Source organism: [Pantoea] beijingensis, assembly GCF_022647505.1.
GTDB classification, from domain to species: Bacteria; Pseudomonadota; Gammaproteobacteria; order Enterobacterales; family Enterobacteriaceae; genus Erwinia; species Erwinia beijingensis.
The window spans coordinates 572,613-687,955 of record NZ_CP071409.1; the positions used below are offsets into that span (position 1 = coordinate 572,613).

Consider the following 115,343-nt stretch of genomic DNA (forward strand, 5'->3'; position numbering starts at 1 on the left):
CCAGCAGGATGCGTCACGGGTAAACAGATGGTTTGGCAGCGGTGCCATAATGAAATCCGTCAACTGATGTGTATCAATCGCCATGCTGCTGAAATTTTGTGGGATTTCGCTGTAGGTGAGTCCGCCGGTTAGATATCTGGCTAACTGGCGCTGCGGTTGCCCGGCCAGCCAGTCACGAATATCGGTTGCGAAAGAGGGGCCCAGCAGGTAATCGGAGATTTGTGTTTCCAGTAGCCAGCGCTTGGCCTCCGGTTGATTAAGTGTTTCCGTTAATAAATCGGTAAGGAGTAGAACTTCAACACCTTGTTTACGCAGCGTGGAGGCAAAGATATCGTGTTCTTCTCCCGCCGTTTCGACGGAAAGAACATCATCAAACAGGAGTTCCTGGCAGTTTGACGGGGTGAGTCTTTGCAGACTTAAACAAGGACGATGCAGCATCACAGAACGAAGCTGCCCGATTTCTGAACCGACATAATGTTTATTCATCGACATTTCCATATCTCAGTAAATAACGTTAAGGGGAATATCGTTAGCTGATGATATTCACTAATGATGGATATTATCTTTTGAAGGGGTGAATAAGATGACTGGACTCACGTAAATAGCGAAAAAAATAGTTAAGTAATATGTTTTTGATGACGGTCACTTTATGTTTAATCTGTTTTTTATTGTGGTGAATAACTATTTATGAGTATTGTTTTATTATTTCATTAACATGATTTTTGTATCATTTTTAACGTTAGTGTTTTGTTTATTTATTTGTTTTTTAATGGTTTTATTTGCTCTCTGCATGAATATCATTAAAAGGCGTTAAATTATTTTAAAAAACACATTTTATTTCGGATAATTATTCCTGAGTGGTGTTTTTTTTATTCATATAAAATTGTGATGTAAGTTTGTTTATTATTTATTTTTTACTATTAACAACGGCTATCCAGCAACTGATGCACTATAAGGGTTTTTCCTCTATGCTGTTTTGGTGAATATTTATTTTGCATGAGTTTATGTATAAAAAAAGTAACCAGGATAATTATATGTTCTGAATAATCAGGGGCAGGGGAGAAATCAATTGAGGGGGATTTTCGCTCCGTCTCCGGAGCGAAAAATGCAGAAATAATCAGAGTTGCGATGAAAGTGTCGCGACAAGAACCGCTTTAATGGTATGCAGACGGTTTTCCGCCTGATCGAACACAATGCTGTGCGAGGATTCAAACACCTCATCGGTGACTTCCATGCCATTGTGCAGATGATAATGTTCCGCTATCTGTTGGCCCAGCGTCGTTTGTTTATCGTGGAAGGCAGGCAGACAGTGCAAAAATTTCACCTGTGGGTTACCGGTGAGTTTCAGCATCGCCATATTCACCTGGTAGGAACGCAGCATCGCAATACGGCTTTGCCAGACTTCTTTGGGCTCTCCCATTGAGACCCACACATCGGTATAGATGAAATCTGCCCCGATAACGCCCTCGGTAACCGATTCTGTTAAGGTAATCTTGCCGCCGGTCTGTTGTGCGAGCTGGCGGCATTCAGTCACCAGCGCTTCATCCGGCCAGCAGCTTTTTGGGGCGACCAGGCGTAAATCGAGTCCCATCACCGCGGCTGCTTCCAGTATGCTGTTGCCCATATTATTGCGTGCATCACCTACATAAACCAGTGTCATATTTTTCAACGGCTTTCGCGGCAGATGCTCCTGCATCGTCAGCAGATCGGCCAATAACTGGGTGGGATGGAACTGATTCGTCAAACCATTCCACACAGGTACACCAGCATACTGCGCCAGAGTTTCAACAACCTTTTGTTCGTAGCCGCGGTACTGAATGCCGTGGTACATGCGCCCCAGTACGCGAGCCGTATCTTTGATCGACTCTTTATGGCCGATCTGACTGCCGCTTGGGCCAAGATAAGTGACGTTAGCCCCCTGATCGAATGCGGCAACCTCGAAAGCACACCGGGTCCGGGTTGAGTCTTTTTCGAAGATGAGCGCGATGTTTTTACCTTTCAGGTGTTGAACTTCTTCGCCATTTTTCTTATCGGTTTTTAGTGAGGCGGATAGGGCAAGCAGGGCGTTAATTTCAGCGGGGGTAAAATCAAGCAGCCGGAGAAAATGGCGTTGATATAACTTACTCATACAGCACTCCGTGTGACATCTTATATTGAATTAAAATTCAATTTAACCGAATGAATATTCATATTCAACCCCAGAAAAAAGAAACTTATCTTTTTGTGTAGTGGCGCGAGGGGCACTGTGGGAAAATAATAAAATATTCGCCCGCACTTTTGAGGAATTGAACCATGTCTAAGGAATCACTGTTGGAAGATCAGCGCGAAGAGACTCGTCTGATTATTGAAGAGCTGTTGGATGACGGCAGCGATCCTGACGCGCTCTATACGATTGAGCATCACTTCTCAAGCACTAACTTCGATATCCTGGAGAAGGTCGCCGTAGAGGCGTTCAAACTGGGTTATGAAGCAACGGATGCGGAAGAACTGGAGCTGGAAGATGGCACCAAAGTCATCTGCTGTGATGCGATTTCCGAATGCGCGCTGAATGCGGAATTGATTGATGTACAGGTTGAACAGCTGATCGAGCTGGCGATGAAATTTAACGTTGATTATGACGGTTGGGGAACCTACTTCGAAGGCGATGAAGATGACGAAGAGGGTGATGAGGAAGATATTGATGATGATGAGGATGACGGCGTCCGTCACTAATCTTCCGCGGGCGGCCCGCATGCCGCCCGTTTTACTTACCTGTAACCGGACCGTTTTACCGCAATGAGCTACCAGCAACTCCTCGCCCCTTTACATGCCTTTCTGCACTGCCGTACACCGCAAGCCTGGATCGATGAGGCGTGCAAGCCGGAAAACCTGCCGACGCTGCTCACCGATCATCTGGTGTGCGAACTGAAAGCGGCTCAAACCGCAATTTGGCTGATCCGTAAATATGTCGCGGACAAAGAGAGTGGTGATGCGCTACTGACCTGGCTAAAGCCTTACGAGAATTTCGTTCATAGTGAAAACTATGATCTTCACTTCCTCAATGATCATAAGAGCCTGTCAAAAAATGTAATCATTCGCGGTAATCTTCCCTACGCCGATGAGCTGGTGGAAAAGATGGTGATGTTGATCAAAGAGGAATTGCACCATTTTTATCAGGTACTGGAGATTATGCAGGCGCGTCATATCCCTTATGTCAAAATCACCGCCAGTCGTTATGCTAAAGGATTACTGCGGGAAGTGATCACACATGAGCCGGATACGCTGGTCGATAAACTGATTTGTGGTGCCTACATTGAAGCGCGCTCCTGTGAGCGTTTTGCCAGCCTGGCGCCTTATCTGGATGAGGACCTTGCACGATTTTATACTTCACTGTTGCGTTCTGAAGCGCGCCACTATCAGGACTATCTGGCGCTGGCTGCACGGGTTTCACCGGTTGATATCAGCATGCGGGTCAGGAAGATTGGCGAAGCGGAAGCGCGCTTAATTCAGACGCTGGACAATGAGCTCCGCTTTCACAGTGGGGTGCCCGGTGACGCGCTAAGCGGGGCTACAACGATTTTAACATCCTGACTTCACAGTCGACATGGCCGGTACAGCCCAGTGGGTTGTCAAGATGGTGGAATCCCAGTTTCTCATAGAGCGCTACGGCGCGCGTTAGTGAAGCGGTCGTCTCCAGATAGCAGCGGGTAAAGCCACGTTCACGGGCGAAATCCATCGACTGCATCGCCAGCTGGCGTGCCAGTCCCAGACCGCGAACGATGGGTAAAAAATACATCTTTTGCAGTTCACAGATATCAGGTTCGCTGCCTTGCAGTGGCGCAACGCCGCCGCCGCCGACAACCTCCCCTTCCAGTTCAATAACCCAGTAAGCGCTGTTGGCTGCGCCGTACAGTTCAAACAGACTATCAAGGTTGGGATCGGCAACCGTAAAGCCCTTATCTGCGGTGAGTCCGAACTCGGCAGAGACTGCGCGGATCACGCCAGCGATAGCGCGATTATCTTCCGCTTTGATGGGGCGAATGCGCAGATTGAGTTGTGTGGTCGTTGTCATAAAATTATCGCCAGAGGTCGGGAGGTAAACCTGGACAGTGGAATAGAGTCATCCCCGCCGATGCTGAAAGTGCTACTCCAGTCATGGCGGGGATAAAACGCAAGGTTACTTACAATGCAGCAATGACGGCCTGCTGTTCAATCAGTTTTACTTTTGCCTGTTCACATTCAGCCATACGCTCACGCTCTTTCGCCACCACCGCTTCCGGTGCACGTGCGACAAAGCCTTCATTGGCAAGTTTACCCGCGATGCGACCGATCTCAGCTTCCAGACGAGCAACCTCTTTCGCCAGACGATCCAGCTCGGCGGCTTTATCCACCAGGCCGGCCATCGGGATCAGCAACTCCGCGCCGTCGATCAGCTTGGTGACAGAAACCGGGCCTTTATCGTCCGTCGGCAGTAGGGTAATACTGTCCAAGCGTGCCAGCGTTTGCAGGAAGCTGTTATTGTCGGTGACGCGGCGCTGCGCTTCAGCACTGGCCCCGCGCAACAGCACATCCAGCTTCTTGCCCGGTGCAATATTCATCTCAGCACGGATATTACGTACTGCGACGATAGCCTGCTTCAGCCATTCGGTATCAGCCAGTGCAGCACTGTCCACTTTATTGGCATCAAAGGCCGGCATCGGCTGCAGCATGATGGTATCGGCGGTAATACCTTTCAGCACTTTCACGCGTTGCCAGATGGTTTCGGTAATGAATGGAATAATCGGATGCGCCAGGCGCAGCAACGACTCCAGCACCTCAACCAGCGTGTGGCGCGTGCCGCGCAGTTCCGCTTCTGAACCGCCATTCATCACAGGCTTCGTCAACTCCAGATACCAGTCACAGAACTGGTTCCAGGTGAACTCATAAAGAATATTAGCTGCAATATCAAAGCGATAGCTATCCAGCGCTTCACGATAGGCTTTCACCGTCTGGTTAAACTCCGCCAGAATCCAGCGATCGGCCAGTGACAACACGCGCTCGCCGCCGTGCTGGCCGCAATCCTGATCTTCGGTATTCATCAGCACAAAGCGGCTGGCGTTCCACAGCTTATTACAGAAGTTGCGGTAGCCTTCCAGTCGCTTCATATCCCAGTTGATATCACGGCCGGTTGAGGCCAGCGCCGCCAGGGTGAAACGCAGTGCATCGGTGCCGTGTGGTTCAATCCCGTTCGGGAACTGTTTTTCGGTACGCTTGCGGATTTTCTCGGCCAACTGCGGCTGCATCATATTGCCGGTACGTTTCTCCAGCAGGTCCGGCAGCGAAATACCGTCCACCATATCCAGCGGATCGATGACGTTGCCTTTCGACTTCGACATCTTTTGCCCTTCCTCATCACGGATCAGACCGGTCATGTAGACGGTCTTAAACGGCACCTGCGGTTTGCCGTTTTCATCTTTGATAAAGTGCATGGTCAGCATGATCATGCGTGCAATCCAGAAGAAAATAATGTCAAAGCCGCTAACCAGCACGCTGGTCGGGTGGAAGGTACGCAGTGCTTCGGTATTTTCCGGCCAGCCCAGTGTGGAAAAGGTCCACAGGCCAGATGAAAACCAGGTGTCCAGCACGTCTTCATCCTGAGTCAGCACAATGTCCTGCCCCAGGTGATGTTCAGCGCGCACCTCTTCTTCATTGCGTCCGACATAGACATTGCCGTCTACATCGTACCAGGCTGGGATGCGATGTCCCCACCACAGCTGGCGTGAAATACACCAGTCCTGAATGTCGCGCATCCAGGAGAAATACATATTTTCGTACTGCTTAGGGACAAACTGGATCTCACCTTGCTCAACGGCTTCAACAGCCACTTTCGCCAGCGGCGCGGTACGGACGTACCATTGATCGGTCAGCATCGGTTCGATCACCACGCCGCCGCGATCGCCGTAAGGCACCGTCAGGTCGTGTGCTTTGATCTCATCCAGCAGGCCGAGATCGTCAAGCGCCGACACGATCGCTTTACGTGCCGCAAAACGTTCCAGCTTCTGGAATGGCGCCGGGATAGCACTATCGTAAGCTTCACAGGCTTCGCCATTAGTATCATAAACCTGAGCGCTTTCACGGATATCGCCGTCAAAGGTCAGGATATTGATCATCGGCAGCTTATGGCGGCGGCCCACTTCGTAGTCGTTAAAATCGTGCGCCGGGGTGATCTTCACGCAGCCGGTGCCTTTTTCCATATCGGCGTGCTCGTCGCCCAGAATCGGAATACGGCGATTCACCAGCGGCAGCACGACGAACTTACCGATCAAATCTTTATAACGCGGATCCTCCGGGTTGACCGCCACACCGGTGTCGCCCAGCACGGTTTCCGGACGGGTGGTGGCAACCACCAGATAATCTTTACCGTCGGCGGTTTTCGCGCCATCGGCCAGCGGATAGCGCAGGTGCCACATTGAACCTTTGGATTCGCGGTTTTCCACTTCCAAATCGGAAATGGCGGTGCGCAGTTTCGGATCCCAGTTGACCAGGCGTTTACCGCGATAAATCAGGTTCTCTTTGTGCAGGCGCACAAACACCTCTTTCACCGCGTTGGACAAGCCTTCATCCATCGTGAAACGCTCACGTTCCCAATCGACAGAGTTCCCCAAACGACGCATCTGACGCGTGATGGTACCGCCTGATTCTGCTTTCCATTGCCAGATTTTCTCGATAAAGGCATCACGGCCATAATCCTGGCGCGTCTTACCCTCTTCGGCGGCAATCTTACGTTCAACCACCATCTGGGTGGCGATACCAGCATGGTCGGTTCCGGCCTGCCACAGGGTGTTTTTCCCCTGCATACGCTGGTAGCGGATCATGGTATCCATAATGGTTTGCTGGAAGGCGTGACCCATATGCAAGCTGCCGGTCACGTTCGGCGGCGGGATCATGATGCAGAAGCTTTCCTGGCTGGTATCGCCATTCGGTTTAAAGTAGCCCTGCTTTTCCCAGTGCTCGTACAGCGGCTGTTCGATCTCTTGCGGGTTATATGTCTTTTCCATTTCTGCTATGTCGTTTGTGGCTGCGGTGGCGTGGCCGTATTCAAGTGGAACCCGACGCTGCGATACGCTTTATAGCGGTCGCGCGCCAGCTGTTTAAGAGATGCTTCGTAAGGGACGAAGTCTATCACTTCATAGAAAGCGGTGGCAAAATCTGCGAACTGAGGCAGCAGGCTGATCAGCAGGTCACGCGGTGAATTACCGCGGCGCTGCGGCCAGGCCAGTTCAACCGGTGCGCCGTATTTCGGACCTTCACCGGCCAAATTATGCGGTACGAAAGCGCTGGCTGGACGCTGCCATAAGGCTTCATCCAGCTTGATGGCCTGTTGCTCATTTTCACAGGCGATCAACACGCGTTTCCCTGCGCGCCAGCGCGCTTCCGCCAGATCGCAGGCTAACGCTTCAAGCGCGCTAAGCCCGTCGACCGGCGTCTCGGTGTCCAGCAGGTAGAAGGTCGCGTTTTTCATGTGTGATGCCTGAAGAAAGTGAAAGTAAAACGGGCGGAATCGCTTCCGCCCTGACGGCAGGTTATCGGCAACAGCCTGCGCCGCGCCGTATTATCCATCATTGTCCGATCAATCGTCGCCGTTTAGTCCCGCACGGTTCAGCAGAAACTGCGACAGTAGGGCTACCGGACGTCCGGTGGCGCCTTTTGCTTTGCCGGAGCGCCATGCGGTACCGGCGATATCCAGGTGCGCCCAGTTATACTTGCGGGCAAAACGCGCCAGGAAACTGGCGGCGGTAATTGCGCCGCCGGGGCGGCCACCGATATTGGCCATATCGGCGAAGTTAGACTCCAGCTGTTCCTGATACTCATCCGCCATCGGTAAACGCCACGCGCGGTCACCGGCCTGCTCGGACGCGCTAATCAGTTCATGCGCCAGCGGGTTATGGTTGGAGAGTAACCCGCTAATATGGTGGCCAAGTGCGATCACGCAGGCGCCGGTTAACGTTGCGATATCAATCACCACTTCTGGCTCGAAACGCTCAACGTAGGTCAATGCGTCACACAGCACCAGACGGCCTTCCGCATCGGTATTTAACACCTCAACAGTTTGACCGGACATGGTCGTTAACACGTCACCCGGACGGAAAGCGCGCCCGCCAGGCATGTTTTCGCAGCCCGCCAGCACACCCACCACGTTCAACGGCAGATTCAGCTCGGCGACCATGCGCATCACGCCATACACCGATGCTGCGCCGCACATATCGTACTTCATTTCGTCCATGGCTTCGGCAGGTTTGATGGAGATACCACCGGAGTCGAACGTCAGCCCTTTACCCACCAGCACGATAGGTTTGCTTTCCGGATCCGGATTGCCCTTGTACTCAATTACTGACATCAGTGATTCATTCTGCGAGCCCTGGCCAACGGCCAGATAGGCATTCATGCCCAACTCTTTCATCTGCTGCTCACCGATAACGCGGGTAGTAATATTTTTGCTGTAGTTATCGGCCAGCTGACGCGCCTGGGAAGCCAGGTAAGCCGCGTTGCAGATATTGGGTGGCATATTGCCGAGATCTTTCGCCGCACGTATACCAGAAGCGATAGCCAGCCCGTGTTGAATCGCTCTCTCACCACTGGTCAGCTCACGGCGCGTGGGCACGTTGAACACCATCTTACGCAGAGGACGGCGCGGCTCGGTTTTATTGCTCTTCAACTGGTCGAAGCTGTACAGCGACTCCTTCGCCGTTTCCACCGCCTGGCGTACTTTCCAGTAAGTGTTGCGACCTTTAACGTGCAGCTCGGTCAGGAAGCAGACAGCCTCCATTGAGCCGGTATCGTTAAGGGTATTAATGGTCTTCTGGATCACCTGCTTGTACTGACGCTCATCGAGCTCGCGCTCTTTGCCGCAGCCAATCAGTAAAATACGCTCAGACAAAATATTAGGCACATGATGCAGAAGTAAGGTCTGGCCTGGTTTACCTTCCAGTTCGCCTCGACGCAGCAGGGCGCTGATATAGCCATCACTGATTTTGTCCAGCTGTTCAGCAATCGGTGACAGCCGACGCGGTTCAAAGACGCCAACGACAATACAGGCACTGCGCTGTTTTTCCGGGCTACCGCTTTTTACACTGAACTCCATGCACTCTCCTGAATCTTAAAGACAACGGCGTCGGCTGCGGCTAGAATGTAGCGCTTTCGTAACTGATAAACCGTTGCGTAACGACGTTTAGTAAACGGACGTCAGATTGAGTTTCGGTGACAACGGCTATTTTTTGTGCCACCTAAACGCTTGTGTCATACAATATTAGCTATGACGACGGCCATATTTAACAAAAAATGGCGGGTAAGCGTTGAAACTATCGATTTTCCTGCAAAAAGACAAGTTTTCACAGGCGTACTAAGCGTGATCATCATTAGATATCTGGTTCGGGAAACGCTCAAAAGCCAGTTGGCTATACTCTTTATCCTGTTGTTGATCTTCTTTTGTCAGAAGCTCGTCAGGATTCTGGGTGCCGCGGTGGATGGCGAAATTCCTACAAATTTAGTTCTGACATTGTTAGGCCTTGGCGTACCGGAAATGGCGCAGCTTATCCTGCCGCTAAGCCTGTTTCTGGCCATTTTAATGACCCTTGGCCGCCTCTACACCGAAAGTGAAATTACGGTGATGCACGCCTGCGGCCTGAGTAAGGCTGTACTGGTGAAGGCGGCGATGATTTTGATGTTGCTGACTGCGGCGGTCGCGGCGGTCAACGTCATTTGGCTGGGGCCCTGGTCGGCTCGCTATCAAAGCGAGGTCACCCAAAATGCGAAAGCTAACCCTGGCGCAGCGGCACTGGCTGCAGGGCAGTTTCAGCAGTCAGGCGACGGCAACTCGGTACTGTTTATCGAGAACGTGAAGGGCAACGACTTCGGTCATGTGTTCCTCGCGCAGCTGCGTCCAAATGGGAATGCCCGTCCTTCCGTGGTGTTGGCGGACAGCGGTCATATGGACCAGCGCCGCGACGGTTCGCAGGTCGTGACGCTGGATAAAGGCACCCGGTTTGAAGGCACGGCGCTACTGAAAGACTTCCGCATTACCGATTTCACTAACTATCAGGCTATTGTGGGCTATAAATCGGTGACGCTGGATCCGAATGATTCCGCACAGGCCGGGATTCACGCGCTGTTGACCACCCATAATGCGGATTTTCGCAGCGAACTGCATTGGCGTATTACGCTGATTTTCTCGGTGCTGGTGATGGCGCTGATGGTGGTACCGCTGAGCGTGGTGAACCCACGGCAGGGGCGTGTGTTGTCGATGCTTCCGGCAATGCTGCTGTATCTTATTTTCTTCCTGTTACAAAGTTCATTGCGTTCTAATGGCAGTAAAGGTCGTCTCGATCCGGCCATCTGGATGTGGCTGGTTAACATCGCATACCTGACGCTGGCCGTGGCCCTTAACCTGTGGGACACGGTGCCAATGCGGCGTTTCCGTGCCCGCTTTAGCAAGGGAGGTATGGCGTAATGTTTGGCGTTCTCGACAGATACATCGGTAAAACCATCTTTAACACCATCATGCTTACGCTATTCATGCTGGTGTCGCTCTCCGGCATTATCAAATTTGTCGATCAGCTGCGCAGAACCGGGCAGGGTGCTTACACCGCGCTGGGCGCGGGTTTGTATACTGTGCTCAGTGTCCCAAAAGATATCGAAATTTTCTTTCCGATGGCGGCGTTGCTTGGCGCACTGTTGGGATTGGGAACCCTGGCCCAGCGTAGCGAGCTGGTCGTGATGCAGGCCTCCGGTTTTACCCGTCTGCAGATTGCGCTATCAGTGATGAAAACCGCAATTCCGCTGGTGTTGTTAACCATGGCAATCGGCGAATTCGTCGCCCCGCAGGGCGAGCAGTCGGCGCGTAACTACCGGGCCCAGCAGTTGGTGGGTGGCTCGCTGATGTCAACACAGAATGGCCTGTGGGCAAAGGATGGCAACAACTTTATCTTTATTGAGCGGATTAAAAGTAATAACGAAATTGGCGGCGTCAGTATCTACAGCTTTAATGACGCGAGGCGTTTGCAGAGCGTTCGCTACGCGGCTTCCGCCGCTTATGATGCGGATAAAAAGGTCTGGAAACTGTCGCAGGTCGATGAGTCCAATCTGACCGACCCGCAGCAGGTGCGTGGGAATCAGATGGTGGGGGGCGAGTGGAAAACCGCGCTGACGCCGGATAAATTAGGTGTTGTGGCGCTGGATCCGGATGCACTGTCGATCAGCGGGCTGTACAACTATTCGAAATACCTGAAACAGAGTGGCCAGGAGTCTGGGCGCTATCAACTGAACATGTGGAGCAAAATCTTTCAGCCGCTCTCCGTGGCAGTCATGATGCTGATGGCGCTGTCATTTATTTTTGGCCCGCTGCGTAGTGTTTCCATGGGCGTACGCGTGGTGACCGGTATTAGCTTCGGTTTTGTCTTCTATGTGCTGGATGAAATCTTTGGTCCCCTCAGCCTGGTCTATGGCCTGCCGCCGGTGCTGGGCGCGATTTTGCCCAGTGCGGCCTTCTTTGCCATCAGCGTCTTTATGTTGTTGAAGCGGCGGTAAGTCAAAAGCCATTAAAAAGCGGGGTATCCCGCTTTTTTCTCAACGCCGTTCGCATATCGCTTGTCTGAAGGGGGTTAAGCGCCTAAGCCTGCCTCAGCAATGTATTCCTGGATAATCTCATCAAAATCCTGGTTGCCACGGAAACCCAGCTGTTTCGCATAGGTCGCCAGGAAGTCGCCGGGCCAGGAGTTCACAATCTTCTCTACATTGCTGTCACGCTGATAGTCGATACGTGCCACCACGTCATCACCTGCGACGCGGCGCAGCGCATCAATCATCTGCTGCACCGTAACGGACAGCCCGGTCATATTGATGACGCGTCCGCTGCTGAGCGAACCGGCGTCCAGTTCATGCCCCTGAATCAATGCCTCAATCGCTTTCGCTGGTGAAAGTAACCACAGGCGAGTATCAAGCGCCACCGGACAGCGTGCCGCCTCACCGTTTAGCGGTTCACGGATGATCCCGCTGGCGAAACTGGACGCTGCCTGATTGGGTTTTCCCGGACGTACGACAATGGTTGGCATACGTAAACTACGTCCGTCGAGCCAGCCACGGCGGCTGTAATCGGAAAGTAGCAGATCGTTCATAGCCTTTTGAATCCCGTAGGAGCTTTGTGGCATCCATACCTGCTCGTCGGGGACCTGAAGTGGAAGTTCACCGCCGAATACCGCAACTGAGCTGGTGATCACCACTTTAGGTTTACGCCCTTGCTGACGCAGCCCTTCAAACAAATGGCGGGTTGCATCAAAGTTAATCGTCATGCCCAGTTCAAATTCCTGTTCAGCCTGGCCTGACACGATAGCGGCCAGATGAAACACGGAGTCAATATCCTCTTGCAGCACTTGATCCAACCACGCTTTATCGCTGATATCCCCGCTGCGGATATCGAGACGCGGGTCATCTATACCGCCCAGAGCCACCCGATCACAGGCGATAATGCGCTGAATATCACGGCGCTGCCCATGCTGATCCGTCAGTTGTCCACCCGCCAACAGTGCGGTAATTAATTTTTTGCCGAGAAAGCCTGCGGCACCAGTGACTAATATGTTCATTACGTACCTCGTCAATATTTATCAGTTTTCAGGATGCAGCGTATGGTCCACATCCTGAGAATATTCAGAACAAACCGTTATCGATTCACCATGCGCGCCGGGATCAAAAACACCGCTGCCGCGCCAACAAACAGCGTGGCGGAGATAATCAGCACGCCAGACTGGGTTGAATGCGTCAGGTCATTGAGCAGCCCCATCAGATAAGGCGCTACGAAGCCGGCCAGGTTGCCAAAAGAGTTGATTAATGCGATACCCACGGCGGCCATGGACCCGCCGAGAAAGGCGGTTGGCAGGCTCCAGAACATCGGTAAGGTGCTCAGACCTCCGGCAGCGCCGAGGGTTAAGCCAATCATTGAGATAATCAGGTTGTGGCTGTACATCGCGGAGATCACCATGCCAACACCGCTCAGAATGGCAATAAAGGCTAAGTGCCAGCGGCGTTCCCGGTGTTTATCTGCGCTGCGTGAGGCAACCAGCATAGTGACAATGGCGGCTGCGTAAGGGATGGCGGTTAACAGACCAACGGTAAAAATATCGGTCACGCCCGCGTTATGTACCAGCGTTGGTAGCCAGAAGCCGACGGTATAAAATCCGGCAATCAGGCAAAAATAGATAAAGGTCAGTAGCCAGACTTTTTTATTACGGAACACCGCCCAAATGCTGACGTCATGTGCCTCATGCTGGGCGCTGTCTTCGGCCAGCCGCTTGGTCATCAGATCTTTTTCATCGCGGGTAAGCCAGCTAGCCTGTTCAATGCGATCGGTCAGAAAATAGATCACGATTGCACCAATCAACAGCGAAGGCAGACCTTCAATGATATACAACCATTTCCAGCCTTCCATGCCGTAGCTACCGTTAAAATATTCCATAATCCAGCCGGAAAGCGGGCTGCCAATTACGCCAGACACCGGCACCGCGGTGGCAAACAGCGCAAACATCCTGCCGCGCCGCCAGCTCGGGAACCAGAAAGAGAGATATAAAATCACACCGGGATAGAATCCTGCTTCTGCAACGCCCAGTAAAAAGCGCACGAGATAGAACTGCATTGGCGTGGTGACAAAGGCGGTACAGGGTGCAATCACTGCCCATGAGATGAGAATGCTGCCGATTAGTCGGCGGGCGCCAAAGCGGTGCAGGGCGAGGTTGGTTGGGATCTCAAAGAAAAAATAGCCGAGGAAGAAGATCCCGGCACCTAATCCATAAACGGCATCGGAAAAAGACAGGTCTGCTGACATCTGTAGCTTAGCGACACCCACATTAATGCGGTCCAGATACGCTACGATATAGCAGAGCATCAGCAGCGGCAGAATACGCCACATCACCTTCTTCCATAACAGCTCTTCTGCCGGAGTAATGGCCGCGCTGTCGTACGTGATTGAGGATGAAATCGTCATAATTATTAAGCCTCAGGTAAAGCCTGGTTTGCATAGGGTAGGGTTTTTAAAGATAAGGTTTTGCCCAGCGCAGTCCCGGTAGCGTACCGTTCGCCGGATGATATTCCGTGCCGATATAACCGCTGTATTTCACCTCTTCCAGCACGGAAAATAGCCATGGATAATGTGTTTCTCCGCCGTCCGGCTCATGCCGATCGGGTACGGAGGCAATTTGTACATGCCCGATACGTTGCCCGAGCGTTTTGATCAGGTTGGTCAGATTGCCGTCGACTATCTGCGCATGGAACAGATCCAGTTGTACAAAAACGTTAGTGCGGGAGACGGCATCGCACACCGCCAGAGTTTGCCACTGACTGGAATACAGATAGTTAGCTCGCACCTGAGGGCTAAGGGCTTCCAGCATAATATTTATGCCGAGCGGTGCCGCACGATCGGCGGCATAGCGGACATTATCAATAAAGGTTTCGCGGCATGCAGCGGCATCGGCTGTGGGCGTTACCACACCGGCCATCAGGTGCAGTGAGGGGCAGCCGAGAGCGTGGGCATATTGCAGTGCGCAATCAATATCCTGGCGTGCTTGCGTTTCACGGCCAGGCAGGGTCGCGATCCCCCATTCACCGGCCGCAACGTTGCCCGGCGGTGTATTAAACAGCACCAGCTGTAGCTGGTGATCATCCAACTGCCGCTTGAGTTCATCGACCGGATAGTCATAAGGAAACAGCATTTCTACCGCTTTGAAGCCTGCGTCTGCTGCTGCCGCAAAGCGTTGCATAAATGGCAGTTCGGTAAATAGCATCGAGAGATTAGCGGCAAGTTTAAGCATTGTAGGCGCTCCGCAACGTGGCGATTTCATCGCTACTCAGGTAGCGAACCGGATAGTTTTCCAACGTAAAGAACAGACGAGCCGCTGCTTCCATCTCTTCAAGGTTGTCGGTTGCGTCACGCAGCGTTTTTCCCATTACCACCGGGCCGTGGTTGGCCAGCAGAAAGGCCCGATGCTGCTTTGCTCTTGCGCTGAGGTATTCGCCAATCTGCGGGTCGCCCGGACGAAAATAGGGCACCACGGGAATATCGCCAACGCGCATCACCACATAGGGTGTGCAGGGCGTCATCGCACTTTCCGTATTCAGATTATTGAGGCAGGAAAGCGCCGTCAGGTAGTGGCAGTGCAGGTGTACAATCGCCAGACACGCCGGGTTATGGTTATACAGCGCCAGATGAAAACTGACCTCTTTTGAGGGCTTCTTACCTGAAATCCATTCGCCGGCCAGCGTCACTTTTGACAGGTCATCCGCCTCCAGTTCACCGAGGCAAGAGCCGGTTGGTGTCGCGAGGATCGCACCATCCTCCAGCAGAACTGAAAGATTGCCGGCTGAGCCGGTCGCATAGCCACGTTGGTAAAAAGAACGGGCGATGGTGACCATCTGCTGGCGCTGTTGTTGTTCATTCATGATGTAAACTCCTGGTGTTGAGCGCGGGCAAAGAAGTTGATATCGCCAAAGTTGCCGGATTTAAGCAGCAGATAAACCGGTTGGTTAATTGCCTTAATCCATGGCACACCCGGTGAGACGGATGGGCCAATATGGAAGGCATGTACGTTCAGCGTTTGGGTAATGGCGCTGGAAGTTTCGCCTCCTGCGACAATAAAATTGCCGATCCCGGCCTGGCAAAGCTCCCCGGCGAGACGGGAAAAGAGGGCTTCAATCACCGAACTGCTTTTTTCCACGCCAAAACGCTGCTGAATAACATGCAGCACTTCTGGCGCAGAAGTGGCATACACCAGCGGCGCAGGCGAGGTGGGTTGTGCCAATACCCACTCAGCAAGGGTATGGGCATAGGCCTCTACGGTGAGTTCGCCAGCCAGCAGCGGTTCAACGTCTACGCTTTGTGAGGGTGCCAACTGACGATAGTGTGCGACCTGCTCGTTGGTGCGTTCGGAACAGGAGCCGGACAGCACCACGCTACGACCGGAACGCTGCCACATCGCGCCCTGTAACGGCGGCAGAGATGTTTCACGTTGCCACTGACGCGCGATACCGATAGCCAGCCCGGAACCGCCAGTCACCAGTTTCATATCGGCCACGGCAGCGCCTTGGGTAATAAGATGTTGTTCAGAGAGCGCATCAAGCACGACATAGCGGAAACCCTCCGCCTGGCGCTGGATCAGTTGCTGTTTAACGGTCTGTACGCCGCGTTCAATACTCTGCGCATCAATGACGCCGCACTTACCGCTGGCCTGGGCATCCATCAGACGGGGTAAATAGCTGTCGCGCATTGGGGTGATCGGATGGTTACGCATACCCGATTCTGCAAGTAATACGTCACCGACAAACAAATAACCTTTATAGACGCTGCGTCCATTCACTGGCAGCGCCGGAGAGATAATGGTCAGCGTTTCGTCCAGCGCCAGCAGCAGCGCATCGGTGACCGGGCCGATATTGCCGCGCTCGGTACTGTCGAAAGTTGAGCAATATTTAAAGTAAAAATGGCTGCAGCCCTGCTGCTGAAGCCAGCGCAATGCATTCAGGGCGGCGCTCACGGCAAGGTCTGTTGGGCAAGATCGCGTCTTCAGGCTAACAACCAGTGCATCGGCCTGTTCGGTAAAACCCTGAGTGGGGCAGCCGTTAAACTGTACGGTTGCCATGCCGTTATTGACCAGAAAGCTGGCAATGTCGGTTGCGCCGGTAAAATCATCAGCAATTACACCAAGCCTCATATGCTTTTATTCCCCTGCAATGGTCACTCGCTTTGACACCGTTCCGTGAGTGTGAAATTAAGTTAAATGATGTGGTTTAACGTTAAGATAAAATAATGCAGGATGAGATATTGTGGGTTTAATCACATTTAAGAACGTTTTTTAACAATAAATAACACCAAGAGAGGGCGTTACTGCGCAGGAAAGGGAGGGTGGCATGCTTTTTAGCCTCCTTGTTGTGAAATAATGTTGTCCAGTGCGATATCCACGTTAAAATAACGCGCAACAGACGACAGGATGAAAAACGTTATGCTTCCCATTGAAAGACAACAGCAAATTCTGGCTATGGTGACGGAAAAAGGTGTGATTAGCCTGATGGAGCTGATGGAATGCTTTCAGGTTTCTCATATGACCATCAGGCGCGATATTCAGAAGCTGGAAAGCCTGAATGCGATTGCGATTGTCTCTGGCGGTATTGCCTTACCTGAACGTCAGCGGCTACTGGCGGAGCCTTCGCATCAGGATAAAACCGTGATGTATCCGCATGAGAAGGAAGCTATTGGACGGGCGGCGGCACAGTTGATCCCAATGAACAGCAGCATTTACCTGGATGCGGGCACGACGACGCTGGCGCTGGCGCATGCGCTGGCCGGACGCGATGATCTGCTGGTTGTGACCAATGACTTTGTGATTGCTGCATTTATTACGGAGCATACACGCTGTCAGATGGTGCATACCGGCGGTACGCTATGCCGCGAAAACCGTTCCTGTGTTGGCACGTTAGCAGCTGCGATGCTGCAAAACCTGTTTATCGATATCGCCTTTATTTCTGCTGCATGCTGGAACGAAAGAGGGATCTCGACTCCCCATGAGGATAAAGTGGCGGTGAAACAAGCGGTGGCGAAAATCAGCAGCCGCCGCGTGCTGCTAGCTGATGCCTCAAAATACGGCAAAATTGCGAATTACCTGGCGCTGCCGCTTTCAGCTTTTGATAGCATCATCAGCGATGAGCATCTCCCCGCGACGGCAATCGCGCACATCCACGACCGGGGAATTGAACTGCATCAGGCCTGACCGGTGCCGGGTTGACCCCCTCGCTGGTAGCAATCGCCTTCAGGCGTTGCCACTGGCGCAGGGATTACCCCGAAAATGCTATCCAGTGCGGCAACTGCGAAAGCAGATACAGCAGCAGGCCGATCGTACCGCCAACCAGCGTGCCGTTGATGCGGATAAACTGCAGGTCTTTACCGATATTCACTTCAATCTGATGGGAGAGTTCGCGCGCATCCCAGCTTTTAACCGTGTCGGTAATATGGCGAGTTAAAAAGGTCGAGAACTCAGGCGCCAGGCTGCTGGCGGCTTCTTCCATGTGTTGATTCAGCGATGCGCGCAGTGCAGCATCATTAAGCAGTGTTTCACTGAACCAGTGCCCGGCTTCGGTCATTTTTGCCTGTACCGCAGAGTTTTCACTCTTTAAATCGTTTTTCAGCCAGCCGCGCAGGTCGCCCCACAATTCGCCGATATAGCCGTTCAGCGCCTCGTCTTCTTTTAACCAGCCTTTGATCTCTTCGGCGCGTTGCGCCATCTCGGGATCGTTTTTTAACTTTTCAATCAGCCGCTGCACTGCACGGTTAAAGCCAAGCCTTAACTCATGCCCCTGATCCTGTTCCACATCGTCAAGAATGGAGTTGACCGCGCGTGCGACCAGATCGGCACTGTGCTCGCCAAGCCATTCGCTGGGTAGCATTTTTTCTTTAATGGGATGTTCGCGCTTCAGCCAATGCACTATCTGCATGGCGATAAACGCGCGGGTTGTCGGGCGATTGACTAACGTGAGTAACTGCCGGATAGCGGAATCCAGCAGCACCTGATGGCGGTTATTTTTTGTCAGGCTTTCCAGCAGCATCGCACTGGACTGGGTGAAATCGACCTTATCAATCGCCTTATGTACCGCGCGGCGGATAAAGTGCTGGATACGGGTATCATCGGTGAAATCAAGAAAGCCACGCATTGCCTGCAGCACATGTCTGCCGAGCCGCCCAGCATTTGCGGGTACATGCAGCCAGTTAGCAATCATCAATGCCGGATCGTGGCGACGGATCAGCGCCAGCAGTGAGGGCGTATCAAGGAACTTCTCCTGCACAAAACGCCCCAGATTTTCACCGATGCGATCTTTATTACGCGGAATGATCGCCGTATGGCGAGAAATCAGCGGCACTGGCACGCGGCGGAAGAGTGCAACAACGGCAAACCAGTCCGCCAGCGCGCCCACCATCGCCGCTTCGGCAATGGCTTTAATCCCGCTAAGCCAAAAGTTTGGCGGAAAGAACAGCGTGGTGACAAAGGTTCCTGCCGCGATAAACAGCAGCAGCAGGGGAATTCGCTTAACACGCCGGAGCTCGTTTTCTTTATCCATTATCCTTTCCTTGTTGGCCGCGCCCTGATTTTTCTGAATGCCCACAGAGCGCTTTCCGCAGCATGCGTTAGCGGCGGCGTCCTCCCATAATACTGCCCAGTACGCCACGAATAATCTGATTGGTTATCTGCCGGGTGGCGCTTTTCGCCACGGTTTGCACCAGTCCGTCATGCTTGCCGCCGCGCGGCCCGGTCGTACCAAACAGAATATCTTTGAGCCCGCCAAGAATACCGTTATCCACCGCCACGGATTCCCCTTTCACTGGCGGTGTCTTCTCTTTTTCCGTTGCGTTCTGCATCCCTTTTTGCAGCATTTCATAGCCGGATTCACGGTCAACGGCCTCATCATATTTGCCGTACAGCGGTGAGTGATTCAGCAAGCCGTTGCGCTCGTCATCAGTAACTGGCCCCATCCGGGAGAAGGGCGCGATAACAGACGCGCGTTCCACGATGGTCGGGCTGCCTTTTTCGTCCAGGAAAGAGATCAACGCTTCGCCGGTACCCAACTCCTGAATGGCGCTAGCGGTATCGAAATCCGGATTAGCGCGCATGGTTTCTGCCGCGCTTTTTACCGCTTTTTGATCCTTCGGCGTAAAGGCACGCAGCGCATGCTGCACGCGGTTACCTAACTGACCGAGGACGTTATCGGGAATATCTGACGGGTTCTGTGAGACAAAATAAACGCCGACGCCTTTGGAGCGGATCAGGCGGATAACCTGTTCGATTTTATCCAGTAACACCGTGGGCGCGTCGTTAAACAGCAGATGGGCTTCATCAAAAAAGAACACCAGTTTGGGTCTTTCCAGATCGCCCGCTTCCGGGAGTTGCTCATACAATTCAGAAAGTAACCACAGCAGGGTAGTGGCATAGAGTTTTGGCATCTGATACAGCTTCTCTGCCGAGAGAATATTGACAACGCCGCGGCCCTGCTCATCGGTACGCATCCAGTCTTTGATATCCAGCATCGGCTCGCCAAAGAAGTACTCTGCGCCTTCCTGTTCCAGCGAGAGCAGGCCGCGTTGAATCGCACCCACCGACGCGCTGTTGATATTGCCGTACTGCGCCTGAAAAGATTTGGCATTTTCGCCGATATACTGCGTCATGGCGCGCAGATCTTTGAAATCGAGCAGCAGCAGGCCCTGATCGTCGGCGACGCGGAAGATGATCTGCAATACGCCAGACTGCACCTCATTCAGATTCAGTAGCCGACTCAGCAGCAGCGGGCCGAGATCGGAGACTGTTGCCCGTACCGGATGGCCTTTTTCACCGAAAATATCCCACAGTACCACCGGATTACTTTGCGGCGCCCAGTCGGTGACGCCGATGCTGGCTAAGCGCGCCTGTAACTTCTCTGAGCTGCTGCCCGCTTTGGCGATGCCGGTTAAATCCCCTTTCACATCCGCCATAAAGACCGGGACGCCGATGCTGGAAAAAGACTCTGCCAGCTTCTGTAACGTCACTGTTTTACCGGTACCTGTGGCACCGGTAATCAAACCATGACGGTTGGCCATATCAGGCAACAGGCAAAGATCTTTTTCTGTCGATTTAGCAATAAGCAGTGGTGTGGTCATGAGGATTTCCGTCTGATGAAATGTACCCGCGGCATCGAATACCCGCTATCTAAGAATAGCAACGCTTCGGCACTTGCTTCGCATAGCAATGTGAATTATTGAGGGGGAGCCCCGTCATCCTTGAAACAGCCGAATTGATTCGCTGCACTCAGTGACGCAAATTATTAAAGGTAAACGTCTTCACGGCAACTGAATAATCCGAATGAAGGCGCGAAGAGTACGCCTGCAGCCCGGATTATTCAGAACATTGCGTGATTATGAAAGGAAGGATTTACCCTGCTTCAATACCACATCGCAGGCTTTGGTTTTCACTTTCTGTGCAACAGGAGAATTGCCGAGGCTTTTCAGATCCAATTGCTGACCGTTACCTGCGTTAAGCAGGCCCATCAGCCCCTGTTGATAATCGGTTTGCTTCGCTTGCTCCGTGCCGCTATTAAGCCCCAGCTTGCTCAGCACCTGATCTTTTACCGATGACGCGCCATTCTTCACCACATTATTTTTAACGCAGTACTCCATAATACCGGCGGCGTTGGTCATGGTGTTTGAGCTTACCGCCTTATCGCCACCGTTCAGCAACCCGGTCAGCGAAGAGAGCGACAATCCCCCCTGCGCTGGTGTCGCGTTGTCTGCATTTTTTTGCGTCAGCTCGGATGCTGCGCTGCTTAACTGATCCTGCCAGCTGGCTGCCATGGCGCTGCCTGCCATTAATACTGAAGAAAGGCTCAGAGCCAGGACTAACCGCTGAGTGGTACTTTTCATGTAAAACCCCTGTTTGTTTTCCGTATGCACAGACCCGTGATACTTCACGTTACTGGCTTATTATCCCGACTGCGTAGCGTATGGCGAGGATAAGTATAATCAACATCAACTGCGTGAATGACAGCATCGGCTGCCTGACGGGGCAGGCATAACGCAGAGTTCGCGCTAACGGTTCTCGCCGCGTTGGCCCTGTTATCGTCTTTTTCCGATCGCCGGTTTATCAACAGCCTGCGGTATAAAAGAAAGCGAGCGTCAGAGCCATTGGGACTTTTTCGCGATGCAGAAGTTCCCATGTCAGCGTAGATGCTGGCGAAAAAGCGGATAAACAGGATTTATCCTGGTGATGCCTTCACGTGTACAGACACTCCCCGAGGTGAACGCCGGGATGGATAACAGAAGCCAGGAAGGTGGCACACCCGAAACCCGTAAGTGAAGCATCAGGCACAGCGGGAGAAACACGAGTCAATTGGCTTTGCCACAAGCAGGACGCTGTTTTTTTCAGCATTCAGATCGCAAGCTGAATGATTAAGGTTGCGCACGCCTTGTGTAACGGTATAATCCCCAACGTTTTCCGCATACCTCTTCGTGCCGAAGTGGCGAAATCGGTAGACGCAGTTGATTCAAAATCAACCGTAGAAATACGTGCCGGTTCGAGTCCGGCCTTCGGCACCATTAGTATGTAAATAGACCTCAACTGAGGTCTTTTTTTATGCCTAAAATCCAGTCCCCGCAAGGCTTTACCCCGCTTTTCAGTCAACATAAGTCAACCTGATTCAATCTACATCAACTTACTGATGTGGGTACATCTGCGGGTATATCCCGGTTCGATTATGTTTGTACCCACACAGATCCCTTGAAAGGATACTCATCATGGCTCTGAGTGATGTGAAGGTTCGTTCGGCTAAGCCTGAAGAAAAAGCCTATAAGCTTACTGATGGAACCTGTTGAGATTAAAGCATTGCGCGAGAAGCTAAACGTTAGTCAGCCCGTTTTTGCCAGTTACCTGAACACCAGTGTATCAACGGTGCAAAAATGGGAAAGTGGCGTAAAGCGCCCGAGTGGATTATCACTGAAACTGCTTACTGTGGTGCAGAAGCATGGGTTGAAGGTGTTGGTTTGATTTAGTCGTTGTGCGGTTTGACAAAATGCTGGGCATATATATGTATAGCCTCTTATAGAGGCTATACTGGTGCTGAGAAAAAAGCTCAAGGATTAGACTATAAGGCATAGCTTAACTTATGCATTGATATGGATCTGAAATATGTGTTCCACTTCATCGCTGCGGCCAACGATATGAAACATGGTGCGCTATTTTAAATGTATCAGAAGTTCTGAGAAAAACTTATTGAAAACAAGGAAGTAAGAAATAATGTATAGTGTATTAAAAAATCTGGTCACTGGAAAATTGAGTTTACCAATGACTTTTTGGGGATGGGGATTCTGTGGAGGCTTCTTTCTTGGGTTAATAGGGATTGCAGGGATTCATAGCAATTACCCTTTTTTAGTCCCTGTAAGTTATCTTTTGAAAGTAATCCTTTTTTGCCTGGTGCTTTCAGGCTTGACGTTTATTTTAAGGCGAAAAATCACTTTTTTGGGAACAATATCTTTTCTCATTGTTCTATCCCAGGTAATAATGGGTATGGTTATGTTTATAGGCCTTTTTTCGTTATTATTTAAATGAGTCTATTTTAAATGGATAGTGATTTATTTTTTAGAATCATGCATAAAAATAATTTTTTGTGATTTTTTTATTTTAAATTCGCGCGGAGAAATACAGGTACACCTGGTGTTGTGTGCCTGACTGAACAAACTCAGTGTTATATTTTGCTAAGTCGCCTATTATATCAGTATCTTTTTGGTATATTCTCTTCCGTGATACCGATTGCATACATCCGGTTTGTCGTTAAATTTAATGTTTTCTTCAGTGTCATTTATTATAATGGTTCGTTCCATTCCTGGTTATTACTAACGGCGACCGCTCTGACTGTAAGCATCGGAGTATGCATTCCCTGTAACGTAAAATTGTAATGGGAAAGTAATCCCGCTTGTTGTGGATAAAATAACCGCAAACGAGGAGCCTTATAACGACCGGCATAGGTATAAAGCTGATACATGTCGCTGCTGGAAACGCCTAATTTACCGTCTTCTTTATTCAATAGTTTCCACTTGGCATCTGCAATCAATTGTGGAACATTGTCGTCATCAACCAATGCAATATCTGGCCGTAATTGAAATTGCCGGGAATCATCGTCGCGCATTGCGAGATATTTTCGTGGCCCCTGTGTACGAAGATGCCAGCCTTGCTGGTGGGCCCAAGGTTTTAACTTATCTGCCACCCACGCTTCAAATAGGCGATTCATATCAAACAGCAGCGAGAATAGTGGTGTACTGCCCGCTAACACATCCGGTTTAATTGCAGAAATAAACAATCGACACTGTTCAATAACAGGCTGGAATCGCTGAGTAATGCGATCGCTTTTAAGTAAGTTAAATGATTGTAAAGTGATGAGCGAATCACTGATGCCGTCAAAATGCATTAATAGTTCGGTTAACACCTTTTTGGTTTTCCCGGAGCCTGCCCATGGCATTAGCAGACGCAGGGTAAAGCGGAGTATCTGATTCAGCAGTATATCTTCGCTAAACTCGTCGAAGCGGCAAAAAAGCCGTTCTTTGTGTACCTGATTGTGTCTGATATGTTGTGGGATAACCAGGCGGCCACGCATAACTGACAGATTTTCTTCCTGTTCTATGTAATTACGTAACTTGCCCTGAAGGATCTGCATATTCAAATCATGGCAAAAGTGCTGGATAAAAATATCCAGCAGGGTGTATTGCTGGGTATTGATGCCTGCCTGCGCGCCTTTATGCATACGCATAATTCGGGCGGTGTGCAGCATTTGTACCAATGCTTCACGACACGATTCAGGCTGTTCCTCTTTACCATGGATTTTCGGCAGGACCTCTAATGTTAAGTCGTCTAACTGAATTACACCACAGAATTGCGCAAAGCGAACCGACTGATGTCCCCAGCTAAAGGTGCCGGCAGGAAGATTCGGTGACAACTTTTCCAGCAAACGGGTATGATGAACGCCAAGTGCGTGCTGGGCGGTTGCTCTTTCAGCAACAACCTTCAGCGAGCTATGTTCAATAACCGATAATATTTCCGCCACGGCTTAATCCTCGTAGATTTTACGTATTGAATCGGGCGTAATCTCATCCGCAGCCGTAACATGGTATTCAATTACGTCTTCAAATTCATCGTGCGTGAAACCGAAGACATCTTTACTAGCGTATTTTTTGAAACTGATCAGTGGGATATCCACTAAGTTTCCAGTGGCATTAATATCACCGAAAACCAGCTGGATTTTGTGCCAGTCTTCGTAAAAATATTCCTGTAACAGCGGGATTAATTGATCCAGAAATACAGCCTTTAGCTGTTCAAATTTTTTAACCTTACAAAGATAAGCATGGCCGAGCATGAGATCGCGGCTCAGAAGAAAACGGATACGGTGGTTCATCGCATCCAGAAGTTTGCGCAGGTTAATCAGGTTGCCATCCCCATCAGGGATATTCCCGGCATCATCTGAGCCAGCAATTTTGCTGCTGTCCGGCATAAGTTCCTTAAAACGGAAGCGACGGCGTAAAGCGGTATCCAGCAGTGCAATTGAACGGTCGGCGGTATTCATCGTACCGTAAATATCCAGATTTTCAGGTACGCCAAAAGGCTCGCGAGAATAGGGCAGCGTAATACGCATACCTTTGTCGCCGTTAGTTCGTTTATCCGTTTCTATCAGCGTGATCAATTCGCCAAAAATTTTCGCTACGTTGCCGCGGTTAATTTCATCGATAAAGATAGCGTAACGATGCTCGGGATTGGCTTCGGCACGCTGACAGATGCGACGGAATACACCATCCTGCGGCGAGTAGCTTAATTCACCGCTCTCTTCGTCCAGCTCAGGGCGAATACCTTCCACGAAGTCTTCGTAACTGTATGCTTGATGGAAAGTGACAAATTCGTAGCGGCTGACCGCTTCTGATGCGGCTTGCAACTGCTTCAACTGTTTGCTCAGTACAACCAGCTCTGCTGATTCCTCTTGAGCATCAGGCAGCGTAATCCAAAAACTATCATCAGTTTTATCAAACAGATAAGGTGGAACCCGGCGAGCATATTTAACCGTAGTGGACTCTTCCGGCGTGTGGGTTTGCAAAGTAGCCCAAATTATTGAATTGAGTGCGGTACTACGCCCTTGAGCTTTGCTGAGCACATATTCATGGGCGGCAATTTGAGCAACTTTCGCTTTACCGCCAATATCTGTCAGTGCCATGAAAATGACGTCATGCCATGATTTTTCTGCAAGCTGTTCGCCCAGCCATTGCTCACGTGTGAGCGCCTGCGCTTCACTGACATATTTCGCTTTTAGCTGGTTTAGCGCATAAGTTTTACCTGTTCCCGGTGGACCGAATAAAATTAAGTTCAAAGGCTCGATGATTTCTGGCTGCGTGAGTACGTCATCAATGGGCGCGGTTGCCATCGGTTTCTCAGTAGGTTCTTCGCGTTTTTGCCAGATTGCCGATAGTGGTGTAACGTAGAAATCGAGCTGCTTACTATTCAGTTTTTCTTCCTGCTCACCTCTGATCTCCAGCAGCGTTCTATCCATCGTCACAGCTGACAGATTTTCCTTATGCTGTGGTTTAAAGGCGCGGATAATCATACGGCGATCGTTATTGCTGAAGATGCGTTCAAATTTATCGGGGAACAGCATAAATACTAGCATATGCCGGAACTGGCGACTTGCGTTTTCAGGGATCGCGCTGAGCCATTCTGCGAAAGAGAATCCCTCATTCAGGTGCACTTCGCGTTCAAATGAGGGTAGCGCTAATAGCGCTTTTAAGACGTTAATAAGATAAGTAAATTCACGCGTGCGGAAGGTATTAAAGCCTGTTCCTGCGCTGCCGACCCCTGAAAGTACCTGGCTTTGCAGCATGAGATGATCGTCTTGTAACGACTCGCCAGACAGATCCCAAATAGCGGTTATCTGCTCACGTTTGGTTCTGATGCTGATATTACAGGGACAAAGAAAAAGCAGCCAAAGTATTTCAGCGGCAAGTTGTTTTGCCTCAGGTGAAATATTAGCGATTTGCTCCTTAAGGCGAGTAATAAAATTACCCTCCAGTTCGCGTTGACTATGGATTACGTCGCGCTCAATTTCTGCCAGATACTGGCTGCACCAGAGATTTTTGTTGCTGAAAAGCGAACCGCTATTAATCAGGCAACGTTGCCGCCATTCGCTGGCGGCTTTTAAGATCTGCTCTGCTTGTTCTTCTCCGGTATAGCGGCTCATCCTTATATTCCCCTTATATGATTTCAGCAAGTTATTGCAGTTAACTTATTCGATACGCGCCATCTTCCATTTTTACGCCATCCGTTTCAGCATCCCTTTCAAACATCATACGGATGCTGATATCCAGAACATCCCCTACGGATTCAGATTTATCTTTTTTTAAAGCGGCTTGCAGTTGTGAGAGGTCACCCGTGCTGTCGCCCAATGGCCAGAGTGCCGCCCGTGCTAAGTTTCTTTTACGGGACATTAATCCTTGCAGCAGGCAGTCAAAAGAGTGCTCCTGATAGCCGGCATGGATGGCCATCGGCATGTGGATGTGGACGGGATACTTTTGACCAATACGGTGCACGCGATCATTGCATTGCTCTTCAACCGCTGGGTTCCACCAGCGAGACAGATGAATAACATGAGTGGCAGCCGTCAGCGTCAGACCTGTTCCTGCGGCTTTCGGGCCGAGAACTAACAGATCAAAACCCTCATCTTGCGCAAGGTGGCGCTGGAATTTTTTTACAATTTCTTGTCGTTTCTTAATGGGTGTATCGCCGTTGATATGATCAATCTTTTCAAGGCTGAATTCCTGCCGAGCCAGTTCCATAAAGCGGAATTGCATCTTACGGTGTTCGATGAAAATAAGGGCTCGCTCGCCTTTTGATTTAATGCGCCGCAGAATTTCAAAGCATGCATTTAAGCGGGCAGAAGCATCAATAAAGCGCTGATTATCGCCGTGCATCTCCATCGCTGGATGAACAGAAACGCCACGTATATGTTGCAACATTTTCAGCGCGGCGCCAGCGCCGCCTTGTGAAAGTTTGAGTCGGGCCGTTTCATAGGCAATGGCTTGCCCTTCAGGCATCAGGCGCGGATGAAGAAAACGTATTTTTGCTGGCAATTCTTTTGCCACATTTTCTTTTAAGCGGCGGAACGCTAATGGTGGTAGCTGATTGCGGGGTTCAAAAACATGCTGGTACAGCTGAAGCATATTCTGCTCATCAGGTTCGCTGTAAAGGCGATTGAAGTTGCGCTGCGTATCCAGCGCGCCGGGTGCCAGTTGATCCATGACCGCCCATAAGTCAGCAGTAGTATTTTCAATCGGCGTGCCGGTCAGGCCCATGCGATAGTCAGCATTTATGGCACGGGCCGCGTGAGCTCGTAGCGAATCGGGGTTTTTGATCGCCTGTATTTCATCAAAGACCACGGCGGAGAAATGGATCTTCGCGAAGGAGTGTTGGTAATTAGTGAGTGTCGTATAGGTGGTTAAAATCCAGAAGCGATGGCCTTTACCTTCGTTGATGGCTTTATTTAACTTTTTGAAATTTAATAAGACATTGCCATCTTTGGTTTCGACACCCTTTGCATCTAAATTTTTATACTGACTTAATGATGAACCATACAAGCGGAGTAACCAACCGAGACCCTCCTCATCAGTATGTTGTTCTACTTCTGCACTCCAGTTTTCCAGTAGTGAGGTGGGAGCCACGATCAATATTGGGCCACGTTCTTTGTTACTGCTGGTGCTGATGGTGTTGTTTTCTTTTAACCAGCGCAAAAATGCGATGGTTTGCAATGTTTTACCTAAGCCTTGTTCATCCGCATTTAAAATACCCGGCATACCTGATTTCCAGGATGAAAGTTGTAGCCTAAAGCTCTCCAGTTGATGTAGCCGTAACGCAGTTTTTACGCCAACGGGCAATTGCTCATCAATAAATACTGTGCGTGCTTTACGTTCAGGCTGCCAGGATAGCACTTCAAAATTGTCTTTGGTATCCAGAATAACCGTGGCGAATGGTGCGGTACTCACTTCAGGATCCACTTCCTTTTCGGTTATTTCCGCAGTTTCTTCCATCTCTTTAAGATTGGCCAACCGTTTTTCAAGTGCGCGTAACGTGTCTTCTGTGGCTTTAATGGAGTGAGACGCCACTTCAATATTTTCATTTGATGAATCAATGGCCTCACGCATCTGTTGGCAGACGCTGGCTAAAGCATGGGCATCCATCGCATCGATAATTTTGGTCAGCGCATCAGGAATAATTTCAGGTAGCCAATCCATTTCGCTTGTTAAAGGTGCTGAAGCAGCACCTTTTTGGTAATGCAAAATACCTTTGACCCGTTCGGAATATTCAACGGTTTCGATAAATGCAGGTCCGGCTGCCGCTTCGATGGCTTCTTCTTCACCTACATCGTCGAGCCCATCCAGCTTGCCCGATTGTCTTAGATACTGTTCGACCGCATCGGTAATGGCTGGTCGTGGGTTTTCAATAAACGCGCGTCGTTCTTCAGGTGGAGACTTTTGCTTTTCCACCATGACATCAAGGATAGGGCGAGCGCTTCGATCAATGACCAGATAATTACCTTCGCCGACTCGATAAGCGGAAAGCGCTCCTTGCGTTCTGACGCGCTGCTGGAAACGACGTAACCGTTGATCACTTAACTCACCGATAGCTTCGCTAACAGTTTCGCCGCTGTTTTCCAGCTCCTCCACGTTCCTGGCAGAAAAAGGAACGATTTCGAAATCGTCAGCGCCATTTGCGCTGGTAGAAATAGAGAAGCGATCGGCAATGCGGACTTCTAAACCTTGCATAAAGTCGGTCATTGAGACACGGACGGCATTGATTTCACTGCCCATCTGGACGCCAGGATCAAGGGCCTGGCGAAAGCGCGCCAGCGATTCCCAGTCGGAGGCTTCGCCACCACCGGGGGTAAAGTTTTCGGCAACGTCAACGGCCTCCATCATCCATAACGGTAATCGACGTAACCCTTGTGAGGTCTTCAATATAGAGCCCCTGCGAGATGGAAGCTGGCGAACACCGTTACGTAGCCATTCATGATGTAGACGGAAGGTATCGCTACCGAGTGCGCCTTCAATATCGGTTTTCAATGTCAAATCGACGAGAGAAGGTAAGCCCAGCGTCTGCGCGGTTTCAGAATCCAGTCGGCCAGCTAACCGGTGGCTCATCACAATGGCGTCATGACTCATGTGCAAGGGTTCTTCGAATTCTTCTGCCAGCGCTTTTAAATCGGCGATGGCGAACGCTAAGGTGCGATCGTCGTGTGCCAGCCCGGATAGGGTCACAGATTGCTGCCGTTTAAACAGTCGGCTAATTAAGCTCTGCTTCTCTTCCGCAATATTGAGGGAAATTATTTCGTCATTATGATGAAAGGTGAATGTCATGACAGATACTCAATGTGTTCGCGCACTTTATCCTGCCAGCCGCTGTAATGTGGAATCGCAACAGGATTTGGTAACGAGCGGATATTTTCGCAGTCGTAGGTTAATTTAAACAGTTCAGGTGCTTTTTTATTATCACCGCTAAAAAGATGCACTTTGTAGTTATGGGAGCCCTCAACGACAATGCACCGTCCAATTTTCAGAATAAGCAGCGACGTATTTTTTCTTCCAGTTGCGACTTGCCGCCCGAATGTTAAGGTAGCGTTGTCTCTCATCGCTCTTTTAATTGATCTGGCGCGTATATCCGCTTCTGCGCTGAAAGCCACCCACGCAGAATCAATCTTACCCTGATGGTATAAATTGAGCCAAAACGTGCGTCGGGGTTCCCACATATGGCTGTCTTCAACGTCAGATACCACATCCAAAAAGAAAAGAATATTCTCGCGCGTTAGCCAGCTAATGATCAAATTCCGGCAGGCTTCATCGACGCTTCCCCAAACACCACCGCGGCTCAGGCGCGGGTCATCATAAAAGGCCACCAGCGTTTCGGTCAGATAGCGTGAAAGGGTTTCGTCGGGTTGCTTTTGCAGCCAGTGTGATAACAGCGCGTTGATAGCTTCAGCGGCGCCATTCATCAACGCACGACCTTTGCCATCAGGTTTTAACCAGGTAAACAGCTTTTCAATGTCCGATCTTTCATTGAGGGCAGGCGCAAGCAACGTGATATACGCCAGATGGGCATGAGCCATTAAGCCCGGATCGTGTGGGCGTGTGATACCAAGTTGTTTGAGCTCTTTCCATGGCGAATCCATCGTCATCATTTTCCGGGCCATGGCATGATGTGCCTGGTTAGCGTCAAAAAGTTCGGGCACGTTTTTGAGAACCGCTCTCCATTTGCTACCCATATGCTTGCTGGCGATATCAAGACCATTTTTTATCTTGATTGTGTGCGATGCACCCGGTTCATAGCTGCGGATATAGGCTGAAATCATTGCGGAAATAAAAGGTGAGGAATCTGTAGCAACGGTTTCCCGCAGATAAAACTCCTGCAGTACAGCAAATTCATCCTGAGTTCTGAACGCTTTATCAAAAACAATTGGGGCACCGGAGCAGATAAAGGACATATTTATGCCGTCCCACTGCCAACTTTCGACATAACCAAGCAGCTTACGTAATATTTTTTCACGATCGCGCTCGTCAATTTCTCTGACGACATCGGGCCAGCGTGCGTGAATCGCCTGGATCCTGGCAGACAAGCTTTTTGAAACCGGTAGAGCAGGCCTGAATAGAGAGAGGGGACTAAGAAAAACATCGCTCAGTTTCATGGCGTACTCTTCTGCAGTGGTTCAATCAACCGTTTGCGAATCTCTTCAATTTCCGCAGTATTAGCGGGAGTATGCATAATGATGCGCAGATCGATACGGCGATTCATTGCCATATTTTGCGGTGTATCATTAGGCTTAACCGGGCGCATCTTGCCGTAGCCTGCCACTGAAAGGACTGGCTGATTACGCATATTGAAATGTGCAACCAAATCCGGGGCCGCGGTGAGCATGCTGGTGAATGTTGTTATGGCACGATTAGTTGAAAGGTTCAGGTTATATACATCTTCCCCTTTAGCATCTGTATGTCCTTCAATCTGCACCGCTTCAATAATGGCAGATGAAGGATTGCAGCTTTTATCCCAACCTACATGATGGCTGAAGGTATAGCAGGGCAGCAGGGCGTCGAGGGTTTTTGCCAGCGCTTCAACAATCTTTCTTTTGTCTTCACCTAACGTATAGCTATTACTGGTAAAAAGGCCTTCGCCCTGAAAACGCAGCGTCCCTTCTTCAGGAATGACATCAACAGGTAATTCCGGAAATGACTGCTTAAGGTTATTGCGTAACTGATAAAGGAGATTGAGTCGGGCAGCCGCCGCCTGTGATATATATTGTTCCAGCGGATCGACTTGCTTTAATAACGCAATCTCAGCGCGCAACTCGTCGATTGTTTTATCGCGTGTTTGCACAGCTTGTTCATATTCATCACGCGGTACGGTGTTTTTATCGTTGTAGCGACTGGCAAAAAAAGCCAGCAGCACCATGACAATAAAAAGGAAACTGACCGTCATATCCGTCATCGATACGAAGACGGACTCTTCTTCCTCTTCATGTGAGTGCTTGCGGCTGGTGCTGCCTCTCATGACATTCGTCCCTGTTTCGGAGCAAAGTGCTCAGCCTGATCGACGATACTCTGCATTGTATCCAGTGCTGGCATTAGCTCATTTTGCATAGTTTTAACGTGATCGAAGAGTGTTTCGACCGAGGTTGCAACTTGCTGTTGGTAGTTATCGAATGCTTTGCCAAGCTTCTCATCAATGCCATCTAACCGTTCGCCCTGGCCGCGTAACGCAGTAATCAGTGATTGGAGATTCGTCAGCGTGGATTCCACAGCACGATGTTGCCCGCCCAGCGTTTCCTGTGCGGTGGATAGCGCCATCGCAGATTGTTCAGCGTTGGTTTTTGCTGCATTAGCGATAGCTGAAAGACTATTTTCACTACTCTCACGTAACTGGCGCGTACTGACTTCGATGCGCTCCATCATCGCCCGAATCGGATCGGCTGCGTTGGTTAGAGACTGTGCCGATGTACGGAAAGTGCCGGACGCATTTTCTGAGGCGACGGCCCCCTCTTTAATTCCATCGGAGGCGCGACGCAGGGCGGTGCTGGTTTCTGTCAGCATGCCGGTCACGCCTTCCAGTTTTTCTGCGATGGTGGAAAGGGGAGAAAGTAGTTCACTATTGGCTTTCTGTGTCATCGCCTCGGTAGCTTTGGTGATTTCTCCGGCAGTATTACCAAATGCGCTCAGCACCTGAGTTGCCGCGTGTCCAATCGCGTCGCTGGCCTGCGACGCCGACTCGGACATACGAGCCTGTGCTGCCTCGGCGCCCTGTTTCGCTGCGGCTTCCAGCTCAGTACGAATACCGGATGCGGCAGCTTTCATATCAGCAGCGGCCTCACCCATGGCCCGCGCACCATCACCGGTATTATCCCTGATACCTTGCAGAGTTGAGTTCATGGTTGCCAACAGGTTTTCAGCACCCTGATTAAACGCCGATGTTGCTGTGTCCGCCGTTTGTTGCATGCCGTCACGCAAGGTTGCTACCGCCTGACCTAAACGACCAATGGCGCTTTCCATCTCACTGCCCATTTTGCCTGAACTTTGATCCATGCGCTCTGCCAGCAATTTAATCTGGTCGCCTGCCAGTGAAATGCGTTCGCTGGCTTGTGTTAAGGCCCGGCCAACATCTTCAGAAAAACGTGAGGAGAGGCTCTGCACCATTTCACCGACGCCATCATTGCCCAGGCGGCTTACCTGTTCGATAACGGGAGTAATGGCCGAACTGATCGATTCTGATATCGCACGGGGAAGATCTTCGCGCAGCGGGCGCCCAATCTCCGCTACCATTTCCAGCCCCAGCTTGCGGAAATGCTCCCGACTTTCAATCGTCGCTTTTAGCTGTCGGATGGAGAGGTCTTCCAGGCTGATAAATGTCAGGCGCTTTTCAATCAAGCTATTAAGGCTATGAACCGCTTTCTCCTGCTGTGACACACCGCGACGTAACCCAATGGTAAAGACGATTGAACAGCACAGCCCCGTCAGTGACATGATGAATTTAGCGGATGCGATGGTCAGTAATCCTTCCAGCGCTGTGCTGCCGCCATCGTCAAGAGAAGTACTCATCGAGTTAAGCGCAGAAATCAGGCCGAGGAAAGTAAGGGATAGGCCAACGGTTACAAATAACCCTGGAACGATACGCCAGAATCCTTGCGTGAAGTGCAAATCCTCCAGATTAAAAAACTGGCTGGGACGCACGGCGTTACGCACGATCAAAGTGCCGTCCTGATCGTCGATAACATGGGTTTCGCGATACTCTTTCCATGCCTCGGCGACATTTTGCTGCTCTTCAGTCGCATTTAATGCGGCGATATCGGCATCGACGTCGGCAACGTGTGGACTAAATTCATCTTCAGGGGTTTTGGCAATAATGGCATGGATGCTGTTAAGCGCAGAGCAGCGGTGTTTAACCCGTTTCCGCCAGCCTACAACGGCAACGCAAAGTAAGATGACTAAAATAATAGTTACATAGCCTGGCGCAGCTGCATTTTTTAAAATCGAAGCAATAGACAAAATGCCATTACGCACCAGAACGCCAGGCAGCAGCAAGGAATCCATGTTTACACCGTAATCAATGATAAATCGTGTGGGATTATTTTGGGAATACTCTAATGGATTTTGGTGATCTTATCTATATTGAGGTGTTGCTAGTGTGGTAATATTTTCACGATGAATTTAATCTATATAAATCATATGGTTGTGTTTCGTTGATGTTATTTGTCATTACAGCTGGCGGCATGAAACATTAGTATCTCTACGCTATGCTCGTTCTTAAGCTACCAACACCTTACGATATTTGTTACTTGTGCTCACGCATACGCGCTGTATGATTTTGTCCAACTTATTTATTGCATCCGGCGTTTACGCGGCCGACAAATTTGTCGATCGTCCGTGTGAATCGCTCAACGCTTTCGCGGAATCATTATGTCTGACAACACTTTCTCACAAACCGCTGCCTTTATCTGGTCGGTGGCTGACCTGCTTCGCGGTGATTTCAAGCAATCTCAGTACGGGCGTGTGATCCTGCCATTTACCCTGTTACGTCGCCTGGAGTGCGTGTTAGCGCCGAGCAAAGACGCGGTGGTTGGGGAAGCAGAGAAACTGAAGGCCAGCCCGTTGCCGGAAGAGGGACGAGAGAAGTTTTTGTTGCGTGCCACCAACGGCCTGTCGTTCTTCAATACTTCGCCGATGGACCTCGGCAAGATGGGGCAGAACGACATTAAAGACAACCTGGAGAACTATATTCAGTCGTTCTCAAAGGATGCGCGCGAAATATTCGAGCACTTCAAATTCAGCGAATTTGCTGGCCTGCTGGAAGATGCTAACCTGCTCTACAAAGTGGTGAAGAAATTCGCCACCACCGATCTCAGCCCAAAAGCAATTTCTAATCATGATATGGGTCTGGTGTTTGAAGAGTTAATCCGTCGTTTTGCGGAAAGCTCCAACGAGACGGCCGGGGAGCACTTTACTCCGCGTGATATCGTGCGTTTAACCACCTCGCTGGTGTTTATGGAGGATGATGAGGCCTTGTCGAAAGATGGCATCATCCGCACCATTTACGACCCGACGGCAGGCACCGGCGGCTTCCTCTCCTCCGGCATGGAATATGTGCACGAACTGAACCTCAATGCGGTAATGCGCGCCTTTGGTCAGGAGCTGAACCCGGAATCCTACGCCATCTGTAAAGCCGACATGCTGATCAAAGGCCAGGACGTCAGCCGCATTAAACTGGGTAACACCCTCTCTAACGACCAGCTCCCGCAGGATCAGTTCGACTACATGCTGTCGAACCCGCCGTTTGGCGTGGACTGGAAGAAAATTGAAGGCGAGATTAACGACGAGCATTCGCAGAAAGGTTTCAACGGCCGTTTCGGGCCGGGCCTGCCGCGTGTTTCCGACGGCTCCCTGCTGTTCCTCCTGCACCTGATCAGCAAAATGCGCGACAGCCACAACATCGACGGCAGCGTAAGTAACGGCGGGCGTATCGGAATCATCCTTAACGGCTCCCCACTGTTTACCGGCGGCGCAGGCAGCGGTGAAAGTGAAATCCGCCGCTACATTCTGGAAGCAGACCTGCTGGAAGGCATCGTCGCGCTGCCAACGGATATGTTCTACAACACCGGCATCGCGACCTACGTCTGGATCCTGTCGAACAAAAAAACCGCCGAGCGCAAGGGCAAAGTGCAGCTGATTGATGGCACCAACCTGTGTGGAAAAATGCGTAAGTCTTTAGGCTCCAAGCGCAACCTGATGGGCGAGGACGATATCCGGCTTATTACCGAAACCTTCGGTGCATTTGAGATCGTGGATGCGACACCTCTGGAAGAACTGGGTCTGGAAAAAGCCGCCGAGCAAAAATCTAACCGGGGCCGCCAGCCCGCCACCGCCAAAACCGACGCGCCGAAAACCTTCGCCAGCAAAATCTTTACCAGCACCGACTTTGGCTACCGCCGCCTGACCATTGAACGCCCGCTGCGTTTGTCTGCTCAGGTGGCCGATGAAGCGATTGCCAGCCTGCGCTTTGCGCCGAAGCCGTTTAACGCCCCGATGGAACGCCTGTATGAAGAGTTCTCCGCCCAATGGCAAGCAGAAAGCTACGGTGATTTCTCCGGGATTGAAGCGGAAGCGCGCGCCATCATCAAAGCTGAATTTGCCGAACTGAAAGAGAAGCAGATTAAAGACCTGCTCGACGGTAAACTGTGGCTGGCGCAGCACGCGCTGATGGAGAAAGCGCAGCAGATTCAGGCGGCACTAGGTGCGCAGCCGGGTGGTAAAGACGTAGTCAGCAACGACTTCAACCAGTTCCAGTTAACCCTGAAAGGGGCCATCAAAACGGCTGGCGTGAAACTGGATGCGAAAGAGAACAAGCAGTTTATCGACGCCATCACCACCAAAAATCCGGATGCCGAGCCGGTGGTGAAAAAAGTGCTGAAAGAAGACGCCCAGCCGCTGTACGGTGCATTTGAATACAAAGACAAAGTGGTCGAGTTTGAGCAGGACGGCGATCTGCGCGATAACGAGAACGTACCGCTAAACCCGGCAGTGTCCACCAGCGACCTGATTGAGAACTACTTCAAAGTGGACGTGCTGCCGCACGTAGCAGATGCGTGGATCAACGCCGACAAGCGTGATGCGAAAGATAACGAGGTCGGGATTGTCGGTTACGAGATCCCGTTTAACCGCCATTTCTACGTTTATCAGCCGCCGCGCCCGCTAGAAGAGATTGATGCCGATCTGGATGCGGTCAGCGCCGAGATTATGAAGCTGCTGAAGGAGGTCCATTCCTGATGGCGAAGTATAAGGCGTATCCGGAGTATAAGGAGTCTGGGATGGAGTGGTGTACTGTCTTACCACTTGGATGGAAACGGACAAATTTGAGGTGGTTATCCAGCATCTATGCAGGAGGTACCCCATCGAAAAATGTTATAGATTATTGGGAAAATGGCACAGTTCCTTGGATCAATTCGGGGGCAGTAAATCAAAGTTATGTTACAGAACCATCAACATTTATTTCAAAATCTGCCTTTGAAAATAGTAGTGCTAAGTGGATACCAAAAGAGGCGCTAGTTGTAGCTTTAGCTGGCCAAGGTAAAACTAAAGGTATGGTTGCGCAGCTTGGTATTAATACCACATGCAACCAGTCGATGGCGGCAATTGTATTTTATGAAAAAAAACTCTCTCGATATATCTACTGGTGGCTCACATCTAATTACCAAAATATACGCAATATGGCTGGAGGTGATTTAAGAGATGGATTAAATCTTGAACTTTTAGGCGATATACAATGCCCTCAGCCTAATAATGGTGAGTGTATTCGAATTTCTGCTTTCCTCGATCACGAAACCGCAAAAATCGATAACTTGATCGAGAAGCAACAGCACCTGATTGAACTACTAAAAGAAAAACGTCAGGCGGTGATTAGCCATGCTGTTACCAAAGGGCTAAACCCTGATGTGCCGATGAAAGATTCTGGTGTTAAGTGGTTGGGGGAAGTGCCGGAACACTGGTTATGCACGAAAATAAAATACATAGCATTGCTAACACCTAAAAAATCATCGGTTAATTTTAAAAATGACGATGAATGTACTTTCATCCCGATGGAAAAGCTAAAAAGAAACTCTCTTGTAACAGATGAGAGTAAGATGATTCGGGATGTTATAAGTGGCTATACTTACTTTGAAAACGATGATCTTCTGTTGGCTAAGGTTACGCCATGTTTTGAAAATAAAAATATTGCTGTAGCCAGAGGGCTGGTTAATAGTATTGGATTCGGCTCTACTGAAATATATGTTTTGAGGCCAACTAAAAAAATCCGTGTGAGTTACTTATTATTTCGCCTTCAAGAGGAAAATTTTATCCGTGCCGCAACAGGTGCAATGACAGGTGCTGGTGGACTAAAACGTGTACCTTCAGATTTTCTGCTTAACTATCCAATTGCCATTCCACCAAAATCAGAAATGGATGCAATTGTTGCTTATCTCAATGAACAGGAAGCTCGGTATGACTTGATGGAGAGGAATGCAACTCAGGCAATACAGCTCCTCCAGGAACGCCGCACCGCCCTTATCTCCGCCGCCGTCACCGGAAAAATCGACGTACGCGACTGGGTAGCGCCCGCCACTCAAGACGCAGAGGTATCTCAGGAGGCCACCGCATGAGCATGGACAGCACCAAAGAACTGATTTTCCAGAATGACATTATCCAGCAGATGGAAGCCAAAGGCTGGATTCTCGGAAAAACCGACGGCTACGATCGCGAACGCGCGCTGTACTCGCAGGATGCGCTGACCTTTGTACAGACCACACAGCCGCAGGAGTGGGAGAAGTTTGCCAAGATTTACCCGACTGATACCGAACGCCATTTCCTTGATGCGCTGGTGGCGCAACTGAAAAAAGCGGATATCAACGCCACCGATATGCTGTCGCGCACCTACGGTACGCTTGGCGTGCTGCGTCACGGGATTAAAAGCCATAACGCCCGTTTTTCCCTGTGCCAGTTTAAGCCGGAGCATAACCTCAACCCGGAGACCTTGGCTCGCTATCAGCGGAACATCTGCCGCATCGTGCCGGAGCTGGTTTACAGTCCGCATGCGTCTAAAAGTGCGTTTGAAGAAACGGGCGTCAAGGCGAAGAAATGGCGTATCGACCTGGTGCTGTTTGTGAACGGCCTGCCGATAGCGACGCTGGAGCTAAAGTCTGAGTTTAAGCAGATGGTGCAAAACGCCATCATGCAATATAAGAAAACGCGTTTGCCGAAAGACCCCGGCACCAATAAACCCGAACCGCTGCTGACTTTCAAACGCGGGGCGCTGGTGCATTTTGCCGTCAGCCAGTACGAAGTGTTTATGGCGACCAAACTCGACGGTGATAAAACCTTCTTCCTGCCGTTTAACAAAGGCACGCATGACGGCGGGGCGGGCAACGACATCCCGGAAAATGAAGACGACTACGCTACCCGCTACCTGTGGAATGAAGTGCTGCTGCCTGACAATCTGTTGAAAATTATTGCCAGCTTTGTGCACCTGCAAATCGAAGAAAAAGAAGAGTGGAACGGCCTGAAGGGCAAAAAAGAGAGCCTGATTTTTCCGCGCTATCACCAGTGGGACGTGGTGAATAAACTGCTCACCGCCGCGACTGTAGAAGGCACGGGTAATAAATACCTGATTCAGCACAGCGCGGGTTCAGGTAAATCCAATTCGATTGCCTGGACCGCGCATCAGCTTTCCCGTTTGCACGATGAGAAAGGCGAAAAACAGTTCCACTCGGTGATTGTGGTGACGGATCGAACCGTGCTGGACGATCAGCTCCAGGACACCATTTATCAGTTTGAGCATCAGGACGGCGTAGTCGGGCGCATCAACAATAAAGAAGGCGACGGCTCGAAGTCAGACAAGCTCGCGTTCGCGCTGGAAAACTCACAGCCGATCATTATCGTCACTATTCAGACCTTCCCATTTGTATTAAAGGCGATTGAAAACAGCGTCAGCCTCAAGCAGCGTAAATATGCGGTGATTGCCGACGAAGCGCATTCTTCACAAAGTGGCTCCACGGCGCGTCAGCTGAAAGAAGTGCTGATGAAAGAAGAGGCTGATGACGATGTGGAGCTATCTTCCGAAGATATCCTGGACGCCACCGTCGCCGCGCGTAAAGGCAGCAGCAACCTGAATTACTATGCTTTTACCGCCACGCCAAAGGCCAAAACGCTGGAGCTGTTTGGCCGCCGCCCTAACCCGCTTGAACCCGCCTCAAAAAGCAACAAACCCGAAGCGTTCCACGTTTATTCCATGCGCCAGGCCATCGAAGAAGGCTTTATTCTCGATGTGCTGAAAAACTACACCAACTACAAAGTGGCCTATAAGCTCCTGCAAAAACTGAACGATCCGGATCGAGAAGTGGACAGCAAAAAAGCGAAGGTCAGACTGAACCAGTGGGTCACCCTGCACGACCATAATGTTTCGCAAAAAGTGAAAGTCATCGTCGAGCACTTCCGTAAGCATATCGCACATCTGCTTGGCGGGCAGGCCAAGGCCATGGTGGTCACCAGCTCACGTAAAGCTGCGGTCCGCTATAAGCTGGCGTTTGATAAATACATCGCCGAGAACAAGTACCAGAAGATTAGCGCCATGGTCGCTTTCTCTGGAGAAGTTGAGTTCTTTGAAAGCGACCATAACAGCCTCGCGCTACTGAACCAGAAATTTACCGAAACGAACATGAATCCCGGACTGAAAGGCCGGGATATGCGTAAAGCGTTCGATAGCGATGATTACCAGGTGATGCTGGTCGCCAATAAATTCCAGACCGGTTTTGATCAGCCTAAATTGTGTGCCATGTATGTGGATAAAGCGCTGGGTGGTGTGGAATGTGTCCAGACGCTCTCACGTCTTAATCGCACTTATCCCGGTAAAAAAGAATCCGGGACCTTTGTGCTCGATTTCTATAATGACCCGGACGATATTCTGGGCTCGTTCCAGCCCTATTACCAAACGGCAGAACTGACCGACGTCAGCGATCCGCAGCAGGTCTTCGAGCTGTATGAGAAACTGCGCACCAGCGGTATTTTCCTGTGGAACGAAGTGGAGCAGTTCTGCGAAGCATTCTTCACTAAAAATAAATCCAATGCGGCAATCAGCAATATCTGCAAGCCCGCCGTTGAACGCTGGAAACAGCGTTACAGCTCGGCTATTGATGCTTATGTTCTGGCAAAGGAATTATTCGAACGCACCAAAAAAACCGGCGATGTGGTGCTGATCACTAACGCAGAAAACAGCTTTAAGGCCTGTAAGCAGGAAAAAGACAAACTGGATATCTTTAAAAAGGATCTCGGCAGCTTTGTCCGTTTCTACGAGTTTATGTCGCAAATTGTCGATTATGATGACAAGGATCTGGAAAAGCTGAGCCTGTTTGCCCGTCACCTGCGCCCGCTGCTGCATGAACAGCGCGTAGAGGAAGACGAGATTGATTTAAGTAACGTGGAGATGAGCCATTACCGTTTATCCAGGCTGCACGAACAACATCTCAAGCTACAGGAAGATGCGGAAGAGTACAAAATCACCCCCGCCAACGATATCGGCACGGCAAAGCCGAAGGACAAGAAAGAAGAGTTTCTGTCGAATATTCTGGCACGCCTGAACGACCTGTTTATCACCGACAATCTCAGCGATAAAGACATGATTAACTATGCCTTTACCGTTCGGGATAAGTTATCGGAAAACAAGGCCGTGATGACTCAAATAGCCAACAACACGCGTGAACAAGCTATGCTGGGGGACTTCCCGAAAGCCATTGATGATGCCGTAATGGACAGCAATGACGCTCAGCAGGAGATGATGATGCAGTACCTCTCCAACCCGGAAATCGCCCAGGGATTTGCGCGGGTGGTGTTTGATATGTTGAAAGGTGCATAATTTTTAGCGAATCGGGAATCCGCGTTTCGCGATTCCCTCACGAATGCCAAACGGCCATTCCCCGGCAGTCCAGGCACACCGCCAGCAGGTGACCTTTGGCTTGATGACGACAGCATCCGTGATTCCAGGGATGGTTTTACGTGGGTGTCACGGCTAAAAAGCTATCATAAGAGGCAGCCGGAACGGAACGTAGGCCTGGAAAATCGAGAAGCTGGCAACCGGAAGGTCCGGTTACATTGAATCCGGAACGGGAAAAGCAGGCGACGTAAATTAACCCGGGGTGACAACTCTCTTAACGCTGAGGGATAGCCTCCAGAAACCCCGGTGCGATTCAAACCGTGTGGTTTCCTTTTGCGTTTTTTATCCGAAACAGATGATATATACCCGTCATACTTCACGTTGCTTGTACGTTGGCTTTCCTCGTTCACCCCGGTCACTGACTCCAGTAAGCTCCCGGGGATTCACGGCGTCGCCGCGTGATTCGGCCTTATGGCCTCACCTCTTCGGGGCCAGCGCAAGCGCTGTTCAAAACGATCCGCCGTTTTGTCAGGCAACTCGAATTATTTAGGGTATATATCTCTTCATTCGTCCAGGAATATGCCCCTCTGGAATGTATTTATTAATTATCGCGGTTAAGTTAGCGTTATCGGGGACATTTTTACTTGACGATGACAGGAACTTTTGCCACTAATCATCATGTCGTGTTTACTGGTCTGGTACAGGTGAATAATGGAAAAAATCGAGAATTTAATTCCGATGGTGGTATTCGCGCGTGTAGTAGAAACGCTGAGTTTCACCGAGACTGCACTCTCTTTGGGAGTGTCAAAGTCATCCGTTAGCCGGGATATATCCACGCTTGAAAAACGACTAGGTGCGATGCTGCTTAAGCGTACTACCCGTAAAATAGAGATAACGGAACTGGGGTTAAGCTACTATCAGCACTGCTTTAAAATACTGAATGAGTTGCGCGCAGCGGAGCGTTTTATTCGGGATTATTATGAGGAACCCGCAGGAACGATAAAAATACTTGCCCCTGTTACGTTTGGGAAAGAGTATGTTGTGCCAGCGTTAAACAAGTACTTAGAAAGAAATATTATGGCCAACGTAGACCTCGATTTATCAGATAAAGCGGTAGATATCAAAGAGAGCCCGTACGATCTGTCGGTCATTGTAACTCAGGATACGCCGACCCATGAACATACTAAATTTTTGTGCTCAATCCAGTGGGGGCTCTACGCTACACCTGACTGCATCGCCAGAATGCGGCCGATCCTGACACCGAAAGATCTCCCTGCGCACAATTTTATCCTGTTTCGCGGGGTAGCGTACACGGTTTCCTTGTCGTTCAGAAAAGAGAAGCAGAAGGTCAATATTGACGTGCAAAGCCGCTTCAGAAGTAATAACAGCGTCGCGTTGGTCAATATGGCGCTCTCTGGGCTTGGTATCGCTTATCTGCCGAATTATATTGCTCGTGAGAGTATTTCAACAGGGCGACTCGTTCGGATCTTACCTGGCTGGAAAATGGATGAGTATAAAGTCTGGTTACTGTCGAAAAACAAAAATACGATGACGTCAGGTATTAAGCGATTTAGTGATGAACTCCAGCATTTGGTTTCCGCTGCGGAGATTAAAGAAAGCGGCTGATATCCAACTCGCCGTGTCGGATGACCGATACTTTATCGTCCAGTAAAGAGATATGTGTGGTTGCCATCCGGCTCGGATTTTTGCAATTGGATGGTACGACCAGATCTACAATGTCACCCATATCTTCCCGGGCGAGCGTAAAGCTGACAAGGTCGTTCTCATCCTGGGGATAACCTGCCGGAATAACCACCAACGGTCTGCCAAGCCGACTAATGATGTTTCGCATCTGACTATTTTTTACACATACTACTGGCAGGATAGCACCTGTTCCGACGAGCGCGGTTGCCCGTGGGTTTTTCCGCAGGCTGATTTTCAGGGGACCGGGCCAACAGGCCCGGCTGAGCGTTTCAATTTTGTTTCTTTGCCACGGGCTGACATCCACCCATTCCCATATGTCGGCCACATCGCAGAAGCAAAACGTCAACTCTTTTGCACAGAGTGATGTTTTTAACAGCGTCATTTTTTCCACCGCATCCGGGCAGAATGGGTCGGCTGCAAGAGCAAAATGGGTATCAGTGGGAATAAGGATGGTTCCACTGTTACGCAAAACGGTGGTGGCTTTGTCTACAAATGACATGGCTATCCTTCTCCACTATGACGCTGAAAAAACTGGGCGCTTAATAATAATCGCCGTGGCGATAATCCCAGGAATTAAACTGAGCTGACATGAAATTAATTATTTTATTCACGTCCAGGCCTTTGCGAATTAATACCGGGCAAGGTGTGACTTTTCTGGTTCCGGCCTGCTCAGGGACCAGTTTTCCCTGGCTGTCCACCATCGATACCATCACGCCTTGTTCGTACCGGCTCTCCTGAGTTTCATCAGGCTGAATAGATTTAACATAATCATTGGCGCAAATAATTAAATCCGCGTGCGTTTCAATACGATCGCCAATCAATTCCACCATGCCACGATTACCTTTTCCTGACGGATTAGCAGAGCTGGCGAATGAGAATTTGTGGTGCTTTTCCCACAGCTCTTTAGCAATCAACTCTCCAGGCTTGCCAAATTTAATCACGAAGCAGCTGGTTTTTCTGCCGTCCATCATCAGATCTTTCAGACCATTTTCCGGTAATTGATCGATAGCTTCCTGACGCCATGGCAAAATACAGCCCAGTAAGATGTCTGCATCCCAGTGAGTCTGATAAAATGCCTCAATCTCAGGATTCAGAACCGCCAGCGATTTCAGCTGCTCCATGCTTCCGCACAGAACCACGCCTGGCTTATTACGGTTTCGCTGTTTGGCTTCGAATTTTCTTTCCAGCCCCTCTTTATCTGAAGTCATAATGATATAGCCCACCTTAGTTGGGCAAACAATCATACCACCGTCAGCAGATAATACCGTAATGGCTTCTTGCTGAACCTGACCATTCCACTCGATTTTCTTATTCATCATTGATTCTCCCCGCACTGCACTGGTGTCATAAATTAAGAGCAAGGATGTCGATTAAAAACAGTCTGTGCAATTTGCAGAGAAATTTTCACAGCATTGTTTCAATGTGGGAACAATATAGCCTTATTCCTGGGCAATTCGCCAAGTTGGTTAATTCCATTACCAGTTTCGCTTTTCATCGGTTACCAATATGACCACCCACTGGCACATGCCGATTCCTTAAAAGAGTTCTACGCTATGAAACTATTAATTGAAGGTCTGAATGACTACAGTTATCTCTCAAAAGAAAACGAATATAATGATTTTGGTGGAAAAGGCGATAATGTCTCTCCAGCGCTATGCTGGCAGAACTCGCCGCAACAAACCAAAAGTTTTGCTGTTACCGTATATGATCCTGATGCCCCTACGGGTAGCGGTTTCTGGCACTGGGTCGCCTGGAATATTCCCGCCAGTGCCATCACTCTTGCGGCGGGGGCCGGAAACCCTGAGGTCGCATCTGGCATTGCACAGGCCCGTTCTGATTTTGGCGCCTTTGGTTATGGGGGCTGCTGTCCACCAGAAGGCGATATTCCTCACCGCTATATTTTTACCCTGCATGCATTAAGTTGCGATGACTTGGGCGTTACACCGGACCTGCCGAATGCCGTTATCCGCTTCCTGATTAATATGCATACCCTTGAGAAAACCAGCGTCATCACGCTTTACAAGCGTTAATGAGGCGGGCGTGATTAACCCTATTAGACGTGTTTTTACCCGGCGTACCGTTTTCAGAACCTGCGTGGTGGGCGTCGTGTTATTGATCCTTATTGTGCTTTTTTATGTCGGTATCGGGGTCTCAAGTAAGGAAGCCTTTATCAATGGCCGAATATCCACGGTGCTTTCTCCGCTGCCCGGACAACTTATTTTGAGGGAGGAAATAACGCCCGGTCAGGTGGTTCGTATGCAACAGCCTCTGGGAAACGTACTAACGACGCAGGCTAACGATCAGATCCCGGGATTAGTGGCCCAGAAAAGTTTGCTGGAGATTCAGCGTGCCGATCTGGATAAACAAATTACGGGGATCGATCGGCGCCTGCAGGCGTATCAGAAGCAGCAGCAGCAGTATCTTGCGGAAAGCCGGGTGCAGCATCAGCTCGGTGAGAAGCAGTCGGATGCGGCTTTCGTGCAGCTGAAAGAGGAACTTAGTGCGATTTCAGCCCAGGCTACATTCTCCAGGCAGCAGCTCCAGCGGTATGAAAATCTTTTCAGGCAGCACTTCATCAGTCGCATGGAGTATGAAGAGCGCAAGAGCAATACGCGAGTCTTGCAGGCGAGCCAGGAGGCGAAAGCGGCTGAACTACGTCAGCGGCTGCTGGAGGTGAATGCCGCGAAATCAGGGCTTCAACTGACGGGGCCCAGAACGCTTGATGCACCACAGCAAAACCAGCGTGATATCTCCCTTACTATAGAGAACATGCAGCAAGAAAAACTACAGCTGATTGCCCGCCTGCAGGCGACAACGCAAAGCATTCAGGAAGTGGCTGCGCTGCTTCACTCACGGCAACAGGCAACGTTACTCAGCAGCGTTGACGGCGTCATCTGGGATATTAGCGAGGAAAGTGGCGCAAGTGTGGAAAACGGCACGCGGATCATGCGAGTTCTGGATTGCCATACCCGATGGGTAGACGCATTTTTTGATGAGGCAGATGCCGACAAGCTTCTGCCGGGTATGGCCGTAACGGTTCGTCTGACGACATCACCGTCGGCGACATGGAAAGGCACGATCAAAACTCTCCGTGCGGGTAGTGGGCGGGTAGCCGTGGGTGAAAGAGATGTTCAACCACCGCCAGAAATTGCACGGCGGCAGCTGCCGGTGAAAGTCCTGACCGCTCATATCGATATCGACTGGAAAGACGTGCCGGATCCTGCGAGCTTTTGTCTTGCGGGACGTAGCGTTACGGTCAACATTTAACAGGAAAAAAGATGCAGCATATACACAACACGGTTGCCGCCCTTAAACGAGGCGATGTGGTCCTGGTTCCTACTGACACCAATTACGCACTTGCTGCGGATCCGTGGAATAGTGAAGCGTGTAAGAAAATCTACGACCTCAAAAAGCGCGATCGACAAAAACCTCTTACGCTATTCGTTGCCCAGCCAGACCAGGTATGGGACTACATTGATGTTTCTCAGGTCCTTCATCGCGATGCTCTTAACAAACTCATTGCCGTGATGCCCGGAGCGCTGAACCTCGTGGTTCCGGCATCGGATAAGGTTCCGCTAAATCCTTATCTGAAGCCGGAGTCGGTCTCGCTGGTGTGTAATCATCAGAGGGTACTTCAGCAGGTCATTGCGCTGTTTGGTCGCCCGTTGGGGATGAGTTCCGCTAATCTTTCAGGGGAGGAGTCTGGCTGTCTGATTGACATTGACGCTGCCCGGCAGACGTTTGGTACACGCGTAGGTTATATTTTGCCCGCGTCGCAGCGTCCTGTAACAACGCTCTCCAGTACCATTGTCTCTCTGCTGGGGAAGGAGATTACAATCCTCCGTAAGGGTGATATTGATATTATGTCGATACTTTCGTAATGACGTCGCGCCAGTTACATCCCGGGTCGGGTAACCATCGGTTATTTCTGGCCTACCGTATTGTATCCCGCTGCTATTTCCATCTCCCTGTGTTATTGCTCTATTTTTGGTCGATAGATATGGGGATGTACCGTATTATTTTTCTACTGGCGCTGTACGGATTGACGAGCACGTTCAGTAGTGGAATACCAGGGTGGCTGCTGTGTTTTTGCACACCCAAACAGACGGTAATCTTTGGCGAACTGATGAAGGCGTTGGGGATGGGGGTGATGCTATGGAGTACCCGACAGAGTGAGGTTAACCTCCCTCTGTTAGTCGTGTCGCAGCTGCTTGGCGGCGCAGGATTTACTATCGCCCTGACCACGGATGCCGCTCTGCTGCGCCAGCTAACTGAGGGGGATCAGCATCGATTTATGCAGATCCAGACGACGTCACAAAGCGGTATGTTTATTGCCACGCTGATTGCTGGTTCGCTGGGTAGTATATTGTTTGACTATAACCCTCAATGGCCATTTATGGCAGCGATCGCCGTGAGTATGATCTCTTCTGGATGTATATTTGTGATTCGTACTCAGAGTGGAGGACAAAAATTAGCTCAATCTAATGATAATCCAGCGTTTTCCCCCAGGACGGATCAATTGTTCTGGATGATGTTCTATTCCATCTCAAGGAGTTTTACGCTCGCACCTTTTATTGGCTTTATTCCTTTTTATTTTATTATGGTGAATGTCGATCCTCTGCTTTTTGGTGCGGTTCTGAGCTGCTTTACGCTCTCTTCCTGGGGAGCAATCAGGATTGCCGGCCCCTTTATTACACGATTTGGCGTTGCTGCACTTTTGACGACGACAAGCCTTTTCATGTCGGCAGCGCTTGGGCTTTTTGCTTGCAATGAGTGGTTATCAGCAAAAGGGATAGACTATTTTATTTCGGGTTTACTGGCGCTGGTACTGCTGGGGTTTGGTTCAGGTACGATCCGTCCGATAACGCTCGCCAATCTTGATCTCTCCGCGAACTCGCCTGCTGAGCGCATGCACATTTTTTCCCGCATGGAACGGGATTTCGGTTTGATCAATACGTTCTTACTGGCTGTGGGGGCCTGGTTGTTAGTCAGTAAAGGTTTCACCACGTTGATGCTGATCTTCTGTTTGTTCTATATTTCGGTGGTATGCGTATCAGCTGTATTTTACTTAAAAAACTTGCGGAGTAGAGAGCACAGTTCCATCTGAGCAACAATCAGTACGTATACTGAAACTAAAAGCGCTTCTTATGGATTCGCGTTGAAAGCACATCTTTTGTGCGGTGTAATTTCCTCATTAGATAATGAGGAGAGTAAAATGAATATCCACGAAACTGAAAATTCTGCCTCGATAAATATCGAGTATGGAATGACGTTAACTGAAAAAATAATCGCGAAAGCCAGTAACCGGGCGCATGTTTCACCCGGTGAGGTTATTTTCGTGAATATTGATATTCTGATGTCTCATGACCCTTGCACACCAGGCGTCGCCAGCGTATTTAAAAAAGAATTTGGCGAAAATGCAAAAGTATGGGATCCGGACCGTTTTATTATGATCCCCGACCATTTTGTATATTCTGCGGACCCGCAGGCAAATCAGAATATTCGAGTGATGCGCGAGTTTGCAAAAGAGCAGAGCATTACCCATTTTTATGATGTCGGTACTGCCGATTATAAAGGCGTATGCCATATTGGTCTGGCCGAAGGGGGGCATACCCGCCCTGGAGAAGTGTTACTGGGTACCGATTCCCATACCGTTACCGCCGGTGCTTTTGGTACCTTCGCCATTGGCGTTGGCATTACAGACGGTGCGTATGCATTGGGAACAGGGGAAATACCGCTGATGGTTCCTGCAACTATCAAGGTGAACTACTTCGGGAAAAAAGCAAAAAGCGTGCAGGCAAAAGATTTAATTTTAGTCTTAATGAAAGAGCTCGGCGTGGAAGGCGCGACCTATAATGCCATCGAATTCTCGGGGAGTGTTATCGATGAATTATCGGTCGAAGAACGGATGACAATGTGCAACATGGTTGTGGAGTGCGGCGCTAAAAATGGCATTATGGTGCCGAATCAAGCAACGCTGGATTATTTAGATGAGAGAACTAAAATCCCTTTTACCGTTGTGACACCGGACGAGAATGCCCGCTATATCCGGACAATAAATATTGATGTATCGACATTAACTAGCGTTATCGCACGTCCACATTCACCGGATAATGTTGTTGCGGTTATGCAACTCGAAAATATTGCCATTTCGCAGGCGTATATTGGTTCATGCACCGGAGGAAAAACCGCTGACTTTATCGCCGCTGCACAAATACTGTGGCAGCGTAAAGTGGCCATTCCAACCTATGCTGTACCTGCGACGAAAGAGGTTTTGCATAATCTCATTACCACTCAGGTAAAGGGCGTTTCTGTTTACGAGATCCTTACGCGTGCAGGGGTAAAATTATCTTCCGAACCGGGATGCGCGGCCTGTTGCGGCGGCCCCGCGGATACCTTTGGCAGGGTCCGCGATCCCATCAGCGTCATTTCAACGACTAACCGTAACTTCATTGGGCGAATGGGTAATAAAGGCGCGATGATTTATCTGGCTTCACCTTATGCTGTTGCTGCCGCTGCAGTTTCCGGTTTTATTACTAATCCAGAACGGTACTTAACCAATGACTATTAATAAGGTAATACGCGGTACAGTTTATGTGTTAGGTGACAATATCGATACCGATCAGATATTAACAGCTGAATATTTGAAAATTAATCCAGCCTCTGCTGAGGGGCGTGAAGAATTGGCTTCGCTTGCTATGTGTGGATTGCCAGAAGGTGCCCTTCCTTTTATTAATCCGCAGACCCTGCGGGCTGGGTACGACATTATTGTTGCCGGGAAAAATTTCGGCTGTGGCTCTTCACGAGAACACGCTGTGGTGGCGCTGGGGGCATCAGGTGTGAAAGCTGTCATCGCTCAATCATTCGCCCGCATATTTTTTCGCAATTGTGTATCCACGGGACAATTAATGCCCGTCACTCTGAGTGAGGGCTATGATACAGATGTGCTGAAAACAGGCGATATTATCGAAATAGATTTAGACGCTCATCAGATCGGCACTGCTGATGGGGTTCTGAAAACCGCTCCGGTAGGGGAACTTGCGAATATTGTCACTGCGGGTGGCTTGTTCGCTTATGCAAGGCAAACAGGAAAGATATAATCCACTACAACCAAAAGACTCAAAACAAGACGCCTTACTTTCTCAGGGTGCAGCGCCTGTTTTGAGTGTACACAAGGCAATCAAAATATGATTACCCAGCTAGAGTTTAACGATCTTCAAAAAGATGAGCTATCAAAACTTATCAGCAGCATCACGATCAGCCCCTATACAGACTATAAACTGTTCAAACAATCCATAACTAAACTGATTGAAAATGGGTTGGTGCCTGTTTTTTTTGTTCGGGCCTGCGAGCGCGTCAGGCAAGAGCGTAAAGATCATGGTATCAACGCGCATTTGCTGAGGAACGTTCCACTCGATACGATCCTACCGGAATTCGATCAAACGAATCCCGTTAATGATAAATATGCAAAAAAGCTGACCTTTGTGGGTGAGGCTTTGCTGGAACTATTTGCTCAGCTCACTGATTCCCCATTGCTGGCGTACCGAACACGCAACAATGGTGATTTTTTCCATGATGTTTACGCCGATAAAAAATACAGCAACACACAAACTCAAAAAACGGATGGCGAACTGTACTTCCACAACGATCGTACTGCTCACCCTGTGCGAGCCGATTTCCTGAGCTTATTAGGCATGCGTTGCAGTGCTGAAAACCTGATTTTTACCGGTTACCTGGATGGTAAAGCGATTCTGGAGAACCTGAAAGCGGAATCGCAGGAGTGGTTACGCAAACCTCTGTTTATTACCCCTTTCGATGAATATTCCCGCGATTCTAACTCCAGTCAGGTTGATTCTGAACTGCATCCCGTCCTTGAGAATATTCACACGTTCCGTTACTACGACACACGAACCACCTATGCCCCGGATGCACCAGCGGAAGCGATTAAAGCGCTGATTGACCTGAAAGTATCCATCACCAAAGCGGCCAAAGGTCGGGTAGCGATTAATAAAGGCGACCTGTTCTCCTTTGCTAACCAGGACTCTTTGCATAACCGGGAAATTATCCAGGTCAATGATCCTTATTCGGCGGAAAAACGCTGGTTGCTGAAAACATACAGTTTCCGTAATCCTGAAGTGATGAATACATACCACAATTACTTCGATTCTGATCTGCCCGGTTTTGTGGTGGCAGAGTAAGCCCGACAGGCACTTACAGAAATAAAAAAAGCCCGCAGGGCTTGTAATATGCGGGTTTTCAGTATGTTATCGGATGACTCTGGTAATCACTGATGGATAATTTTAGGCTGACGGAGCCTGAATTTGTTGTTTAATTAGGTTAACTTGTCATTCTATTGGTCAACTAAAACGCGACTTTTTCATAGAGATCACCCGCCGCGCGCGTTTTTTTGTTAATAGCAGTTAAAATCCTGCTATTTTATCACCACTTAAAAACGAGAAAACAAAAAAGCCACTCTGTAGAGTGGCTTAATTATATGATTTTGAAGCTAAAATTTGGTGGCCCCTGCTGGACTTGAACCAGCGACCAAGCGATTATGAGTCGCGTGCTCTAACCAACTGAGCTAAGGGGCCGTGGGGCAGGATTATAAAGTAACTCTGCGGTGCAATCCAGCGCTTAGCATTCAGTTGCCTGTTTTTACAGCAATTAAGCCGTATCATAACGGTGCGGGAATATAACGTATTCATTGGTGTGGGCCCGTTTTGACCCGCATGAAGGAACAGGGTGAGGAGGAGGACGTTATACTTTCTATTTTATTGCGGTCTGAATAACTGAGAGTATCAGCGTTGAACATCTTATCAGGCGAGGCGGCCGCCGATGCGTGCAATCGGCGTGCTCCAGGCTGCGGCGAATAGAGGATAGCAGGACTCAGAATAGATGAACGAAACGAACAACAATCCGATTACCGATATTCTTGCACCGGGTTTGCGGGTGGTATTTTGCGGGATTAATCCAGGGAAATCGTCGGCGCATAAAGGCGTTCACTTTGCGCATCCGGGGAATCGATTCTGGAAGACGATCTGGCAGGCGGGGTTTACCCTGAACCCGCTGAAGCCCGAAGAGGAGCTTAAGCTACTGGATACGGGCTGCGGGATCACCATGCTGGTGGAACGGCCGACCGTGCAGGCCAGTGAGCTGTCGGGTTCTGAACTGCGAGACGGCGGTAAGCTGCTGGTTGATAAAATGCTGCACTATCAGCCGCGGGCGCTGGCGATTTTGGGGAAGGAGGCGTTTAAGCGCGCTTTTCGTCAGAGTAAGGTGGAGTGGGGCAGGCAGTCGGTTACCATTGGGGAAACGGAGGTTTGGGTGTTACCCAATCCCAGCGGGCTTAATCGGGCGTCGCAGGAGGAGATGGCAGACGCTTATCGCGAACTGGAGCATGCGTTGGCGATGCGAGGCCTGTAGCCGATTAGCCAATAAAAAACCCCGGAGGTCCGGGGTTTTTCGGGCGTATTGCTTGCTCAGACGATTAATCGTCGAGGAAGCTACGCAGCACTTCAGAGCGACTTGGGTGGCGCAGCTTACGCAGTGCCTTCGCTTCAATCTGACGGATACGTTCACGGGTCACGTCAAACTGCTTGCCCACTTCTTCCAGCGTGTGGTCGGTGTTCATATCGATACCGAAACGCATACGCAGTACTTTCGCTTCACGCGCGGTCAGCCCCGCCAGAACGTCATGCGTTGCGGAACGCAGGCTTTCTGAGGTGGCGGAATCCAGCGGCAGCTCCAGCGTGGTGTCTTCGATAAAATCACCCAGATGTGAATCTTCATCATCACCAATCGGCGTCTCCATAGAGATAGGCTCTTTGGCAATTTTCAGCACCTTGCGGATTTTGTCTTCCGGCATCAGCATACGCTCGGCCAGCTCTTCCGGCGTTGGCTCACGGCCCATCTCTTGTAGCATCTGGCGCGAAATACGGTTGAGTTTGTTGATGGTCTCAATCATATGCACCGGAATACGGATGGTACGCGCCTGGTCGGCGATAGAGCGAGTGATAGCCTGACGGATCCACCAGGTGGCGTAAGTTGAGAACTTATAGCCACGGCGATATTCAAACTTATCAACCGCTTTCATCAGGCCGATGTTACCTTCCTGAATCAGATCGAGGAATTGCAGGCCACGGTTGGTGTATTTCTTGGCGATAGAAATAACCAGACGTAAGTTCGCTTCAACCATCTCTTTCTTCGCACGGCGCGCTTTCGCTTCACCGATTGACATACGACGGTTAATATCTTTTACCTGCTCGATCGTCAGGCCGGTTTCTTCTTCAATCTGTGACAATTTTTGCAGGCTACGATGCACGTCATCTGAGACTTCATTCAGTTTTTCAGACCACGGTTTATTCATCGCCAGCGCGGCTTTAAACCAGGTTTCACTGGTTTCGTTGCCGGTGAACAACGTGATGAAGTTCTTTTTCGGCATTTTGCACAGTTCAACACAGAGTTTCATGATGAGGCGTTCCTGAGTACGAACGCGATCCATCATGGTACGCATGCTGTTGACGAGGAAATCGAACTGCTTTGGTACCAGGCGGAACTGTTTGAACACGTCGGACAGGTTCTGGATCTCAGCGGCTGCTTTCGCGTGGCTGCGCCCATTAGCTTTAATCACTGTGCGTGTGACTTCGTACTGGGTACGCAGTTCAGTGAACTTCTCACGCGCCAGTTCAGGATCGATGCTGTTATCGTCCTCAGCATTGTCATCTTCGTCTTCGTCTTCGTCATCATCGTTATCGCGCTCTTCTTCCGTGAGCTCTGAACCCACATGGGTTGCAGTAGGCGCGATATCTTCTTCGGCGTTCGGATCGACAAAACCGGTGATTAAGTCAGACAGGCGAGCTTCGCCTGCTTCAACGCGGTCATACTGTTCTAGCAGATAAGTAATCGCTTCGGGGTATTCGGCAACGGAGCACTGTACCTGATTGATACCGTCTTCGATACGCTTAGCGATGTCGATTTCGCCTTCGCGCGTCAGCAGCTCAACGGTACCCATTTCGCGCATATACATGCGAACCGGATCGGTGGTGCGTCCAATTTCAGATTCAACGCTGGATAAGACTTGAGCGGCAGCTTCTGCTGCATCTTCGTCGGTATCGCTGCTGTTCTCGTTCAGCATCAGATCATCGGCATCAGGTGCTTCTTCTACAACCTGAATGCCCATGTCGTTGATCATCTGGATGATGTCTTCGATCTGATCGGAGTCGACGATATCTTCCGGCAGATGGTCATTGACCTCGGCATAGGTCAGATAGCCTTGCTCCTTACCACGGGTGACAAGTAGCTTAAGCTGTGACTGCGGGTTTTGCTCCATAAGACGGTATCCACACTTCTGTTAATTAGATTGGTGTCGGTCAGCTATGCAGCCAACAATAACAGTTGAGGCTTTTGGATTATTGCCGCTGCCTTCGTTGCGGCTTTCGGGTTCTGGACCCGAATGATAATCGGCACTTAAGCCGCTAAGGTTCTGCTCGCTGCCTGGTGGCTGTCATCGTAAACGCAAATAGCGTTCAGGCTAACGGTGCCGTTGTACTGCTCTTGCCAGGACAGTCATTATTTATTTCTTTGCACGGGCTTCGGTAATCACCCGCACTTCTTCGCGTTCAGCCTGAGTTAACCCTTGAGTGCGTGAACGCGCGATCAAATCGTTGAGCCGGAGCTCTAGCGCGGAATCGAACAAATGATCCAGCGCGTCGGTAAAGGTTTTTTCTGCAATGTCCCTGTCTGCTATATCGTCCCACATCGACAGCTTTTCAAGGGTCGCGGCTTCTTTTGTGCCACGATAATGTTCCAGAATCTGTCCGGACGTCAGCCCGGGCTGCGATAAACAGTAGCCGACCAGCTCATTGAACAGGCGTAAACCCGGCAGTTTGGTCTCATCCAAGCCTGCCAGCGGTGGTACCAGTGGTGCCAGTTCCGGATTTTGCAGCAGCAGTCCTATCAGTATACGCATAGTTGTGCGTTTTAGCTGGGGCGGCGGCGCGACTTTGCTATTTTCTGCTGCCTTAGGCATTAAGCGTTCAAGCTGGCTGTCATCAAGAATGCCCAGCTTATTTCCCAACTGCTGACGCAGATAGATACGTAACGTTTCGCCAGGGACTTGGCCGATTAACGGCAGAGCCAGGGTACTTAACAGCGCACGACCATCCGGGCTGCTGAGATCCACCTGCGGCATCAACGTTTCAAACAGAAACGTGGAGAGCGGCATCGCCTGCTCCATCCGCGCTTCAAACACGGCTTTGCCTTCCTTACGCACCAACGTATCCGGATCTTCCCCATCAGGAAGGAACATAAAGCGTAGCTGACGTCCGTCAGTCATGTAAGGCAATGCGGTTTCTAATGCACGCCAGGCAGCTTCACGTCCGGCACGATCGCCGTCATAACAACAAATTACGTTATCGGTGGAACGAAAAAGAAGTTGGATATGGTCAGCTGTCGTTGAGGTGCCAAGTGAGGCAACCGCATAATCGATGCCGAATTGCGCTAACGCCACCACATCCATATAACCTTCCACAACCAACAGACGAGCGGGTTCTGGATGGTTCTTTTGCGCTTCGTACAGGCCATAAAGCTGGCGGCCTTTATGAAAAATGTCGGTTTCCGGTGAGTTAAGGTACTTCGGCATTCCATCACCTAATACGCGTCCACCAAAACCGATAACTCTTCCGCGTTTGTCATGAATCGGGAACATCACGCGCTCGCGGAAACGATCGTAGCTACGTCCTTGATCGTTGGTAACCAGCATGCCAGCATCAATGAGTGACTGACGATCTTCTTTATCACGACCAAAGCGTTTTAGTGCGTTATCCCACCCTGCGGGTGCAAAGCCGATAGCAAAATGTTTGATGACGTCAGTGCTTAATCCGCGTTGGGACAGGTAATCACGTGCGTTAGCAGCGTTCTCCTGTGCCAGCGACTGTTGATAGAAGGTACTTAAGCCTTCCATTAACTGATACAGGCTTTGGCGCTGATGCCGTTCTAACTGGCTTGGGCCATTACCGGCTTCATAAGGCACTTCCAGCCCGTACTGAGTCGCCAACTCTTCAATACTTTCAACGAATTCCAGTCTGTCGTAATTCATCAGGAAATCGATAGCATTGCCATGGGCGCCACAGCCGAAGCAGTGATAAAACTGTTTTTCACCATTTACGGTGAATGAGGGGGTTTTCTCGTTATGGAACGGACAGCACGCATGGTAATTTTTGCCCTGCTTTTTGAGCTTCACGCGTGCATCGATAAGATCGACGATGTCGGTGCGAGCCAGCAAGTCATTGATAAATACGCGTGGAATTCGTCCAGCCATAAGCCCCGATTGTTCTGCTCATAAACGAGAACAAGCCGCGCATTCCTTCCGGAAAGCACGGCCTCTTTAATGACTCTGTCTGCGTTGGTCACGCGATGGAGGCAAGCCTCCAGAAGAAATTAGTACAGACGAGTGCGGCGTGCGTTTTCGCGAGCCAGTTTCTTCGCGTGGCGTTTTACTGCAGAAGCTTTAGCGCGTTTACGTTCGGTCGTTGGTTTTTCATAAAACTCACGACGACGAACTTCAGCCAGAACGCCTGCTTTCTCACAAGAACGCTTGAAGCGACGCAGTGCTACGTCGAATGGCTCGTTTTCACGTACTTTAATTACCGGCATGTAACTCTCACCTCGATAAATTCGGTTTTGCGGCTGGCGTCAGTGCCAGCTCATTTCAAAATGGTGCGGAATTTTACTCCAACATACCCTGCGTTGTAAAGCACCATGAGCTAACGAAACCAACAGAAGCGCATGCGCGGCTGCCAGTTTTTTCAGGGCGCTGATTATACATCAATCAATATTGCTGCGTTGGAATATTTTTTCTTGCGTGGCGGGTCGCCGGTTGGCGTGCAAAAGTGCCGCTGACAACCGCACGATTATGCTACACTGCGCGCCGCGAGAAAGAGGTGAAAAAGTCATGCGTGTACTGGGAATTGAAACGTCCTGCGATGAAACCGGCATCGCGATTTATGACGATGAGGCCGGTTTACTTGCCAACCAGCTCTATAGCCAGGTAAAAATTCATGCGGATTATGGCGGCGTGGTGCCGGAGCTCGCTTCGCGCGATCACGTCCGTAAAACGGTGCCACTGATTCAGGCCGCATTAAAAGAGGCCGGATTAACCGCTCAGGATATTGATGGCGTTGCTTATACCGCCGGTCCTGGTCTGGTGGGCGCATTGCTGGTGGGAGCCACCATCGGACGTTCGCTGGCCTTCGCCTGGGATGTGCCTGCCGTTCCGGTTCATCACATGGAAGGGCATCTGCTGGCGCCGATGCTGGAAGATAACCCACCGGACTTTCCGTTTGTGGCGCTGCTGGTATCCGGCGGACATACGCAACTGATTAGCGTAACGGGTATTGGTGAATACCACTTATTGGGTGAATCCGTGGACGATGCCGCCGGGGAAGCTTTCGACAAAACGGCCAAGCTACTCGGGCTGGATTATCCTGGTGGGCCGATGCTGTCGAAAATGGCACAGCAGGGCACGATCGGCCGTTTTATCTTTCCGCGTCCAATGACGGATCGTCCCGGGATGGATTTTAGCTTTTCCGGATTAAAAACTTTCGCGGCGAATACCATTCGTGAAAATGACGACAGCGAACAAACTCGTGCTGATATCGCGCGTGCTTTCGAAGATGCTGTTGTGGATACGCTATCGATTAAGTGTCGACGCGCGCTTGAACATACCGGTTTCAAGCGGCTGGTGATTGCTGGTGGTGTGAGCGCAAATCGCACATTACGTGCAAAACTGGCTGAGATGATGCAGGCACGCGGTGGCGAAGTCTTTTATGCCCGCCCGGAATTTTGCACCGACAATGGCGCGATGATCGCTTATGCCGGAATGATTCGTCTGAAAGGTGGCTGCTGCGGTGAGTTGAGCGTTACGGTTCGGCCACGCTGGCCACTGGCGGAACTTCCCGCTATTTGATGTAACGGCAACGATAAAAATCCGCTTCAGGCGGATTTTTTCTTTTTCTTCTTCCAGATTTTTGTTTCTTGCCCACGCCAAAGACGCTGAATGTTGTCGTGATGACGCAACAAAATCAGGCAGGAGAGCATGGCCACAGGAAAGGTGAATTGTGGCTTAAACCACCAAACATAAAAGGGGGCAATCAGCGCGCTGACAATCGCACCCAAGGAAGAGTAGCCGCTGAGCAACACGGTAAGAAGCCAGGTGCCGGTCATCAGCCCGGTCAGGTCCCAGCCAATAGGCGCAATGGCTCCAAACGCGGTCGCAACGCCTTTACCACCTTTGAAATGAAAGAAAACCGGATAGATATGGCCTAAACAGGCAGCAATTGCGGTCATACCAAGGTAAATAGGCGAGACGCCAAGAACATAAGCCAGCCAGACCGGCAGCATCCCTTTCACCACATCAAACAGCAACACCATTGCTGCCGCTGCTTTCCCACCAATACGAAGCACGTTAGTGGCACCCGGATTACCGGAACCGTTATGACGGGGATCGGGTAAACCTGTGAGTCGGCATACCAAAATCGCACTGGAAATGGAGCCGCACAGATACGCGAAAATGATCATACCAAGCGCGATAGCACTCATAATACCGTTCCGTTTCGTAGGGGTCGTTTTGTTCTCATCATCTGTGGATAATACGCATAAACCACGTGAAGTGGTATCCGACTAACGTAAAAACAGAGATTCTCATCATGGATATCGTATTTATTGAACAGCTTGCCGTTGTTACTACCATTGGAGTTTATGACTGGGAACAGACCATTCAACAGAAGCTGGTGTTCGATGTCGAAATGGCGTGGGATAACCGCAAAGCGGCAGCCAGTGATGATGTCAACGACTGTCTCAGCTATGCCGATGTTGCTGACGCCATTATTGCCCATGTTGCCAACGGTAAATTTGCACTGGTTGAACGGGTTGCGGAGGAGATTGCAACGCTGCTACTGTCGCGCTTCGCTTCGCCGTGGGTACGTATTAAAGTCAGCAAACCTGGAGCGGTAGCACATGCGGCGCAGGTTGGTGTCATTATTGAGCGCGGGACTAATCCGAAATAAGGCTAATGTGATTGCCATCACAATGAAACCAAACCACATTATTGTGTGTCATACAGCCTGATGGAAAATGAGCTGGCATGAATTTCTGGCGGTTACGTGTCACGCGACCGCCTTTTTAGTGGTTTTAGTCTCGTCATACTTCAAGCTGTATTGGTGTTGCCTGTGCGAGCTCACCCTAACGGGCCAGCGCAGGCGCTGTACAACGTGGTCGATCGATTTATCGGTCGCCGGGCACCTTACTGCAACTCGAATTATTGACGAGATATCTATGAGGGTAGAGGAAATTTGATGGCAGATATTCATCAGCTTTGGGTGGCCGCGATTCTGGGCATCGTTGAGGGGCTAACCGAGTTTCTCCCGGTCTCATCCACCGGCCATATGATCATTGTCGGTCATCTGTTGGGGTTTGATGGCGACAAAGCCGAAACGTTTGAAGTCGTGATTCAGTTAGGATCGATTTTGGCCGTAGTTGTAATGTTTTGGCGGCGTCTGTTTGGTTTGATCGGTATTCATTTTGGTCAAGTCAAACACGAGGGGACAGGAAAAGGGCACCTTACCCTGGTCCACGTTTTACTGGGCATGATCCCCGCGGTGGTGATAGGACTGATATTTCACGACCAGATCAAAACGCTGTTTAATCCAATCAACGTGGTATATGCCTTAGTGGTTGGCGGCTTCCTGCTGCTGGCAGCGGAGTTCTTAAAACCCAAACAGCCAAAAGCGGTCGGAATTGATGATATAAGCTACCGCCAGGCGTTTATGATTGGTTGCTTTCAGTGTCTGGCATTGTGGCCGGGTTTTTCCCGCTCAGGTGCGACGATTTCCGGCGGTATGCTAATGGGGGTGAGCCGTTACGCTGCGTCTGAGTTTTCGTTTATCCTGGCCGTGCCAATGATGATGGGGGCCACCGTGCTCGATCTCTATAAGAGCATGGGCTTTTTGACGATGGCGGATTTCCCCATGTTTGCCGTCGGCTTTATCACCGCCTTTATCGTGGCGCTGATCGCCATTAAAACCTTCCTGCACATCATCAAACGTATTTCGTTTGTTCCCTTTGCTATCTACCGCTTTATCATTGCTGCGGTGGTTTACATGGTATTTATCTGATGAATTGCTCAGGGCTGGCTTTGCTGGCCCTGCGCTTCTTGCCAAAGGGCGATAGCAAGAACACGTCTTTTCGATAACTCCTCCCGAACGGCGGGCCCTTTGAATCCTGCCTCCACGACGCTTTTACTGGATACGTCGGCCGCAATCTGAAAGGCTTCGCGCAAGTAATTACCCTGCGGATAAGGTTTCGCTTCAAGTCCGCTGCGTCCACGCGCATCGGCTTCACTGGTCAATGCAATTTGCTCAACGCGGTGTGGTTTACGCCAGGCATCAATGCGATCGAACAGCTGGATGATACTCTCTGCTGCACGCTGCTCAATGGTGTGGACCATGTCGTGAAATTCGGCGACGAGCATAGCAAGATCGCGTATTGCATTCGGCACACGTAGCCGCTGGCACAACCCTTCAACGAGTGCGACTCCGGCGGCGCCATGTCCTGGATGGCTGGGCCATTTTTCCACCGGCGTTAATGCTTTTCCGACATCGTGGCATAACGTCGCGAAACGGACATCAATTTCAGGACTGAGTTGGGCTGCGATAGCGAGCGTCATCAAGGTATGTACGCCGGTATCGATCTCCGGATGCCACTTTATCGGCGCGGGGACACCGTAAAGATTATCGATTTCCGGGAATAAAATGGCGAGCGCATGGCAGTCGCGCAGAACCTGGAAATAGACGTGGGGATTACGGGACTGTAATGCATTTTCTGTCTCTTTCCAGACGCGCTCAGGGGTTAAGTGTGCCAGTTCACCGCTTTCGGCCATATGGCGCATTAGCGCCAGGGTTTCATCCGCAATGCGGAAATTCAGATGCGCAAAACGGGCGGCGAAACGGGCCACGCGCAGTACCCGCAGCGGATCTTCTTTGAATGCATCGGAGATATGACGCAACAGACGTTTTTCGATATCGTCACGTCCCCCGTAGGGATCGATATAAGCGCCGTTTTCATCGCGGGCAATCGCATTGATGGTGAGATCGCGGCGTTGCAGATCCTGCTCAAGCGTGACGTCAGGCGCGTACCAGGTGACGAAGCCAGTGTATCCCTGGCCTGATTTACGCTCGGTACGCGCCAGCGCATACTCTTCGCGGCTTTGTGGATGAATAAATACAGGAAAGTCACGCCCGACTTGTTGATATCCTTGTTTCAGCATGACTTCCGGCGTTGCACCAACCACCACCCAATCTTTATCTTTAACGGGCAACTTTAACAAATCATCGCGTACCGCACCGCCGACGAGGTATTTTTTCACTACAGATCTCCATTACGTCTACAACGCGATTTTGGTATTTATGGCAATGAGCATAATTGTCGCACAAAAGCAGGAAAATTGCGGGCACAGCAAACAGGACATCCGAAGATGTCCTGTGAGGTTGGATCACAACCGTCTGGTCATCCAGACGTGATAGCGTCACCGCTATTGGCGGATAATAATACCGCGGGTTATCGCCGATTGATCAGTTCATCCAACGGTCTTTTTTCTTCCTGCTGGGAATCATATGTGGCAGTAAAAGGCCCAGCAATAAGCCAACTCCGGCTACGCCCCCACCGTACATAAACCATTGCATAATAATGGTGCGTTGCTTGTCATCCAGTTGTACGTTGGCGGCATTCACTTTTTTCTGCGCAACGATGAGTTCATTTTTAAGCTTTTGATTTTCATCCTTAAGCCCGTTAATGACGCCGTCACTGCCTGCCACTTTTTTCTGCATGTCTGCCGTACGTTGGTTCCAACTACCATCAATATTTGCCAACTTGTTGGTCAGATCCTGTACCTGCTTTTCTAATTCAGGAACACGGGTTCGCAGGCTGGGCTGATCGCTTAATTGCGCTAGTGGGATCCAGGTGGTACGTCCGCTGGTATCACGGATTTGACCATATTTTGTATTGTTATTGGATTGCAGCAGGGTGACCTCTTCACCTGCATTTAGCGTGCCGATCAGACGATAATCGTTACCCGGGCCGCTACGTACCCACGTTGTTAATTCATCGGAAATATAACGCTTTTCTTCGGCGTGGGCGGGAACAGTAACGCTGAAAGCCAGCAAAGTCAGGCCAATAAGATGTGATTTCTTCATTCGATATCGTTTTAGCATAAAATCCGGGAAAGTAGGGGCACAGTCTGGAGAGGGTTCGCAAAAATCTGAATGAGAACTATCCTGGTCTCGGGCTCATGCGTGGACACACATGAAAGCGCAAGAAATTCAGGACAGCGGCAGGCTTTCTGCATTACTCTTCCTCATACCCGTCATATTTCCAGCTGCAGGGTGATAATGTCACCGGGTTACCCGACTCTGCCGGGGGCGCCGCAGCATAGCGTTACTGCTCTCAAAGAACAGATTTAACGCGTCAGTCACTTACCTGAGTAAGCTTCCGGGAACTTACAGGGCGGTCACTGCCCTGCAACTCGAATTATTTAGGGTATATAACAGTTACATGTGCCAGTGGGTTTTGAATAAAAAATTATGACCATAGAAATCGAATTAAAGTTCATTGTAAAGCCAGAAGCTGCGGCAAAACTGGCAGAAAAGCTCGCATTATGGCCCCATCAGCATACTCCTGCTGTTGCGTTGACCAATATCTATTTTGAAACCGAAGATAGCCAACTGCGGCGTTGGGATATGGGGCTACGTATCCGGGGCTATGGTGAGCGCTATGAAATGACGTTAAAAACGGCGGGCCAAACCATCGGTGGGCTGCACCAGCGGCCGGAATATAATGTTGATTTAGCCACGCCGGAATTAGATATTCGCTTGCTACCCGCCAGTGTCTGGCCAAAAGCGTGCGATCTTGAGGCGTTACAGCAGCGGCTTAGCGCACTGTTTAGCACCCATTTTCAACGTGAAAAATGGCTGGTGAGTTTTCAAAAAAGTGAAATCGAAGTGGCTTTTGATCGTGGCGAGATTTCGGCGCGTGGCCTGAGTGAACCTTTATACGAAGTGGAGCTGGAGCTAAAGCAGGGTGAACGCGATGATTTGCTGGCTTTTGCCGATGCATTATCCTCGATGGGCGGCTTGCGGCTTGGTAGCCTGAGTAAAGCGGCGAGAGGTTATTATCTTGCGCAAGGGAAGCCGCCGCAGGCACCGCGTCCGGTACCCATTCTGCGAGTTAAGTCAAAAGCTACCGTGGAAGAGGGCATGCGTGCAGCATTTATGCTGGCTCTAACCCAGTGGCAATACCATGAAGAGCTCTGGCTACGCGGTCAAACGGATGCGCTGCTCTCGGTGCGGGAAGCGTTAGAAACATTCCGCCAGGCTTTTTCACTGTTTGGCGCATTTGTTCCACGTAAGGCCAGCAGCCTACTGCGTCAAAAGCTGACCGAACTGGAAGACGCGTTGCTGGAAGAGAATCTGGATGCGGATGTGACGTGTTATAGCGCCTTGTGGCTTGATACCCAGTTAGCACTCACTAACTGGTTGGCGACGGAGCGCTGGCGCCAGTTTATTGATGCCAAAGCTGACGCTAAGTTGCAGGGATCATTTAAACGTTTCTGCGATATTATGCTAGGCCGCATCGCTGCCGATTTAAAAGAAACCTTCGCTAATGTTCACCAATTGAACGAGTACCATGACAAATCAACCCGACTCTCTCGCCAGCTTTTGGCCGTACATTTGTTAGCGGGTGCTTACGATATCGCTGCGGTTGAAGAATGGGTTGGTGCCTGGAAGCAACTGCTGAAAGCGATTCGAGACGAGCAAAGCGGCTGGCTGGAAACATATTGTCGTCAGGCAATGAAGCAGCCGGTGTTCTGGCTAAACGGTAACGTTAACGCGCGTGCCGATGAACAGTAGCGTTGGGATGTATCACAAAAGTCAGTGAATCTGACAACCGTTAGCGATTTGAATAGTTTAATGAATAAACCTGCAGCGTGAAGTATAACGGCGAGATGTCAACGGAGCATACGCTGCAGGGTGGATAGCATTCTGAAGTTCAGACGTTGATTGAGGGAGTGTTTATGGTGCCATTGTTATCTCAGCCACTGCCGGGACTGCTGAAAGAGCAGGGAGTTCAGGCGGCTGAACGCCTGAATCTGACGCGTGATGCCCTCAGCGATGGGGAACTGGCTGCGCTGGCATTTAGTGATTTTATTACTGAAAGCCTGGGGCAACATCCGGATTGGTTTCTTCAGTTGCAGCAGCAGCCGCCACTGGCGAATGAGTGGCAGTATTATGCCCAATGGCTGAATGAGAAACTCGTGAGCGTCCAGGATGAAAGCGGGCTTATGCGTGAGCTCAGGCTATTTCGACGTCATATGCTCACGCGAATTGGCTGGATGCAAACGCTGGCATTGAGCACTACCGAAGACACCTTACACCAACTTAGCGTGCTGGCCGAGACGATCATCGTGACCGCGCGTGACTGGCTTTATCAGGCATGCTGCCAGGACTTTGGCACACCGTGTAACAACGAGGGGGAACCGCAGCCGCTGCTTATTTTAGGCATGGGTAAGTTAGGCGGAGGCGAGTTAAATTTCTCTTCTGATATCGATTTGATTTTTTCCTGGCCAGAAAATGGCACAACACGTGGAGGACGCCGTGAGTTAGATAACGCGCAGTTCTTCACGCGGCTGGGGCAGCGGCTCATTAAAGTGCTGGATCAACCGACCGTCGACGGCTTTGTCTATCGTGTCGACATGCGGCTGCGGCCGTTTGGCGACAGTGGACCGCTGGTACTCAGTTTTGCTGCGCTGGAAGACTATTATCAGGAGCAAGGGCGCGACTGGGAACGCTATGCCATGGTGAAAGCCCGCTTAATGGGCGGCGATGACGATCGCTGGAGCCAGGAATTGCGCCAGATGCTGCGGCCATTTGTTTTTCGTCGTTATATCGATTTCAGCGTTATTCAGTCGCTGCGTAATATGAAAGGTATGATTGCACGGGAAGTGCGGCGTCGTGGACTGACCGATAATATAAAGCTGGGCGCGGGAGGGATCCGTGAAACTGAGTTTATCGTCCAGGTTTTTCAGCTTATTCGCGGCGGCCGTGAGCGTGCGTTGCAACTGCGTTCTCTTCTGCCAACGCTGCAATCCATCAATGAACTAAACCTTCTGCCGTCCGTACAGGTTGATCAACTGCACGATGCTTATCTGTTCCTCCGTCGTCTTGAAAATTTGTTGCAAAGCATTGGTGACGAGCAAACACAGACACTGCCCGCCGATGAACTGAATCGGCTGCGCTTAGCCTGGGCGATGGGCTTTGATCGCTGGGAACAACTGCTTGTTGTTCTTGAATCGCATATGGCGTGCGTGCGCGCTATTTTTGATGAACTCATCGGCGATGATACTCCAGAGATTGGTGAGAACAGAATCTCTGCCGACTATGATGTGTTGTGGCAGGATAAGCTGGAAGAAGCTGAGCTGTCACCGCTCGTGCCGCATCTGGATAGTGCGCGTCGGCAAAGTCTCTGGCGGGCCATTACGGATTTTCACCATGATGTGGATAAGCGGACCATCGGCCCACGTGGTCGTCAGGCGCTGGACCAATTAATGCCGCGCCTGCTGAGCGAAGTCTGTCCCAGAGAGGATGCTGCGGTCGTGATTAGCCGTATTACGCCGCTCCTGCTGGGGGTGGTCACGCGAACGACCTATCTGGAGTTGTTGACTGAATACCACGGTGCACTTAAGCATTTAATCCGCTTGTGCGCCGCATCACCGATGCTGGCGAGCCAGTTGGCGCGTTATCCGCTATTACTCGATGAACTGCTCGATCCCGCTACGCTCTATCAGGCTACCGCAACCGATGCTTATCGTGATGAGCTTCGCCAGTATCTGCTACGGATTCCGGAAGATGATGAGGAGCAACAGCTTGAGGCGTTGCGGCAGTTTAAACAGGCGCAGCATCTGCGTATTGCGGCGGCTGATATTGCCGGAACATTGCCGGTAATGAAGGTCAGCGATCATTTAACCTGGCTGGCAGAAGCCATTATTGAATCCGTAGTGCAGCAGGCGTGGCACATGATGGTACAACGCTATGGCCAGCCCGGCCACTTAACCCGTGATGATGAACGAGGTTTTGCCGTTGTAGGTTATGGCAAACTGGGTGGCTGGGAATTAGGCTACAGCTCTGATTTGGATCTGGTTTTTTTACATGATTGCCCGGCAGATGCGGTAACGGATGGCGAACGTAGCATTGACGGACGCCAGTTCTATCTAAAACTGGCGCAGCGTGTGATGCATCTGTTCAGTACCCGCACATCCTCAGGTATTTTGTATGAAGTCGATGCCCGGCTACGGCCATCCGGTGCTGCAGGCATGTTGGTGAGTACCTTTGAGGCGTTTGATGATTATCAACGTAATGAGGCGTGGACCTGGGAACATCAGGCGTTGGTGCGTGCGCGTATTGTTTTTGGTGAACCCGAGCTTACGCAGCGTTTTGACCATATCCGCCGCGGTATTCTCTGTCTACCGCGTGAGACCGAACAGTTGAAAACCGAAGTGCGTCAAATGCGGGAGAAAATGCGGGCGCATCTGGGGAATAAGCATAAAGGGCGCTGGGACATCAAAGCGGATGCGGGGGGCATCACTGATATTGAGTTCATTACCCAATATCTTGTGTTGCGCTATGCGGCGGAAGAGCCGCGCCTCACTCGCTGGTCGGACAATGTACGCATCCTTGAACTGATGGCAAACTACGGCAAAATGGCAGATGACGAAGCAAAAACGCTAACCCAAGCCTATGTCATGCTACGTGATGAGCTGCATCACCTGGCTTTACAGGAACTGCCCGGCCATGTTGCGGATGATGCATTTATTGCCGCACGTACATATGTAAGCGAAAGCTGGGCACGCGGATTAGAAAATTGACTTCCTGGCAGGGTGGGATTAAGGCCATCGACAAGTGTGCTACTATCCCGCGCAATATTTTTACAGTGGTCTGGAGTATGTCGAATGAAAGTAACTCTGCCCGATTTTAACCGTGCAGGCGTGCTGGTTGTGGGTGATGTCATGTTGGATCGTTACTGGTATGGCCCCACCAGCCGTATTTCTCCTGAAGCCCCGGTTCCGGTGGTGAAAGTGGATAATATTGAAGAACGCCCGGGTGGCGCTGCTAACGTTGCGATGAATATCGCCTCTCTGGGGGCCGAGTCTCGCCTTATTGGTCTGACCGGCATTGATGATGCTGCGCGCGCGTTAAGTGAGAGCCTGAGCGGCGTAAATGTGCAGTGTGATTTTGTCGGCGTCCCCACGCATCCAACGATTACGAAACTTCGTATTCTTTCTCGTAATCAACAGCTTATACGGCTGGATTTTGAGGAGGGTTTTGAAGGCATCGATCCTGAACCTCTCCATGCGCGTATTGCCGCTGCATTACCTAAAATGGGCGCGTTGGTGCTTTCCGATTATGCTAAAGGTGCACTCTCCACCGTGGAAGTGATGATCAAACTGGCACGCGCGGCGAAAGTACCGGTGTTAATCGATCCCAAAGGCACTGATTTTGCGCGATATCGAGGCGCAACAATATTGACACCGAATTTCTCTGAATTCGAAGCCGTGGTGGGTAAATGCAAAGATGAAGCGCAGATTGTAGAACGTGGCATGAAGCTGATGGCGGATTATGAGTTATCTGCACTGCTGGTGACGCGTTCTGAAAATGGGATGACTCTGCTACAGCCGGGTAAAACACCTTTGCATCTGCCAACCCAGGCGCAGGAAGTGTTTGACGTTACCGGGGCGGGTGATACGGTCATTGGCGTGCTGGCCGCGGCTTTGGCAGCGGGTAACTCACTGGAAGATGCCTGTTTCTTGTCGAACGCTGCAGCGGGCGTGGTGGTGGGTAAACTTGGGACATCAACGGTGAGTACCGTTGAATTGGAGAACGCGATTCGCGCCCGCCCGGAAACCGGTTTTGGCGTGATGAATGAAGCTCAACTGAAGGAGGCGGTTGCATCAGCGCGTAAGCGTGGCGAGAAGGTGGTCATGACTAATGGCTGTTTTGATATCCTGCACGCCGGCCATGTCTCTTATCTGGCGAATGCGCGTAAATTGGGTGACCGTCTGATTGTTGCTGTTAACAGTGATGCCTCAACTAAACGATTAAAAGGCGAAGGCCGACCGGTCAATCCATTGATTAACCGAATGATTGTGTTAGGTGCTCTGGAGGCCGTCGACTGGGTCGTTCCTTTTGAAGAGGATACCCCACAGCGTCTTATTGCTGATGTTCTTCCCGATTTGCTGGTTAAAGGCGGCGACTATAAGCCTGAGGAGATCGCGGGAAGCAAAGAAGTGTGGGCTAACGGCGGAGATGTCCGCGTGCTTAATTTTGAAGATGGTATTTCCACTACGAATATCATTAGAAGCATTCGCGCTAGTGACAGCTGATGGCAGGCTCGATCAATCAGAGACGGTAGAACGTCTCTGATTGATCGGTGTTTGTTACTGCGGATCTTCTGTTTTAGCTATATCGGCAGGTGCGTTGGTTGCATTTTCCAGTGCTGCGAGGCGTTGCTCGAGCACCGCCAGTTTTTCACGGGTACGCAGCAGTACCTGTGTTTGAACGTCAAACTCTTCACGATTTACCAAATCCATGCGGGTTAACTGTGCCTGTAAAACCTGACGGATTTTCTTCTCGACGTCATCACCAAACTCGCGAATGCCTTTCGGCATTGATTCATGAACCTGACGTGCAAGTTGTTCAATTTTTTTTGGGTCAATCATGGCGGTATTCCTGGTCGCAACAAGTATGTGCTAAGTGTAATCCCTGGAGCCAAAAGGATAAACCTGAAAACGAGGGTGCCTCAATTTATCCCTGCAACACCACGGACTATCGCTATGTTAACCAGATTATCAGATTGGCATCTCAGGCGAGGCAAGCCCCTTCCTGGCCCAGCAGGCATCAAGCCAATCATTTGCACTTTTTGTTCATTGCTCTGCCTTTTTATTGGCGTTATAGTAAGTTCGCTTATTCTCAGGGCGGGGCGAAATTCCCCACCGGCGGTAAATCAGCAATAGCTGAAAGCCCGCGAGCGCTTCAGAACGTAAAGTCTGAAGGTCAGCAGATCCGGTGTAATTCCGGGGCCGACGGTTAAAGTCCGGATGGGAGAGAGTAACGGTTCTTGTCGGGTGTGAGCCCGCCTCGCGTTATCTTTTTGTCACTTCATGACACTCCTCAAGATCGCCCTGGTTCTGGTAACCCATATATTTGATAAGGTTTATTTACCATGAATCAGACGCTACTTTCTGAATTTGGCACGCCGGAACAGCGTGTTACTTGTGCAATTGCCGCATTACGCGAAGGACGCGGTGTGATGGTGCTGGACGATGAAGATCGTGAAAATGAAGGTGATATGATCTTCGCTGCGGAAACCATGACCGTGGAGCAGATGGCGCTGACAATCCGCCACGGCAGTGGGATAGTGTGTCTCTGCCTGAATGAGGCGCGCCGCCAACAGCTTGAATTACCCATGATGGTGGAGAATAACACCAGCGCTTTTGGCACCGGTTTTACCGTAACGATTGAAGCCGCAGAAGGTGTGACCACCGGCGTTTCTGCCTCCGATCGCCTGACTACTATCCGCGCTGCAATTGCCGACAATGCGAAGCCTGCCGATCTGCATCGCCCCGGCCATGTTTTCCCGCTGCTTGCCCGTGAAGGTGGTGTACTGACGCGTGGGGGCCACACGGAAGCAACAATCGATTTAGTGACGCTGGCAGGTTTCAAACCCGCAGGCGTGCTGTGTGAGCTGACTAACGATGATGGCACCATGGCGCATGCGCCAGAGGCGGTTGCCTTCGCTAAACAGCACCAAATGCCGGTTGTGACAATTGAGGATTTAGTCGCTTATCGCAATCAGCACGAAACGCGTCAGGCAAGCTGATACTGAGCAGGCCGGTTACCGTTTCCGGCCTGAGTCCTTTCCCCCGCTTCAAATAATCAAATTTATTGACGATCATCATCACCGTTATCCGAGTTCATCCTGCCGATAAAACGCGTACTGTAGCCATCACTAAGACAATGACGCTTTCCGGGGATAACCATGCTTCAAACTCGTATGCCGGCTCTTTTCCTGGGTCACGGCAGCCCAATGAATGTTCTGGAAGAAAACACCTATACTAAAAGCTGGCGTCGGCTGGGTGAAAAATGTCCGGAACCTAAAGCGATAGTGGCCGTTTCCGCGCATTGGTATACCCCCGGAACGGCAGTCACCGCGATGGACGCTCCCCGTACGATTCATGATTTTGGTGGGTTCCCCCAGGCACTTTTTGATACCCGCTATCCGGCAGCAGGTTCGCCAGAGCTGGCCAGCCAGATCGCTAAAATATTATCGCCAATAGATGTGCAGCTCGATGGCGATTGGGGACTGGATCATGGTGCGTGGGGAGTGCTAATCAAAATGTATCCGGAAGCAAATATACCGGTCGTCCAACTCAGCATTGATGGTACTAAACCCCCGAGTTGGCATTTTGAGTTGGGCCGGAAGCTGGCGGTTCTGCGTGAACAGGGCGTGATGATTGTTGCTAGTGGTAATGTGGTCCACAATTTGCGCATGTTACGCAGACAAGGTGAGACTGAAGCATGGCCGTGGGCGACCGCATTTAATCAGTACGTGCGTGACAACATTGATTGGCAAGGGCCAACAGCAGATCACCCTCTGGTAAACTTTATGCGCCATGAAGGTGCCGCGTTATCGAACCCTACACCGGAGCACTTTCTTCCTCTGCTGTATATTCTGGGTGCCAGGGCAGAAGATGAGGCCGTGTCTGTTGCTGTTGATGGGATTGAAATGGCATCAATCAGTATGCTGTCGGTGCTGGTTGGCGACATATCGCGTTCGGCCCATCCATAGGCCATGTGACGAAGGGAAAGGGCTTCCCTTCGTGGGGTTATTCTATAAACGCGTGCGGATAAAAACGGGAAAGATCCTGGGTAATCAAATCACGATCTTCTCGCAGCCCGATTCCGGCTGGTTGATCGTCGATCAACCAACTGCCGATTAAGGTATAACTATCACCAAACTTAGGCAGGGGATGGAATTGCTGAACAATCATGCCTTCTTCCCCGTAAGGGCCGTCAACACGTGCGATTTCCTGACCGTTTTCCACGATATGAATATTGGCTCCTTCGCGGGAGAATAGAGGCTTCACCACATATTTATCCATTGGCGGCACATCATCTTCAGCAAAGTAAGCCGGAAGCAAATTAGGATGATCAGGGAACATCTGCCACAACAGCGGCAGCAGTGCCTTATTGGAAAGGATGCTTTTCCAGGCCGGCTCCAGCCAACGTACGCCCGCGTCTTCCAGCTTGGTGGAGAAGACCTCACGCAGCATAAACTCCCACGGATAGAGTTTAAACAGGTTGCCGATGACCTGGTCGTGGACGTCGGTAAATTGCCCCTTTTCTCCTAAGCCAATTTCATCAATAAACAGAAACTCACTCGGTAGCCCGGCCTCCGTCGCACAGTCCTGCAAATACTGTACGGTACCGCGATCTTCGTCGGTATCGCGGCAGCAAGAAAAATGCAGCCAGCTAAAGCCGTGTTGTTGATGCAGTACGCGGAAACGCTCAATGAGTTTTTCCTGCAAACTATTAAACTGGTCGCTCCCTGTGGGGAGCAGGCCTGAATTTAGCTGGTCTTCCAGCCAGATCCATTGAAAGAATGCAGCTTCATACAGAGAGGTGGGCGTATCCGCGTTATTCTCCAGCAGCTTGGCATCCCCCTGGCCATCCCAGGCCAGGTCCAGGCGTGAATAGAGTGAAGGCTGGCTGGTTTTCCACGATTGCCGCACGAACTCCCAGGTGTGCTTAGGTATGCGAAATTTGGTTAACAGCGCTTCACTGTTAACCACTTTTTCTACCACCTGCAAACACATTTGATGCAGCTCGCTGGTAGTCTCTTCCAGATAATCAATTTGCGGTAGCGTAAATTGATAATAAGCATCTTCACACCAGTAGGGTTCACCGTGCATGGTATGAAAACGAAAGCCGAATTCAGTGGCTTTTTCACGCCAGCCTGGACGCTCAGAAATAGCAATGCGTTTCATCAGGCGGTTAGCCTCCGAAAGAGCGGCTGGAGCCTGAAGTCGCACTGCTTCTTTGCATGCTGCTCTGCTTCGCTACGCTGTCACCAAAGCCGCCGCGCGTCACGGTGCTGGTCGTCATCGGTTTTGGTGCCAGTGCTGTTTTAGGCACCGTTACGCTGCGGCCAGATGTTGCATTACCGTAGTTGCGGCCAGAAGCGTCAACAAATTTGCCATTAGCCGGGCTTGCCGGGTTTTTAGAAGTGAACAGCGGTTGCTGAGCAAAACCAGCTCCTCCCCCCATCATACGGCCCATCATATAGCCAGCCATCAATGGCATCCAGAAGCTGCCGCTGCTTTGCTGAGCTTCAGCATTATTACCTGTACCAATACCCGCCTGAGCTGGAGTTTGTTGGCACTGGTTTTCACCAAATTCGGCAACGCAATCTTCACGCGTTGCGTATTTCGGTGCAGTTTTTTCAGCTTCTTTCAATGCGTTATTATAAGCGGTAGTACATTGTGCACTTTGGTCCGGGTTAGCTTTAGAGCAATCGTCGGCATTTTGGTACATTGATACAGTTTCATCTGACTGCTCACAGCCAGCCAGCATAAATACAGCGGTAACGGCCAAAGCAACTGGCGTTAAATGACGTGCGCTCCAATTCTTGCGAAAGGATGCGTAATTAATATATTTAGTCCGTTTCATAGCAATCTGTCCTGTGCCCAGAGGTAGGCATAGAATAGGTGAAGCGTGGTGAAATTTGAAGCGATGGAGGCCGATGATAAGGGGATCTTTACGTAGTTATACGTTTATCTCCTGCATCTTTCAGACTGTCACTTTGTTGGCCGCCTTCGCTTGCCCCGGTCACGTAGTTTTCTGCGCTCCCGGGGATGCGACCGGCTCTAATTAGAGAACGGGTTACGACCGCTGTTGTTGGCAGGGGCAGGAGTGGAAATGCGTGTTGCCGCTGCTGGCGTCGCATCTGGCTGTGAAGGCGACGCACCCGTCATCATTGCATCCTGATTGGCTTGTGCATTCTGCTGTGCATTTTCTGGTGCAACTGCCTCTGGGGTGGTGGGAATATCTTTGCCCAAGCGATTATTCAGAGAGGCTAAATCCTGCTCGTTCAGAGTACCCAACGCTGATTTAATATTCAGTTCATTAATCAGGTAGTTATATCGGGCATCAGATAACTGCTGCTTCGCATTGTACAAAGTCGTAGTCGCGTCCAGTACATCGACGATGGTGCGTGTACCAACCTGATAACCCGCTTCTGATGCATCCAGTGAACTCTGTGCAGAAACCACGGCCTGTTTGAATGCGTTAATGCTGCTGATAGAGGCATTAACGTTATTAAATGAAGATCGGACGGTCTGCACTGCAGAGCGATGTGCGCTTTCCAATTGCTCGCTGGCGCTGACAAAGGCGTACTGCGCTTGCTTAACCTGGGAGCTCACCGCACCGCCGCTGTATATCGGCAGCGAGAAACTTAAGCCAACCTGGTTGCTACCTGCAATATTATCGGAGTTTGAACTGGATTGGTTCGCGCGGCTACCGCCAAATCTGCTGTTAGACAAGCCGGTAGATGCCGTTAAGTCCAGCGTCGGCATATGACCCGTTTCCGCTGAGCGAATCTGCTCACGAGCCAGATCCTGGGATAAACGTGCAGATAATAAATTCAGGTTACGGCTTTCCGCCTCTTTCAGCAGCGCAGTTACCGCCTGAGGTTTATCCGTCTGGAAACGATCGATATTGAGTGATGCCAGCGTAGGATAATAGTTACCCGTTACCTGGCGCAGCGTCTCTACCGCATTATCCAGGTTATTGCGTGCAGAAACTTCGTTAGCTAATACGCTATCATATTGTGCACGCGCGTTTTGTACGTCAGTAATCGCTACCAGGCCCACGTTGAAACGCTGGGTGGTTTGATCTAATTGACGATAGATCGATTGTTTCTGTGCTTCAGTAAAGGAAAGCGAGTCAATCGCCCTTAGCACATTAAAATAAGCGGTTGCGGTGTCCAGTATGAGAGATTGCTGCGCAGTCTGGTAGGTGACATCCTGAATGCCAGCCGCTTTTTCCTGTAGCGTTAACGCCCGCCATTTCGACATATCGAAGATGGTTTGAGTCAGTTGCAGTGAACCGCTGGTCGTGTTGGAATGCACGCCGCTCGCGTCGCGGTAACCGTTATTATAGGTATAATCAGCCCCTAAACCGAGCTGAGGCAGCAATGGGCTGCGAGCTTCATTGATTTTCTCAAAAGCAGCATCACGATCGGCTGCAGAGCTACGAAGGTCGGGGTTAGTCGTCCGCGCCTGCTGGTAAACTTGCAGCAGGTTCTCTGCCTGACTTGCGACGCTGAAGCCGCCCAGGCTTAGGCCGATAAGTAGTGGGAGCAGTTTCTTCATTTGCATTCCTTGTTGTGCAGCAATATGACTGTGGTAGCGCTGACATAAGCCAAAAAAATAATCGCTGATTTTAGCAGAATCTACTGTTAGACGACGTTGGCTTAACGTGCCATCTCCGCCTAATTTACGTAATTAATTCAGAAAGAACCATACTTCAGCGGAATTGAAATTTGATATCGTCAATTTTGCCCCCAATTTGCAGAGGAAAGGTTACGATGGCCAGCAGTAAAAAATTCCCGGTGACTTTCACTAAAAACGATGTAGAAATTATTGCACGCGAATCACTTTATCAGGGTTTTTTTTCTTTAGTACGTTATCGTTTTCGCCATCGTCTGTTTAGTGGCGCAATGAGTAACGAAGTTACGCGTGAGATTTTTGAGCGCGGACATGCAGCAGTCCTGCTACCTTATGATCCCTTACGTGATGAAGTCGTCCTGATTGAACAAATCCGTATTGCGGCGTTTGATAGCAGCTCCACGCCATGGTTGATAGAGTTGGTTGCCGGCATTATCGAACCGGGTGAAAGCGTCGAAGATGTTTGTCGTCGTGAAGCGATGGAAGAGGCAGGGTTAAACGTCAATCGGCTGAAACCCGTGATGAATTATCTTGCCAGCCCTGGTGGAACCAGCGAACGCTTATCCATTATGGTGGGAGAAGTGGATGCCAGTGTGGCAGAGGGAAGCCACGGTCTGGAGGAAGAGAATGAGGATATTCTTGTCCATGTGGTTAGCCGTGAACAGGCTTATCAGTGGGTGGAAGAGGGGAGAATCGATAATGCGGCGTCTGTCATCGCTCTGCAATGGCTTGCGTTGCACCATGAAAAATTACGAGAAGAGTGGAATTCCAAATGACCAAGCGCTATACCCCTGACTTTCCCGAAATGATGCGTTTGTGCGAAACTAATTTTGCACAGCTGCGTCGCTTACTGCCGCGTAATGATGAAGCGGGAGAATCGGTGACTTATCAGGTTAACGGCGCCCGTTACAGCATAACCATTCTGGAATCGACGCGTTACACCACGTTAGTCGAGATTAAGCAAACCGCGCCAGCCGTGAGCTACTGGAGCCTGCCTTCAATGTCTGTGAGACTTTATCACGATGCGATGGTCGCGGAAGTGTGTTCGACGCAGCAGATCTTTCGCTTTAAAGCACGCTATGATTACCCGAATAAAAAGTTGCACCAACGCGACGAAAAGCATCAGATTAACCAGTTCCTTACTGATTGGCTGCGTTACTGTTTAGCGCACGGCGTGATGGCCGTTCCAGTCTGTTAACGGCGTTGAAAAAGCTGAAATGGCGTGGAGACTAAGGATACTCTTTGAACAGCCTGTTAAAAATTCCTGTGGCGAGCGGGGCCAAAATCAGGATCTTACAAATCACGGATACCCACCTTTTTGCAGGTAAAAATGAAACGCTGCTGGGTGTGAATACCTGGGCTAGTTATGATGCGGTGCTTGAAGCCATTCAGGCGGAACGGTGTCATTACGATTTGATCGTTGCAACGGGCGATCTGGCCCAGGACCATACCGTCGAGGCCTATCAGCACTTCGCTGAGGGTATTGCGCGTCTGTCGGCCCCTTGCGTCTGGCTACCGGGCAATCATGACTTTCAGCCTGCGATGTTCAGCACGCTGGCTGAGGCCGACATTGCCGATGCTAAACATGTCTTGCTCGGTGAACACTGGCAAGTCGTGCTGTTGGATAGCCAGGTCTTTGGTGTGCCACACGGCATGCTCAGTGATTATCAACTCGAATGGTTGGAAAATACGCTGAGCCTCTACCCGCAGCGTCATACGTTGGTATTGTTGCATCATCATCCGCTGCCATCGGGATGCAACTGGCTCGACCAACACAGTTTGCGTAATCCTCATGCACTTGATGCGATACTGCAAAAGTATCCGCTAGCGACTACCCTGGTTTGCGGTCATATTCATCAGGACCTCGACCTGCACTGGAACGGACGTCGCATACTGGCTACGCCTTCAACCTGTGTTCAGTTCAAACCCCATTGCACAAACTTTACCATTGACTCTCTCGCTCCGGGCTGGCGAAGTTTTGATCTGTTTGAAGAGGGGCGAGTTGAAACACAGGTACATCGTCTACAAACCCAGCATTTTAGTCCCGATCTGGACTCCGAGGGTTATTAAACGATGGCAACACTGCTCTATCTTCACGGTTTCAACAGCTCTTCTCAATCGGCTAAAGCCTTACAATTGCGGCAATGGCTGGAGGAGTACTACCCGAAGATAGAGATGTTAACGCCTCAGTTACCGGCCTTTCCCGCCGATGCGGCAGCGCTACTGGAGAACCTGGTAATGGCGCGAGCGGGCGAGCCATTAGGCATCGTCGGTTCCTCATTGGGGGGCTATTATGCCACTTGGTTATCGCAGTGTTTTACGCTGCCCGCTGTTGTTGTGAACCCATCCGTGCGCCCCTTTGAGCTACTGTTGGACTATTTGGGAAGAAACGAGAACCCATACACCGGCCAACAATATGTGTTAGAGTCACGCCACATTTACGATATGAAAGTCATGCAGATTGACCCGCTTGAGTCGCCGGACCTTATCTGGTTACTGCTACAAACGGGTGATGAAGTGCTCGATTATCGCCAGGCATTAGACTATTACAGCTCCTGCCGACAAACGATAGAAGAGGGCGGAAACCATGCCTTTATCGGATTCGAACGTCATTTCTCGCAGATTCTCGACTTTATTGGCCTGAATCACGCATAAGGCGCGAGCGGGATATGACTAACCGTTTTTAAGCCACCAATCAGATTTATACGATGACTCAATCCAGCTATAACGCTGATGCCATTGAGGTACTCAGCGGCCTTGAACCCGTTCGCCGTCGTCCGGGAATGTACACCGACACGTCCCGCCCAAATCATTTGGGCCAGGAAGTTATTGATAACAGCATCGACGAAGCGTTGGCGGGCCATGCCCGGCGTGTTGAGGTTATTCTGCATGCCGACCAGTCACTGGAAGTGACTGATGACGGGCGAGGTATGCCTGTGGATATCCACCCGGAAGAGGGGGTAACCGCCGTTGAGTTGATCCTGTGTCGCCTGCATGCCGGTGGTAAATTTTCTAACAAAAACTACCAATTTTCGGGGGGCTTACACGGCGTTGGGATTTCAGTGGTTAACGCCCTGTCAAAACGCGTGGAAGTCACCGTTCGCCGTAATGGCGAAATCTATGATATTGCTTTTGAAAATGGCGATAAGGTACAGGACCTGACGGTAACCGGCACGGTGGGTAAGCGAAATACCGGTACCCGCGTGCACTTTTGGCCTGACGGTACGTTCTTTGATAGCCCACGCTTTTCGGTGACGCGGCTTACCCACGTGCTGAAAGCCAAAGCGGTACTCTGTCCGGGCGTCGAAATCATCTTTAAGGATAAAGTCAATAATACTGAGCAGCGCTGGCTGTATGAAGATGGGTTGACTGACTATCTTGGCGAAGCGGTTAATGGTTTGGTGACATTACCCGAGCAGCCTTTTGTCGGCACTTTTGCTGGTGATGTTGAGGCGGTGGACTGGGCGCTGTTGTGGCTGCCTGAAGGCGGCGAATTACTCACCGAAAGCTACGTCAATTTGATTCCGACGATGCAGGGGGGGACGCATGTTAATGGTCTGCGTCAGGGGCTATTGGATGCGATGCGGGAATTTTGTGAGTACCGCAATATTTTACCTCGCGGCGTTAAGCTATCGGCGGAAGATATCTGGGATCGTTGCGCTTATGTCCTGTCGGTAAAAATGCAGGACCCGCAGTTTGCCGGCCAGACGAAGGAGCGCTTGTCATCGCGTCAGTGTTCAGCCTTTGTTTCTGGTGTGGTCAAGGATGCATTCAGTCTGTGGCTGAATCAAAACGTGCAGGCTGCGGAGCAGCTTGCCGAACTGGCTATCTCCAGTGCTCAACGTCGTATGCGCGCAGCAAAAAAAGTGGTGCGTAAAAAGCTCACCAGTGGCCCGGCATTACCCGGAAAACTGGCGGATTGTACCGCACAGGATTTGAATCGAACCGAGTTGTTTCTGGTTGAAGGTGATTCGGCCGGCGGTTCGGCTAAGCAGGCACGCGATCGTGAATATCAGGCGATTATGCCGTTGAAAGGTAAGATCCTGAATACGTGGGAAGTCTCTTCAGATGAAGTGCTGGCCTCGCAGGAAGTGCATGATATCTCCGTAGCAATTGGCATCGATCCTGACAGTGAAGATCTAACGCAGTTGCGCTATGGCAAGGTGTGTATTCTTGCTGATGCGGACTCCGATGGGTTGCATATTGCCACGTTACTTTGCGCACTGTTCGTACGCCATTTTCGTTCGCTGGTAAGAGGTGGGCACGTGTATGTGGCGATGCCACCGCTTTACCGTATCGATCTGGGCAAAGAGGTGTATTACGCGCTGGATGAGGAAGAGAAGGCCGGCATTCTTGAGCAGTTGAAGCGTAAGAAAGGTAAGCCAGGCGTGCAACGCTTTAAAGGTTTGGGCGAGATGAACCCGCTTCAACTGCGTGAAACCACACTCGATCCTAATACGCGGCGTCTGGTGCAGTTGACCATTGATGAAGATAATATCGATCAGACTTTAGCCATGATGGATATGTTACTCGCCAAGAAACGTTCAGAAGATCGCCGTAACTGGTTACAGGAAAAAGGTGATACGGCTGACATCGAAGTATAATCGGACCGAATCACCATGCTACGGTCGTGAAGATGCAGGATGGCTTTTACCGCACAGGATGATGGATGAGAATGATGTCTGAAATGCGGGGAGAGGGGGGAATGATCCTCCTCCGGGACTTTATTGTCGCGATTCCCGCAGTGAACGTAGCGCTATAACACAGCGGCTGAATCCTGTCTGTATTCGCTCCGCACAGGATTCAGCCGCTAGCTTCAAGTGAAATTAGTATGCGGCATCAAGTACAAAGATTTTCACATCGAGCACATCATCTTTAATGTTTGCGCGATGCGCTTCCATATGCGCTATTTGCTGGTGGTGTTCCAGGTGACGCAAAGACTCCCAGGTTTCCAGCATAAAAATTGAGTCAGGCGAATGCTGTTTCCATGGCACTTGTGCATTGTGATCAACCAGCGCGTCGTAACGGCCGCATCCTTCTTCCTGTAATACACTTGGTATTAGCTTCTCAATAGCCGCTAATACGTGTTCGCGACGACCAGGTTTAACGCAAATTTCAGCAATGACAGTTAGCATGTTATTTCCCTGATGATATTGTCAGCCTTCAGACTGCCGGGATGCAGCTTCGGTTATGACGGGTATAAAGAGATTAAGCGAAAATTTCAGCCAAATGTTGTCGATAACGGACAATATCATTGGCAATATCCGGTTGTTTAATTACATCGTTACAGATAAAGGTCGGTAAACTTTCCATTCCCAAAAACTGGTTGGCTTTATGGAAATGCAGATAAAGGCCATCTACCCCAACGCCTTCAAAAAATTGGTTTGGATCGGTAAAAGCTTCCAGTGGCGCATTCCAGGTTAGCGAAAGCAGATATTTTTTTCCCTGAATAAGCCCGCCGGAACCGTAAAGTTTTGATGTATCGGAACGGGAGCGGCCGTCGCTGGCGTACAGCGAGCCATGACCTTCAGTAAAGACTTCATCAATGTATTTTTTCAGGATCCAGGGTTCTCCCATCCACCAGCCAGGCATTTGATAAATCACGACATCGGCAGCAAGGTACTTTTGTACTTCGGTAGCGATGCTGTAGCCATTATCGACTTCGGTGATGTCAACCTGGTGGCCTTTATCGCGCAGAAAAGAGGCTGCGATGTGAGTCAGCGTGTGATTGAGTTCGCCCTTCGAATGAGCAAATTGTTTTCCCGCATCAATAATTAAAATCCGGCTCATGTTTTCGTCCCAGTTCATAAAGTGGCGTGTAGTGTACGTACGCAGATGACAAACAAAAATGAGCGCGGGGTAACAAGACTTTTGCTTCAACAGCAATAATCAGCCGCTTTGAAGGAAGCTATTACTCTTAACCTGTTGATCGGTAGCGATATCTGCTGATGGTAACGAGAGGGCATCAGCAAAGTTCAGAACAGCGGCTGCGGCGATAACAAGATCGCTATGTATAAATCCACTGGACGACGGGGCCCTGCATGATCACTCTGTGACATAACCTCTCCAGATAAGGTACTATCCTCACCAAACTTGCCGCCGAGCGGCGTGTCGATGTTAGCAATATTCGCGCTGCGATGTGAGGACAGAAGATCAATGAGTGACCTGACGCAGGATGGTGCAGAGCGACGTGCCCTGCATGCTTTTACAGAGGATGCATACCTTAACTACTCGATGTACGTCATTAAGGACAGGGCGCTTCCCCATATTGGCGATGGCCTGAAACCGGTACAGCGCCGCATCGTTTATGCCATGTCGGAGCTGGGGCTGAACGCCAGCGCAAAATTCAAAAAGTCTGCACGCACCGTTGGTGACGTACTGGGGAAATATCATCCGCATGGCGACAGCGCCTGTTATGAAGCGATGGTGTTGATGGCGCAGCCTTTCTCCTACCGTTATCCACTGGTTGACGGTCAGGGCAACTGGGGCGCACCGGACGATCCAAAATCTTTTGCAGCGATGCGTTATACCGAGTCACGCTTGTCTAAATATGCTGAAGTGCTGTTAGGCGAGTTAGGGCTGGGTACTGTTGACTACGTTCCTAACTTTGACGGCACTTTGCAGGAGCCGAGGATATTACCTGCACGGTTGCCGAATATTTTACTGAACGGCACTACCGGCATCGCGGTCGGTATGGCGACGGATATTCCACCGCATAACCTGCGTGAAGTCGCGAAAGCGACAATTGCGCTGATTGATAATCCGAAAACGACACTGGATGAGCTGCTGGATATCGTACAGGGGCCTGATTATCCAACGGAAGCTGAGATCATTACCCCACGTAGTGAGATCCGGAAGATTTATCAAAGCGGTCGTGGTTCCGTACGGATGCGTGCGGTATGGAAGAAAGAAGAAGGCGATGTGGTGATTACCGCGTTGCCTCATCAGGTTTCTGGTGCTCGGGTACTGGAGCAGATCGCAGCGCAGATGCGCAACAAAAAGTTACCGATGGTAGAAGATTTGCGTGATGAATCCGATCATGAAAATCCAACGCGGTTGGTGATCGTTCCACGATCGAATCGTGTGGATCTGGAGCAGGTGATGAATCATCTGTTTGCCACCACCGATCTGGAAAAAAGCTACCGTATCAACCTCAATATGCTTGGGTTGGATAAAAGTCCGGCAGTGAAAAATCTACTGGAGATCCTCAGTGAATGGTTGATTTTTCGTCGTGATACCGTACGCCGCCGTCTTAACTATCGGCTGGAGAAAGTACTCAAACGCCTGCATATCCTTGAGGGTTTGCTGGTTGCCTTTCTGAATATCGATGAAGTTATTCATATCATCCGTACTGAAGATGAGCCCAAACCAGTGCTGGTATCACGCTTCGAGCTCAGCGAAACGCAGGCTGAAGCAATCCTCGAATTAAAATTGCGCCATCTTGCCAAACTCGAAGAGATGAAAATTCGTGGTGAGCAGGATGAATTAGCCAAAGAGCGTGATCATCTGCAGGCAATTCTGTCCTCTGAACGCAAAATGAATACGTTGCTGAAGAAGGAATTGCAGGCTGATAGCGACACTTACGGCGACGATCGCCGTTCACCGTTATGTGAACGTGGAGAAGCGAAAGCGATCAGCGAGCATGAGCTGGTACCATCAGAACCGGTGACTATTGTGTTGTCACAAATGGGGTGGGTGCGCAGTGCGAAAGGTCATGATATCGATCCTGGTGGATTAAGTTACAAGGCGGGCGATAGCTATCGTGCTGCCGCACGCGGTAAAAGCAATCAGCCAGTGGCATTTATTGATTCCACCGGAAGAAGCTATGCGTTGGATCCTTCGACCTTGCCATCAGCACGTGGGCAGGGTGAGCCGCTAACCGGCAAACTGACGCCACCACCGGGTGCGGTGATTGAGCAGGTGTTGATGGAGTCCGATGAGCAGAAATTGCTGATGGCTTCAGATGCGGGTTATGGCTTTGTCTGTACTTTTAGCGACCTTGTGTCGCGTAATCGTGCCGGTAAAGCATTACTGTCACTGCCGGAAAACGCTAAAGTAATGACGCCAATGGCGGTCCATAGCGATGATGATATGCTACTGGCCATTACCGCCGCAGGCCGCATGCTGATGTTCCCGGTAGGAGACCTGCCCCAGTTGTCAAAAGGCAAGGGCAATAAAATTATCTCAATTCCGCCCGCGCAGGCGGCTAGCGGTGAAGATAAGCTGGTGTGGTTGCTGTTACTTGCCCCGCAAAGTGCGATAACGCTGCATGTTGGCAAGCGTAAACTGACGCTGCGCGCCGAGGAGATACAGAAATTCCGTGCTGAACGTGGACGCCGTGGTACTTCATTACCACGCGGTTTGCAACGGATTGATCGAGTTGATGTAGATACGCCAGCGCGTCCGCTGGTAGATGATAGCGAAGAGTAATGTCGCGTCTTTTCAGTGCGCAGTCAGGAGCTAAACTGCTGCTGCCAGAGTGACTTACGCCTTGCGGCTTACCCCGGCAAGTGCATCCGTTTTTGCGCTTGCCGTCTTGATGCAGTTTCAATAAGTTAGAGTATATACTGAGCGCGGGAGCAAAAATGAGGTTGCTATGTTGTTAATTTTACGTGTTGCCATTGTTTTTATTTGTTCTTTTCTACTTTGTATATTCGGTAGTATTTACTGCTTGTTCTCTCCCCGTAGTCCTCGCCATGCGTCTAAGTTTGCCCACATACTTGGCCACTTGCCGCGTGTATTGGGCGTGAAAGTGGAGCCACGTAAACCGGCCGGAGCGGAAAATTTTGGTAATGCCATTTACATTGCCAACCACCAAAGTAATTACGATATAATCATTGCGGGAAGTATTGTTCAGCCCAATACCGTAACCGTAGGGAAAACGAGCCTGTTATGGATCCCCTTCTTCGGCATTCTTTACTGGCTCTCGGGAAATCTATTAATCGATCGGAATAACCGAGCGAAAGCACACGGTACGATTGGTGATATTGCGGCGCAATTCAAGAAGAAAAAGATCTCGTTCTGGATGTTTCCGGAAGGGACGCGCAGCCTTGGGCGCGGTCTGCTACCGTTTAAAACCGGTGCGTTTCATGCTGCCGTTGTTGCAGGTGTACCGATTATTCCTGTGGTGGTTTCAAACACCCATGAAAAATTCAACTTCAACCGTCTGAAGAATGGCCTGGTGATTGTTGAAATGCTGCCACCAATTGATGTGACGGAATACGATGCGCGGTCGGTGCGCAAGCTGGCAACCTACTGCCGTGAGTTGATGGACGCCAAGCTTAAAGAGCTTAATGCCGAAGTCGCGATGCGCGAGGCAAACGATACGGTTTAATCGTGTCTGGTCCGGACCAGGGATTTACGGCAGAAGCTGAAACGAAAGCCGGTTGGCTGACAGGTTTTTCAATTTAGATGATCCGGCGGAGAGAGAGGGCTATCAGTAATAGTTCCAACCTCTCCGTAGCCTGAAAGGCTATGAGTATAAAGCGTCAAAAATATTCATCTCCTCACAATCATAAAAAAGGAAAGCGGCCCCTCTGCAGCCGCATTTAGGGTACGGAGTCTTTTTATGTCCTTCAGTCGACGTCAGTTTATACAGGCATCGGGCATCGCCCTGTGCGCGAGTGCACTGCCCCTGAGCGCCCGCGCAGCCGGTAATGGTACGCCGTTGCCGGTTCCTCCCTTGCTGGAGTCACGTCGCGGGCAGCCGCTTTTCCTCACGTTACAGCGCAGCAACTGGTCATTCAGTGGTGATAATAATAAAGCGCCAGTATGGGGAATAAATGGCTTATATCTCGGCCCAACTGTGCGCGTCTGGAGCGGCGATGACGTGAAACTTATTTATAGCAATCGTCTGGATGAGCCGGTTGCGATGACCGTCAGTGGCCTGCAAGTGCCTGGAGCCTTAGCGGGCGGTGCGGCACGGATGATGTCGCCAGGCGTCGACTGGTCGCCAGTGATGCCCATTCGTCAGGCTGCGACAACCTGCTGGTATCACGCGAATACACCCAACCGTATGGGGCCGCATGTCTATAACGGGTTGGCTGGCTTGTGGCTGGTTGAAGATGAGATAAGTAAGTCTTTACCGATTCCTAACCATTATGGCGTGGATGATTTTCCGCTGATCATTCAGGATAAGCGCCTCGATAACTTTGGCGCGCCACAGTATAACCCACCGGAAAATGGTGGATTTGTAGGGGATACGTTATTAGCGAATGGAGTGCAGAATCCCTACGTTGAGGTTTCACGTGGTTGGGTAAGACTACGCTTGCTCAACGCTTCTAATGCACGTCGTTATCAGCTGACCATGAGTGATAATCGTCCTTTTAATGTGATTGCCAGTGATATGGGTTTTTTACCGGCACCGGTTGCGGTGCAGCAGCTGTCGCTCGCGCCGGGCGAACGCCGCGAAATTCTGGTCGATATGTCGCAGGGGGAAGAGGTATCGATTATGGCTGGTGTAGCGGCGGGTATTATGGATCGCTTACGTGGCTTTTTTGAGCCCTCCTCTATTTTGACGTCTACGCTGGTGCTGACGCTGCGCCCAACCGGTCTTTTACCTCTGGTGACGGACAATTTGCCCATGCGCCTGTTGGCCGATCAAATCATTGACGGTTTGCCGAGTCGGACGAGAGAATTCCGTTTTGACGAGGCTCTCCCGGGGATTAACGGTGCGATTTGGGATATGAACCGCGTTGATGTGCAGACGCAGCAGGGGAGCTGGGAGCGCTGGATTATTCATTCTGACACGCCGCAATCTTTCCATATTCAGGGGGTGATGTTCCTGGTGAAAAGTGTCAATGGCGCACAACCGATGGGTGAGGATCGCGGCTGGAAGGATACCGTCTGGATTGATGGTGATGTTGAGCTGCTGGTATTTTTTGCACAATACGCTTCAGCGCATTTTCCTTTTCTTTACTATAGCCAAACGTTGGAAATGGCCGATCGTGGAAGCGCCGGACAGTTGCAGGTACAGCCTGTGGGGGCTTAGCCAGGCTGAGTGCTTCAGTTGTCACTGATACGGGCGGTTGAAACCGCCCGGTAAATCTTAGTTAAAAGCTTCTGGATCCGGGCCTAAGCGATTGCCTTTATCCAGCGTGGCGATGTCAGAGATTTCCGTTTTCTCAAGGCGGAAATCAAACACCTTAAAGTTTTCTTCAATTCGTGATGGCGTAATGGATTTAGGAATCACGACCAATCCACTGTCCAGATGCCAGCGAATAACAACCTGTGCCGGGGTTTTACCGTATTTTTTCGCCAGATTTTTAATCACGTCCTGATCAAAAACGCCTTTGCCGCCCTGTGCCAGCGGGCTCCAGGATTCAGTCTGAATCTGGTGCATGGCATTCCATGCATGAAGCTCACGCTGCTGCAACATTGGGTGCAGCTCAATCTGGTTAACAACTGGCGTCACGCCCGTTTCATCGATCAGACGCTTTAAATGAGCCTGGTTGAAATTACACACACCGATGCTTTTTGTCAGCCCCTGTTTTTGCAGTTCAATCATGGCCTTCCATGCATCGACATAGTTGTCTTTTTCCGGACAAGGCCAATGCATCAGATAAAGATCGACGCTCTCTAACTGCAATTTTTTCAGGCTGGTTTCAATGGCCTGCTCCGCATTAAGCTGATCATCGTTCCACAATTTAGTGGTAATGAAGATATCGTCACGCGGTACGTTAGTTTCCTGAAGTGCCTGGCCAATGGCCTCCTCATTCTTATAGATAGCTGCGGTATCGATGGAGCGATAGCCGACTTCCAGCGCTTTCAGGGCCGCGTTACGTGCATCTTCAATGCTGGCCTGCCAGACGCCAAGACCAAATTGTGGCATTTGGTTACCGTCACGGAGTTTAATTACGGGTTGATCTGCCATGATATCTCCTGTTGAACCCTTATCTTTGGCAACACCGCTGTGCTAACAGTGACGACGACTGCCATTGTGTAGACAACAGAGTACAGACTGCACTTAATGCTTGTATCTCGTGAGTCTTTTGCCGTATTGCCTGCGACTTGGGTTATCTGTGGTAGTCGGTACCAACAGCACCGACTGAAACTAAGAGTTTAAGTTTAGTTAAGAATACGCATTTCGGTAAAAATATCGCTTACTACAGGCTGCAGAAGCCGCCTGTAGTGATACTTATGCCGTGGTGAAAGCGTCCGGATATTTCGGATATTTGAATCACCATACTTTCAAGCGATCAGCGCGCGTCTTCGTAGATTTTGCGGCTAACTTCCAGTGTGATGTCTTGATGCTCACCCAGTTGCGTAAGCCCTTTTTCTTCCAGTTTGCCCAATAATGCAGGGATAGAACTGCCATCAAGCTGGTAATCTTTCATACGGGTTGGTACACCCATGGTTTCGAAGAATTCGCGCGTAGCAGCAATAACGTTATCAATGCGCTGCTCTTCGCTACCTTCCGTGATGCCCCAGATACGTTCTGCGTATTGCAGTAATTTCCCACGTTTCTGTTCGCGTTTGATGTTCATCAGTGATGGCAACACAATGGCCAGGGTTTGGGCGTGATCCAGATCGTGCATAGCGGTCAATTCGTGACCCAGCATATGGGTTGCCCAATCCTGTGGCACGCCAGCGCCGATTAAGCCATTGAGGGCCATGGTGGCGCTCCACATCACATTGGCGCGGACATCGTAGTTTTCCCGATCTTTAAGAGCCTTAGGACCGTCTTCAATCAGTGTCAGCAATAAACCTTCGGCAAAACGATCCTGTACTTTGGCATTGACCGGATAAGTCAGATATTGCTCAATGGTATGGACGAAAGCATCAACAACACCGTTGGCGATCTGACGATCCGGCAGAGTATAGGTATATACCGGATCGAGCACGGCAAACAGCGGCTGAACAAACGGAGAGTGGAATGACTGCTTATCGCCGGTCGCACGGCGCGTAATGACCGCACCGTTGTTAGATTCGGAACCGGTGGCAGGCAGCGTCAGTACTGAACCCATTGGCAGCGCCTGTTGGATAGTGGTACCGCCCGTTTTCAGAATGTTCCATGGCTCATCGCCGTAAAATGCTGCAGCGGCAATGAATTTTGTGCCATCCAGCACTGAACCACCACCCACGGCCAGCAGAAAGTCAATTTTCTCAGCTTTCACGACTTCTACTGCTTTCATCAGGGTTTCGTAGGTTGGATTTGGCTCAATACCGCCGAACTCTTTTACATCGAAGTCTTTCAATACACTGTATACCTGATCCATCACGCCAGTTTTTTTCACGCTACCACCGCCAAAGGTGATCAGAACTTTGCTACCAGCTGGAATTTCTTGGTTCAGATGAGCAATCTGGCCTTCGCCAAATAAAATGCGGGTTGGAGTATGAAGAGTGAAATTATTCATTATTGTTATCCTTATATCAGTGCATTTACGTCATTAAACTGGTCACCATTGTCAGGATTATCGCGCCGTCCCTCAATGCTCATTCCTGCATGAATATTGCCTGTTTCTCCTGCTGTCTGGAGAATTGTGCAGATAAGAGGCATTATGCAAAGGGTATTTTATATGTAGAGAGAGAGGAAAAATGGATCGTGAAGCCATCTGTATCCGTCTGGCACAACAGGTTATTGGCTTGATGACGCATGGTAAAACGTCGCTGGCACCAGTAGCTGATGTCAATCTTATCTATGCCAGCAGCCCGTGTATACGTACGCCTGTGATGTACAAACCCGGTATCATTATCCTGTTTCAGGGACAGAAAACGGGCTACATCGGACCTAGCGTATTCAAATACGATGCGACAAAATACCTCATGTTGACTGTTACCTTACCCTTTGAATGTGAAACTTTTGCGACGCCGGAAACACCGTTGGCCGGGATTTCCATCCATGTTGATACCATGAAATTGCAGGATCTGCTGATCGATATTGGCAACGACGACAGTTTTCATCCTGAACCGAAGCACTGCGGCATTCATTCGGCATTGCTAACTGAAGAGATGCTTTGTGCCGCTGAACGATTGCTGGATGTGATGTCCAGCCAACGTGATGCGAGAGTGCTGGGGCCGCAGATTGTGCGAGAAATTCTCTATTATGTTTTGATGGGCCCCTGCGGTGGGGCATTACTGGCGCTGGTTAGCCGACAAACGCAGTTCAGCCAAATTGCTCGTGCGCTGCGTCATATTGAACATAACTATACCGATAACCTGAGCGTTGATCTGCTGGCATCCGAGGTGAATATGAGCGTATCGGCATTTCATCACAATTTTAAAGCCGTCACCAGCACGTCACCGCTGCAGTACCTTAAAAGCTACCGTCTGCATCAGGCGAGGATCATGATGCTTCATGATGGTTTAAAAGCCAGCACGGCGGCGATAAAAGTGGGGTATGAAAGCGCCTCGCAGTTCTCGCGGGAATTTAAGCGCTATTTTGGTGTAACGCCCGGTGAAGAAGTAACACGTATGCGGCAGTCCAGTTGATCGGGTGCGCTGCGATGATATTGGGTACAGCAAAACACCGGGACGCGGTCATCCGCCCCGGTGTTTTTTTATCCGGCGTGGCGTTTCTTAAGTTTCTGTTTCCAGATGACCAGAATGCTGCCAGCCAGCCCGATAAACAACAGCGCCACGGGTAAAATAATCAATACTGCCATCACCTGGTCTTCATGGCGTTTGATAAAGGGTACCTGGCTGATACCGTAACCAAAGGCCACGACAATCGTGACCCAGAGAAATCCACTAAGCCAGTTGAAGAACTGAAATCGCCCATTTTGTAGACCAGAAATACCCGCCATGGTGGGCAATAAGGTGCGTACAAAAGCGAGAAAACGTCCAACCAGCAGCGCCATCAGTCCATGGCGGTTAAAAAGCTGCCATGCCCGCTGGTGGTACTGAGCGGGAAGGTGCAGTAGCCACCCCTTAACCAGCCGCGTATTGCCCAACCAGCGCCCTTGCAGGTAACTCAACCAGCAGCCAAGACTGGCTGCAGTGGTAAGAATAACCAGAGTGGGGACAAAATCCATCACCCCTTTCGCGACCATAGCTCCCGCCAGTAGCAGCAAGCTGTCGCCCGGTAAAAAAGAGGCGGGGAGTAAACCATTCTCAAGAAAAAGCGTAATAAACATTACGCCATATACAATCCAGACAACATCCGGATTGGCCAGCGCAGCAAAATCGTGATGCCAAAGCGCCTGAACAATCTCATGCAAAACACCCATGTTATATCCTGTTTACTGCCGTTACCTTGTAATTGTAACCGCAAATAGGCAAGCACCATCTTGATCTATAACGCGAAGAGCCGCGCTGTCCGTGTCCTGACTCTCGGCAACAATTACCCTTGCTGGTGATTCGATGCTGCTGACTAATTGGCGATGGCGCTCATTTTTCTGCAACCCGAATGACGCAGGATATCTGTTATACGGCAATTCGCGTAAAACCTGCGGCCAGGTCATCGATAAGATCTTCAACGTTCTCGAGACCAATATGAAGGCGAACCAGCGTCCCGCTGAAGTCGACGCCTGCAACGGGACGGATTTCCGCGAGTTCTTCCGGCTGATTAGCTAAAATCAGTGATTCAAATCCGCCCCATGAGTATGCCATGCTGAAGTGGCGAAAATGATCCAGATAATCGGCAAGCTGGGCAGAAGTGAGCTTTTGTTTCAGTACAAACGAGAACAGACCGCTACATCCGGTGAAATCGCGTTTCCAGAATTCATGGCCTTTGCACTGCGGCAGAGCGGGATGATTCACCACGGCTACTTCAGGGCGTTCTGCCAGCCAATGGGCAATGTGAATACTGCTCTCCTGGTGCTGGCGCAGGCGAACGGCCAGCGTGCGCAACCCTCTGCTGGTCATATAAGCCGTATCAGCATCGACCATCTGTCCCATCAGATAGGAGTTCTCGCGCAATTGCGGCCAGCAACGCGCGTTGGCCACCGCCGTGCCAATCATGGCATCAGAGTGGCCGACCAGGTATTTGGTTCCTGCCTGAATCGAAATATCAACACCGAAATCGAGGGCGCGAAACAGAATGCCCGCGCTCCATGTGTTATCCAGCATGATGATCGCTTCAGGGGCTTTGAGACGAATGGCCGCAACGATAGCCGGTACATCCTGAACTTCCATCGTAATGGAACCCGGGGACTCCAGAAATACAACTTTGGTATTGGGCTGCACCAGCTCAGCAATCTCGGCTCCGATGCAGTGGTCAAACCAAGTGGTTGATACGTTCATTTTGCTCAGGATTCTGGTACAAAAATCCTGCGTTGGCTCATAGACCGAGCCGCTCATTAAGACGTTGTCCCCAGCCGCCACAAACGCGAGGATGGCATTGGCCACTGCCGCCGCTCCACAAGGGTAAAGCGCGCAACCGGCACCGCCTTCCAGCTCAGTCATGGCATCCTGCAGTGAAAAGTGCGTTAAGGTGCCTCGGCGTCCATAGAACAGTTCACCACTGGCACGGCCTGCTGTCGCTCGCTTTTTATCGGCGACGGTATCAAAGACCAGTGAAGAGGCGCGTTGAATCACGCTATTGACGGAGCCATGAGTGAATTTTTTTGCTCGACCTGCGCCGATAAGCGTGGTTTCAATTTTCTTCGTCGTCATACCAAAGACGCCCCGCTAAACCCTGAATAATCGTGTTGATAACTTATCACGTTTCCTTGCTGCCGGATCATGTTGATTGAGTATAAACATCATGAAATAGCATAAAAAAATGGCCGGGAGAAACCAGCCATTTTTCAGCAGAGTGGGTGACGAAAGAGGCGTCGTTGCCATCCCTGATATCGGCGTTACAGGACGCCCATGACGCCCGGTAGCCACAATGAAATTGCCGGGATATAGGTAATCAACATCAGCACGAAAAACAGCAGGCAATAGAACGGCACCATGGCTTTCACGACCTGTTCAATTTTTTGCTTGCCTACCGCACTGGCAACAAACAGTACTGAACCGACTGGCGGTGTAATCAAGCCGGTGCCGAGATTGAGCATCATAATCATGCCGAAATGTACCGGGCTGACGCCTAAGGCTGTGGTCACTGGTAACAACACCGGGGTCAGAATCAAAATGAGTGGTGCCATATCCATCAATGTGCCGATGAGCAGCAGCAGAATGTTAATGCACATCAAAATGACGTACTTGTTATCAGAAATGCTGGTAAAGAAATCAGTAATCAGCTGCGGCAGCTGCATAAAGGTCATTACCGCGCCAAACCCTGCGGCGAAGGCGATTAGCACCATCACAATCGTTACCGTTTTGATAGTCCGGAACAGCAGGATATGCAGCTGATTCCATTTAAAATCACGATAAATAAACATGGTAACGAAGAAGGCCCACAGGCAGGCAATGGCCGCAGACTCCGTCGCGGTAAAGACGCCAGTCAGGATCCCTCCCAGGATAATCACAATGGTGAATAACCCCCAGAAGGCGTTAAAAAAGATCTTCACGGCCTGGTTAAACGGCACCCGTTCACCTTTGGGATAGCCCCGTTTACGGGCAAAGCCGATACACATCACCATCAGGCACAAGCCGAGCAGTAATCCTGGGAAGATCCCGGCAACAAAGAGCGAAGAGATAGTGACCGTGCCGCCAGTTGCCAGTGAATAAATCACCGAGTTATGGCTAGGAGGCGTTAGAACCGCCTGTACTGAACCACTGGCGGTGACGGCGGTGGCAAAATCCCGAGGATAACCTTTTGCTTCCATTTCCGGGATCATCACCGAACCAATTGATGCCGTATCGGCAATCGATGAACCGGAAATGGCACCAAAAAAAGTTGAGGCGACAATATTCACCAGCGACAGCCCACCGCGAATAAAACCGACAAAAATATAGGCAAAATTGACCAGCCGCCGAGCGATACCCCCCTCCGCCATAATCGCGCCAGCGAGAATAAAGAAAGGGATAGTGAGTAACGAGAATTTATTGATGCCGTTAGTAATCTGAATCACTACCGCCTCTGGCGGCAGTTCAATCCACCAGGCACCAATAAAAGCACTTAACCCTACGGCGAAGGCCACCGGGAAACCAAAAGCCAGTAACACCAACAGACTGCCAACTAAAATCAATGCATCCATGATGAACTCCGAATCAATGGGTACCACCGAGTACGACAAGTGGACGCTGTGATTGCTCACCACACACCAATCGTTCAATAACAAACAGCAGGGTGAACACGGCGCCAATTGGAATGGGGAGATACATTTCGCCGAAAGTGACAGCGGGCATTGCCGCCAGTGGCTGGATCCACATGGCCTGACACAATCCGTAACTGGCGAGAAAAACCACGATACAGGTTGCGATCATCAGCAGATCGCACACAATATTTGCCAGGCGTTGGCCTTTTGGTGAAAGTCGATCGGTGATCATGGAGACGCAGATATGCGTACCCGCACGGAAACCTACGGGAGCCCCGATAAAGGTGAAAATAATGACGCAGACAATTGCCACCGGTTCTGGCCAGGAGAGTGCATCATCCAGTGCGTAGCGAGCAAAAATACCGATGGGGATAATAATCACCATGATCATTAAGGCAATCGCGGCCACCACCATGCACAGCAGATAGAGCATATCCATCAGTCGTGAATAAGCAGACATAGAAAGTTACCCGGATAAAGTGCGCCAGAACATCGCTCTGGCGCGGAGGAGGATTATTTGACTGCGGCAATCTTCTGCATCAAATCCTGATAATTCTTACCGTATTGATCGCGTACAGGCTGCGTGGCTTTCACAAAATAATCACGGTCGATATCCTGGAATGTGACGCCGCCCGCTTTCATTTTCGCAACGGACTCATCGTTATATTTTGCCCACAATACGCGTTCCTCATCTTGGGCTTCTTTACTCAATTTTTTCAGCAGGGCCTGATCGTCTTTCGACAATTTGTCCCATGAGAGTTTGGAGAAGAGAATCATCTCCGGCTGAATAAAGTGGCCAGTCAGGGTGTAGTATTTGGTCACTGGCATATAGTTGTGGGCGACAAAAGTGGGTGGATTGTTTTCCGTACCGTCCACAACGCCGGTTTGCATAGCGCTGAAGACTTCACTGACGCCCATCCCCACGGGATTCGTGCCCATAGCTTTTAGCGTTGCCAGGGATATCGGACTGTTCTGAACACGGATTTTCATTCCTTTAAAATCTTCCGGTTTCTGCACCGGTTTTTTGGTGATCATGTTACGTACCCCGGCATCCGTCCAGCCGAGGAAAACCATGCGTGTATTGGGATCACTATCGAATTTGTCGGTGATTTCTTTGCCGACATCGCCATCCAGAACTTTATGCATATGGTCTACATCACGGAAAACATACGGCAGAGTGAGTACGCTGGTTTCCGGTGCGATGGTCGTGACGGGAGCCAGAGACACGCGAATCATGTCGATTGCGCCAATTTGTACCTGCTGGAGCGTTTGGTCTTCATCCCCGAGTACGCCGCCCGCAAAGACTTTTATTTCCAGGCGGCCATCAGTGGCCTGTTTAAGCTTATCCCCCATATGCTGTAAGGCGACAACGGTGGGATAACCCGCAGGCTGAACTTCAGCCACCTTTAGCACTTTTGCGCTGGCGGCTGTTGATGCCATCATTGCTGTGGAAACCAGTGAGACCGCGAGTATTAGTTTTTTCAACCGCATTTTATTTTCTCCTGCGCGTAATGAGGAATCCCGTATTGGCGCCATTGGGCTTTGAGGTATGAGGTCAGATGCCACCGGGGCTGTTTCAATATAGAGAAAATGTGTTGGTTAAAAATTGCCTTCTTGTCAATTGGATGAATCGCATCACATTATCAAAACGATGTTTTAATAATTTTCTATTCGATATCACAAAAGCAAAACATACCAGGCTCTCCGAGGCGTAGAAAACAGGTTTTTGCCTGGCATAGTCAGGTAACTTTGTAAATAGTAATGAGAACCACTATCAATTCAGCGCTAATTTGGTATGATCCGCGACTGTTTTCTGTGTGTGGTTAAAAAGGTTGGAGACGCAGAGTGGTGACCGATAATTTGATGCAAACGGACCTTTCCGTTTGGGGCATGTACGATCATGCCGATATCGTAGTAAAGGCGGTAATGATTGGGCTGTTGCTGGCATCCGTTGTGACATGGGCCATCTTCTTCAGTAAAAGCGCAGAGCTATTATCGGCAAAACGTCGCCTTAAGCGCGAACAGCAGGCGTTAGCAACGGTACGTTCGCTGCGCGAAGCGGCAGAAACCTGTAACAGTTTTTCCGCACAAAGCTTAAGCAAGCAATTGCTGAATGAAGCGCAAAACGAGCTTGAGCTTTCTGCCGGTTCAGATGATAACGACGGCATTAAAGAGCGTACGGGGTTTCGTCTGGAGCGTCGAGTGGCGGCGTTGAGTCGTTACGCAGGGCGGGGCAACGGTTTTCTCGCAACAATAGGTGCTATCGCGCCCTTCGTCGGGCTGTTTGGTACCGTTTGGGGCATCATGAATAGCTTTATTGGTATCGCAAAGACGCAAACCACGAATCTGGCCGTTGTTGCTCCGGGTATTGCTGAAGCCCTGCTTGCCACGGCAATTGGGTTGGTTGCAGCGATCCCGGCAGTCGTTATTTATAACGTTTTTGCCCGTATGATCGCGAATTATAAAGCCTCTTTAGGTGATGTTGCGGCCCAGGTTTTGTTACTGCAGAGTCGTGACCTTGATTTAGCTAACAGCGCAGATTCGCACCGTGTTTCTGCCGCCCAGAAACTGCGGGTAGGTTAAGTATTATGGCCATGCGATTAAACGAAGATCTCGACGGCAACGGTGAGATGCATGAAATTAACGTCACGCCATTTATCGACGTGATGTTGGTTCTACTGATCATCTTTATGGTTGCCGCACCTCTGGCAACCGTCGATGTCCGTGTTAATTTGCCTGCTTCGACCAGTGCCCCTCAACCGCGGCCGGAAAAACCCGTTTATCTTTCTATTAAAGCGGATAAACAGCTGTATATCGGCAATGAAGCCGTAAATGCTGATGACCTGGTACGCGTACTTACCACGCAAACCGAAGGTAAGAAAGATACGACTATCTTTTTTCAGGCAGATAAAACGGTCGATTACGAAACGCTCATGGGCGTAATGGACTCCCTCAGACAGGCGGGTTACCTCAAGATCGGTCTGATGGGAATGGAAACCACCAAGAAATAGTTCGGTAGCGGAAGGGAACTCCTCTCTCCGCTACGCCCTCTCATTTCGATTGTTGTGCCCCGCATTCGCCCCCCTTTGATGTCATATTTGTTGGTCTTTAGTTACTAATTTTGCAGATTTGTAAACTGAAATGGTGATTGTTGTCACATTAAGTGACTGCTTCTCGCGCTAAAAACAAGGGGGAGAACATAAGGAAGCAAGCAATGACTATAACCACTTCAGTTACCAGGACGTCACCGAGTGGCGCAAAAACTATCTTCAGCGCAACCAGCGGCAATTTTCTGGAAATGTATGATTTCATGGTATTTGGCTATTACGCTTCAGCCATTGCCAACACTTTTTTTCCGAGCGACAACCCCTTTGCATCACTGATGCTAACGCTAATGACCTTTGGCGCTGGCTTTTTAATGCGTCCTTTAGGGGCCATTATTCTCGGGGCTTACATTGACAATCGTGGGCGGCGTAAAGGGCTATTGCTGACACTGGTATTGATGGCCATAGGAACACTGACTATTGCTTGCGTACCTGGCTACGGAACTATAGGTGTGGCCGCACCGATTTTGATCCTGCTTGGTCGATTGTTGCAGGGTTTTTCCGCGGGTGTCGAGCTCGGGGGAGTATCGGTTTACCTCGCCGAAGCGGCACCAAAGGGTCGTAAAGGCTTCTACGTTAGTTGGCAGTCGGGCAGTCAACAAATTGCGGTTATCTTTGCCGCACTGCTGGGGCTTCTGCTGAATCACATGCTGGAGAAAGATCAGGTAACTGAATGGGGGTGGCGCATACCCTTTATCATCGGTTGTATGATCGTCCCGTTTTTGTTCTGGATCCGCCGTATGCTCGAGGAAACGGCAGCGTTTAGTCAGCGTAAGCATCATCCACCGATGCGTGAAATCATGCGGTCAGTCGCAAGCAACTGGGCACTGGTACTGGCGGGCATGCTGATGGTAGTCACGACCACAGTGATGTTCTACATGATCACCGCTTTTACGCCGACGTACGGTAAGACCGTTTTGATGCTGAGTGATAGAGCCAGCTTCCTGGTGACCCTGTGCGTGGGTATCTCTAATCTGTTTTGGCTACCGGTCATGGGGGCGCTATCCGATCGTGTGGGACGCCGGCCGCTTCTGATTTTTTTTGCGATTCTCATGATTTTTACGGCATGGCCTACGCTGCACTGGCTGGTTGGCGCACCTGATTTAATACGTTTGCTGGAGGCTGAGCTCTGGCTGTCGTTTTTGTACGCCAGTTATAATGGCGCAATGGTCGTCTACCTGGCTGAGATCATGCCGGCGGAAGTTCGGGCGTCTGGGTTTTCTATGGCTTATAGCCTGGCAACGGCACTGTTTGGCGGTTTCACCCCCGCGATGTGTAGTTACCTGATACATGAGACGGGTGATAAAGCGATGCCTGGGGCTTGGCTGACGCTGGCTGCGCTGTGCGGGTTAATCGGTACATTCATCATTAATCGACTGGTACGGCAATATCGGATTAAACATCATACTGATCCAGCGGCTGCTTGAGTCTGGCAACGGGTGTATTGGGAACAGGCGATGCATCCGTTGTCTGCATTGAGTGACAAAAGAGCCGAATGACCTATAATAATTATCCCCATCTTCAATCTGGCCTGTAACAGATCGTGGCAAAATATCAGCAGTTGGTCCATCAAATCCGGGCTCAAATTGAAGCGGAAGTGTGGCACCCCGGAGAAAAACTTCCTTCATTGAGAGAGCAGGTCGTGCTGAGCGGACTAAGCCTGATGACGGTAATGCATGCTTATCAGGTGCTGGAAAGTCAGGGGTGGATCGTTTCCCGGCCACAGTCGGGCTATTATGTTGCGCCACGAGCAGACTTTCTGAGCCAGCCGGTAAATCACCAAAAGGTCCAACTGGCTGAAACGGTCGATATCAACGCTTTTATCTTTGATGTACTGCAGGCTGGCCGTGATCCGCTGATGATGCCTTTCGGCTCAGCATTTCCCGATCCGGAATTATTTCCCCAACGCCAACTGATGCGCTCTCTGAATAGTGTTTCTCATAGCATGACACCAGGGGATGCGCTGAATAACCTCCCACCCGGTAATGAAGCCCTTCGGAAAACATTAGCCCAGCGCTATGCACAGCAGGGTATATCCGTATCGCCGGATGAAATTGTAATTACCAATGGTGCGATGGAAGCATTGAATTTAAGCCTGCAGGCGGTCACGGAACCGGGCGATTGGGTGGTGATTGAGAATCCCTCTTTTTATGGTGCGCTACAGGCGATCGAACGTCTGAAGCTGAAAGCGATTGCCATTGCCACCGATCCTCAACATGGTATGGACCTTGATGAGTTGAAAAGGGCGCTAAATCAGTGGCCGATTAAAGCGTGTTGGCTGATGACGAATCAGCAAAATCCGGTGGGTTTTACGCTCTCCAGAGAGAAAAAACAGCAGCTGGTGGCGCTACTTGATGCGCATAATGTGGCGATGATTGAGGATGATGTTTATAACGAGCTCTATTTTGGCGGTGAGAAACCATTACCTGCTAAAGCGTTTGACAAGAATGGTCATGTGTTGCACTGCTCCTCGTTCTCGAAAAATCTGGTTGCGGGTTTCCGGGTTGGCTGGGTGGCTGCTGGCAAACATGCTTTACGAATCCAGCGTCTGCAGCTAATGAGCACGCTTTCAACCAGCACCCCGATGCAATTAGCTCTGGCGAATTATCTTGGGACCCGCAGCTACGATAGCCATCTGCGTAAGCTGCGTCAGATACTTGAACAGCGTAAAAACCTGGCCCGCCAGTCATTAAGAAAGCATCTGCCTTATGGCACGCGAATTAATGACTCTCGGGGAGGATATTTTTTATGGATTGAATTGCCGAAACAGGTCAATGCGACAGAGCTCTACTATCGTGCGCTGAAGCACCGGATCAGTATCGCACCAGGTAGCATGTTCTCTTCCGGGCAGCAATATGCTAACTATTTTCGCTTTAATGCGGCGTGGGCGTGGGATGATGCTTCAGGTGCGGCCGCGGCGATTCTTGGCGGCCTGATTGCCGCCATGATGTGATTTAAACAGCTGAAGCGCGGGCACGTCCCCAGGTAAGTGAGTACACATCGTAGAAATCGACTTCGCCTTTCATATTTAACAAATTACGAATACCGGTTTTCACATTTTCTGGCGTTGCATGATGATTGAGAATTTCGTTTACTGCCTCGTCCGAAAGCGTGCGTACATAGTACCATTCGCCGTTATAGCAGACGCGTAAATCAAGCGTATCAATATCTTCAAAGCGATACTTAGGATTAATGTCCATCAGCATCAGCACGCTCATCACCAGTATGAAAATCGTAGCCCCCCAAAAGGCTGGCCAGCCGAGAAAATCGGTGGTGAAAATCAGTGCAACGCTCAGTGCGTAGCAGATGTACATTGACAGCCAAAGACCGGGATGCGTTTTCAGAAAACCAAAACTAAAGCGCGGTTTGTTATCGCGCAACTCTTCGCGATTCAGGGTGTCAATTTCACGCTGTAATATCTGTTTTATCTCATCCATTTTCTTCACCTCGGTCTTATGACTACTGCCAGGATATAATTAGAACATGCGGTAAATTACAGTAACAGACACAGTTAGCGGGTATTTAACTATAACAGTTTACAGACAGGTGCATCTCGGTTACCGCGGCTGATATGCCCTTGCTCTTGCTCAGGGAGCGGTAGTGGCAGCATCAATACAAAACTGTGCCGTGAAGGCTTCCCTGAAACTGAGATTCCGGTACAGGGGCGAAGTTCCTGAGGGAACAGAAAGGGCTATATGGCGCGCAAGTGGGAATGCAGATGTTATCCTGCCGAAATAGGAAGATAAGCTTTCATTGCACCAGACAATTACGTTTTGCCATTTCATTTATTTCGACGATATTTTTAATCTCCAATTTATGCATGATCTTCACCTTATAGGTGCTGATCGTTTTATTGCTTAATGAGAGTTGTGTTGCGATCTCTTTGTTGGACATTCCTGAGGCAAGCTTTATCAGAACGGAGAGTTCTCGTTTTGATAAACTCATTAGCCGCTGGCTTTCAAGGCTATCGCCGGGCCGCGGGGGCATTTTTTCTTCCGGGTAGACATATTGCCCTTGCTCAACTTTCGGTATTGCTTCCAGTAGAGTATTAATCTCATTGCTTTTATAAATAAAACCTTCGACGCCGAACTGCCTGCACCGCTGGCGGTGATACTCACTTTCTAACGCCGTCAATACGATGATTTTCTGATCTTTATTAATACGCTTCAGGCTTTCAATAATTTGGATGCCATCCCGACCCGGAATATTCAGATCCATAATGATCAGGTCAGGTCGATGCAGTCCGACCCCTGCAATCACCGCTAGCCCGTTATCGACGACGCTGACAACGTTATAGCCGTGCGATCGAAGTAATGCTCGGACACCCATGGCAATGATAGGGTGATCATCAACAATAAAAATGGAATTAATCATATTATTACCAGAGTTGTATTGAATTATATTACTATTATCACTGTCACTACTGCTTACATATTTGAGACTTGTCTCTAAACGACTTTTATTCAGTGATAATATGAAACATATCGCATATTTTTGCGCTTATTCAGTCGGACGAATCTTATCCTTAACGATACTTTTTATAGAATAAAATGAGAGGGGAACATGTGCTGTCGTTGGTCATGTTCCCCGATATTATTTACTGAAACAACTAATAATAACTTTGATTTTTATCATCTTTACTGCCGATCATGCCCTGATATTGTGATGGCATTAGCGCCGGTCTGTGTGTCCGCTTGTCGTTGACGTTTTCCGGCTGATGCCCGCGATTTTTGGGGTGTTCAGCGCGGTTGGTTTGATATCTTTGTGCAGGATCAGTTATTTAGCGTTACCGGATGCTATATATTTCGGGGGGCATCCTGCTGATATGAATAAAAATAAAAACAGCCCTTTATTATTCAGACAATAATGTAAATATGCGTACCCCGGAAATCGATGCGCCCGCAGGCACCAGCCCGGAGCATCGTAAAAAATTTTGACGTGCTGTGTAACGAGCGTAATAGCGTTATCCAGTGGCACAAATAATGATGTCAAAATATTTTTTGACATAAAAATGTCACAGGAAGGCATTAGCCTGCCGATTAAAAAGCGTTACTTCTCACTTACAGGATCCCGTTCTATGCGCATTTCCCTTCCTTTGGCCATCGCTGCGTTGTTAGCAACGCAGGGTGCTTATGCAAAAAGTTTTGATTATTCCCAAGTCACGACAATTGTGGATACCACAACACCTGCCAGTGATAGCCCTGCATTCGTTGAACTGGAAAGTCAGATATTACAGAGCTTACGCCAGTCACTGCAGAACGGCGAATCCAGCCTGACACGTGGACAATTAGAGCAGGCTAAGCAAGGGGATAAGTTAGCCGATCGCGCCTGGTTAAAGGCCAGCGGCTATGATTTTCAGCCGAAGGAAAACGCGCAGGCGGGAATTGCACTGCTGGAATCTTTTAATACGTTGTCGGACCAAATAAAAGCACAGAGTTTAGCGACGGTAACACGAATTAACCGTGATGCAACGGCAGGAGAGCGCCATCAGGCGCTGGCCGATGCAGAAGGCATTAGCTATCTCTATTTTCTTGCAGATGCGATGGGACCAAAGCTGGGTAAAGCATTCCTTACCGCTTATGACAAGGGCGAATTGAATAAAGCTGCTGCCTTAATTAAGGCAAGTGAAGTCAGCACCTCTGCGGCGAAAAAACACTTTAATTATCCTCGCCCATTTTTGCAGCCTGATAACCTGATTCATAAAGTGCCGGATGATGTCGTTGTAAAAGATAACCAGCCTTACAGTGCGGACGGTGGGGCTTTCCCAAGCGGTCACACGAATACCGGCTATACGGATGCGCTGCTGATGGCACAGATGATCCCGGAGCGTTATGTCCCTCTAATCGATCGCGGGGCACGCTATGGCTATTCACGCATCGTACTTGGTGTGCACTATCCACTGGATGTTATGGGATCGCGAATGATCACCGAGCGGAATGTGGCGCATTATCTTAACGATCCGAACTACCGTAAACTGTTTGAGCAGGCGAAAGCAGAGTTACGTAGTGCATTAGAGAAAGAGTGTGGCATGAGCCTGTCGCAGTGTGCGAAGAGTGATGCACAGAGTGATCCTTATGCTTCACCTTCGATGAAAACCTTCTACCGCTTTACTATGACCTATCAGCTACCAAAATCGCCAGCTGTGGTCAATAAGGTTGACGTTCCGCCGGGGGCTGAAGTTTTACTTGAAGCGCCGCTACCTAATCTGAACCCTGCACAACGCCGGGCGCTGATGGTAAATACGGCGCTGGCAGATGGTTACCCACTGTCTGGTGGGAAGGGTGAGCAGAATTTTTGGCAGCGTCTGAATTTACATGATGCGGTAGAGTCTGCACATTCGCGTTAATGGAAAGCGGGGCCGGCATTTGCCGGCCCGAAGAATCAGGCCGCAGGACCGTGATTGCTATTGCCCATCTGAGCCAGATCTTTATCAATAAAGAACAAACTCTTACCGCTATTACCCACCAATGCCAGTTTATCCAGCACCGATTTAAACAGCTTCTCTTCTTCGTGTTGTTCAGCAACATACCACTGCAGGAAATGAAAGGTCGAATAATCTTGTGAGGTCATTGCAGCATGTGCCAGCTCGTTAATTTTGGCTGTAATATGTTTTTCATGCTCGTAAGTTAATTCGAATACGTCGGCCAGTGAGTTAAAGGCGATTGGCGGCGCAGCAATGCTTCCCAGCACTGGCATCGCACCTGTGTCACTCAGGTAATCAAACAGACGTTGCATATGTTCCATTTCTTCACGTGAGTGTTCTTTAAGAAATGCGGCTGCGCCTTCAAACCCTTTATCGCTGCACCATGCGCTCATTTGCAGATAAAGATTGGCAGAGTAAAATTCCAGATTAAGCTGATCATTCAGCCTGGCGGTCATTTCATTCGTTAACATAGCGATTCCAATTATTTAGAGTAAAGCGATTATTTAAACGCGACACCCCTGTTAGCAGCAAACGTTCACTGGGTTGATGCCACACGGGTTATTCAGGAAATATAATTTTCAAACCGTGATTATGCATTACGAACCGCAAAAGTGATATAGGTTTGTTATGCGAATGATAAAATTGTAGTCATTTGTTTTTAAATATAATTATTCCCTTTTTGTAATGAAATTGATTCGCATTTCAAAATAAAAAAGGAGATGAGCTGTAGGGTTATATATTTAATGTCAATGCGTTTATTTTCGTCATGTTTAAATAATGAAATGATAATAATTCCTAATTTCACTCTATTTTACATTTAAATAAAATGTGTACTTTTACAGGAAATAATAACAGCTTGGGGAAATACTCATGTCTCCATCATGATGGTGAAGGCACCTTAAGGTTCGCCGGGCGGGCTTCTCGCGGGCTGTCAAAGCCACGTATATGGATGCTCCGTTTCGCGTCAGTGCTGATACGAAAGGGATTACCGCATTGCCTTTGCCGCCCGCTTAGAACCGGTCATAACGTAGAAATCCGGCTTCATGCTGATGATTTTTTCAATATTGATGTAACCGGTCGCTCCCACCAGTAACTGGGATCCGATATCGGTTGCCTCAGTGGCCTCGACCAGCCCTCCCCAACCATTATGTGCATGCGTAAAGCAGCACGCATCGTCGGCGCTTCCCACTCCTGCGGCAGGTTCAATAAAAACACGGGGTTTAGTGGAAACGGTTGCTGTTTTTTGCTGGATAGCCTGGAGATGCTGCTGATAGAAATCAGTATAGGCCTTCGCATTCTGTTCCTGATTGAGCACTTCTTCTAACAGCATAAAGCTGATTTGGGAAAGGGGATCGTACTGAGGAAAACCGTAATAACCCTCATGCTGAATGCTGGTGAGGTACAACCTCCTCACCAGCGGGCTTACGCGTTAAAAGCTGTATTAACGCTGTATATTACAGAGTGCTCTGCGGCTTTTACTCTGCCAACTCACGCATCACTTTGATCAGATCGGATTTCCCTTCAAACCCAATTCCCGGCAGCTCCGGCATAATAATATGCCCATCGTCGACCTTCACTGAATCAGGAAAACCACCATAAGGCTGGAATAGATCCGGGTAACTTTCATTGCCACCTAATCCCAGCCCGGCAGCGATATTTAATGACATTTGGTGACCGCCGTGGGGAACACAGCGCGATGAAGACCAGCCAAATTGCTTGAGCACATCAAGCGTACGGAGGTATTCACATAGCCCGTAAGATAAGGCGCAATCGAACTGCAAATAATCCCGATCGGGGCGCATACCACCATACCGCAGCAGATTACGCGCATCCTGATGAGAAAATAAATTCTCTCCTGTTGCCATTGAGCCTGGATAAAATTCGCTGATTGCAGCTTGAAGGGCATAATCCAGTGGATCACCGATCTCCTCATACCAAAATAGTGGATACTGGCGCAGCATTTTCGCATAAGCAATGCCAGTTTCCAGGTCGAAACGACCATTGGCATCCACCGCAAGACGCGCTTCATTTCCGATTTCTTGTAACACCGCTTCAATACGCGTACGGTCTTCTTCAATTGAAGCGCCGCCGATTTTCATTTTTACAACGTTATAGCCGCGGTTAAGATACCCTCGCATCTCTTTTTTAAGTGCTTCCAGATCCTTGCCCGGATAATAATAGCCGCCAGCTGCATAGACAAAAACGCGGGGATTGGCTTCAATACCTTTTCTCTCGGCCAGTAATCTGAAAAGCGGTTTCTGCTCTATTTTTGCTACTGCATCCCAAATCGCCATATCCAGGGTTCCAACGGCCACGGAGCGCTCTCCATGACCACCGGGTTTTTCATTAGCCATCATTGCATGCCAGATTTTATCAGGATCTAAATTCGTGCCCTGGCTGTTCAGCAAAGAGTCGGCGTCAGCATTAAGAATACGATCGCGGAAGCGTTCCCTTATTAATCCTCCCTGCCCATATCGTCCATTTGAGTTGAATCCATAACCCACAACCCGGCGACCATCACGGACTACGTCAGTCACTACGGCAACCAGGCTGGCTGTCATTTTTGAAAAATCAATATAGGCATTGCGAATGGGGGAGGAAATAGGCTTTGTGATCTCTACTACATCGGTAATACGCATGTTCATCTCCTGAAAATAACAATATATTATGCGGTTACGGTTCCTGGGTTTATCAGTTATGCGTCTGCTTGATTCGCTGCGCATGAATAATTTCGTTTGCCTTAGACTGGTCAAACGTATTTTCCCATTTCGCGATAGCAATGGTTGCTACGGTATTACCGATAAGATTAACCACCGCTCTGGCTTCATTCATAAATCGATCAACACCGAGCAATAAAACCAATCCGGCAACAGGAACAGTGCCAATGGAGGATAGTGTTGCGGCTAAAGCAACAAATCCAGCTCCTGCCACGCCTGCAGAACCTTTAGACGTTAATAATAAAACGGCCAGCAACATAATTTGCTGTAGAAGTGAAAGATCGGTATTGGTAGCCTGCGCGATAAACAGTGCCGCCATAGAAAGGTAAATAGACGTTCCGTCCGCGTTAAATGTATAACCAGTAGGCAGAACCATTCCTACCGTCGCTTTATTAACGCCTGCATTTTCGAGCTTGACCATAATTCTTGGAAGGACGGCTTCTGTCGAGCAGGTTCCTAACGTGACAAAAATTTCATCTTTGATATACCGCATTAATGCGATCAGTGGGAACCCCGCCCAGCGGGCAACCGTTCCCAATACCACGACAACAAAAATAATTGAGGTGACATAGACGGCAAGCATTAAATAGCCAAAGGACAACAGCGTTGAAATACCATATTTTCCGATGGTAAAGGCGATGCCAGCACCGGCGCCTAATGGGGCAAGCTTCATAATGATATTAATCATTTTGAATAGCCCTTGCAGACCCGAGTCGATCATATCTACAAGTTTTTCTCCACGTTTGCCAATCTGTAGCATTGCGATGCCAAATAAAACAGAAATTAATATAACCTGTAGCATATTGCCTTGAACAAAAGCATTAGCAATGGTGGAAGGAATGATCCCCATAATAAAATCAATAAATCCACCGCTGCTATCAGCAGTATGTACATAAGTAGAAATAGCGCTGGTATCAATATTTCCAGTGTCGATATTCATCCCTTCACCGGGTTTTACGATATTGGCAACCACAAGCCCGATCAACAATGCGATAGTTGAAACGATTTCAAAATAAATTAACGCCCGGGCACCCGTTTTGCCCACTTCTTTGATGCTTCCCATTTTTGCGATGCCAACCACAACGGTACAAAATATTATCGGAGACAGCATCATTTTTATTAACTTTATAAATCCCTCTGCGATAGGTTGTAGCGTAACGCCAACGTGAGGCCACAGAAAACCCACTGCACCCCCGATGACAATAGCGATCAATACCTGGATATAGAGTTCTTTAAGCAGTCTGAATCGTGACGAGCTCTGCATAGCAATCCACTCCCACAGCATCTGTTATGCCGTTTTATTAGTTTATATATGGTGGTGGTATGACATCGGGTACGAATCAATGCCTTGTCAGAATTCATACTAGGAGCTTATGGTGCACTCTATCTAATGCAAAAAAGGGACCCTGTAATGCAAAATCGGCATCACCTGGAATTAACATGGCTTGAGGACTGTGCGGCACTTGCGGAGTCACTTAATTTCTCAAAAGCAGCGGCTTCCCGATATGTGACGCAACCCGCATTTAGTCGTCGCATCCAGTCACTTGAAGAGTGGGTTGGCACGCCGCTGTTTGAAAGAAACCGCCGTGGGGTGCATTTGACGATCGCAGGCGAGTTTTTCTGTAAACAACTGCCTGATTTAATCCGCTCTTTATATTCATTGAGAAGTGAGACGCTTGATATGGGGGGAAGTGGCACACCAAGCGTCATATTTACCGCAACCCACGCCCTGTCTTTTACCTTCTTTCCTGCGTGGCTAAGGCGCAATGAAAAAATTGCACGATTCGGTTCGTTCCAGCTGGTATCAGATACCATGAGGGCCTGTGAGCGTATGATCAATCAGGGAGAAACACAGTTTCTGCTCTGCCACTATCATCCACATATGCACGTGAATTTAGACAAAGAGAACTACTTTAGCGTAAGAGTCGGAACCGATTATCTTATTCCCTATTCAGCAGCGATAGAATCTGATGAGCAAGGCTCAATAACGGCTAAATGGACAATAGATAATCACGCTGAATTTCCGCTGTTGTCATACAGCAGCGAATCAGGGTTGGGGCGAATTATTTCTAATATCTCGTCGGTAAATCGAGCAAAGCGCGGTATGAATGTGGTCTTCACTTCAGATTTAGCCGCGACATTGCTTGCGATGGTCAGAAGCGGTGATGGTATTGCCTGGCTCCCGCAATCGCTGGCACAGCATGATGTTGATATGGGGAAAATTCTGCCAGCAGCGGATAACGCAAGTGGCATGTCTATCCCTGTAGAAATACGCATCTACCGACCCGCCAGCAAAATGTCGCGTGGGGCGGAACAGCTATGGGAGATCTTCGTTGAGGGCCAGCAATAATGATGTTTATTGGTGTCGCAGCTGGCCGATATGAAGATAGGAAATAACATTTTCCTGGGCTTACAATATCAAGTTCTCATGCGGTAGACTCTTGCTTCCCAGGGACGCAGGCCGGTGTCATCGCCGCTGGCTGAATAATTGCTCAGCAGCAGCGTTTGACCAACCAGCATTACGGTATCATCTTGCCAGCTGGCGTATTCCCCTGAGAGGTTGCAGATGATGAGTATCCGATCGTTTTCCCCGTCACGGCGGTAGGCATACAGTTGGCGATGATGTTTAAGCACCAGCTGGTAGCGCCCCTGCACCAGCGTTTTCTCCTGTTTGCGCAGCCTGATCAGCGCTTTATAGAAGTTTAGAACCGAGAGTGGATCCTGCTGCTGATCGGCGACGTTGATTTTTGGATAATTTTTATTCACCCGCAGCCACGGCGGCGCATCGCTAAAACCTGCGTTCTGGCTGTTGTCCCACTGCATCGGGGTACGATTGTGGTCCCGGGCGGTATGGTTTAACAACTGCAGGATTTGCGTTTTATCCACGCCTTTACTCAGCAGATCGGCATATTGATTTTTAGCCGAAACATCATCGAAATCCTCGATGGTCGCGAAATGGCTATTGGTCATCCCGATCTCCTGCCCCTGGTAAATAAATGGGGTGCCCTTCATCAGAAAGTACATGGCGGCGATGGCGGTGGCGCTTTCCCGCCAGAATTCACGGCATGCTCCCCAACGCGTCACTACTCGGCTAACATCATGATTTTCAACGTACAGCGCATTCCAGCCTTTACCTTCCAGCGCATCCTGCCAGTGGGTGAAAATATGCTTCAACGTGTTCACAGAGGGCGGTAAGCATTGCTCATGCTGCCACAGGCGGACATGTTCAAATTGAAAAATCATATTCAGACGATTGTGGTTTTCCCCGACCCAGGCTTCACCCTGATCGGCTCCGATACCGTTCATTTCGCCGATGGTAACAATATTGTAGTGGTCGAACACCTGGCGACACATATCATCCACATACTCCAGCAGCCCGTCATAATTCAGATGGCGATCGAACGACGGAACGTAACGTTGTCCTTTAGGGTTTGGCATATCGCTCAGCAGGGGATCTTTTTTCATATGGCAGATGGCATCAATGCGAAAACCGTCCACACCCTTATCCAGCCACCAGCGCATCATGCGGTATAGTGCCGCACGCATATCGCGATTTTCCCAGTTCAGATCGGGCTGACGTGGGGTGAACAGATGCAGATAATACTGTGCGGTAGCCGTATCGTATTGCCAGGCAGAGCCTTTAAATATGCCCTCCCAATTATTGGGTTCGGCGCCATTTTTGCCCTCACGCCAGATATACCAGTCGCGCTTGGGATTGGTACGCGATGCACGAGACTCCAGAAACCACGGATGTTCATCAGAGGTGTGGTTGATCACCAGATCGATCACCAAATGCATCCCGCGGGTATGGACTTCATCCAGTAAACGATCGAAATCCGCCATGGTGCCAAACTCCGCCATGATTTGCTGATAATCGCTGATATCATAGCCATTATCATCGTTGGGGGATCGATACATCGGGCAGATCCAGATCAGGTCGATTCCCAGATCCTGCAGGTAATCAAGCTTCTCTGTAATACCGTTTAAATCACCAATACCGTCATGATTAGAATCCATAAAACTGCGTGGATAAATCTGGTAAGCGATCGACTCCTTCCACCAATCTTTCGGCTTTCGGCGAGTAAAGGTTGTATTCATCTGATGATCCTTTAAGCGATGGCGTTGACGGGCTGGTGCCGGTTAATGTGGCAGCATATCGGGTGGGCTATCATCGCGGCGATAGAATGCCTGGCCTTCAGCATCGAACAGATAGCAGCACGCGGCGGGCAGGCGTACGCCAGCTTTTTGTCCGGTAGCAGCAGATTGCGTATTCGCGTGGCGAATAACCAGCGGATCGGCACCGTAGCCGCCGTTCAGATAAAGTAACGACTCATTGCCCATATGTTCGATAAACAATACTTCCGCTTCAATATCCCCTTCTGCCACGCTGCACAGCTGCAGATGTTCCGGACGAATACCAACGCTAACGGCTTGGCCTACCGCTGCTTGAGAAGTTGTAATAGGAAGCGTCACGATCGCACGGTTTTCCAGTACCACGGTGCTGCGATCGCCGAGACTCTGTTGCAATATTCCGCGGATCAAATTCATTTTGGGGGAGCCAATAAACTGTGCAACAAAAGTATTTGCAGGTCGGTTATACAGTTCAAGTGGCGAGCCGACTTGCTCAATATGTCCCTGATTCAGCACCACAATACGATCGGCTAATGTCATCGCCTCCACCTGATCGTGCGTGACATATAAGATCGTGGCGCCGATTCGCTTATGCAATGCAGCGATCTCCATGCGCATTTGTACCCGCAGTGCGGCATCCAGATTGGACAGCGGTTCATCAAACAAAAACAGGCTGGGTTCACGGACGATAGCGCGGCCAATTGCCACCCGTTGGCGTTGGCCGCCCGACAGGTCTTTAGGCCGCCGGTCCAACAAATGCTCCAGCTGTAAAATATGGGCACTGTTACGCACGCGCCGGTCTATTTCTGGTTTTGTCAGCTTTGCCATTTCCAGCGCAAACGCCATATTCTGGTAAACCGTCATATGGGGATAAAGTGCGTAAGATTGAAACACCATGCCGATCCCGCGCTCAGAAGGCGAATCATCATTCACCCTGATGCCATCAAGGAACATATCACCTGAGCTGATCTCTTCCAGGCCGGCGACCATACGCAGCAGCGTAGATTTTCCGCAGCCGGAAGGACCAACCACCACCACGAACTCACCGCCATTAACCTGTAAATCGAGCGGCTTAATGACTTCGGATGAGCTGCCGTAACGTTTTTGTACTTTTTCGAGAACGAGCTGCACCATCGTTTTATTTTCCCCGAAGTTAACCTTTAATTGCGCCGCTGGTCAGGCCGCTAACAATGCGTTTCTGAAAAATCAGAACCAACAGAATAATCGGGAGCGTCACGATCACCGACGCGGCCATGATGCTACCCCACGGTAGCTCATAGGGTGAGGCCCCCTGGAACATGCCGATGGCAACCGGCACCGTCCGTTTATCGCCGGAGATAATAAATGTCAGGGCGAACATAAATTCGTTCCAGGCACCGATAAACGCCAGCAGCCCAGTCGTAACCAGTGCCGGTGCCATAATCGGCATAAACACCCGGCGAATAATGGTCCAGGTGCTGGCACCGTCAACGATAGCCGCTTCCTCCAGTTCTACCGGAACCGAACGCATAAAAGTCGTTAGCACCCAAACGGTGAAAGGCAACGAAAAAGTGGTGTAAGACAATACGAGTGAGCCCAGCGAGTCATACAGCCCAAGAAAACGTACCAGTTCAAACATGCCGGAGAGTACCGCTACCTGCGGGAACATCGACACGCAGAGAATGGTAAAAAGCATAAATTTTCGGCCGCGAAACGGGATCCGCGCCAGGGCAAAAGAGGCGGTGATCGACACCAGCAGGCAGAGCGTGACGGTCAGAGTTGCGACGACCAATGAATTAACCAGACTCCGGGCGACGCCATTTTGTACCAGAGCAATGACATAGTTATTCCAGAAAAAACCATCCGGCAGATAGTGGGGCTGAAACAGGTCTTGGCCGCGACGAAACGAGGTCAAAATGGCATAGTAAAAGGGAAAAATGCAGACCGCACAGGCAATGACGGAGGAGAACAAAATCAATAGTTTCAGGCTCCACTGGCGTTGACGGCGGCTCAGCTTCATGTGTTTTTTTCCTTCTCATTAAGACGCTGCACATAAAGGAAGCTGGCGGCGATACCGGCCACCATCATAAACACCAAAACTGAGGCGGCGGAGCCGCTGCCCATATCCTGGTAAGTCATGATCTGCTGACGGGCGTAACTGGAAACAGACATAGTGGCCTCGCTGTTTGAGGTCAGTACGTAAATCAGATCAAAAATGCGCATGGCATCCATAACTCTGAAAATAAGCGCAACAATGGCAGCAGGCATAATGAGCGGCAGGGTAATGCGACGAAATCGCTGCCATGCGCTGGCGCCGTCGACGCGTGCGGCCTCATACAGATCCGCGGGGATCAACTGCAGCGCCGCCAGCAGCATCAGGGCCATAAACGGCGTGGTTTTCCAGACATCGGCAATCACCACCGCCCACATTGAAAGGGCGGGCTCAGCAATCCAGGCAAGATGGCTTTTCATACCAAAAATATGCATGAGCAGATTATTTACCACGCCATACTGATCGTGAAACATCCAGCCCCACATTTTGGCGCTAACAATGGTCGGGATCGCCCATGGGATTAAAATGGCTGTACGTACCAGCCCCCGGCCACGGAATGGTTGGTTCATCAACAAGGCCAGTAGCATGCCGAAAATCAGCTCAAGCGAAACGGAAATAGTGGTAAACCACAGCGTATTCCAGACAGCGTGCCACCATAAAGGATCGACCAGTACGCCAATCGTATGACCATCAACTTTCGCCCAATAATTGCTAAGGCCCACCATCTGGAAATCAGAGAGATCGTCCAGTGCGGCGTTGGTAAAGCTAAAGAAAAAAGTACGGAACAGCGGCCATCCGGCAGAGAGTATTAGCAGGATAATCGTCGGGGTAACCAGCCACCATGCCATCAGGCGGCGACGTTTAAGCCAGGATATTCTGGTTTTATTCTTACCGCCGGGCCGGATACCTGCACTGACCTGCGGTGATACCGACGAGGGGTGCAGGTGATTATGACGTTTCATCAGCCACTCCGAAAAAGATAACAACCGCTGGCCTGCCAGCTTATCAACAGGCCATATAACCGGCTGGATACTTGCCGTCTTTCAGGGCTCCGGCAGGCTCAACGCCATTGTTGACCCTTAATACGCTGCAGACGTTTTTCCAGGGCGACAACGGCGTTCTGGCCATTGGCATTACCGTTCAGAACCTGGAATACCTGATTGAAAATTGCGTTAGAGACTTTCGGATACTGCGCTCTGGTCGGGGTTGCCGGGCGGGCAATGGCGGCGTCAAACACTGGCGCAAACAGTGCCAGCTGAGGCGCGGTGGCCAGCACCTCTTTATCTTTGTACAGTGCCGGATTTGACGGGGTAAAGCCCATCGTTTTCAACGCCACTTTTTGCGCGTCATCATCCGCAACAATTTTTAACAGAGCATAGACTGCGGCCTTATTCTGGGTATTGGCATTGACCGACCACTGCCAGCCACCCAGCGTTGCACTGGACTCTCCTCCTTCACCCGACGGCAGTGGCATAATACCCACTTTATCTCTCAGCGGACTGTCATCCCCTTGCGATAGCTGATATGCGTAAGGCCAGTTACGCATAAATAGCGCATCACCATTCTGGAACACCGCGCGCGATTCTTCTTCTTTATAACCTAGCGCGCCTTTGGGCGTAATCTTGCCAATCCAACTGGCGGCAAGATCCAGTATTTTTGCAGCCTGTGGATTATTAATGGTGATGTTGCCCTTCTCATCGACAAAAGTGCCGCCGCCGCTGGAGTTAATCCATTCAAGGGCATTACAGGTTAACCCCTCGTACGATTTCCCCTGAAATACCATGCCCCAGAAATTATTGCGTCCGCTCTTGCGTTCTTCATCCTGAATTTTAGTGGCAATGCGGGTGAGTTCTTCCCATGTTTTCGGCGGTTGTTCCTGATATTTTTCCAGCAAATCTTTGCGATAATAAAGCATGCCGACGTCGAGGTAGAACGGTAGCGCTTTCAGCCGCCCGTTTAAGGTATCGTTATTCCAGGCACCTTTAAAATAGCGGTCACGGGTCTTACCAAATTCATCGGTTAAATCGAGTGTATGTTTGTCCAGCAGGCCAATCCAGATGGTATCGGATTGAAATACATCCACGGCTTTTTCATCTTTCGCCGCAAACAATTGCTGTAACAGAGCCAGTTTTTCATCGGAAGCGGCGGGGAGTTCAACAAATTCGAGCGTGTCACCGGTGGTTTTTTCGAAACGCGCTTTCACATAACTGCAGTAGTCTTTGCCGCCTGGCGAAGTCGGACATTCCATTCGTATAGTCACTGCGCTGGCATAATGGGAGAGGCTGGCGACAGCAGCAGCTAAGATACTCAATGTTAATTTTTTCATTGTTTCCTCTTTTTATTTTTCCTGCCCGGCAACAAGGGGACGTTCTGCCATAACAAAGAGAAACCCTGCGGTAAGCGGTTCGACTCGTTAACCGTAGTTAATTATGCTTACTGGTGGAAATATATATTCACGGCTAAGGTATAGATGACATCTATACCTTAGCCGGGGAACGTGATCGTGGACAAATTTCTGCGCCAGTTTATTGAAGTGGCAACTTTCAACAATGTGAGTCACGCAGCAAACAAACTTTGTCTGAGCCAGCCAACGCTGACGCACAACATGAAGAAACTGGAAGAGAGCCTCGGCGTGGTGTTATTTGAGCGTCTCCCCAACGGTATTAAGCTGACGTCCTACGGCGAATTGTTGCTGGAACAGGCGAGAATGATGCAGCGTATTTATGATAATACCCTGATTAAAATGGAGATTATTAAGGTCCGCCAGGAACAAAGCCTGCGTATTGGTACCGGCCATGCCTGGTGGTTTATATTTATGAAAGCGATGTTTGTCGCGCACCGCCAGCGCTACAGCAATGCCAATATGCATTTTGAGCTTGGCAACCATCTCTGGCTGATGGATTTACTGCTCAGTGGGGATATCGATCTGTTTATCGGCCATGAAATTGAAGGGTTAAATCCCAAAACAGGCATGCTGTTTTTACCGTTGTTCAGTACCGTTAACAGCATTTATGCGCGGCGTGATCATCCGCTCTTTACGCTTAATCGTCCGCTCACGCTGGAGCAGTTGCTACCTTATCCTTATATGGAACTGACACCGGATGCGCTGCGCCATCAGCATCTGGTTGAGGATCTTCAACCGAAAAAGCATGAGCGGAAGCTGCTACATTTGACCGACCGTATCCTCTATTCCGCGAATTCCATGATGGCCGCGTTGGATATGCTACAGGACTCTGATGCGGTAATGCCCTATCCGACGAGCATGGCACCCTGGTTTAGCCGCTACAACATCGCGTCATTGCCGATGACCAGAGCCAGTAAACGCGAAATGGTCGGGGTATATATCATGGCTGAGAATGCGGAAACACCTCATATATCACAGGCCATTGCGCTAATCCGTCAGCATGTGCAACTGCATTTGCATGAGCTGGAGCGCGACCCGGAAAAAGCACCGACATCTGCAGCGAAAACATCAACCACCGGCAACGTATCGCCTCGGCGTGGACGCTGAGGTCGCACAAGGGCGGCCCGATAACCGCCCCCCGGTGTTTATCCCCCTACGATCGGCGTTTTATTCTTATTTAGCGCCTGCATAAACGTATCATCCAGTTGTAAATGCTGCTTCACTAACGCTGGCGGCGTTGAAGCCAGCCATTGATTAAGTGAAATATCTGCATAGTGATCGCTTTTGAATAGTTCCAGAAAAATCAGCGGCTTACCGCCAGTGTTTTCGATGTAGTGCCCCATAGCAAAGGGGACATAGCCCACGTCACCGGCCTGAAAATCAAAGGTTCTGGCCTGGCCGGAAGAGGCAAAGACGCCCATCCTACCTTGTCCTTCGAGATAGTACTGCCACTCATCATTGTTAGGATGCCAGTGCAATTCACGCATGGCGCCAGGCTGTAATTCCACCAGCGCGGCGGCTATCGTCTTAGAGATTTTGAAGGTTGAGGAATCCGTAATACGCACCGTTCCTCCTTTCAGCGTAATCGGCGTTTGCGCCAGCATACGGTGGCTAAA

General features: G+C 50.0%; 94 protein-coding genes, 2 tRNA genes, 3 pseudogenes and 1 riboswitch (2 of these 100 cut by a window edge). Of the genes and pseudogenes, 45 read left to right on the forward strand and 54 right to left on the reverse strand.

The features are described 5' to 3' along the window. Positions 1–486: the start of an arginine deiminase gene (gene arcA / locus J1C60_RS02650; RefSeq protein ID WP_128178551.1), read on the reverse strand. 735 nt of this gene lie to the left of the window's left edge; the window shows 486 of its 1,221 coding nt (coding positions 1–486); the start codon lies at positions 484–486; its stop codon lies off the left edge, out of view. Between the two features lie 631 nt (positions 487–1,117). Next, entirely contained in the window at positions 1,118–2,128 is a 1,011-nt protein-coding gene (argF, locus tag J1C60_RS02655) for an ornithine carbamoyltransferase (RefSeq protein ID WP_128178550.1), read from the reverse strand. Positions 2,129–2,292: 164 nt separating this feature from the next. Between argF and rraB the strand changes: the two genes are divergently transcribed. Both rraB and miaE read left to right on the forward strand, forming a co-directional pair. Continuing rightward, positions 2,293–2,712, forward strand: a complete 420-nt coding sequence (rraB, locus tag J1C60_RS02660; RefSeq protein ID WP_128178549.1) for a ribonuclease E inhibitor RraB — start codon at positions 2,293–2,295, stop codon at positions 2,710–2,712. 63 nt (positions 2,713–2,775) lie between these two features. Further along, complete coding sequence (miaE, locus tag J1C60_RS02665) at positions 2,776–3,570, forward strand: tRNA isopentenyl-2-thiomethyl-A-37 hydroxylase MiaE (protein ID WP_128178548.1); 795 nt, start codon at positions 2,776–2,778, stop codon at positions 3,568–3,570. Here the strand turns inward: miaE and J1C60_RS02670 are convergent. The 4 genes from J1C60_RS02670 to pepA form a co-directional block, all read right to left on the reverse strand. Continuing rightward, complete coding sequence (locus J1C60_RS02670; protein ID WP_128178547.1) at positions 3,548–4,051, reverse strand: GNAT family N-acetyltransferase; 504 nt, start codon at positions 4,049–4,051, stop codon at positions 3,548–3,550. The genes miaE and J1C60_RS02670 overlap by 23 nt on opposite strands. A 109-nt stretch (positions 4,052–4,160) precedes the next feature. Next, positions 4,161–7,016 carry a valine--tRNA ligase gene (locus tag J1C60_RS02675; RefSeq protein ID WP_128178546.1) on the reverse strand — a complete coding sequence of 952 codons (2,856 nt, stop codon included), beginning with the start codon at positions 7,014–7,016 and terminating at the stop codon, positions 4,161–4,163. 5 nt (positions 7,017–7,021) lie between these two features. Beyond that, a complete protein-coding gene (locus J1C60_RS02680) occupies positions 7,022–7,480 on the reverse strand; it encodes a DNA polymerase III subunit chi (protein WP_128178545.1) in 459 nt (152 codons plus the stop codon). A gap of 108 nt (positions 7,481–7,588) precedes the next feature. Continuing rightward, a complete protein-coding gene (gene pepA, locus J1C60_RS02685) occupies positions 7,589–9,100 on the reverse strand; it encodes a leucyl aminopeptidase (protein WP_128178544.1) in 1,512 nt (503 codons plus the stop codon). A 264-nt stretch (positions 9,101–9,364) separates the two neighbouring features. On the opposite strand from pepA, the gene lptF reads away from it, so the two are divergent. Then, positions 9,365–10,465, forward strand: a complete 1,101-nt coding sequence (lptF, locus tag J1C60_RS02690; RefSeq protein WP_128178543.1) for an LPS export ABC transporter permease LptF — start codon at positions 9,365–9,367, stop codon at positions 10,463–10,465. Further along, the gene (gene lptG / locus J1C60_RS02695; RefSeq protein ID WP_128178542.1) at positions 10,465–11,541 is read left to right on the forward strand and encodes an LPS export ABC transporter permease LptG; all 1,077 of its coding nucleotides are present in this window, start codon (positions 10,465–10,467) and stop codon (positions 11,539–11,541) included. Before lptF ends, lptG begins: the two co-directional genes overlap by 1 nt. Before the next feature lie 74 nt (positions 11,542–11,615). Here lptG and denD read toward each other — a convergent pair whose 3' ends face one another. From denD to otnK, 5 genes are all read right to left on the reverse strand, one after another. After that, positions 11,616–12,593, reverse strand: coding sequence for a D-erythronate dehydrogenase (gene denD, locus J1C60_RS02700; RefSeq protein ID WP_128178541.1), 978 nt, complete (start codon positions 12,591–12,593; stop codon positions 11,616–11,618). 77 nt (positions 12,594–12,670) lie between these two features. Then, a complete protein-coding gene (locus J1C60_RS02705) occupies positions 12,671–13,987 on the reverse strand; it encodes an MFS transporter (protein ID WP_128178540.1) in 1,317 nt (438 codons plus the stop codon). A 46-nt stretch (positions 13,988–14,033) separates the two neighbouring features. Next, positions 14,034–14,810 carry a 2-oxo-tetronate isomerase gene (gene otnI / locus J1C60_RS02710; protein WP_128178539.1) on the reverse strand — a complete coding sequence of 259 codons (777 nt, stop codon included), beginning with the start codon at positions 14,808–14,810 and terminating at the stop codon, positions 14,034–14,036. Further along, entirely contained in the window at positions 14,803–15,438 is a 636-nt protein-coding gene (gene otnC / locus J1C60_RS02715) for a 3-oxo-tetronate 4-phosphate decarboxylase (RefSeq protein ID WP_128178538.1), read from the reverse strand. Before otnC ends, otnI begins: the two co-directional genes overlap by 8 nt. Beyond that, positions 15,435–16,703, reverse strand: coding sequence for a 3-oxo-tetronate kinase (gene otnK / locus J1C60_RS02720; protein ID WP_128178537.1), 1,269 nt, complete (start codon positions 16,701–16,703; stop codon positions 15,435–15,437). The genes otnC and otnK overlap by 4 nt, the downstream gene beginning before the upstream one ends. Positions 16,704–16,991: 288 nt before the next feature. Between otnK and J1C60_RS02725 the strand changes: the two genes are divergently transcribed. Beyond that, complete coding sequence (locus J1C60_RS02725) at positions 16,992–17,756, forward strand: DeoR/GlpR family DNA-binding transcription regulator (protein ID WP_128178536.1); 765 nt, start codon at positions 16,992–16,994, stop codon at positions 17,754–17,756. A 64-nt stretch (positions 17,757–17,820) separates the two neighbouring features. Here the strand turns inward: J1C60_RS02725 and J1C60_RS02730 are convergent, their stop codons facing one another. From J1C60_RS02730 to J1C60_RS02740, 3 genes are all read right to left on the reverse strand, one after another. Continuing rightward, on the reverse strand, positions 17,821–19,098 hold the full coding sequence (locus tag J1C60_RS02730) for a DUF445 domain-containing protein (protein WP_128178535.1): 1,278 nt from the start codon (positions 19,096–19,098) through the stop codon (positions 17,821–17,823). 67 nt (positions 19,099–19,165) lie between these two features. Beyond that, positions 19,166–20,668, reverse strand: a complete 1,503-nt coding sequence (locus J1C60_RS02735) for a helicase HerA-like C-terminal domain-containing protein (protein ID WP_128178534.1) — start codon at positions 20,666–20,668, stop codon at positions 19,166–19,168. Positions 20,669–20,923: 255 nt separating this feature from the next. Next, positions 20,924–21,427, reverse strand: coding sequence for a YjjA family protein (locus J1C60_RS02740; protein WP_128178533.1), 504 nt, complete (start codon positions 21,425–21,427; stop codon positions 20,924–20,926). A gap of 587 nt (positions 21,428–22,014) precedes the next feature. Between J1C60_RS02740 and J1C60_RS02745 the strand changes: the two genes are divergently transcribed. From J1C60_RS02745 to J1C60_RS02760, 4 genes and pseudogenes are all read left to right on the forward strand, one after another. Then, positions 22,015–22,099, forward strand: a tRNA-Leu gene (locus tag J1C60_RS02745). A gap of 198 nt (positions 22,100–22,297) precedes the next feature. Beyond that, positions 22,298–22,366 (forward strand): annotated as a pseudogene (locus J1C60_RS02750) (DUF4102 domain-containing protein); the annotation flags it as partial. Further along, positions 22,362–22,547, forward strand: a pseudogene (locus J1C60_RS02755) (helix-turn-helix domain-containing protein); the annotation flags it as partial. The pseudogenes J1C60_RS02750 and J1C60_RS02755, both read left to right, overlap by 5 nt. 249 nt (positions 22,548–22,796) lie before the next feature. After that, on the forward strand, positions 22,797–23,108 hold the full coding sequence (locus J1C60_RS02760; protein WP_128178532.1) for a hypothetical protein: 312 nt from the start codon (positions 22,797–22,799) through the stop codon (positions 23,106–23,108). 253 nt (positions 23,109–23,361) lie between these two features. On the opposite strand, the gene J1C60_RS02765 is transcribed toward J1C60_RS02760, so the two are convergent. Genes J1C60_RS02765 through J1C60_RS02790 form a run of 6 tightly spaced genes read right to left on the reverse strand, consistent with a single transcriptional unit; the run spans position 23,362 to position 34,153 of the window. Next, the gene (locus tag J1C60_RS02765) at positions 23,362–24,597 is read right to left on the reverse strand and encodes an McrC family protein (RefSeq protein WP_128178531.1); all 1,236 of its coding nucleotides are present in this window, start codon (positions 24,595–24,597) and stop codon (positions 23,362–23,364) included. Between the two features lie 3 nt (positions 24,598–24,600). Then, positions 24,601–26,769 (reverse strand): AAA family ATPase, encoded by a 2,169-nt coding sequence (locus tag J1C60_RS02770; protein WP_128178530.1) that lies wholly within the window; start codon positions 26,767–26,769, stop codon positions 24,601–24,603. 40 nt (positions 26,770–26,809) lie between these two features. Then, complete coding sequence (locus tag J1C60_RS02775) at positions 26,810–29,938, reverse strand: DEAD/DEAH box helicase (RefSeq protein WP_128178529.1); 3,129 nt, start codon at positions 29,936–29,938, stop codon at positions 26,810–26,812. Next, the gene (locus tag J1C60_RS02780) at positions 29,935–31,260 is read right to left on the reverse strand and encodes an EH signature domain-containing protein (protein ID WP_128178528.1); all 1,326 of its coding nucleotides are present in this window, start codon (positions 31,258–31,260) and stop codon (positions 29,935–29,937) included. The genes J1C60_RS02775 and J1C60_RS02780 overlap by 4 nt, the downstream gene beginning before the upstream one ends. Beyond that, positions 31,257–32,120 carry an OmpA family protein gene (locus J1C60_RS02785; protein WP_128178527.1) on the reverse strand — a complete coding sequence of 288 codons (864 nt, stop codon included), beginning with the start codon at positions 32,118–32,120 and terminating at the stop codon, positions 31,257–31,259. Before J1C60_RS02785 ends, J1C60_RS02780 begins: the two co-directional genes overlap by 4 nt. Beyond that, positions 32,117–34,153 (reverse strand): hypothetical protein, encoded by a 2,037-nt coding sequence (locus J1C60_RS02790; protein ID WP_128178526.1) that lies wholly within the window; start codon positions 34,151–34,153, stop codon positions 32,117–32,119. Before J1C60_RS02790 ends, J1C60_RS02785 begins: the two co-directional genes overlap by 4 nt. A 366-nt stretch (positions 34,154–34,519) precedes the next feature. Here J1C60_RS02790 and J1C60_RS02795 point away from each other — a divergent pair, with 366 nt between their 5' ends. The 4 genes from J1C60_RS02795 to J1C60_RS02810 all read left to right on the forward strand — a co-directional run bounded on the left by J1C60_RS02795 (position 34,520) and on the right by J1C60_RS02810 (position 43,142). Next, positions 34,520–36,883 (forward strand): type I restriction-modification system subunit M, encoded by a 2,364-nt coding sequence (locus J1C60_RS02795; protein WP_128178525.1) that lies wholly within the window; start codon positions 34,520–34,522, stop codon positions 36,881–36,883. A 41-nt stretch (positions 36,884–36,924) separates the two neighbouring features. Further along, on the forward strand, positions 36,925–38,253 hold the full coding sequence (locus J1C60_RS02800) for a restriction endonuclease subunit S (protein WP_235859174.1): 1,329 nt from the start codon (positions 36,925–36,927) through the stop codon (positions 38,251–38,253). After that, positions 38,250–41,498, forward strand: a complete 3,249-nt coding sequence (locus J1C60_RS02805; RefSeq protein ID WP_128178523.1) for a type I restriction endonuclease subunit R — start codon at positions 38,250–38,252, stop codon at positions 41,496–41,498. Before J1C60_RS02800 ends, J1C60_RS02805 begins: the two co-directional genes overlap by 4 nt. A gap of 729 nt (positions 41,499–42,227) precedes the next feature. Continuing rightward, positions 42,228–43,142 (forward strand): LysR family transcriptional regulator, encoded by a 915-nt coding sequence (locus J1C60_RS02810; RefSeq protein WP_128178522.1) that lies wholly within the window; start codon positions 42,228–42,230, stop codon positions 43,140–43,142. On the opposite strand, the gene J1C60_RS02815 is transcribed toward J1C60_RS02810, so the two are convergent. Continuing rightward, positions 43,126–43,719 (reverse strand): L-threonylcarbamoyladenylate synthase, encoded by a 594-nt coding sequence (locus tag J1C60_RS02815; RefSeq protein ID WP_128178521.1) that lies wholly within the window; start codon positions 43,717–43,719, stop codon positions 43,126–43,128. The two genes, J1C60_RS02810 and J1C60_RS02815, sit on opposite strands and share 17 nt — an antisense overlap. A 40-nt stretch (positions 43,720–43,759) precedes the next feature. Beyond that, on the reverse strand, positions 43,760–44,539 hold the full coding sequence (locus J1C60_RS02820) for an L-threonylcarbamoyladenylate synthase (protein WP_128178520.1): 780 nt from the start codon (positions 44,537–44,539) through the stop codon (positions 43,760–43,762). A gap of 234 nt (positions 44,540–44,773) precedes the next feature. Here J1C60_RS02820 and J1C60_RS02825 point away from each other — a divergent pair, with 234 nt between their 5' ends. The 7 genes from J1C60_RS02825 to J1C60_RS02855 all read left to right on the forward strand — a co-directional run bounded on the left by J1C60_RS02825 (position 44,774) and on the right by J1C60_RS02855 (position 51,418). Continuing rightward, the gene (locus J1C60_RS02825; protein WP_128178519.1) at positions 44,774–45,250 is read left to right on the forward strand and encodes a YbhB/YbcL family Raf kinase inhibitor-like protein; all 477 of its coding nucleotides are present in this window, start codon (positions 44,774–44,776) and stop codon (positions 45,248–45,250) included. A 10-nt stretch (positions 45,251–45,260) separates the two neighbouring features. Then, positions 45,261–46,487, forward strand: a complete 1,227-nt coding sequence (locus tag J1C60_RS02830; protein ID WP_128178518.1) for an HlyD family secretion protein — start codon at positions 45,261–45,263, stop codon at positions 46,485–46,487. Between the two features lie 11 nt (positions 46,488–46,498). Beyond that, entirely contained in the window at positions 46,499–47,101 is a 603-nt protein-coding gene (locus J1C60_RS02835; RefSeq protein ID WP_128178517.1) for an L-threonylcarbamoyladenylate synthase, read from the forward strand. Continuing rightward, positions 47,101–48,327 (forward strand): MFS transporter, encoded by a 1,227-nt coding sequence (locus tag J1C60_RS02840; RefSeq protein WP_128178516.1) that lies wholly within the window; start codon positions 47,101–47,103, stop codon positions 48,325–48,327. The genes J1C60_RS02835 and J1C60_RS02840 overlap by 1 nt, the downstream gene beginning before the upstream one ends. Before the next feature lie 108 nt (positions 48,328–48,435). Next, on the forward strand, positions 48,436–49,791 hold the full coding sequence (locus J1C60_RS02845; protein WP_128178515.1) for a 3-isopropylmalate dehydratase large subunit: 1,356 nt from the start codon (positions 48,436–48,438) through the stop codon (positions 49,789–49,791). Further along, the gene (locus J1C60_RS02850; protein ID WP_128178514.1) at positions 49,781–50,320 is read left to right on the forward strand and encodes a LeuD/DmdB family oxidoreductase small subunit; all 540 of its coding nucleotides are present in this window, start codon (positions 49,781–49,783) and stop codon (positions 50,318–50,320) included. Before J1C60_RS02845 ends, J1C60_RS02850 begins: the two co-directional genes overlap by 11 nt. An 87-nt stretch (positions 50,321–50,407) precedes the next feature. Beyond that, on the forward strand, positions 50,408–51,418 hold the full coding sequence (locus tag J1C60_RS02855; protein ID WP_128178513.1) for a TauD/TfdA family dioxygenase: 1,011 nt from the start codon (positions 50,408–50,410) through the stop codon (positions 51,416–51,418). 316 nt (positions 51,419–51,734) lie between these two features. Here J1C60_RS02855 and J1C60_RS02860 read toward each other — a convergent pair. Next, positions 51,735–51,811: transfer RNA gene (locus tag J1C60_RS02860), tRNA-Ile, on the reverse strand. A 304-nt stretch (positions 51,812–52,115) separates the two neighbouring features. Here J1C60_RS02860 and mug point away from each other — a divergent pair. Beyond that, positions 52,116–52,643 carry a G/U mismatch-specific DNA glycosylase gene (mug, locus tag J1C60_RS02865; RefSeq protein WP_128178512.1) on the forward strand — a complete coding sequence of 176 codons (528 nt, stop codon included), beginning with the start codon at positions 52,116–52,118 and terminating at the stop codon, positions 52,641–52,643. A 64-nt stretch (positions 52,644–52,707) separates the two neighbouring features. Here mug and rpoD read toward each other — a convergent pair whose 3' ends face one another. From rpoD to rpsU, 3 genes are all read right to left on the reverse strand, one after another. Then, entirely contained in the window at positions 52,708–54,549 is a 1,842-nt protein-coding gene (gene rpoD, locus J1C60_RS02870) for an RNA polymerase sigma factor RpoD (RefSeq protein WP_128178511.1), read from the reverse strand. A gap of 243 nt (positions 54,550–54,792) precedes the next feature. Continuing rightward, a complete protein-coding gene (gene dnaG, locus J1C60_RS02875) occupies positions 54,793–56,538 on the reverse strand; it encodes a DNA primase (RefSeq protein WP_128178510.1) in 1,746 nt (581 codons plus the stop codon). Between the two features lie 119 nt (positions 56,539–56,657). Continuing rightward, on the reverse strand, positions 56,658–56,873 hold the full coding sequence (gene rpsU / locus J1C60_RS02880; RefSeq protein WP_001144069.1) for a 30S ribosomal protein S21: 216 nt from the start codon (positions 56,871–56,873) through the stop codon (positions 56,658–56,660). A 298-nt stretch (positions 56,874–57,171) separates the two neighbouring features. Here rpsU and tsaD point away from each other — a divergent pair, with 298 nt between their 5' ends. Then, positions 57,172–58,185, forward strand: coding sequence for a tRNA (adenosine(37)-N6)-threonylcarbamoyltransferase complex transferase subunit TsaD (gene tsaD, locus J1C60_RS02885; RefSeq protein WP_128178509.1), 1,014 nt, complete (start codon positions 57,172–57,174; stop codon positions 58,183–58,185). A gap of 26 nt (positions 58,186–58,211) precedes the next feature. Here the strand turns inward: tsaD and plsY are convergent, their stop codons facing one another. Beyond that, positions 58,212–58,817 (reverse strand): glycerol-3-phosphate 1-O-acyltransferase PlsY, encoded by a 606-nt coding sequence (gene plsY, locus J1C60_RS02890; protein WP_128178508.1) that lies wholly within the window; start codon positions 58,815–58,817, stop codon positions 58,212–58,214. Between the two features lie 107 nt (positions 58,818–58,924). Between plsY and folB the strand changes: the two genes are divergently transcribed. Beyond that, positions 58,925–59,284: a bifunctional dihydroneopterin aldolase/7,8-dihydroneopterin epimerase gene (folB, locus tag J1C60_RS02895; protein WP_128178507.1), complete on the forward strand. Its 360-nt coding sequence runs from the start codon at positions 58,925–58,927 to the stop codon at positions 59,282–59,284. Between the two features lie 288 nt (positions 59,285–59,572). Beyond that, positions 59,573–60,391, forward strand: coding sequence for an undecaprenyl-diphosphate phosphatase (gene bacA / locus J1C60_RS02900; protein ID WP_128178506.1), 819 nt, complete (start codon positions 59,573–59,575; stop codon positions 60,389–60,391). Between the two features lie 8 nt (positions 60,392–60,399). Here the strand turns inward: bacA and J1C60_RS02905 are convergent, their stop codons facing one another. Continuing rightward, entirely contained in the window at positions 60,400–61,641 is a 1,242-nt protein-coding gene (locus J1C60_RS02905; protein WP_128178505.1) for a multifunctional CCA addition/repair protein, read from the reverse strand. A gap of 205 nt (positions 61,642–61,846) precedes the next feature. After that, on the reverse strand, positions 61,847–62,467 hold the full coding sequence (locus J1C60_RS02910) for a TIGR04211 family SH3 domain-containing protein (protein WP_128178504.1): 621 nt from the start codon (positions 62,465–62,467) through the stop codon (positions 61,847–61,849). A 387-nt stretch (positions 62,468–62,854) separates the two neighbouring features. Here J1C60_RS02910 and J1C60_RS02915 point away from each other — a divergent pair, with 387 nt between their 5' ends. From J1C60_RS02915 to hldE, 3 genes are all read left to right on the forward strand, one after another. Then, positions 62,855–64,180, forward strand: coding sequence for a CYTH domain-containing protein (locus J1C60_RS02915; RefSeq protein WP_128178503.1), 1,326 nt, complete (start codon positions 62,855–62,857; stop codon positions 64,178–64,180). A 164-nt stretch (positions 64,181–64,344) separates the two neighbouring features. Continuing rightward, positions 64,345–67,191 (forward strand): bifunctional [glutamate--ammonia ligase]-adenylyl-L-tyrosine phosphorylase/[glutamate--ammonia-ligase] adenylyltransferase, encoded by a 2,847-nt coding sequence (glnE, locus tag J1C60_RS02920; protein WP_128178502.1) that lies wholly within the window; start codon positions 64,345–64,347, stop codon positions 67,189–67,191. 84 nt (positions 67,192–67,275) lie between these two features. After that, positions 67,276–68,706, forward strand: a complete 1,431-nt coding sequence (gene hldE, locus J1C60_RS02925; RefSeq protein ID WP_128178501.1) for a bifunctional D-glycero-beta-D-manno-heptose-7-phosphate kinase/D-glycero-beta-D-manno-heptose 1-phosphate adenylyltransferase HldE — start codon at positions 67,276–67,278, stop codon at positions 68,704–68,706. A gap of 54 nt (positions 68,707–68,760) precedes the next feature. On the opposite strand, the gene ubiK is transcribed toward hldE, so the two are convergent. Continuing rightward, positions 68,761–69,042, reverse strand: coding sequence for a ubiquinone biosynthesis accessory factor UbiK (gene ubiK, locus J1C60_RS02930; RefSeq protein ID WP_128178500.1), 282 nt, complete (start codon positions 69,040–69,042; stop codon positions 68,761–68,763). A 242-nt stretch (positions 69,043–69,284) separates the two neighbouring features. Further along, a riboswitch (FMN riboswitch) is annotated at positions 69,285–69,436 on the forward strand. A gap of 109 nt (positions 69,437–69,545) precedes the next feature. Here ubiK and ribB point away from each other — a divergent pair. Both ribB and ygiD read left to right on the forward strand, forming a co-directional pair. Beyond that, positions 69,546–70,202 carry a 3,4-dihydroxy-2-butanone-4-phosphate synthase gene (ribB, locus tag J1C60_RS02935; RefSeq protein WP_128178499.1) on the forward strand — a complete coding sequence of 219 codons (657 nt, stop codon included), beginning with the start codon at positions 69,546–69,548 and terminating at the stop codon, positions 70,200–70,202. 159 nt (positions 70,203–70,361) lie between these two features. Continuing rightward, positions 70,362–71,171: a 4,5-DOPA-extradiol-dioxygenase gene (gene ygiD / locus J1C60_RS02940; protein WP_128178498.1), complete on the forward strand. Its 810-nt coding sequence runs from the start codon at positions 70,362–70,364 to the stop codon at positions 71,169–71,171. Between the two features lie 37 nt (positions 71,172–71,208). Here ygiD and J1C60_RS02945 read toward each other — a convergent pair whose 3' ends face one another. From J1C60_RS02945 to tolC, 3 genes are all read right to left on the reverse strand, one after another. After that, positions 71,209–72,369 carry a glutathionylspermidine synthase family protein gene (locus J1C60_RS02945; protein ID WP_128178497.1) on the reverse strand — a complete coding sequence of 387 codons (1,161 nt, stop codon included), beginning with the start codon at positions 72,367–72,369 and terminating at the stop codon, positions 71,209–71,211. Between the two features lie 7 nt (positions 72,370–72,376). Beyond that, positions 72,377–73,051 (reverse strand): DUF1190 family protein, encoded by a 675-nt coding sequence (locus J1C60_RS02950; protein ID WP_128178496.1) that lies wholly within the window; start codon positions 73,049–73,051, stop codon positions 72,377–72,379. A gap of 197 nt (positions 73,052–73,248) precedes the next feature. Next, a complete protein-coding gene (tolC, locus tag J1C60_RS02955; protein ID WP_128178495.1) occupies positions 73,249–74,754 on the reverse strand; it encodes an outer membrane channel protein TolC in 1,506 nt (501 codons plus the stop codon). Positions 74,755–74,969: 215 nt separating this feature from the next. Between tolC and nudF the strand changes: the two genes are divergently transcribed. The 5 genes from nudF to parE are packed head-to-tail and all read left to right on the forward strand — an operon-like array spanning position 74,970 to position 79,433. After that, complete coding sequence (gene nudF, locus J1C60_RS02960; RefSeq protein WP_128178494.1) at positions 74,970–75,605, forward strand: ADP-ribose diphosphatase; 636 nt, start codon at positions 74,970–74,972, stop codon at positions 75,603–75,605. Beyond that, entirely contained in the window at positions 75,602–76,027 is a 426-nt protein-coding gene (locus tag J1C60_RS02965; RefSeq protein WP_128178493.1) for a DUF1249 family protein, read from the forward strand. The genes nudF and J1C60_RS02965 overlap by 4 nt, the downstream gene beginning before the upstream one ends. A 44-nt stretch (positions 76,028–76,071) precedes the next feature. Beyond that, positions 76,072–76,899 (forward strand): 3',5'-cyclic-AMP phosphodiesterase, encoded by an 828-nt coding sequence (gene cpdA / locus J1C60_RS02970; RefSeq protein ID WP_128178492.1) that lies wholly within the window; start codon positions 76,072–76,074, stop codon positions 76,897–76,899. Between the two features lie 3 nt (positions 76,900–76,902). Next, complete coding sequence (yqiA, locus tag J1C60_RS02975) at positions 76,903–77,484, forward strand: esterase YqiA (protein WP_128178491.1); 582 nt, start codon at positions 76,903–76,905, stop codon at positions 77,482–77,484. A 53-nt stretch (positions 77,485–77,537) separates the two neighbouring features. Further along, the gene (gene parE / locus J1C60_RS02980; protein WP_128178490.1) at positions 77,538–79,433 is read left to right on the forward strand and encodes a DNA topoisomerase IV subunit B; all 1,896 of its coding nucleotides are present in this window, start codon (positions 77,538–77,540) and stop codon (positions 79,431–79,433) included. A gap of 222 nt (positions 79,434–79,655) precedes the next feature. Here parE and J1C60_RS02985 read toward each other — a convergent pair whose 3' ends face one another. Further along, entirely contained in the window at positions 79,656–79,964 is a 309-nt protein-coding gene (locus J1C60_RS02985; protein ID WP_128178489.1) for a putative quinol monooxygenase, read from the reverse strand. Positions 79,965–80,037: 73 nt separating this feature from the next. Continuing rightward, positions 80,038–80,619 carry an NAD(P)H-dependent oxidoreductase gene (locus tag J1C60_RS02990; RefSeq protein ID WP_128178488.1) on the reverse strand — a complete coding sequence of 194 codons (582 nt, stop codon included), beginning with the start codon at positions 80,617–80,619 and terminating at the stop codon, positions 80,038–80,040. A 366-nt stretch (positions 80,620–80,985) separates the two neighbouring features. Here J1C60_RS02990 and parC point away from each other — a divergent pair, with 366 nt between their 5' ends. The 3 genes from parC to ftsP all read left to right on the forward strand — a co-directional run bounded on the left by parC (position 80,986) and on the right by ftsP (position 85,819). Then, positions 80,986–83,259, forward strand: a complete 2,274-nt coding sequence (parC, locus tag J1C60_RS02995) for a DNA topoisomerase IV subunit A (RefSeq protein ID WP_128178487.1) — start codon at positions 80,986–80,988, stop codon at positions 83,257–83,259. A 166-nt stretch (positions 83,260–83,425) separates the two neighbouring features. Further along, positions 83,426–84,163, forward strand: coding sequence for a 1-acylglycerol-3-phosphate O-acyltransferase (locus tag J1C60_RS03000; RefSeq protein WP_128178486.1), 738 nt, complete (start codon positions 83,426–83,428; stop codon positions 84,161–84,163). 234 nt (positions 84,164–84,397) lie between these two features. After that, complete coding sequence (ftsP, locus tag J1C60_RS03005; RefSeq protein WP_128178485.1) at positions 84,398–85,819, forward strand: cell division protein FtsP; 1,422 nt, start codon at positions 84,398–84,400, stop codon at positions 85,817–85,819. Positions 85,820–85,876: 57 nt separating this feature from the next. On the opposite strand, the gene dkgA is transcribed toward ftsP, so the two are convergent. Both dkgA and yqhD read right to left on the reverse strand, forming a co-directional pair. After that, positions 85,877–86,701: a 2,5-didehydrogluconate reductase DkgA gene (dkgA, locus tag J1C60_RS03010; RefSeq protein WP_128178484.1), complete on the reverse strand. Its 825-nt coding sequence runs from the start codon at positions 86,699–86,701 to the stop codon at positions 85,877–85,879. A gap of 325 nt (positions 86,702–87,026) precedes the next feature. Next, on the reverse strand, positions 87,027–88,184 hold the full coding sequence (gene yqhD, locus J1C60_RS03015; RefSeq protein ID WP_128178483.1) for an alcohol dehydrogenase: 1,158 nt from the start codon (positions 88,182–88,184) through the stop codon (positions 87,027–87,029). 181 nt (positions 88,185–88,365) lie between these two features. Between yqhD and J1C60_RS03020 the strand changes: the two genes are divergently transcribed. After that, positions 88,366–89,259, forward strand: a complete 894-nt coding sequence (locus J1C60_RS03020; RefSeq protein ID WP_128178482.1) for an AraC family transcriptional regulator — start codon at positions 88,366–88,368, stop codon at positions 89,257–89,259. Positions 89,260–89,327: 68 nt separating this feature from the next. On the opposite strand, the gene J1C60_RS03025 is transcribed toward J1C60_RS03020, so the two are convergent. From J1C60_RS03025 to J1C60_RS03045, 5 genes are all read right to left on the reverse strand, one after another. Then, entirely contained in the window at positions 89,328–89,996 is a 669-nt protein-coding gene (locus tag J1C60_RS03025; protein ID WP_128178481.1) for a DedA family protein, read from the reverse strand. A gap of 196 nt (positions 89,997–90,192) precedes the next feature. Beyond that, entirely contained in the window at positions 90,193–91,383 is a 1,191-nt protein-coding gene (gene metC, locus J1C60_RS03030) for a cystathionine beta-lyase (RefSeq protein WP_128178480.1), read from the reverse strand. A gap of 185 nt (positions 91,384–91,568) precedes the next feature. Beyond that, on the reverse strand, positions 91,569–92,855 hold the full coding sequence (locus tag J1C60_RS03035) for a TRAP transporter large permease (protein WP_128178479.1): 1,287 nt from the start codon (positions 92,853–92,855) through the stop codon (positions 91,569–91,571). A 13-nt stretch (positions 92,856–92,868) separates the two neighbouring features. Next, positions 92,869–93,375 (reverse strand): TRAP transporter small permease, encoded by a 507-nt coding sequence (locus J1C60_RS03040; protein WP_128178478.1) that lies wholly within the window; start codon positions 93,373–93,375, stop codon positions 92,869–92,871. Positions 93,376–93,428: 53 nt separating this feature from the next. Then, complete coding sequence (locus J1C60_RS03045) at positions 93,429–94,406, reverse strand: TRAP transporter substrate-binding protein (protein ID WP_128178477.1); 978 nt, start codon at positions 94,404–94,406, stop codon at positions 93,429–93,431. Positions 94,407–94,763: 357 nt separating this feature from the next. On the opposite strand from J1C60_RS03045, the gene exbB reads away from it, so the two are divergent. The 4 genes from exbB to J1C60_RS03065 all read left to right on the forward strand — a co-directional run bounded on the left by exbB (position 94,764) and on the right by J1C60_RS03065 (position 98,972). Further along, complete coding sequence (gene exbB, locus J1C60_RS03050; protein WP_128178669.1) at positions 94,764–95,498, forward strand: tol-pal system-associated acyl-CoA thioesterase; 735 nt, start codon at positions 94,764–94,766, stop codon at positions 95,496–95,498. Positions 95,499–95,503: 5 nt separating this feature from the next. Beyond that, complete coding sequence (gene exbD / locus J1C60_RS03055; protein ID WP_128178476.1) at positions 95,504–95,926, forward strand: TonB system transport protein ExbD; 423 nt, start codon at positions 95,504–95,506, stop codon at positions 95,924–95,926. 203 nt (positions 95,927–96,129) lie between these two features. After that, complete coding sequence (gene tcuC, locus J1C60_RS03060; protein WP_128178475.1) at positions 96,130–97,446, forward strand: MFS transporter; 1,317 nt, start codon at positions 96,130–96,132, stop codon at positions 97,444–97,446. Between the two features lie 116 nt (positions 97,447–97,562). After that, positions 97,563–98,972, forward strand: a complete 1,410-nt coding sequence (locus J1C60_RS03065; RefSeq protein ID WP_128178474.1) for an aminotransferase-like domain-containing protein — start codon at positions 97,563–97,565, stop codon at positions 98,970–98,972. 1 nt (position 98,973) lies between these two features. On the opposite strand, the gene J1C60_RS03070 is transcribed toward J1C60_RS03065, so the two are convergent. Together J1C60_RS03070 and J1C60_RS03075 are read right to left on the reverse strand one after the other, a co-directional pair. Continuing rightward, a complete protein-coding gene (locus J1C60_RS03070; RefSeq protein ID WP_128178473.1) occupies positions 98,974–99,456 on the reverse strand; it encodes a YlaC family protein in 483 nt (160 codons plus the stop codon). 313 nt (positions 99,457–99,769) lie between these two features. Next, positions 99,770–100,393: a response regulator transcription factor gene (locus J1C60_RS03075; RefSeq protein WP_128178472.1), complete on the reverse strand. Its 624-nt coding sequence runs from the start codon at positions 100,391–100,393 to the stop codon at positions 99,770–99,772. Between the two features lie 703 nt (positions 100,394–101,096). On the opposite strand from J1C60_RS03075, the gene J1C60_RS03080 reads away from it, so the two are divergent. Beyond that, a complete protein-coding gene (locus tag J1C60_RS03080) occupies positions 101,097–102,365 on the forward strand; it encodes an acid phosphatase (protein WP_128178471.1) in 1,269 nt (422 codons plus the stop codon). 35 nt (positions 102,366–102,400) lie between these two features. Here the strand turns inward: J1C60_RS03080 and ftnA are convergent, their stop codons facing one another. The 4 genes and pseudogenes from ftnA to dctA all read right to left on the reverse strand — a co-directional run bounded on the left by ftnA (position 102,401) and on the right by dctA (position 106,424). Continuing rightward, positions 102,401–102,913 (reverse strand): non-heme ferritin, encoded by a 513-nt coding sequence (ftnA, locus tag J1C60_RS03085; RefSeq protein WP_128178470.1) that lies wholly within the window; start codon positions 102,911–102,913, stop codon positions 102,401–102,403. 536 nt (positions 102,914–103,449) lie between these two features. After that, positions 103,450–103,779: pseudogene (locus J1C60_RS03090) on the reverse strand (ABC transporter substrate-binding protein); the annotation flags it as partial. A gap of 139 nt (positions 103,780–103,918) precedes the next feature. Then, positions 103,919–105,082, reverse strand: a complete 1,164-nt coding sequence (locus J1C60_RS03095) for a mandelate racemase/muconate lactonizing enzyme family protein (RefSeq protein ID WP_128178468.1) — start codon at positions 105,080–105,082, stop codon at positions 103,919–103,921. Positions 105,083–105,134: 52 nt separating this feature from the next. Further along, positions 105,135–106,424 (reverse strand): C4-dicarboxylate transporter DctA, encoded by a 1,290-nt coding sequence (gene dctA / locus J1C60_RS03100; RefSeq protein WP_128178467.1) that lies wholly within the window; start codon positions 106,422–106,424, stop codon positions 105,135–105,137. Between the two features lie 147 nt (positions 106,425–106,571). On the opposite strand from dctA, the gene J1C60_RS03105 reads away from it, so the two are divergent. Continuing rightward, positions 106,572–107,510 carry a LysR family transcriptional regulator gene (locus tag J1C60_RS03105; RefSeq protein ID WP_128178466.1) on the forward strand — a complete coding sequence of 313 codons (939 nt, stop codon included), beginning with the start codon at positions 106,572–106,574 and terminating at the stop codon, positions 107,508–107,510. A gap of 68 nt (positions 107,511–107,578) precedes the next feature. Here J1C60_RS03105 and J1C60_RS03110 read toward each other — a convergent pair whose 3' ends face one another. The 5 genes from J1C60_RS03110 to J1C60_RS03130 all read right to left on the reverse strand — a co-directional run bounded on the left by J1C60_RS03110 (position 107,579) and on the right by J1C60_RS03130 (position 113,649). Then, positions 107,579–109,258: a glycoside hydrolase family 13 protein gene (locus tag J1C60_RS03110; RefSeq protein WP_128178465.1), complete on the reverse strand. Its 1,680-nt coding sequence runs from the start codon at positions 109,256–109,258 to the stop codon at positions 107,579–107,581. A 42-nt stretch (positions 109,259–109,300) separates the two neighbouring features. Continuing rightward, the gene (locus tag J1C60_RS03115; protein WP_128178464.1) at positions 109,301–110,425 is read right to left on the reverse strand and encodes an ABC transporter ATP-binding protein; all 1,125 of its coding nucleotides are present in this window, start codon (positions 110,423–110,425) and stop codon (positions 109,301–109,303) included. A 19-nt stretch (positions 110,426–110,444) separates the two neighbouring features. Then, positions 110,445–111,290 carry a carbohydrate ABC transporter permease gene (locus tag J1C60_RS03120; protein ID WP_128178463.1) on the reverse strand — a complete coding sequence of 282 codons (846 nt, stop codon included), beginning with the start codon at positions 111,288–111,290 and terminating at the stop codon, positions 110,445–110,447. Next, a complete protein-coding gene (locus tag J1C60_RS03125) occupies positions 111,287–112,285 on the reverse strand; it encodes a carbohydrate ABC transporter permease (protein ID WP_229655783.1) in 999 nt (332 codons plus the stop codon). The genes J1C60_RS03120 and J1C60_RS03125 overlap by 4 nt, the downstream gene beginning before the upstream one ends. A 98-nt stretch (positions 112,286–112,383) precedes the next feature. Then, entirely contained in the window at positions 112,384–113,649 is a 1,266-nt protein-coding gene (locus J1C60_RS03130; RefSeq protein ID WP_128178462.1) for an ABC transporter substrate-binding protein, read from the reverse strand. A gap of 177 nt (positions 113,650–113,826) precedes the next feature. On the opposite strand from J1C60_RS03130, the gene J1C60_RS03135 reads away from it, so the two are divergent. Next, positions 113,827–114,834: a LysR family transcriptional regulator gene (locus J1C60_RS03135; protein WP_235859173.1), complete on the forward strand. Its 1,008-nt coding sequence runs from the start codon at positions 113,827–113,829 to the stop codon at positions 114,832–114,834. A gap of 38 nt (positions 114,835–114,872) precedes the next feature. Here J1C60_RS03135 and J1C60_RS03140 read toward each other — a convergent pair whose 3' ends face one another. After that, positions 114,873–115,343: the 3' end of an oxalate decarboxylase family bicupin gene (locus J1C60_RS03140; RefSeq protein ID WP_128178460.1), read on the reverse strand. It continues 753 nt past the right edge of the window; 471 of the gene's 1,224 nt are visible here — the last part of the coding sequence; the start codon falls outside the window, past its right edge; it ends in the stop codon at positions 114,873–114,875.

Bases quoted from the DNA above. Each gene is read 5' to 3' on its own strand.
- argF (WP_128178550.1), bottom strand. From the start codon at position 2,128: ATGAGTAAGTTATATCAACGCCATTTTCTCCGGCTGCTTGATTTTACC.
- rraB (WP_128178549.1), top strand. From the start codon at position 2,293: ATGTCTAAGGAATCACTGTTGGAAGATCAGCGCGAAGAGACTCGTCTG.
- miaE (WP_128178548.1), top strand. From the start codon at position 2,776: ATGAGCTACCAGCAACTCCTCGCCCCTTTACATGCCTTTCTGCACTGC.
- J1C60_RS02670 (WP_128178547.1), bottom strand. From the start codon at position 4,051: ATGACAACGACCACACAACTCAATCTGCGCATTCGCCCCATCAAAGCG.
- J1C60_RS02675 (WP_128178546.1), bottom strand. From the start codon at position 7,016: ATGGAAAAGACATATAACCCGCAAGAGATCGAACAGCCGCTGTACGAG.
- J1C60_RS02680 (WP_128178545.1), bottom strand. From the start codon at position 7,480: ATGAAAAACGCGACCTTCTACCTGCTGGACACCGAGACGCCGGTCGAC.
- pepA (WP_128178544.1), bottom strand. From the start codon at position 9,100: ATGGAGTTCAGTGTAAAAAGCGGTAGCCCGGAAAAACAGCGCAGTGCC.
- lptG (WP_128178542.1), top strand. From the start codon at position 10,465: ATGTTTGGCGTTCTCGACAGATACATCGGTAAAACCATCTTTAACACC.
- denD (WP_128178541.1), bottom strand. From the start codon at position 12,593: ATGAACATATTAGTCACTGGTGCCGCAGGCTTTCTCGGCAAAAAATTA.
- J1C60_RS02705 (WP_128178540.1), bottom strand. From the start codon at position 13,987: ATGACGATTTCATCCTCAATCACGTACGACAGCGCGGCCATTACTCCG.
- otnI (WP_128178539.1), bottom strand. From the start codon at position 14,810: ATGCTTAAACTTGCCGCTAATCTCTCGATGCTATTTACCGAACTGCCA.
- otnC (WP_128178538.1), bottom strand. From the start codon at position 15,438: ATGAATGAACAACAACAGCGCCAGCAGATGGTCACCATCGCCCGTTCT.
- otnK (WP_128178537.1), bottom strand. From the start codon at position 16,703: ATGAGGCTTGGTGTAATTGCTGATGATTTTACCGGCGCAACCGACATT.
- J1C60_RS02725 (WP_128178536.1), top strand. From the start codon at position 16,992: ATGCTTCCCATTGAAAGACAACAGCAAATTCTGGCTATGGTGACGGAA.
- J1C60_RS02730 (WP_128178535.1), bottom strand. From the start codon at position 19,098: ATGGATAAAGAAAACGAGCTCCGGCGTGTTAAGCGAATTCCCCTGCTG.
- J1C60_RS02735 (WP_128178534.1), bottom strand. From the start codon at position 20,668: ATGACCACACCACTGCTTATTGCTAAATCGACAGAAAAAGATCTTTGC.
- J1C60_RS02740 (WP_128178533.1), bottom strand. From the start codon at position 21,427: ATGAAAAGTACCACTCAGCGGTTAGTCCTGGCTCTGAGCCTTTCTTCA.
- J1C60_RS02760 (WP_128178532.1), top strand. From the start codon at position 22,797: ATGTATAGTGTATTAAAAAATCTGGTCACTGGAAAATTGAGTTTACCA.
- J1C60_RS02770 (WP_128178530.1), bottom strand. From the start codon at position 26,769: ATGAGCCGCTATACCGGAGAAGAACAAGCAGAGCAGATCTTAAAAGCC.
- J1C60_RS02775 (WP_128178529.1), bottom strand. From the start codon at position 29,938: ATGACATTCACCTTTCATCATAATGACGAAATAATTTCCCTCAATATT.
- J1C60_RS02780 (WP_128178528.1), bottom strand. From the start codon at position 31,260: ATGAAACTGAGCGATGTTTTTCTTAGTCCCCTCTCTCTATTCAGGCCT.
- J1C60_RS02785 (WP_128178527.1), bottom strand. From the start codon at position 32,120: ATGAGAGGCAGCACCAGCCGCAAGCACTCACATGAAGAGGAAGAAGAG.
- J1C60_RS02790 (WP_128178526.1), bottom strand. From the start codon at position 34,153: ATGGATTCCTTGCTGCTGCCTGGCGTTCTGGTGCGTAATGGCATTTTG.
- J1C60_RS02795 (WP_128178525.1), top strand. From the start codon at position 34,520: ATGTCTGACAACACTTTCTCACAAACCGCTGCCTTTATCTGGTCGGTG.
- J1C60_RS02800 (WP_235859174.1), top strand. From the start codon at position 36,925: ATGGAGTGGTGTACTGTCTTACCACTTGGATGGAAACGGACAAATTTG.
- J1C60_RS02805 (WP_128178523.1), top strand. From the start codon at position 38,250: ATGAGCATGGACAGCACCAAAGAACTGATTTTCCAGAATGACATTATC.
- J1C60_RS02810 (WP_128178522.1), top strand. From the start codon at position 42,228: ATGGAAAAAATCGAGAATTTAATTCCGATGGTGGTATTCGCGCGTGTA.
- J1C60_RS02815 (WP_128178521.1), bottom strand. From the start codon at position 43,719: ATGTCATTTGTAGACAAAGCCACCACCGTTTTGCGTAACAGTGGAACC.
- J1C60_RS02820 (WP_128178520.1), bottom strand. From the start codon at position 44,539: ATGATGAATAAGAAAATCGAGTGGAATGGTCAGGTTCAGCAAGAAGCC.
- J1C60_RS02825 (WP_128178519.1), top strand. From the start codon at position 44,774: ATGAAACTATTAATTGAAGGTCTGAATGACTACAGTTATCTCTCAAAA.
- J1C60_RS02835 (WP_128178517.1), top strand. From the start codon at position 46,499: ATGCAGCATATACACAACACGGTTGCCGCCCTTAAACGAGGCGATGTG.
- J1C60_RS02840 (WP_128178516.1), top strand. From the start codon at position 47,101: ATGACGTCGCGCCAGTTACATCCCGGGTCGGGTAACCATCGGTTATTT.
- J1C60_RS02845 (WP_128178515.1), top strand. From the start codon at position 48,436: ATGAATATCCACGAAACTGAAAATTCTGCCTCGATAAATATCGAGTAT.
- J1C60_RS02850 (WP_128178514.1), top strand. From the start codon at position 49,781: ATGACTATTAATAAGGTAATACGCGGTACAGTTTATGTGTTAGGTGAC.
- J1C60_RS02855 (WP_128178513.1), top strand. From the start codon at position 50,408: ATGATTACCCAGCTAGAGTTTAACGATCTTCAAAAAGATGAGCTATCA.
- mug (WP_128178512.1), top strand. From the start codon at position 52,116: ATGAACGAAACGAACAACAATCCGATTACCGATATTCTTGCACCGGGT.
- rpoD (WP_128178511.1), bottom strand. From the start codon at position 54,549: ATGGAGCAAAACCCGCAGTCACAGCTTAAGCTACTTGTCACCCGTGGT.
- dnaG (WP_128178510.1), bottom strand. From the start codon at position 56,538: ATGGCTGGACGAATTCCACGCGTATTTATCAATGACTTGCTGGCTCGC.
- rpsU (WP_001144069.1), bottom strand. From the start codon at position 56,873: ATGCCGGTAATTAAAGTACGTGAAAACGAGCCATTCGACGTAGCACTG.
- tsaD (WP_128178509.1), top strand. From the start codon at position 57,172: ATGCGTGTACTGGGAATTGAAACGTCCTGCGATGAAACCGGCATCGCG.
- plsY (WP_128178508.1), bottom strand. From the start codon at position 58,817: ATGAGTGCTATCGCGCTTGGTATGATCATTTTCGCGTATCTGTGCGGC.
- folB (WP_128178507.1), top strand. From the start codon at position 58,925: ATGGATATCGTATTTATTGAACAGCTTGCCGTTGTTACTACCATTGGA.
- bacA (WP_128178506.1), top strand. From the start codon at position 59,573: ATGGCAGATATTCATCAGCTTTGGGTGGCCGCGATTCTGGGCATCGTT.
- J1C60_RS02910 (WP_128178504.1), bottom strand. From the start codon at position 62,467: ATGAAGAAATCACATCTTATTGGCCTGACTTTGCTGGCTTTCAGCGTT.
- J1C60_RS02915 (WP_128178503.1), top strand. From the start codon at position 62,855: ATGACCATAGAAATCGAATTAAAGTTCATTGTAAAGCCAGAAGCTGCG.
- glnE (WP_128178502.1), top strand. From the start codon at position 64,345: ATGGTGCCATTGTTATCTCAGCCACTGCCGGGACTGCTGAAAGAGCAG.
- hldE (WP_128178501.1), top strand. From the start codon at position 67,276: ATGAAAGTAACTCTGCCCGATTTTAACCGTGCAGGCGTGCTGGTTGTG.
- ubiK (WP_128178500.1), bottom strand. From the start codon at position 69,042: ATGATTGACCCAAAAAAAATTGAACAACTTGCACGTCAGGTTCATGAA.
- ribB (WP_128178499.1), top strand. From the start codon at position 69,546: ATGAATCAGACGCTACTTTCTGAATTTGGCACGCCGGAACAGCGTGTT.
- ygiD (WP_128178498.1), top strand. From the start codon at position 70,362: ATGCTTCAAACTCGTATGCCGGCTCTTTTCCTGGGTCACGGCAGCCCA.
- J1C60_RS02945 (WP_128178497.1), bottom strand. From the start codon at position 72,369: ATGAAACGCATTGCTATTTCTGAGCGTCCAGGCTGGCGTGAAAAAGCC.
- J1C60_RS02950 (WP_128178496.1), bottom strand. From the start codon at position 73,051: ATGAAACGGACTAAATATATTAATTACGCATCCTTTCGCAAGAATTGG.
- tolC (WP_128178495.1), bottom strand. From the start codon at position 74,754: ATGAAGAAACTGCTCCCACTACTTATCGGCCTAAGCCTGGGCGGCTTC.
- nudF (WP_128178494.1), top strand. From the start codon at position 74,970: ATGGCCAGCAGTAAAAAATTCCCGGTGACTTTCACTAAAAACGATGTA.
- J1C60_RS02965 (WP_128178493.1), top strand. From the start codon at position 75,602: ATGACCAAGCGCTATACCCCTGACTTTCCCGAAATGATGCGTTTGTGC.
- yqiA (WP_128178491.1), top strand. From the start codon at position 76,903: ATGGCAACACTGCTCTATCTTCACGGTTTCAACAGCTCTTCTCAATCG.
- parE (WP_128178490.1), top strand. From the start codon at position 77,538: ATGACTCAATCCAGCTATAACGCTGATGCCATTGAGGTACTCAGCGGC.
- J1C60_RS02985 (WP_128178489.1), bottom strand. From the start codon at position 79,964: ATGCTAACTGTCATTGCTGAAATTTGCGTTAAACCTGGTCGTCGCGAA.
- J1C60_RS02990 (WP_128178488.1), bottom strand. From the start codon at position 80,619: ATGAGCCGGATTTTAATTATTGATGCGGGAAAACAATTTGCTCATTCG.
- parC (WP_128178487.1), top strand. From the start codon at position 80,986: ATGAGTGACCTGACGCAGGATGGTGCAGAGCGACGTGCCCTGCATGCT.
- J1C60_RS03000 (WP_128178486.1), top strand. From the start codon at position 83,426: ATGTTGTTAATTTTACGTGTTGCCATTGTTTTTATTTGTTCTTTTCTA.
- ftsP (WP_128178485.1), top strand. From the start codon at position 84,398: ATGTCCTTCAGTCGACGTCAGTTTATACAGGCATCGGGCATCGCCCTG.
- dkgA (WP_128178484.1), bottom strand. From the start codon at position 86,701: ATGGCAGATCAACCCGTAATTAAACTCCGTGACGGTAACCAAATGCCA.
- yqhD (WP_128178483.1), bottom strand. From the start codon at position 88,184: ATGAATAATTTCACTCTTCATACTCCAACCCGCATTTTATTTGGCGAA.
- J1C60_RS03020 (WP_128178482.1), top strand. From the start codon at position 88,366: ATGGATCGTGAAGCCATCTGTATCCGTCTGGCACAACAGGTTATTGGC.
- J1C60_RS03025 (WP_128178481.1), bottom strand. From the start codon at position 89,996: ATGGGTGTTTTGCATGAGATTGTTCAGGCGCTTTGGCATCACGATTTT.
- metC (WP_128178480.1), bottom strand. From the start codon at position 91,383: ATGACGACGAAGAAAATTGAAACCACGCTTATCGGCGCAGGTCGAGCA.
- J1C60_RS03035 (WP_128178479.1), bottom strand. From the start codon at position 92,855: ATGGATGCATTGATTTTAGTTGGCAGTCTGTTGGTGTTACTGGCTTTT.
- J1C60_RS03040 (WP_128178478.1), bottom strand. From the start codon at position 93,375: ATGTCTGCTTATTCACGACTGATGGATATGCTCTATCTGCTGTGCATG.
- J1C60_RS03045 (WP_128178477.1), bottom strand. From the start codon at position 94,406: ATGCGGTTGAAAAAACTAATACTCGCGGTCTCACTGGTTTCCACAGCA.
- exbD (WP_128178476.1), top strand. From the start codon at position 95,504: ATGGCCATGCGATTAAACGAAGATCTCGACGGCAACGGTGAGATGCAT.
- tcuC (WP_128178475.1), top strand. From the start codon at position 96,130: ATGACTATAACCACTTCAGTTACCAGGACGTCACCGAGTGGCGCAAAA.
- J1C60_RS03070 (WP_128178473.1), bottom strand. From the start codon at position 99,456: ATGGATGAGATAAAACAGATATTACAGCGTGAAATTGACACCCTGAAT.
- J1C60_RS03075 (WP_128178472.1), bottom strand. From the start codon at position 100,393: ATGATTAATTCCATTTTTATTGTTGATGATCACCCTATCATTGCCATG.
- J1C60_RS03080 (WP_128178471.1), top strand. From the start codon at position 101,097: ATGCGCATTTCCCTTCCTTTGGCCATCGCTGCGTTGTTAGCAACGCAG.
- ftnA (WP_128178470.1), bottom strand. From the start codon at position 102,913: ATGTTAACGAATGAAATGACCGCCAGGCTGAATGATCAGCTTAATCTG.
- J1C60_RS03095 (WP_128178468.1), bottom strand. From the start codon at position 105,082: ATGCGTATTACCGATGTAGTAGAGATCACAAAGCCTATTTCCTCCCCC.
- dctA (WP_128178467.1), bottom strand. From the start codon at position 106,424: ATGCAGAGCTCGTCACGATTCAGACTGCTTAAAGAACTCTATATCCAG.
- J1C60_RS03105 (WP_128178466.1), top strand. From the start codon at position 106,572: ATGCAAAATCGGCATCACCTGGAATTAACATGGCTTGAGGACTGTGCG.
- J1C60_RS03110 (WP_128178465.1), bottom strand. From the start codon at position 109,258: ATGAATACAACCTTTACTCGCCGAAAGCCGAAAGATTGGTGGAAGGAG.
- J1C60_RS03115 (WP_128178464.1), bottom strand. From the start codon at position 110,425: ATGGTGCAGCTCGTTCTCGAAAAAGTACAAAAACGTTACGGCAGCTCA.
- J1C60_RS03120 (WP_128178463.1), bottom strand. From the start codon at position 111,290: ATGAAGCTGAGCCGCCGTCAACGCCAGTGGAGCCTGAAACTATTGATT.
- J1C60_RS03125 (WP_229655783.1), bottom strand. From the start codon at position 112,285: ATGAAACGTCATAATCACCTGCACCCCTCGTCGGTATCACCGCAGGTC.
- J1C60_RS03130 (WP_128178462.1), bottom strand. From the start codon at position 113,649: ATGAAAAAATTAACATTGAGTATCTTAGCTGCTGCTGTCGCCAGCCTC.